The following is a 111647-nucleotide window of genomic DNA, read 5'->3' as shown; positions in this document are numbered from 1 at the left end:
GCGAGGGCTCCGGGGGCCCCAGCGAGCCGAGCACGGCGGTCACTCGTGCGAACCCGGTCCGCGCGGCAGCCGCGACCGCGACGGGGACCAGCGTCTCCTCCCCCAGCAGCTCGTCGGCGACCCGCTGCGCGTCCTCGGCGGTCCGGACCCGGCCGGTGTCCGGTCCCATCCGCACCTCGCCGTCTGCGCCGACCACGATCGCTGCGAGGTCCAGGCCAGCACTGAGCGGGTCTCCCCGGGGTCCGCGGAGGAAGAAGCTGGGCACGGTCACCCCGAGCGTCCAGAGCAGCTGCCGGTCGACAGCCGCTTCGTGCTCCTGGCTGTACGCGAGCCCGTACCGGAGCCGCTGTGCGTGCTCCTGGACCGCCACGGTGGCACCGACGAGCTCCGCCGACGACGACGCAGGGGCGTCCCCGGCTGTCAGCGCGGCGTGCACAGCGGCGACCACCGGCTCGCTCCGGGCCTCCTCGGCGAGCAGGAGCACCAGCCCGCGCAGTGCGGTGTCGGTCGACGCATGCAGGTGACCCTCCGGGCCGCCGTCGCGCACGGCCGCCTCCAGCACCGGCAGCACGACGCCGACCTGTCCGGCCACCAGTCCGCTCACCTCCGCGCCGATCCGGGCGAGCGTCTCCTGGTCGACCAGCACCTTGTCCGGTGAGTCCGGGGCGAGCCCGCGGCCCAGTGACTGCAGCGCCGCCCCGGCCGCCGTCGCCGCGCCCGGTCCGGCCGCGGCGAGGGTGACGACCGCGGCGAGGTCCTCGGTCCCGCCCGGCCAGGGCCGGCTCAGCAGGGTCGTCCAGGAAGCCGGGTCGGTGAGCAGCTCGCCCGCAGCAGTCCGGTCGCCGGCGTGCCGCAGCACGGTCAACGCCGCCGCCACGGGGTCGGCCGCGGGCGGGCCGACCCGGGCCGCCGCGCCGGCCCCCTGCACCGCCTCCCGGGCCAGGAACTGGCGTCCCCAGGACGCGGCCAGTGCGGAGGCGCCGGACACACCCCGGCCGGCCAGTCCGCTCAGCACCGTGCCCATCCCGACCGCCAGCACGTCGACCGCGCCGTCGGGGTCCGCCGGCGCCAGCCGCAGGTCGCCCAGGGCGCGACGGGCCGGGCTCCCTGAGGCCGCCCCACCCGCCACCGAGCCGAGCGCTCCCGCCAACAGGTCGGCCAGCGCGTCGACGGAGCCATCCTGCTCGCCCAGCACGGTGAGCAGCCAGCGGAGGCCGTCGGCGCCGAGCCGCGCGACCACGGCAGCTGCGAAGGCAGGGCTCGACGCATGGCCGGACCAGCGGGCGGCCGCGGCATCGAGCCGCTGGGCCGTGCCCGGCCGGAGGAGGTCCACCGCCGCCTCCCTCCCCAGCGCGGCGAATGCGCCGTCCCCCCAGCCCGGCATCCGCCCCGCGAGCCATGCGGTGACCCCGGCGGCGTCCCCGAGGCCGGCGGCCCCTCCCAGCGGCGCGGCGACCGCGGCGAGCACCGCGGCGACGGCCGTGGCATCGGCGGCCAGGTCGTCCAGCAGTGCCCGGTGCTCGGCGGCCCGGTCGGCGTCGGCGGCGGCGACCGCAGCGCTGAGGTCGGCGGCCTCGTCCTGGCCCGGACCGGGGACACCGCCGTCCCACGCCGGCCCCACCAGCACGGCGAGCCGGGACCCGGCCCTCGCGAACTGCTCGCGCTGATCGGCACGCAGGTCCGCGATCCGGGTCAGGACGGTCAGCCAGAGCTCGCGGTGGTCACCGAGCCGGGTGGCCGCCGTCGCCAGCGCACCGTGCAGCTCCCCGGCCACCGTCCGTGCCGTGGCGACCTCGGCGGTCAGCGCAGCCGCATCGGCGCCCTGCCAGCCGGAGTCGACGGTCGCCGCATCCAGCAGGTGGACCGTCGTCCCCGCCGCGAAACCGGCCGAGGCGAGCTGGTCGAGGACGTCGGCCAGGGCAGCCGGGGAGCCCGGCGGGTCGGGGAGCCCCATCGGTGTGGGGAGCAGCCCGCTCACCGGGGCACCACCGTGCCGCGCACGGGCAGCAGCCCGCCGTCCAGCTGCTGCCAGGAACCGGCTGCCGTCGTCACGGCGCCCCGCAGCCAGGCCAGCTCGCCGGCCAGGCAGCCACCTGCAGCCGCGACCGTCTCGCCGAAGCCGGCCACGACCGGGCCGAGCGGCCCGCCCACCCCAGCGCCGCCACCCGCCGCACCGACCTGGGCCGCCCGGGCCGATGCGGCGTCCAGCACCCCGGCCAGCGCGTACAGCCGTGCCGGGACCACCTCGATGACCATGCCGGGCAGTCTCGTGGCCGGACGGCGTCCGCCGCTGCCGCCGTCCACAGGGTCGGTGGCGCAGCAGCGCGGATGGTGCGCCGTCGTCCACACCGTCCACAGGCTCCGTCCACAACCGGTGGACGACGTCGGAGCACCGTCGCGGGTGACCTCTACGCTGCGCGCGTGCGCACCGGACGGCCCGACGACGGCGATCCCGAGGCCGGCTCGACCCTGCCGTTCGTGCTGGTCTGCTGGCTGGTGGGCGCGCTGATGGTGTTCGGGGCGATCGCCGCCTCCGACGCCTTCCTGGAACAGCAGGAGGTCCAGTCGATCTGCGACGGTGCGGCGTTGGCGGCGGCGAACCAGGCCGACGAGGCCGCCGTCTACACGCGTGGGGTGGGCACCGAGCTGCCGTTGACCCGCGCTGCGGCCGAGGCGGCCGTGGCCGATCAGCTCGGCGATGCCGGCGTCGTCCTCGACTCGTGGTCGGCGGCGACCGACGGGGCCGAGGTGACCGTGCGGTGCAGCCGGTCGGTGCCGATCGCCTTCGGCTGGCTGTTCCTGGCCGGCGAACCGCTGGAGCGGACCGCGGTCGCCAGCGCCCGGGCGCCGACCGCGTGAACGAGGACGGCCCCCGACCGCATGGTCGGGGGCCGTCGTACCAGGTGTGGCGGGTGAAGGATTCGAACCTTCGTAGGCTAAGCCGACGGATTTACAGTCCGCTCCCATTGGCCACTCGGGCAACCCGCCGTGGTGGTACCGGGAGAGCTTACAAGACGGGGACGACGTCCTCGCCGGGTCCCCGGCGGCGGGTCGTCCCCACTGAGGAGGAACCGACATGGCCGATGCGTCCTTCGACGTGGTGAGCAAGGTCGACCGGCAGGAGGTCGACAACGCCCTGAACCAGGCGGGCAAGGAGCTGTCGCAGCGGTTCGACTTCCGCGGCGTCAACGCCACCATCGCCTGGGCCGGCGAGGAGGCGGTGGCCCTGCAGGCCGACACCGAGGAGCGGGTGGCCGCAGCCCTCGAGGTGTTCAAGGAGAAGCTGGTCAAGCGGGGCATCTCGATGAAGGCGCTGGACGCCGACGAGCCGCAGTCCTCGGGGAAGGTCTACAAGATCTCCGCCCGGATCCAGCAGGGGATCGCCTCGGACAAGGCCAAGGAGATCGCCAAGGCCATCCGGGACGAGGGCCCCAAGGGCGTGCAGGCGCAGATCCAGGGCGACCAGCTCCGGGTCAGCGGCAAGAAGCGCGATGACCTGCAGGCGGTCCAGCAGCTGCTGAAGAGCAAGGACTTCGAGATCGCGCTGCAGTTCGACAACTACCGCTGACCTGAGGGACGGCCCCCGCGCCGCGGCGAGGGGGCCGTCAGCCCAGTTCCCGGGCCATCTGCTGCAGCCGCGCGATGCGCTCGGCCATCGGCGGGTGGGTGGCGAACATCGACGCCATCCCCTGGCCGCGGAACGGGTTGGCGATCATCAGGTGGCTCTGGGTGACCAACCGGTCGTCCTGCGGCAGCGGCCGGGCGGCCACCCCGCGGTCGAGCTTGGACAGTGCGCTGGCCAGCGCCAACGGGTCGGAGCTGAGCCGCGCACCGGAGGCGTCGGCCTGGTACTCCCGGCTGCGGCTGACCGCCATCTGGACCAGGCCTGCGGCGACCGGGCCGAGGAAGACCAGCAGCAGGCCGCCCAGCCCACCGCCCTGCCGGTCCTCGGACCGGCCACCGAACAGCGAGGCGAACATCGCCATGTGCGCCAGGTAGGTGATCACCGTGGCCATCGCGCCGGCCACCGAGCTGATCAGGATGTCGCGGTTGTAGACGTGGGACAGCTCGTGGGCGAGCACCCCGCGCAGCTCCCGGCGGTCCAGCAGCTCCAGGATTCCCTGGGTGCAGCAGACGGCGGCGTTGCGCGGGTTGCGGCCGGTGGCGAAGGCGTTGGGCTGGTCCGTGGGGCTCACGTACAGCCGGGGCATGGGCTGGCGGGCCTCGGTCGCGAGCTCCCGCACGATCGCGTAGAGCTGCGGGGCCTGGGTCTCGGTCACCGGGAAGGCGCGCATGGCCCGCAGCGCCAGCTTGTCGGAGTTGAAGTACGCCCAGCCGTTGACGCCGAGCGCCACCACCAGGGCGATCAGCAGCCCTCCGCGGCCGAAGAAGCTGCCGACCAGCAGGATGACCCCGGCCATCAGGCCGAGGAGCACAGCCGTCTTCAGTCCGTTGTTCCAGCGTTGCACGAGCGGTAGAACGCCCCCGGCCCGATCCCCGTTCCCCCGGCACCCCGGTAGGGCCGGTGAGGTGAGCCCACCCTGTGTGGCTTGCCTCACGTCGATGCCCGAGCCGGTCCGGCAGCGCGCCGCGCACGTAGCCTGGCTGGTCGGAGGTACCTCACACATGACTGGCACCAACCCCGGAATCAGCCCCGCCGCGAACGGTGTTGCCCCTGGCATGCACCCCGCCGTGGACCCCGCCATCGACGCTGCCGCCCACAGCTCCGCCCCCGGCGGACTGGTGAAGAGCGTCGTCGAGCTCGATCGCGTCGTCATCCGGCTCGCCGGGGACTCCGGCGACGGCATGCAGCTCACGGGTGGGCGCTTCACCAGCGAGACGGCCTCGTTCGGCAACGACCTCTCGACGCTGCCGAACTTCCCCGCCGAGATCCGGGCGCCGACGGGGACCCTCCCCGGGGTCAGCAGCTTCCAGCTGCACTTCGCCGACCACGACATCATGACCCCGGGTGACGCACCCGACGTGCTGGTCGTGATGAACCCGGCCGCGCTGAAGGCCAACCTGATGGACCTGCCCGGCGGTGGTCTGCTCATCGCCGACTCCGACGAGTTCACCCCGCGGAACCTGGCCAAGGTGGGCTACGCCAGCAACCCGCTCGAGGACGGCTCGCTGGAGAAGTGGCAGCTGGTGAGCGTGCCGCTGACCTCGATGACCACCGACGCGCTCGCGGACTCCGGCCTGGGCAAGAAGGAGGCCGAGCGCAGCAAGAACATGTTCACCCTCGGCCTGCTCAGCTGGATGTACCACCGGCCCACCGAGGGCACGATCCGCTTCCTGGAGCGGCAGTTCCGGCGCAAGCCGCAGATCGCCGCGGCCAACATCGCTGCCTTCCGCGCCGGGTTCAACTACGGCGAGACGACCGAGGCCTTCGCGGTCTCCTACGAGGTCAAGCCGGCCCCGATGGCCCCGGGCAAGTACCGGCACATCTCCGGCAACCAGGCGCTCTCCTACGGTCTGGTCGCCGCCGGGCAGCGCTCGGGCCTGCCGGTGTTCCTCGGCGCGTACCCGATCACGCCGGCCAGCGACATCCTGCACGAGCTGTCCAAGCACAAGGCCTTCGGCGTGCGCACCTTCCAGGCGGAGGACGAGATCGCCGGCATCGGCGCAGCGCTGGGCGCCTCCTTCGGCGGGGCGCTGGGCGTCACGACGACGTCCGGCCCGGGGGTGGCCCTCAAGGCCGAGACCATCGGCCTGGCCGTGATGACCGAGCTGCCGCTGCTCATCGTCGACGTGCAGCGCGGCGGCCCCTCCACCGGGCTGCCCACCAAGACCGAGCAGTCGGACCTGCTGCAGGCCCTCTACGGCCGCAACGGCGAGGCCCCGGTGCCGGTCATCGCGCCCCGCTCCCCCGGCGACTGCTTCGACGCCACGCTGGAGGCCGCGCGGATCGCGCTGACCTACCGGACGCCGGTGATCCTGCTGTCCGACGGCTACCTGGCCAACGGCGCCGAGCCGTGGTCGATCCCGGCCACCGACGAGCTCCCCGACCTGCGCACCGAGTTCGCCACCGAGCCCAACGGCCCCGACGGCGAGTTCCTCCCCTACCTGCGCGACCCGGAGACGCTGGCCCGGCCGTGGGCGGTCCCCGGGACGGCGGGGCTGCAGCACCGGATCGGTGGGCTGGAGAAGGCCGACAAGACCGGCAACATCTCCTACGACCCGGAGAACCACGACTTCATGACCCGCACCCGGCAGGCCAAGGTCGACGGCATCGCCGCCTCGATCCCGGCCACCGAGGTCGACGACCCGGACGGCGACGCCCGGGTGGCGGTCATCGGCTGGGGCTCCACCTACGGTCCGATCGGCGCGGCCTGCCGGCGGATCCGGGCCTCCGGCCGCTCGATCGCCCAGGTGCACCTGCGCCACCTCAACCCGCTGCCGGCCGACCTCGGCGAGATCCTCGCCCGGTACGACCGCGTCGTCTGCCCCGAGATGAACCTCGGCCAGCTGGCGATGGTGCTGCGGGCCAAGTACCTGGTCGACGTGCACAGCCACACCCAGGTGCGCGGGCTGCCGTTCCGCGCCGCCGAACTGGCCGCCGTGTTCCAGGACGTCATCGACGGGACCACCGGGACGGTCGCCACCCTCGACACCGGCTCCGACACCCCTGCACAGACGGGAGCGGCACTGTGACCGCCATCGACTCCAGCAACACCGAGTCCACCAACGCCCACGTGCACGACCTCGGCATGCCCGCCGGGCCGGACATCACCACGATCTCCGGTGCCATCGACGCCTCGATCGCCGCGAACGGTGAGAAGCAGACGGCGCTGAAGGCCAAGGACCTCAAGACCGACCAGGAGGTGCGCTGGTGCCCCGGGTGCGGTGACTACGTCATCCTCAACGCGGTCCAGAGCTTCCTGCCCAGCCTCGGCATCGCCCGCGAGGACATGGTCATCGTGTCCGGCATCGGGTGCTCCTCGCGCTTCCCGTACTACATGAACACCTACGGGATGCACTCGATCCACGGGCGGGCCCCGGCCATCGCGACCGGCCTGGCCGCCTCCCGCCCGGACCTCTCGGTCTGGGTCGTCACCGGGGACGGCGACGCGCTGTCCATCGGCGGCAACCACCTGATCCACACCCTGCGTCGCAACGTGAACCTCACGATCCTGCTGTTCAACAACCGGATCTACGGCCTCACCAAGGGCCAGTACTCGCCGACGTCGGAGGTCGGGAAGGTCACCAAGTCCACCCCGATGGGCTCGATCGACGCCCCGTTCAACCCGGTGTCGCTCGCGCTGGGCGCCGACGCGACCTTCGTCGGCCGGGCGATGGACTCCGACCGCAAGGGCCTCACCGACGTCCTGCGACAGGCCGCCGAGCACCAGGGCACGTCGCTGGTGGAGATCTACCAGAACTGCAACATCTTCAACGACGGCGCGTTCGAGCTGCTCAAGGACCCGAACACCGGCCCGATGTGGACGATCCCGCTGGTGCACGGCGAGCCGCTGGTCTTCGGCCCCGGCGGTGCCTCCTGCGTCGTCCGGGACGACTTCGGGGGCCTGCGGATCGCCGAGAGCAACCAGGTCGACGCGAGCCAGATCGTGGTGCACGACGCGCACCGCGACGACCCGTCGTACGCCTTCGCGCTGTCCCGGCTGTCCACCCAGGACCTGCGGTACAGCCCGATGGGCGTCTTCCGGTCGGTGGTCAAGCCCACCTACGACCGGATGATGGCCGACCAGCTCGAGGACGCCGCGGCCCAGGAGCCCGCCGACCTCGACGCCCTGCTCGCCGGCAGCGACAGCTGGACCGTGCAGTGACATGGTGATCCTCCGGATCACAACGCGGCCACGTGCCGCACGCCGGCGCCGCTGAGCCGTTCCCCGTGGCGCCTCGGGAGGGCCTCCGGCCCCCCGCTCGGCGTCACCCGCTGCGCGGTCCGCACCGGACCCGTCCCCACACCGGGGGCGGGTCCGTCGTGGTTCAGCCGCCTCGCAACAGGACCTGCGTCAGGTCGGGCAGGGCACGGGTGAGCTCGGCGCGGATCGGCGCCGCCCAGCCCAGCACCAACCCCGCCTGAGCGGCAGCCGGGTCCAGTGAGTGCCGGGACAGCGGGTCCAGGGCGAGGCCGCGTGCCGCGGCGGCGGCGAGCACCGCCGCCTCGGTCGCCAGGTCCGGCAGCACGACGACGACGTGCGCCCCAGCCGCGTCGCCCAGGCTGCCCCGGCCCGCGGCGGTGACGGCGGCCAGCACCTCGTCGCGGCGGGCGTGCAGCTCCCGCCGCAGCCGGCGCAGGTGCCGGGACAGGTCCCCGGCGGCGGCGAGCGCGGCCACCACCCGCTGCCCGGCCCGGGCGGGGCGGGTGCCGGTCGCCGTGCGGCGGGCGAGCAGGCCCTCCCGAAGCGCGGATGGCGCGACCAGCCAGCCGGCACCGAGGGTCGGGCTGAGCACCTTGCTGGTCGTGCCCAGGTGCACCACGACGTCCGGGGCGAGCGCGGCGAGCAGGGGCAGCGGCGCGACGTCGTAGCGCAGCTCGCCGTCGTAGTCGTCCTCGAGCACCCAGAAGCCCTCGGCCCGGGCCCGGGCCACCAGCGCCGTCCGCCGGGGCGCGGTCAGCCGGGCGCCCAGCGGCCACTGGTGGGCCGGGGTGCAGTAGACCGCGGCCAGGCCCCGGGGCACCTCGGCGACGACCAGTCCGTCGGCGTCCACCGGGAGCGGGACGACCTCCACCTGCGCGTCACGGAGCGCGCCGACCGCACGCTGATAGCCAGGGTCCTCGACCCCGACGCGGGACCCGGCGGGCAGCAGCCGGGCCACCTCCCCGACGGCGGCGGAGGTGCCCGCGGTGGCCAGCACGTCCTCGGCCACGGCCGGCAGCCCGCGGTGACGGAGCAGGTGCTCGACCACGGCCGCCCGGTAGTCGGGTGCGCCGGCCGGGTCCGGCCACCGGTCGGGCTCCTCGTCCCCGGCCGCCCGCCAGGCCCGGCGCCAGGCGGCCCGGTCGAGCACCTCCAGGCAGGGTGTGCCCGCGCGCAGGTCGACCGGCGCCGGGGCGGGCCCGCGGACGGTGGACGGGGTGGTCGGGGCCGGTGCGGGCGGGCCGGGCGCGCCGACCACGAAGGTGCCCGCGCCGCGCCGGCCCTGGACCCACCCCTCGGCCAGCAGCTGGTCGTAGGCCGCGGCGGTGACGGTGCGGCTGACCGCCAGCACGGTCGCCAGCTGCCGGGTGGAGGGCAGCCGGTCCCCGGCCCGCAGGCTGCCCTGCGCGGTGACCGTGCGCAGGCCGTCGGCCAGCTGCACCGACAGCGGCACCCGGGAGGTGCGGTCCAGCGGCAGCGGCGGGACGTCGACCACGGGCACTCCCCTCCGGGCCATCGGGGAGTGGCCTGCCGAGATCGTAGGGGAATGGCTCTTCGGAGAGGCCACTCGCGCCCGCACGATGGTCCGGTGACCAGCGCACCCGCCGACCAGCTCCCGCTCTCCCCCACTGCCCGCAGCACCGTCCGCCGGGGCGCCCGGCGGGCCCGCACCGACCGCGCCGAGCTCCACGCCGTGCTGGACGCCGGGCTCGTCGGTCACCTGGGCGTCGTGCTCGACGGCGCACCGGTGGTGCTGCCCACCGGGTACGGCCGGGTGGGCGACACCCTGTACCTGCACGGCTCCACCGGGGCGGCCACGCTGCGGGCCGCCGCGGCCGGCCAGCCGGTGGCCTTCACCGTCACCCACCTGGACGGCGTGGTCTACGCGCGCTCCTCGTTCCACCACTCGATGAACTACCGCTGCGCGGTGGTGCACGGCACCGCGCAGCTGGTCACCGACCCCGCGGAACGGCTCCGTGCCCTCGCGGCGCTGACCGAGCAGCTGGCGCCGGGCTCCTGGACGGCGACGAGGCAGCCGGACCGCCGGGAGCTGGCTGCCACCGCCGTCCTGTCCCTGGACCTCACCGAGGCGAGCCTGAAGGTGCGCTCCGGCCCGCCCGGGGACGACGAGCGCGATCTCGCGGGCGATGCCGGCCCGTCCCCGGTGTGGGCCGGTGTGCTGCCGCTGCGCACCGTGCTGGGCGAGCCGGTGCCCGACCCGCTGCTCCCGGCCGGGGTCCCGGTGCCGGCGCGGGTGCGGGACCGCTCGCTCAGCTCGCCGGGCTGACCCGGAGCACCTGGTCCTCGCCGCCGCCGTTGTCGGTGGTCACGTACAGCGCGCCGTCCTGCCCCTGCTCCGGGGTGCGGATGCGACCGTAGGTGTCCTCGAGCTCGGGCAGCCGGAAGGACTCGACCAGCTCCCCGTCCTCGGTCAGCCGCAGCGCGAGGACGCCGGTGTCCTTCTGCACACCGATGAGCAGCAGCCCGTCGTAGTCGCCCCACTCCGCGCCGTCGAGGAACGTCGCCCCGGACGGTGCGATGGTGGGCTCGCCGGAGGACCACACCGCGGGCACGTCGCCGGGGGCGGTCATCGGCACGCTCTCGTCGTACACGCCCGCCCCGACCGGGTCCCAGCCGTAGTCGGCCCCGGGCTGGAGGAGGTTCACCTCGTCGTCCCGGTCGGGCCCGTGCTCCACCGAGTAGACCTGGTCGGAGTCCGGCCGCACGGCCAGGCCCTGGACGTTGCGGTGCCCGTAGGTCCAGATCCGGTCGGCGGCGTCGGCGTCGTCGGTGAACGGGTTGCCGGGGAGCGCCTCGCCGGTCTGCGGGTCGATCCGGAGGACCTTGCCGGCGAGTGAGCCGAGGTCCTGGGGGTTGGTCCCGAGGGCGTTGTCCCCCGTCCCGACGAAGAGCGCGCCGTCCGGGCCGAACTCGACCCGGCAGCCGCCGTGCCGGCCGCTGCTCTCGTTGACCGGGATCCCGCCCAGCAGCGGGTCGGCGACCCGGGTGGCGGCCGTCCACCCCTCGTCCACGGTCCAGGCGATCACCTGGATCTCAGCGCCGGCGTCCGTCCGGACGCCCTGGCAGGTGTAGAAGCGCCGGTTGTCGGCGAAGGCCGGGTCCAGGGCGAGGCCCATCAGGCCGGTCTCCCCCTCGGCGAACAGGTCGTCGAAGTCGGCGTCCAGCGGGCGCGCCTCGCCGTCGGGCAGCACCGCGGTCAGCCCGCCGGCGCGCTCGTCGACCAGCAGCGTGCCGTCCGGTGCCTGGGCGACGTCCCAGGGGTGGTCCAGCCCGTCGAGGACCACCTCGACGTCCAGGTCGGGGGCACCGGCGGGCGCCGACACCGGCGCGGGGCCGGCCGCGTCGGCACCGCTGTCGGTGGCACCGCAGGCGACGAGCAGCAGGAGCGGTGGCAGGGCCATCCAGGAGCGTCGGGTCATCCTCCCCAGGATGCCCCCGATCCGGCCGTGCGGCTCAGCTCGTGCGGGTCACCACGTAGGTGCACAGCCCGGACAGCGCCTCCCGCACCGGGCCGTCGGGCACCGCCGACAACCGGCTGCGGGCCCGGTCGGCGTACTCACCGAGCACCGCGGTCGCGCGGGCGAGGGAGGTCGAGCTGCGCAGCAGGGCGAGGGCCTCGGCGTGCTCGGCGTCGTCGACGACCGGTCCGGCCACCAGCTCGCGGAGCCGGGCCTCGGCGGGGTCGTCGCCGGCCAGGGCGAACAGCACCGGCAGGGTGGCGATCCCCTCGCGCAGGTCGGTGCCGGGCAGCTTCCCCGACGTGCCGCCCTCGCTGACGATGTCGATCAGGTCGTCGGAGAGCTGGAAGGCCACCCCGACCTCCTCGCCGAACGCGGTGAGCGCGGTGACCAGCTCGGGGGCTGCGCCGGCGAACGAGGCGCCGAACCGGGCGGAGGTGGCGACCAGCGACCCGGTCTTGTCGGCCAGCACCCCGAGGTGGTGGGCGACGGCGTCCTCGCCCGGCCGGGCGCCGACGGTCTCCCGGAGCTGGCCGGTGACCAGCCGCTCGAAGGTCTGCGCCTGCACCCGGACCGCCTCCGGGCCGAGGTCGGCCAGCAGGTCCGACGCCCGGGCGAAGAGGAAGTCGCCGGTCAGGATGGCGACGCTGTTGGTCCAGCGGCTGTTGGCGCTCGGGGCGCCGCGTCGGACGGAGGCCTCGTCCATCACGTCGTCGTGGTACAGCGTGGCCAGGTGGGTCAGCTCGCAGACGACGGCGGCGTCGACGACCTCGGGGGCGTCCGCGTCGCCGAGCTGGGCGGCGAGCAGGGCCAGGACCGGCCGGAACCGCTTGCCGCCGGCGGCCATGAGGTGCCCGGCGACCTCGTTCACGAACGCGTGCTCGCTGGCGACCGAGGACGCCAGCCGGGCCTCCACCCGCGCGAGCCCGTCGGACAGGGCCACGCCCAGCTCGCCGTCGGGCAGCCAGGGGCCGATCGTCGAGGCCGGGCGGGCGGGCCGGTGCCAGGTCGCGCCCTCGCGCTGGGGGTCGAGTCCGCCGCCCTGGGGGCTGGTGGTGCCGGCTCCGGTCATCAACCGACGAAGATAGCCGTCGTCCACAGCCTCCGGCCCACCGGCCTGCTCCACCTCCACCGCCCCGGTCCACCGGTCCCGATCAGCCGACGAACACCGCCGCCGACTCGGCCAGGTCCAGCACCGACCCCGGCAGGACGCCGAGCACCAGCGTGGCCGCCGCGGTGATCGCCAGCACGATCGTCGTCGGCAGCCCGGGGACGCCGACCGTGGGGCCGTCGGGTGCCGGGTCGGAGAAGTACATGAGCACGACCACCCGCAGGTAGAAGAACGCCGCGATCGCACTGGCGACCAGGGCGGTGACGACCAGCGGCCAGGCGCCGACCTCGATGGCGGCCCGGAAGACGGCGAACTTGCCGGTGAACCCGCTGGTCAGCGGTATCCCGGCGAGGGCCAGCAGGAAGAAGGTCATCAGGGCGGCCACGAGCGGGGAGCGCTGGGCCAGGCCGGCCCACTGGGAGAGGTGGGTGGCCTCGCCGTCGCCGTCCCGGACGAGGGTGAGCAGCCCGAACGCGCCGAGCGTGGTGAGGCCGTAGGCGAGCAGGTAGAACATCGTCGCGGCCAGCCCGTAGCCGGTGCCGTCCGGGCCGAGGCCGATGACCCCGGTGAGCAGGAAGCCGGCGTGGGCGATCGAGGAGTAGGCCAGCATCCGCTTGACGTCGGTCTGGGTCAGTCCGAGCACCGCGCCGACGACCATCGAGGCGATCGCCAGGGCGTAGACCAGCGGGCGCCAGGTCCAGTCGGCGGTGCCGAAGGCGACGTAGAGCAGCCGCAGCACCGCCCCGAAGGCGGCGACCTTGGTGGCCGCGGCCATGAAGGCGGTCACCGCCGTGGGTGCGCCCTGGTAGACGTCCGGGGTCCAGCTGTGGAAGGGCGCGACGCTGGCCTTGAACATCAGCCCGACGACGAGCAGGCCGAGCCCGAGCACCATGAGGGCGCTCCCGCCCTCGGTGACCACGGCCACCCGGATGTCGGACAGCCGCACGCTGCCGGTGGCCCCGTAGACGAGGGCGAGCCCGTACAGGAAGAACGCCGAGGCGAAGGCACCGAGCAGGAAGTACTTGACCGCCGCCTCCTGGGACAGCAGCCGCCGGCGGCGGGCCAGCCCGCACAGCAGGTACAGCGGCAGGCTGAGCACCTCCAGCGCCACGAACATGATCAGCAGGTCGTTGGCGGCGGTGAACAGCATCATGCCGCCGATGGCGAAGGTGGCCAGCGGGTAGACCTCGGTCTGCACCCGCTCGGAGGTGGCCAGCTCCCGGTCCCGGACGCTGCCGGCCGGCACCGCGGCGGCGGCGACGAACGCCGAACGGGCCGGGTCCAGGGCGCGCTCGCTGAACAGCAGCACCGACAGCGCGCCCAGGACGGCGATCGTCCCCTGCAGGAACAGGGCCGGTCCGTCGACGGCCAGCGCCCCGGCCGCGGTGACGTCCTGGGTGCCGGCCAGCAGCACCGTGGCGACGAGGGCCCCGATCGTGCCGACCAGGGCGATCGCCACCTGCACGGGGTGGCGCACCGCCCGGGGGGCGAACGCCTCGACCAGAACGCCCACCGCCGCGGCGCCGAAGACGAACAGCAGCGGCGCGAGCGCCGCATAGGACAGGTCCGGTGCCTCGATGGCGCCCATCAGTCGGTCCCCCCGGTCCCGGTGCTGCCCGGTGCAGCCGGCGTGCTGCCCCCGGGGTCGACACCGATGTCGGTCATCGTCGCCTCGACCGCCGGGCTGATCAGCTCGATCAGCGGCTGCGGGTACACCCCGAGCACCAGGATCAGGGCGACCAGCGGCGTGACGACGGCGATCTCCCGGCGGGAGAGGTCACGCACCGCCAGCACCCTGGCCCGCACCGGCGCCTCCAGCACCGCGGTCGCGCCTCCCGCGCCGGAGGCCGGCCGCACGGTGTCGCCGTCCTCGGCCCTGTCCTCCTCGACCAGGAGCACGCCGCGCGGCGGTCCGTGCATGACCCGCTGGTACATCAGCAGCACGTAGAGGGCGGCCAGCACGATGCCGACGGTGGCGATGATCGTGAAGACCGGGCGGGTCGGGAACGCCCCGATGAGCACCAGGAACTCGCTGACGAAGCTGTTGGTGCCCGGCAGCGCCAGCGACGCCAGGCCGGCGAGCAGGAAGACGCCGGCCAGCAACGGCGCCTTGGCCGCCAGCCCGCCGTAGTCGCGGATCTGCCGGGAGCCGCCGCGGGCGATCACCATGCCGACGACGATGAACAGCAGGCCGGTCGCGATGCCGTGGTTGACCATGTAGAGCACCGCGCCGGTCGCCGCCTCGGTGGTGAAGGCGAAGATGCCCAGCGCGATGAAGCCGAAGTGGGCGATCGAGGTGTAGGACACCAGCCGCTTCATGTCGCTCTGCCCGACGGCGAGCAGCGCCGCGTAGATGATCCCGGCGACCGCGAGCGCCAGCACCCAGGGGGCCAGGTCGCGGGACGCGTCGGGGAACAGCGGCAGGCAGTAGCGGAGGAAGCCGAAGGTGCCGACCTTGTCGAGCACCCCCACCAGCAGCACGGCGCCGCCGATGGGCGCCTCGGCTCCGGAGTCGGGCAGCCAGGTGTGGAAGGGCACCAGCGGCGCCTTGATCGCGAAGGCGAGGAAGAAGCCGGCGAACAGCAGCTTCTGCACGTTCGGGTCGATCTCCAGCTGGCGCAGCGCGTCGAAGGCGAAGGTGCCCTCGCCCAGCTGCGAGTTGCTGACCACGTACAGCCCGATCACCGAGGCGAGCATGACCAGCCCGCCGAGCAGGCTGTACAGGAAGAACTTCACCGCGGCGTACTGCCGGTTCGGGCCGCCGAAGCTGCCGATCAGGAAGTACATCGGCACGAGCATGGCCTCGAAGAAGACGTAGAACAGGAAGACGTCGGTGGCGGCGAAGACCCCGACCATCAGCGACTCGAGCAGCAGCAGCCAGGCCCAGAAGGCGGTCATCGACCGCGCCGGGCGGCCCGGGCGGGGCACGGGAGTGTCCCGCCACGAGGCGCCGACGACGACCGGCACCAGCACACCGATCAGCAGCAGCATCGACAGCGCGATGCCGTCGACACCGAGGGCGAACTCGACCCCGAAGTCGGGGATCCAGGCCACCGAGGTGGTCAGCTGGAACCGCTCACCACCGGGGTCGAAGGCGATCGTGGTGAGCACGGCGAGCAGCAGGACGAGCAGGCTCACCGCCAGGGCGAGCTGGCGGGCCAGCGCCTCCCGGGCGGGCGGCAGCGCCGCGACCACCGCCGCACCGACCGCCGGGACGGCGATCATCAGGACCAGCCAGGGGACGTCGCTCACGGCTGGGCCGCCTCTCCGCGGTTGGGGGTGTCAGGGGTGGTCATGCCGTCACCGCGAGCAGCGCACCGGCGACCAGCACCGCGCCGCCGAGGATGCCCAGGGCGTAGCTGCGGACGAACCCGGTCTGCACCCGCCCCAGCCGGGCCGATCCGCCGCCCAGGGCCGCGGCCGCGCCGTTGACCGCGCCGTCCACCCCGCGGGCGTCCAGCCAGACCAGCGCGCGGGTCAGCCACACCCCCGGACGCATGACGAGCGACTCGTTGACCGTGTCGGCGTAGAGGCCGCGGCGGGCGGCGGTGACCACCGGTGAGACGCGGGCCGGCGCCGTCGTGGGCACCTCGCGGCGACCGACGTACAGCCAGGCGGTGAGCGCCCCGAGGGCGACGACGACGGTGACGACGATGCTGACCACCAGCGGCGACACCAGGTGCGCGGCCTCCTCCGGTTCCCCGAACACCGGCTCCAGCCAGCCGCTGAGCGGGAAGACCGCCACCAGCAGGAAGCCGGCGGCGACCGACCCGACGGCGAGCAGCACCATCGGCGCCGTCATGGACGGTGGCGCCTCGTGCGGGTGCACGCCGTCCTCCCACCGTGGCTGGCCGAAGAAGGTCATCAGCATCAGCCGGGTCATGTAGAAGGCGGTGAGCCCGGCGCCGAGGACGGCGACCCCACCGAGCAGCCAGCCCGACCAGCCGCCGCGGTCCAGGGCGACCTCGATGATCGCGTCCTTGGTCCACCAGCCGGAGAGGAACGGGAAGCCGATCAACGCCAGGTAGCCCAGCCCGAAGGTGACGAAGGTGATCGGCAGCCGCCTGGCCAGGCCGCCGAAGCGGCGCATGTCGACGGTGTCGTCCATCGCGTGCATCACCGAGCCGGCGCCGAGGAACAGCCCGGCCTTGAAGAAGCCGTGGGCCAGCAGGTGGGCGATGGCGGCCGCGTAGCCGACCGGGCCCAGCCCGACGGCCAGGAACATGTAGCCGATCTGGCTGACCGTGGAGTAGGCCAGCACCTTCTTGATGTCGTCGTGCGCGCAGCCGGCGATGGCCCCGATGAGCAGGGTGACCGCACCGACGGCCAGGACGACGGTGCGCGCGGTGGGCGTGGCGTCGTAGAGCGGGGCGCTGCGGGCGATCAGGTAGACCCCGGCGGTCACCATCGTGGCGGCGTGGATCAGCGCCGAGACCGGGGTCGGGCCCTCCATCGCGTCGGGCAGCCAGGCCTGCAGCGGGAACTGGCCGGACTTGCCGCAGGCGCCCAGCAGCAGGAGCAGCCCGATCGCGGTGACGGTGCCGCCGGCGAGCAGCCCCACCGAACCGAAGACGCCGGCGTAGGACGTCGTCCCGAGCTGGGCGAACATCAGGAAGATCGCCAGCGCCAGGCCGACGTCCCCGACCCGGTTCATCAGGAATGCCTTCTTGGCCGCCGTGGCGGCCGCCGGGCGGGTGTGCCAGAACGCGATGAGCAGGTAGGACGCCAGGCCGACGCCCTCCCAGCCGACGTAGAGGGCCACGAAGCTGTTGCCCAGCACCAGCAGCAGCATCGCCGCGACGAAGAGGTTGAGGTAGGCGAAGAACCGGCGGCGGCCGGGGTCGTGCGCCATGTAGCCGATCGAGTAGACGTGGATCAGCGCCCCGACCCCGGTGATCAGCAGGACGAAGACCGCCGACAGCGGGTCCAGGAGCAGCCCGGCGGTGACGTCGAGGCTGCCGGTGTCGATGAAGGTGAACAGGTCCAGGCTCACCGCGCGGCCGGCGCGCCCGGTCAGCGCGAGGGTGCAGCCCACGGCCAGGGCGAACGCGGCGACCACGGTGCCGGTGGCCAGCAGGTGCCCCCACCGGTCGGTGCGCCGCCCACCCAGCAGCAGCAGCGCGGCGCCGGCCAGCGGCAGCACGATCACCAGCCACGTGACGGACAACAGCCCGTCGACCGGCACCGACGCAGGCACGACCTCGTTCACTCCTGGGTCCCCGTTCCGCTCAGTACTTCAGCAGGTTGACGTCATCGACGGAGGCCGAGCGGCGGGTGCGGTAGATCGACATGATGATGGCCAGGCCGACGACCACCTCCGCGGCGGCGACGACCATCACGAACAGGGCGATGACCTGGCCTTCCACCGTCCCGGTGCTGCGGGCGAAGGTGATCAGCGTGAGGTTCACCGAGTTGAGCATCAGCTCGATGCACATGAACACCACGATCGCGTTGCGCCGTACCAGGACGCCGACCGCGCCGATGGTGAACAGGATCGCCGCGAGCACCAGGTAGTTGGTGATCGTCATGCCGGGCCCCCCTCCCGCGTCGTGCCCGGCGTCGTCGTGCCGAGCGCGGCGTCGGTGCCGCCTGCGTGCGGCAGCCCCTCCCGTTCGGCGCCGACGCTGCCGGTGCGCGGCAGCTCGTCGACCCGCACCGGCTCGACCCCGGTGGCGAAGCTGCTCGGCGCCGGGCTGCCGTCGGGCAGCCGGCCGGGCGCGGCGATGGAGTTGGCCCGTGCGTACACGCCGGGCCCGGGCAGCGTCTGCGGCCGGTCGGTGAGGAACCTGGCCCGCGAGCGCTCCTTCTGGCTGCGCTGCGTGCCGGGCTCCCGTTCCGCGTGGGTGAGCAGCAGCGCGCCGACCGCGGCCACGATGAGCAGCGCGCCGGTGACCTCGAAGGCCAGCACGAAGCGGCCGTACAGCACGGCGGCGATCGCCTCGACGTTGCCGGCGGCCGGCCCGCCCACGGTGCCCTGCACCGCGGTGAGCCCGACGACCGGCAGCTCCTCGGTGGCCCGCGCGATGCCGGCGCCGACCAGCCCGGCGAAGCCGATCCCCAGCACGATCGCCGCCACCCGCTGCCCGCGCAGCGTCTCGACCACCGAGTCCGAGCTCTCCCGGCCGACCAGCATGAGCACGAACAGGAACAGGATCATGATCGCGCCGGTGTAGACGATGATCTGTGCCGCACCCAGGAACGGCGCCTCCTGGACGACGTAGAACACGCCCAGGCTGAGCATGGTGAGCACCAGCCAGAGCGCGGAGTGGACGGCGTTCTTCGACAGCACCATGCCCAGCGCGCCGGCCAGGGCGACCGGGGCGAGCACCCAGAAGACGATCGTCTCCCCGGTGCCGATGACCACCCCGGTGTCCGCAGCGGCTGCCACCACCCCCATGGCCAGCACGCTCATGCCCGTTCCTCGATCACCGGTTCGGCCGCCTGCTGCGTCGGGGACGCCGCCTTGGGGTCGCGCACGTAGTAGTCCTGCTCGTTCTCGCCCAGCCGCATCGGGTGCGGGGGCTGCTCCATCCCGGGCAGCAGCGGGGCCATCAGCTGTTCCTTGGTGTAGATCAGCGCTTGGCGGTCGTCGTCGGCGAGCTCGAAGTCGTTGCTCATCGTCAGCGACCGGGTGGGGCAGGCCTCGATGCACAGCCCGCAGAAGATGCAGCGCAGGTAGTTGATCTGGTAGACGGCGCCGTAGCGCTCACCCGGGGAGAAGCGGGCGTCCTCGGTGTTGTCCCCGCCCTCGACGTAGATGGCGTCGGCCGGGCAGGCCCAGGCACAGAGCTCGCAGCCCACGCACTTCTCCAGGCCGTCGGGGTGCCGGTTGAGCACGTGCCGGCCGTGGTAGCGCGGCTTGGTCTGCTTCGGGACCTCGGGGTAGGACTCGGTCGTCACCTTCTTGAACATCGTGGCGAAGGTGACGCCGAACCCCTGCGCGGGCCCGGGCAGCCAGCTGGACCGCTTGCCGGGGGCTGTGGTGGACGGCGCCGTGGAGGACTGCCGGGCGATGGCCGTGCCCTCGCGCCGGGCCGGGCTGGCGCCTGACGTCGGCTCGGCGGCGGGCGGCGGGGTGGGCTCAGACATCGTCGGTCTCCTCAGGCGTGGTCGAGCTGCTGCGCCGGCCGGTGCCGACCACGGTCCCGGCGCCGACGGACTCGCGGCGGCGCAGCCGTGGCGAGGGCGGGACGACCAGGTCCATCGGGGGCACCGGGAACCCGCCGGAGGCCCGGTCCCGGCCCTGGGGGTCCAGCACCTGCGGCTCGGCCGGCGCCGGCCCGCCGGCGGCGGCCTCGCGGGCGGCGACCCGGGTGTCCCGGTTGCGCATCCGGGAGGCGAGCAGCAGGCCGCCCAGCAGCACCAGGGCGATCGGCACCCCGACGAAGACGGCGACCTGACCGGCGTCCAGGTCGGACTCCCGGGCGACGGCGCGCAGCGTCGCCACCACGAGGATCCAGACCAGCCCGACGGGGACCAGCACCTTCCAGCCGAAGCGCATGAACTGGTCGTAACGGAGCCGGGGCAGCGTGCCGCGGAGCCAGACGAAGAAGAACAGCGCGACGACGACCTTGGCGAAGAACCACAACAGCGGCCACCAGCCGGTGTTGGCGCCGTCCCAGATGGAGATCGGCCAGGGCGCCCGCCAGCCGCCGAGGAACAGCGTGGCGGCCAGCGCGGAGACGGTGACGATGTTGATGTACTCGGCCAGGAAGAACAGCGCGAACTTCAGCGACGAGTACTCGGTGTGGAAACCGCCGACGAGCTCGCTCTCGGCCTCGGGGAGGTCGAAGGGCGCCCGGTTGGTCTCGCCCACCACGGCGATGACGTAGATGACGAAGGAGACCGGCAGCAGGACGGCGTACCAGCTGGGCCCGGTGAACTCCAGGCCGAAGAAGGACAGCTCGGTGCCGTCGGCCTGGGCGGCCACGATCTCCGAGGTCGACATCGAACCGGCGTAGAGGAACACCGCGACGATCGACAGGCCCATCGCGATCTCGTAGCTGATCATCTGCGCCGCGCTGCGCAGCGAGCCGAGCAGCGGGTAGGTCGACCCGGATGCCCAGCCACCGAGCACGATGCCGTAGACGCCCATCGCCGAGGCGGCCAGCACGATGAGGACCCCGATCGGGGAGTCGACGAGCTGCAGGGGCGTGCGCTCGCCGAAGATGCTGACCGTCGGGCCGAGCGGGATGACGGAGAAGGCCAGGAAGGCCGGGATGGTGGCGATGACCGGCGCCAGGAAGTACACCGGCTTGTCGGCCAGCGCCGGCATGATGTCCTCCTTGAACGCCAGCTTCAGGCCGTCGGCGAGGCTCTGCAGGTAGCCACGCGGCCCGACCCGGTTGGGGCCGATCCGCTGCTGCATCCGGGCGACGACCTTGCGCTCGAAGACGATGGCGAACAGCGTCATCAGCACCAGCACCCCGAAGATGCCGACGATCTTGATGAGCACGATCCACCAGACGTCGTTCCCGAAGTCCTCCAGCGTGGGCTGGTCGGCGGCGGCGAAGACGGTCACTCCTGGGCTCCCCGCAGGCTCGAGAGAGACGTCGCGCCGGCCGGGGTGGGCGGCGGTCCGGCGAGCCGGACGACGGCGCCGGGGCCGGCCCCGAGCTGGGTGCGGACCTCGCTGCCCGGGGAGCGCATCGGCAGCCAGACCACCCCGTCGGGCATCTCGACCAGCCGCACCGGCAGGGTGACCGCCCCGGCCGGACCGGTGACGGTGAGCGGGTCGCCGTCGGCCACGCCGAGCCGGCGGGCGGCGTCCTTGCCGAGCCGGGCGACCGGGGGACGGGCGGTGCCGGCCAGCGCCGGCTCCTCCCGCTGCAGCGTCCCGACGTCGACCAGCTGCCGCCAGGAGGCGAGCACCGCCTCGTCGTCGGCGAGCTCCGGCAGCGGTGCCGGGGCGACGTCGGCCCCGGTGCCGGCGGGTGCCTGCGCGGCCCCGCCGAGCGCGGTCAGCTGGGCGCGCACCTCGGTCACCGAGCCCACCCGCAGGTCGACGCCGAGGTGCTCGGCCAGGCCCTGGAGCACCCGGCCGTCGGTGAGCTGCCCGGAGCCGTGCAGGGTCGCGTCGAACGAGCGGACCCGGCCCTCCCAGTCCAGGTAGCTGCCGGCCTTCTCCGGGGCGGCGGCGACCGGGAGGACGACGTCGGCGTGTGCGGTGACCGCGGTCGGGAACAGCTCCAGGCTGACCACGAACCGGGCGTTCTGCAGCGCCTGCTCGGCCAGCAGCGGGTCGGGCAGGTCGGCGGGGTCGACGCCCCCGACCAGGAGACCGGCCAGGTCGCCGCCGCGCACGGCGGTGAGGATGCCGGTGAGGTCGCGCCCCGGGGTCGCCGGGACGTCGGCTCCCCAGCGCTGGGCGACGGCGGCCCGGTCGGCGGCGTTGGCGACGGTGCGCCCACCCGGGAGCAGGGTCGGCAGCGCGCCGGCCTCGACCGCGCCCCGCTCCCCCGCCCGGCGGGGCACCCAGCCGATCCGGGCGCCGGTCTCGGCGGCGAGGGCGCTGACCGCGGAGAACCCGCCCGGCAGCTCGGCCAGCCGCTCCCCGGCCAGGATCACCGCGCCCGGGCGGAAGAGGGCGACGGCCGCGTCGGCCAGCACGCCGTCCACCGGGTTGGCGGCCAGGTCGCGGAGCAGCTGGGCCTCCTGGCCCGGGACGGTGCTCAGCACGGTGGCCTGCAGCTTCTCCGCGGCCCGGGTGCCGAAGGGGGCGACGTCGAACACCTGCATGCCCGCCGTCCGCACGGCCCGGCGCAGCCGCAGGAAGACGATCGGCGACTCCTCCTCCGGCTCGAAGCCGACCAGCAGCACCGCGGGAGCGGCGGTCAGGTCGTCGTAGCTGACCGCCCCGGCACCGGGGGCGGTGCCGGCGACGTGCGTGGCCAGGAAGTCCAGCTCCTCGGCGGAGTGGGCACGGGCCCGGGCGTCGACGTCGTTGGTGCCCAGCGCCACGCGGGCGAAGGCGGCGTAGGCGTAGGCGTCCTCGACGGTCAGCCGGCCACCGGGCAGCACCCCGACCCCGCCGGCCGCGCGCGCCGCCCGCAGCCCCTCGGCCGCGGCGGCCCAGGCCTCCGGCCACGAGGCCGGCTGCAGCGCACCGTCCCGGCGGACCATCGGCGTCATCAGCCGCTCGTTGCTGCTGGCGTAGCGGAAGGCGTACCGGCCCTTGTCGCAGTTCCACTCCTGGTTGACCGCCGGGTCATCCCCGGCCAGCCGCCGGGTCACCGTGCCGCGCCGGTAGTCGGTGCGCTGGGCGCAGCCGCTGGCGCAGTGCTCGCAGACGCTCGGCTCGCTGCGCAGGTCGAACGGGCGGGCGCGGAACCGGTAGGTGGCGCTGGTGAGCGCGCCGACCGGGCAGATCTGCGTGGTGTTGCCGGAGAAGTAGGACTCGAACGGCTCGTCCTCGTAGATCGCCACCTGCTCCAGCGCGCCGCGCTCGAACAGCTCGATGAACGGGTCACCGGCCACCTGCTGGCTGAACCGGGTACAGCGGGCGCAGAGCACGCAACGCTCGCGGTCCAGCAGCACCTGGGAGCTGATCGGCAGCGGCTTGGGGTAGGTGCGCTTGGTCTCCACGAAGCGGGACTCGGCGCGCCCGTTGCTCATCGCCTGGTTCTGCAGCGGGCACTCCCCGCCCTTGTCGCAGACCGGGCAGTCCAGCGGGTGGTTGACCAGCAGCAGCTCCATCGTGCCCTGCTGGGCCTTGTCCGCGACCGGGCTGGTGAGCTGGGTCTGCACCACCATGTCCGGGGTCACCGGGGTGGTGCAGGAGGCCACCGGCTTGCGCTGCCCCTCCACCTCGACCAGGCACTGCCGGCAGGCACCGATCGGGTCGAGCAGCGGGTGGTCGCAGAAGCGCGGGATCTGGATGCCGATCTGCTCGGCGGCCCGGATGATCAGCGTGCCCTTCGGCACGGCGACCGGGAAGCCGTCGATGGTGCAGTGCACGGCATCGGGCGGCGTGTGCGGACCGGGTGCGCCCGGCGGCAGCGCCGGCGCGGGCTCGGGGGTGGCCGGGGTGAGGGTCATCAGGCTGCTCCAACCGGCTCGAGCCGCAGCGAGCGACCGAGGCGGGCCTGCTCCTCGGCCGGCAGCAGCGCGACGTAGTCGTCCTTGAAGTACTTCAGCGAGCTGGCGATGCAGCTGGTCGCACCGTCGCCGAGGGCGCAGAACGAACGGCCCAGGATGTTGTCGCAGGTGTCGGTGAGCAGGTCGAGGTCGGCGGCCCGGCCCTGACCGTGCACCAGCCGCTCCAGGATCTGGACCAGCCAGTAGGTGCCCTCCCGGCAGGGGGTGCACTTGCCGCAGCTCTCGTGGGCGTAGAACTCGGTGAACCGCAGGGTCGCCTCGACGATCGAGTCGGTCTCGTCGAAGACCATCAGCGCGGTGGTGCCCAGCATCGAGCCGGCCGCGGCGACCGAGTCGAAGTCCAGCGGGACGTCGAGGTGCTCCGCGGTGAAGTACGGGGTCGAGGAGCCGCCCGGCGTCCAGAACTTCAGCTCGTGCCCCGGGCGGACGCCGCCGGCCATGGCCAGCAGCTCGCGCATCGTCGTCCCCATCGGGGCCTCGTACTGACCGGGGTGCACCACCCGGCCCGACAGCGAGTAGATCTTCGGGCCGGGCGACTTCTCCGGGCCCATCGTCTTGAACCACTCGGCCCCGCCGCGGACCACGTACGGCACGCTGGCCAGCGTCTCCACGTTGTTGATCACCGTCGGGGAGCCGTAGAGGCCGGCGACGGCGGGGAACGGCGGCTTGAGCCGGGGCTGACCGCGGTAGCCCTCCAGGGAGTCCAGCAGCGCGGTCTCCTCGCCGCAGATGTAGGCGCCGGCGCCGGCGTGCACCACCAGCTCGAGGTCGTAGCCCGACCCGAGCACGTCGCTGCCGAGGTAGCCGGCGGCGTACGCCTCCTGCACGGCGGCGATCAACCGGCGGTGGGCGTGCACCGCCTCACCGCGCACGTAGATGACGGCGAAGCTCGAGCGGATGGCGTAGGCGGTGATGATCACGCCCTCCACCAGCGAGTGCGGGTCGGCCATCATCAGCGGCAGGTCCTTGCACGTGCCCGGCTCGCCCTCGTCCGCGTTGACCACCAGGTACTTCGGCGCCGCCGCCGGGCCGGTCGGGGCCTCCCCCGGCTTCGGCTGCGGGATGAAGCTCCACTTCATCCCGGTCGGGAAGCCGGCGCCGCCGCGGCCGCGCAGCCCGGAGTCCTTGACGAGGGCGACGACGTCGTCCGGCGCCATCTCCAGGGCGGAGCGGAGCGCGCGGTAGCCGTCGAGGCGTTCGTAGGTCTCCAGCGTCCACGAGCGGGGCGCGTCGTAGCGGGCGGTGAGGACGGGGGTCAGGGGCATCTCAGGTCTCCCGCTCGATCGAGCTGTTCTGCCCGGCGCCCGAGCTGGTGGGCGGGGTGTCGGTGCCCTCGCGGCCGCGCTCGGCCGGCTGGCGGCCGGCGGGCTCGGGGGCGTCCGGGTGGTGCTGGGCCGCGCCGGCCCGCTCGGCCGGGGTGTCGGCGGAGGCGACGGCGGTGTCGGCGGCCTGCTCGGACGGCGTCTCCCCCGGCGCTCCGGCGGGTTCGACGTCCGGCTCGGGCGCCTGCTCGGGCTCGGCGTCGCCCATCGGGGGTGCGGACTCACCGCGCTCGGCGGCCAGCCGGACCCCGACCAGCGTCGGCCCACCGGCCGACGGGGCATCGATCGCCGCCCGCTCGGCCTCGAGGTCGGCGTGCTGGGAGAAGCCGGCCAGCTGGCGGGAGACGCCGCGGAAGTCGGTCAGCGGGGCCCCGCGGGTGGGCGGCGGCTTCTCCCCCATCCGCAGTGCGGTGACCAGCGCCCGGGCCGACTCGACGTCCTGCTGGTCGTAGAACTCGTAGTCGACGGTGACCACCGGCGCGTAGTCGCAGGCGGCCAGGCACTCGGCGTGCTCCAGGGTGACCGAGCCGTCGGCGGCGGTCTGGTCGTGGCCCACGCCGAGGTCGGCGGAGATCGCGTCGTAGATCCGCTGGCCGCCGAGGACGGCGCAGAGCGTGTTGGTGCAGACGCTGACCAGGTGCTCACCGGTCGGGTGCCGCTTGTACATCGTGTAGAACGTCGCGACCGCGCCCACCTCGGCCTTGGTCAGCCCGAGCAGCCGGGCGCAGAAGCCGACGCCCTCGGGCGACACGTAGCCCTGCACGGACTGGACCAGGTGCAGCATCGGCAGCAGCGCCGACCGCTCCTGCGGGTAGCGGGCCATCAGCTCACGGGCCTCGGCCTCGGTCTGCTCGGTCAGCGGCGGCAGGTCCGGGGCGGCCGGCTCCACCGGGCTGGCGTCCAGCCCGGTGACCGCCGTCCCCTCGTAGGAACCGGGAAGAGCACTCATCAGCGGTCCACTCCCCCCATCACGGGGTCGATCGAGGCGATCGCGGCGATGACGTCGGCGATCATGCCGCCCTCGCTCATCGCCGCGGTGGCCTGCAGGTTGACGAAGCTGGGGTCACGGACGTGCACCCGGAACGGGCGCGTCCCGCCGTCGCTGACCACGTGGTAGCCGAGCTCGCCGCGGGGGGACTCGATCGCCGTGTAGACCTGGCCGGCCGGTACCCGGAAGCCCTCGGTGACCAGCTTGAAGTGGTGGATCAGGGCCTCCATCGACTGGCCCATGATGTGCCGGACGTGGTCCAGGGAGTTGCCCATGCCGTCGGCGCCGAGGGACAGCTGCGCCGGCCAGGCGATCTTCTTGTCCTCGACCATCACCGGCCCCGGCTCGAGCCGGTCCAGCGCCTGACCGATGATCTTGATGGACTCGGTGATCTCGCCCATCCGCACCAGGTACCGGCCCCACGCGTCGCAGGTGTCCGCCGTCGGCACCTCGAAGTCGTAGGTCTCGTAGCCCAGGTACGGCTCGACCTTGCGCATGTCCCAGGGCAGGCCGGCCGCGCGGAGCACCGGGCCGGTGACGCCGAGGGCCACGCAGCCGGTGAGGTCGAGGTAGCCGACGTCCTTGAGCCGGCGTTGCCAGATCGGCTGGCCGGTGAGCAGCCGGTGGGTGCCCGCGACCCGCTCGGGGAGGACGGCGAGCAGCTCCCGCACGGACTCGACAGCACCCTCGGGGAGGTCCTGCGCCAACCCGCCGGGGCGGACGTAGGCGTGGTTCATCCGCAGCCCGGTGATCTCCTCGAGCACGTCCAGGACCAGCTCCCGCTCGCGGAAGCCGTTGGTCATGCCGGTGAGCGCGCCCATCTCCATGCCGAAGGTGGCCAGCGCGACCAGGTGCGAGGCGATCCGGTTGAGCTCCATGACCAGCACCCGGATGGTCTGCGCCCGGGGCGGCGCCTCGATGCCGAGCAGCTTCTCCACGGCCAGGCAGTAGGCGGTCTCGTTGAACAGCGGGGCCAGGTAGTCCATCCGCGTGACCAGGGTCGTGCCCTGGGTCCAGGTGCGGTACTCCGTCGTCTTCTCGATGCCGGTGTGCAGGTAGCCGATGACGACGCGGGCCTGGGTGACGGTCTCGCCCTCGAGGTCGAGCACCAGCCGGAGCACCCCGTGGGTCGAGGGGTGCTGCGGGCCCATGTTGACCACGAGCCGCTGGTCGTCGTGGGTGTCGGCGCCGAAGGTCTGGTCCCAGTCGCCGCCGGTGACCGTGTAGACCCGGCCCTCGGTGGTCTCCCGGGAGCCGGCGGCGTACGGGTCGCTCGTCGTCGTCATCGGTAGCTCCGGCGCTCGTCGGGCGGGGGGATCTGGGCGCCCTTGTACTCGACCGGGACGCCGCCGAGCGGGTAGTCCTTGCGCTGGGGGTGGCCCTCCCAGTCGTCGGGCATGAGGATCCGGGTCAGCGCCGGGTGGCCGTCGAAGACGATGCCGAACATGTCCCAGGCCTCCCGCTCGTGCCAGTCCGCCGTGGGGTAGACGGAGCTGACCGACGGGACGTGCGGGTCCTCGGCCGTGACGGCCACCTCGAGCCGGATCCGGCGGCGGTAGGTCATCGAGGTCAGGTGGTAGACGACGTGCAGCCGGGGCCGGTCGGGCGTCGCGGCCGGGCCGCCGCTGTCGGCGTAGTCGACGCCGGAGACGCTGCTGCACAGCTCGAAGCGCAACGACTCGTCGTCCCGCAGCGCCTGGACCAGGGTGAGCAGGTGCTCGCGGGCGACGAAGTACGTGATCTCGCCCCGGTCGACCAGGACCCGGTGGACGGCGGCGGCGTACGTGGCCGCGCCGACGGCGTCGACCAGCGCGTCGGTGACCTCGTCGAACCAGCCGCCGTAGGGCCGGTCGGTGGAGTGCAGCGCGACGGCGCCGCCGGGCTCGACCCGGACGAGGCCACCGAAGCCGGACGTGTCGCCGCTGCCGCTGACCCCGAAGGCGCCCTTGCGGAAGCCCCCGCCGGGCTCGGTCGCGGCCCCGTAGCCGGCCTCGTCGCTCATCGGTCCGCTCCGGGCAGGGCGACGGCGTTGCCCCCGCGCTGCTCGATGGCGAACTGGCCGGTGCGGCCCTCGGCGGCGGCCTGCTCGTAGGCGCGCTTCGCCGCCGGGTCCGCCCGGACGCTGGAGGGCATCGCGAGGTGCAGCTCCGGTGCCGTGCCGTTGGCGCGGGCGGCGGCCTGCTCCCGGGCGCGCTTGGCGCCCAGCGGCTGGTGCTGGATCTTGTGGTGCAGCTTGAGGATGGCGTCGGTGAGCATCTCCGGCCGCGGCGGGCAGCCGGGCAGGTACATGTCCACCGGGACGATGTGGTCGACGCCCTGCACGATCGCGTAGTTGTTGAACATGCCGCCGGAGCTGGCGCAGACGCCCATGGCGAGCACGTACCGCGGCTCGGGCATCTGGTCGTAGATCTGCCGGAGGACCGGGGCCATCTTCTGGCTGACCCGCCCGGCCACGATCATCAGGTCGGCCTGGCGCGGGGAGGCGCGGAACACCTCCATGCCGAACCGGGCCAGGTCGTAGCGGCCGGCGCCGGACGCCATCATCTCGATCGCGCAGCAGGCCAGGCCGAACGTCGCCGGCCAGAGCGAGGACTTGCGGGTCCAGTTGACGAGCTTCTCGACGCTGGTCAGCAGGACGCCGCTCGGGAGCTTCTCCTCCAGGCCCATCTCAGCGCCCTCCGTCCGTGGTCGGTCCCGTGTCGGTCGGTCGGGTGTCGGTCAGTCCCATTCGAGCCCCCCGCGGCGCCACTCGTAGACGAAGGCGATGAAGACGGTGCCGATGAAGACCGCCATCGCGCCGAGGCCCCACAGGCCGAGCGCGTCGTTGGCGACCGCCCACGGGTAGAGGAAGACGATCTCGATGTCGAAGACGATGAAGAGCATCGCGGTGAGGAAGTACTTGACCGGGATCCGTCCGCCGGTGAGCGGCTGGTCGACCGGTTCGATCCCGCACTCGTAGGCCTGCACCTTCGCGCTGTTGTAGCGGCGCGGGCCGATGAACGGTGCGGCGGTGACCGAGAAGAGCGCGAAGCCCGCAGCGAGCACGAAGAGCCCGACCAGGGGCACGTAGTTCGACAGCATCAGCAGCTCCCGAAGCAGACGTTCCGCGGGACGGTGGGGGGCGTGCACGACCTCGGGCGGACCACTGCGACGACCTCCGCTCACATCCGACGACCGGGCGACCCCTTGTGAACTGCTTCACCCTGAGCTTGTGAACTGGTTCACAAGGTCGAGTGGTCGAAGCCTATGCCGAAGGGGTGTCCGAACACCAGGACCCCCGGTGATCGAGTTCACACCGGGGGTCCTGACAGGCCGTGAGAGCGCAGGTCAGCGGCTCACAGCGGTCCGGGGGCCGGGGCCGGCGGCGGCGCGGTGGGATCGGTCGGCTCCGGGCCGGGGACGGGCGCCGGGGACGGCGGGGTGATCGGGTCGGTCGGCGACGGGGACGGCGACGGCGGCTGGGGCTCAGGGGTGGGCGGGATCGTCATGCCCGGAGCCTGCTCCTCCCGCAGCGGACAGGGAACGCCGTCCGCTGCGGGCGCAACACGTCGCCGGCCGGCCCGGGCGGCGCTCGCCGAGTGAGGGGTTGTGCACGTCTGATCCGGAGCCCAGACGTAGACAGCTCGGCACTCGACGCAACACTCGACGCGCGGGTCGCGGTCCGGGGTCGCAAACAAAGCGATGGCCCCCGCGTGCGGGTGCGGGCAGGGTGCCCCGGTGACCACCCCACGCATCGACGTCCCGCTCGTGCGCCGACTGGTCGCGAGCCAGTTCCCGGAGTGGGCGCACCTGCCGGTCGTGCCGGTGGAGCCGGGCGGCTGGGACAACCGCACGTTCCGGCTCGGCGCGGAGATGCTCGTCCGGCTGCCGAGCGCGGAGCCCTACGCCGCCCAGGTGGTCAAGGAGCAGACCTGGCTCCCCCACCTGGCGCCGCGGCTGCCGCTGCCGGTCCCCGTGCCGCTCGGCCAGGGGGCTCCGGGTGCGGGCTTCCCGTGGCCCTGGTCGGTGTACCGCTGGTCGGAGGGGGCCGACGCGTCCGCTGCGCCGGTCGACGACCTCACCACGTTCGCCACCGAGCTGGCCGGCTTCCTCACCGCCCTCCAGCTGGTCGACCCGACCGACGGGCCACCGGCCGGGCCGCACAGCTGGTTCCGCGGCGCCCCGCTCAGCCACTACGCAGCCGAGACGCACGCGGCGATCGAGGCGCTCGGCGACGCGATCGACGGCCGGGCGGCCACGGCCGTCTGGTCGGCTGCGACCGCGACCTCCTGGGACCGACCGCCGCGGTGGTTCCACGGCGACGTCGCGGCCGGCAACCTGCTCGTGCGGGACGGCCGGCTGGCCGCGGTGCTGGACTTCGGCACGTGCGGGGTGGGTGACCCGGCGTGCGACCTCGTCGTCGCCTGGACGCTCTTCTCCGGCCGCAGCCGGGCGGCCTTCCGGGCCGGCCTGGACCTCGACGCGGGCACCTGGGCCCGCGGGCGCGGCTGGGCGTTGTGGAAGGCGCTCATCGTGTGCGCCGGTGCAGCCGAGACCGACGCGGTGCAACGGCAGCGCGCCGGCGCGGTCCTGGCGGCCGTGCTGGCCGACGGCTAGACGCGGGTGCCGCGGTGCAGGGCGACGACGCCGCCGGTCAGGTCGCGCCACGCGACGTCGGCCCAGCCGGCGCCCTGCAGCCACCGCGCCAGCTCCGGCTGCGGCGGCCACGCGCGGATCGACTCGGCCAGGTAGACGTAGGCCTCCGGGTTGCTGCTCACCGCCCGGGCGATCGCCGGCAGGGCCCGCATCAGGTACTCGGTGTAGACGGTGCGGAACGGGGAGAAGGTGGGGCTGGAGAACTCGCAGACCACCAGCGTGCCGCCGGGCCGGGTCACCCGGGAGAACTCGCGCAGCGCGGCCTGCGGGTCGGCGACGTTGCGCAGGCCGAAGGAGATGACGACGCCGTCGACGCTCTCGTCGGCCAGCGGCAGCGCCATCGCGTCCCCGGCCACCTTCGGCACCGGTCGGGACGCCCCGGCGCGCAGCATGCCCTGGGAGAAGTCGCAGGCGATCGCGCGCACTCCCCCGGCGGCGAGCTCGACGGTGGAGACGCCCGTCCCGGCCGCGACGTCGAGCACGGTGGTCCCCGGTCGCGCGCCCAGCGCCTCGCGGGTGGCCCGGCGCCAGCCGGCGTCCAGACCGGCGGAGAGCACCGTGTTGGTCAGGTCGTACCGGCCGGCGACCCGGTCGAACATCGCCGCGACCTCCGCCGGCCGCTTGTCCAGCCCGGCTCGCGTCCCTGCTGCCCCAGCCCGTTCCCCGGTCGCCACGACGGCGACGCTACCTGCGCGCCTCCTACCCTGGAGCGGTGACCAGGGCAGCCGCACGCGCCGCGACCAGCGCGGCGGCGGTCACCACCACCCCGTTGGGCACCCGTCGCACGCCGCTGCTGACCCTGCTCCCCCGCGACGGTGCGCTCGCCTGGGTGCGCCGCGGCGAGGGCCTGGTCGGCTGGGGCGAGGCCGACCGGCTGGAGGTCTCCGGCCCGGGTGCGCTCACCGAGGCCGCCGACTGGTGGGCCCGGCGCTGCGCGGACACCGAGGTCCACGACCCGATCGGCGTCCCCGGCTCCGGGCCGGTCCTGTTCGCCTCCGTGGCCTTCGACCCGGCGGTGGGGACGTCGGTGTTCGTCGTCCCCGAGGTCGTCGTGGGTCGGCGCGACGGGTGCACCTGGGTGACCGTCACCGGCGACGCGGACGACGAGGCGCTCACGGTCGTCGAGACCTCGACGCAGCACGCGGCCACCTCGATCGGCCGGCTCGCCTACGCCGACGGGGCCCTGGACCCGATGGCCTGGTGCGCCGCCGTGGCCGCCGCGGTCGCCCGGATCGACGCCGGTGAGCTGGACAAGGTGGTCCTGGCACGGGACCTGCTGGTCAGCGCCGACCGCCCGCTGGACCCCCGCCGCCTGCTGCTGCGCCTGGCCGAGCGGTTCCCGGACACCTGGACCTTCGCCGTCGACGGCCTGCTGGGTGCCACCCCCGAGCTGCTGCTGCGCCGGACCGGCCGGGAGCTGGACGCCCGCGTGCTGGCCGGCACGGCCCCGCGGGGCGCCGGCGCGGAGGACGACCGGCTGGCGGCGGGCCTGCAGACGTCGGTCAAGGACCACGCCGAGCACGCCTACGCCGTCGACTCCCTCGCCGACGCGCTCCGGCCGTTCGTCGACGAGCTCGTCGTCCCGGAGCAGCCCTCCGTGCTCACCCTGCCCAACGTCCGGCACCTGTCCAGCGACGTCCGCGGCCGCCAGCGGGACGACGACGTGACCGGCCTGCTGGAGCTGGTGGGCGCCCTGCACCCCACGGCCGCGGTCTGCGGCAGCCCGACGGCCACGGCGGCCCGGGTCATCACCGAGCTCGAGGGGATGGACCGGGGCCGCTACGCCGGGCCGGTCGGCTGGCTGGACGCCCGCGGCGACGGCGAGTTCGGGCTGGCGCTGCGCTGCGCGGAGCTGACCGGGGCCGATGGCGGACGGCAGGCCCGGTTGTTCGCCGGCTGCGGCATCGTCGCCGACTCCGACCCGATCGCCGAGCTGGCCGAGACCCAGGCGAAGCTGGCCGCCTTCCAGGCCGCACTGGAGGACTGAGGCCTCCCCCGGAGGGAGGACCGCACCCGGCGAGGTGGTCCCCTGGGGTCAAGACGACCAGCCTGCGGCCCGACAGTGTCCAGAACGGGACACCGGCGAGGGGGACGACAGGACATGGTCAGCAGGACGGCGGACGACGGCGGCCGCACGGCCGCTGCCGTGTGGCTGTCGCTGGCCGCTGCCCTCGTCGTCCTGGTCGGCCTCACCGGCGGGTCCACCTCGGCCTCGATCGTCTACCTGGTCGTCACCGTCGGCGCCGCGGTCGCTGCCTGGCTGGGTGTCCGGCGGTGTCGCCCGGGGCCGGCGGCCCGGTGGGTGGCGGTCGCCGTCTCGCTCAACGCCGTCGGCGACGTGCTGTGGCAGCTGCAGGCGTGGCTGGCCGACGCCCCGCCGGACGTCTCGGTCGCCGATGCCGCCTACCTGGCCTCCTACGTCGCCCTCGGGGCCGCCCTGCTGGTCTACGCCGGGGACGGCGACAGCCACCCCCGGGCCCGCTTCCACGCGCTGCTCGACGGCGCGGCGGTGCTGGTGATCGCCCTGCTGGTGGTCTGGCAGACCTCGGTGCACTCGACGCTGACCGACGACAGCCTGCCGCTGGGCACCCGGGCCATCTGGGCGGCGTACCCGCTGCTCGACGCGATGGTCCTCGGCCTGGTGGTGCGGGGCATGGTCGTGCAGTCGCGGGTCGGGGTGCCGGCGCTCCTGCTCGGCCTCGGCTCCACCGCCTGGCTCGCCTCCGACCTGGCCTGGCTGCTGCTGGCGGCCCCGGACACGGTCAGCGGCTGGCTGGACGCCGGCTGGCTGGTCGGTGCGATCGCGCTGGCGACGCTGCCCTGGGCGGACCGCTCGGCCCTCCCCGCCGGCCCGACCGTGACGACCGCCACGGCCGGGACCGGGCGGTGGCGGATGACCCTGGCGTTCCTGCCGCTGCTGGTGCCCGGCGGCTTCGAGCTCCGGGCCTGGCTGGCCGGTGCGGACATCGACCCGCTGCCCGGCCTGCTGGCCACCGCCACGTTGACCGTGCTGATCATCGTCCGCGCCCAGCGGTTGCTCACCGACCAGGACCGCGCCCGGGCCGAGGTCCGCTCCCTGGCCCGGCGGTACGAGGCGCTGGCGGTGACCTCCTCCGACGCGGTGGCCGTCGTCGACCGCGACGGGCGGCTGACCTCGGACTCCCGGTCGCTGGCCGCGCTGCTCGGTCGCCCCGGGTGCACCGGGCGCTCGCTGCCCCAGCTGCTCAGCGGCATCGGTGTCGACCCCACCGACGTCCTGGGCGCCCTCGACCGGGCCCGGCTCACACCGGGTGAACCGGTCGAGCTGGAGCTGCGCGGCACCCACCCCACCGGTGGCACGGTGTGGCTGGGCGGGCGCGCCGTCGACCTGCGACACGACCCGGACGTCGGCGGCATCGCCGTCAGCGTCTACGACATCACCCCGCGCAAGCTCGCCGAACAGGAGCTGGCCCACCAGGCCTTCCACGACGGGCTGACCGGACTGGCCAACCGTTCGCTCTTCCTCGACCACACCGAGCAGGCGCTGCGCCGGGCCGGCCGCACCGGCAGCCCGCCGATCGTCCTGTGCCTGGACCTGGACGGCTTCAAGGACGTCAACGACAGCCTCGGTCACCTGGCCGGCGACGACCTGCTGCGCACGGTGGCCGAGCGGCTGCAGGGGGTCGTCCGGGCGGCGGACACCGTGGCCCGGCTGGGCGGCGACGAGTTCGCCGTCCTCATCGACGACACCCGGGACGGCCTGCCGGTCGCCGCCTCGCTGGCCGAGCGGCTGCTGCAGGTCCTCGGCGAGCCGGTGCTGCTGCACGGCCACCGGGTGACCGTGGCCGCCAGCATCGGGATCGTCGTCGCCGAGCCCGACGCGACCCCCCTCTCGCTGTTCCGCGACGCAGACATCGCGATGTACCAGGCCAAGGCCGCCGGCCGCGCCCAGTGGGTGGTGTTCGACCCGTCGATGCGCGCCGCGGCGCTGGAGCGGATCGAGCTGGAGCGGGAGCTGGGCGGCGCCCTGGCCGCCGGCCAGCTGCGGCTGGTCTACCAGCCGGTGGTCGACCTGCAGACCGAGCAGGTGGTCGGCTTCGAGGCGCTGCTCCGCTGGCAGCACCCCAGCCTCGGCGCGATCGGTCCGGACCGGTTCGTCCCGATCGCAGAGGACTCCGGGCACATCCTGCCGATCGGCCGCTGGGTGCTGGCCGAGGCCACCGCCACCGCCGCCCGCTGGCAGCGCGCCCACCCCCGGCTCACGCCGCTGTCCATGGCGGTCAACGTCTCCGCGCGGCAGCTGGCCGGCGGCACCCTGGTCGAGCACGTCGCCGAGGCGCTGACCTCCAGCGGCATCACGCCGTCCTCGCTGGTCCTGGAGGTCACCGAGACCGCGCTGGTCACCGACCCGGACGCCGTCGCCGCACGGCTCTGCGAGCTGCGCGCGCTCGGCACCCGGCTGGCCCTGGACGACTTCGGCACCGGCTACTCGTCCCTGAGCTACCTGCGCCAGTTCGACGTCGACGTGCTCAAGATCGACCGCTCGTTCGTGAGCCTCCTCGACGGCTCGGCCGACGACGCGGCGATCGTGCACGGGCTGGTCCAGCTCGGGCACACCCTGCGGCTGGAGGTCGTCGCCGAGGGCGTGGAGACCGAGGCCCAGCGCGACCGGCTGCGGGCCGAGCGCTGCGACCTGGCCCAGGGCTGGTTGTTCGCCAAGCCGCTGGAGGCCGAGGAGGCGGAGCTGCTGCTCCTCGCCCAGGCCGCCGGCGCACCGGCGCTCCCCCGACCGCGGCCGGCGACCACCGCAGGCGACCTGCCCGTCGCCCAGGCCTGAGCCGGCCCGGCGCTCCGTCCAGCTAGCCGAGCGCGGTGACCGCGGCCGCGCGCAGCCGGGTGGAGAGGGCCGCCTCGGCGGCGGCGTCGGTGCGGACGACGACCACCCGCGGCCCGCCCGCGCCGAGCGCGGCGACCAGCTGCGTCGGGTCGCTGACCGCGGTCGCCGCCCAGCCGAGCGAGCGCGCCACCGCCACCAGGTCCCGGCCGTGCGGGGTGCCGAACACCCGCCGGTAGCTGGCGGCGTACTGCGGCTGCCCCGGCTCGAGCTGGGCGAAGATGCCGCCTCCGTCGTTGTCCGGGACGACGACGGTCAGGTCCGGCCGGGGCTCGCCCGCCCCGGGCAGCAGCCCGGTCAGGTCGTGCAGGAACGTCAGGTCGCCCATCAGCGCGAACGCCGGCCCGCCGCCGGCGCCCTGGTGTGCGAGCGCGGCCCCGATCGCAGTGGAGATGGTGCCGTCGATGCCGGCGACCCCGCGGTTGGCCAGCACGGTGAGCCCCGGCCGCGGGACGGCGACCCGGTCGACGTCCCGCACCGGCGTGGAGGAGCCGAGCACCAGCAGCGCACCGGCCGGCAGCGCCGCCACCAGGTCCCGGGCGAGCCGGGGCGCGGTCAGCCCACCCGTGGGGGCGTCCAGTTCGGCGTCGACCGCCGCCCCGACCTGCCGGGCGGCCTGCGCCCACTGGGCCGCCCACTCCCCGCTCGCCTGCGGCCCGGGATCGCGCAGCGCCAGGGCCGGGTCGAGCCGGGCACTGCCGACGACGGCGCTGCCCCGGCCCGCGTCGGCCCAGCGCGGCGTGGGCGCGTACGTCTCCACGGTGACCGCCGGGTCGCCCAGCAGCGCGTTGACCGGCCGGGAGAGCGTGGGCCGGCCGATGACGACCACCCGGTCGGGCCGGTGCGCAGCCAGCCAGTCCGGGGCTCCCAGCAGCAGCGCCGACCCGCGCAGCGCGCCCGTCGCCCCCCAGGCGCCGCTGCTGGGCTCGGCCAGCACCGGCCAGCCCCGCTGGTCGGCGACGACGGCGGCGGCCCGCCCGATCGCGGACGGGGCGTCCCCGGCGACCAGCAGGGTGCGACCGGCCGGCGCGCCGTCGGCCAGCGTCGCGGTCCGCACCCCGTCCTCGGCCGGGACCGCCCAGGGCGCACCGTCGGGGCGCCCGGCGAACTCACCCGAGGGCAGCGCCGGCTGCTGGCCGGTGCCGCTGTCGTCGGGCATGAGCGGCTCGCGCAGCGCCAGGTTCAGGTGCACCGGGCCGGGGTCGCCGGACAGCGAGCCGCGGGCCACGAGCAGCGCCTTGGCGACGACCGACCGCCAGTACCGGTTCTGCGCCGCCTCCCGCCCCGGTTCGGGCACCCCGACGTCCAGTGCCCAGCGCACCGCGCCGCCGTAGAGGCCGACCTGGCCGATCGTCTGGTTCGCACCGGTGGCGCGCAGCTCCGGCGGGCGGTCCGCGGTCAGCGCCAGCAGCGGCACCCCGCTCTCGTGCGCCTCGAGCACCGCCGCGTGCAGGTGGGCGGTCGCCGTCCCGGAGGTGGTGAGCACCGGCACCGGCCGCCCACTGGCCTTCGCCAGCCCGAGGGCGAGGAAGGCCGCCGTCCGCTCGTCGATCCGCACGTGCAGCCGCAACCGGCCCGCGGTCTCGGCGTCGGCCAGCGCGAGCGCCACCGGCGCGGAGCGGGACCCGGGGGCGAGCACCGCGTCGGTGACCCCACCGCGGACCAGCTCGTCCACGAGCACCCGGGCGAAGGCGGTGGCCGGGTTCACGGTGCCGTCACCGCGGCCAGCCGGTCGCGCCAGCGCTGCTCGACCGCCGGGTCGGCCGCGGTCTCGGCCAGCCGGTCGGGCTCCGGACGGCGCACCGGCAGCGCCCCGTCGACCGGCAGCAGCGGCTCACCGGTGACGTCGGCGGTGAAGAGCGCGACGGTGGCCAGCCCGCACGCGAAGGGCAGCTCCGGCAGCGCGGCGGCCAGGGCGACCCCGGCGGCGATCCCGACCGAGCTCTCCAGCGCCGAGGAGACGACGCACGGCAGCCCGTGCGCCTCCGCGACCGCCAGGGCCGCCCGCACCCCGCCCAACGGCTGCACCTTCAGCACCACCACGTCGGCGGCCTCGCGCAGGTCGACCGCCCGCGGGTCGGCGGCGCGGCGGACGACCTCGTCGGCGGCGACCCGCACGTCGACCCGCCGGCGCACGGCGGCCAGCTCGGCGATCGTGGCGCAGGGCTGCTCGGCGTACTCCAGGCCGACCCGGTCCAGCGCGCGCAGCCGGGCCACCGCGGTGTCGACGTCCCAGGCGGCGTTGGCGTCCACCCGGATCGCCCCGGCCGGCCCGAGCGCGTCCCGCACGGCCTCCACCCGGGCCAGGTCGTCGGCGGCGGACTGGCCGGGCTCGGCGACCTTCACCTTGGCGGTGGCGCACCCCGACGCGGTCACGATGGCGTGCGCCCGCTCCGGCCCCACCGCCGGCACCGTGACGTTGACCGGCACGGTGTCCCGCACCGGCTCGGGCCAGCCGAGGACGGCGGCCTCGTGCGCCGCGGCCCACCAGCGGCGGCTCTCGGCGACGTCGTAGTCCCAGAACGGGGAGAACTCCCCCCAGCCGGCCGGACCGCGCACGAGCACCCCGTCGCGGACGTCGATGCCGCGGAACCGGGTGCGCAGCGGCACCGACCAGACGTGCACCTCCAGCGCCGTCGCGGCGGCGTCGGGAGGGGCGGTGACCACGGCCGACAGCGTAGGCGGGGCGCCGGGACACCCGGGCGCGGTCCTGGTGCGCGGGTCAACCGCCCCCTAGCGTGCAGTCGCAGCGCCGCCCCGCCGACCGGAGGGCCGGCGCACCCGAGACCCGGAGGTCCCCTCGTGGCCCACTCGACGGTTGCACGGACCGTCTCCGTCGACCGCACCCCCCGCCGACCCGGGCTGCCGGTGCGGTGCGGCGTGCGCGGCTGCGCCTGCGAGGACCCCCGCCAGCTGCTCAACGCCGCCAACCTGGTCACCGTCGTCCGCACGCTGGCCTCGCTGGCGCTGGTGACCACCGCCGCCGTCCAGGAGTCCTGGCCGTGGCTGCTGGCCGCCTACCTGACCTACTGGATCGGCGACTCCGCCGACGGCAACGTCGCCCGGTGGCGGGACCAGGAGACCCGCTTCGGTGCGGTGTTCGACGTGGTCTGCGACCGGGTCAACTGCATCAGCTGCGCCCTCGTGCTGCTGATGTTCATCGACGCCCCGTGGCCGGTGGCGGTCTTCCTGTTCCAGTTCGTCGTGGTCGACCTGCCGCTGACCCTGCTGCCGATGCGCTGGCCGGTGCTCTCGCCGAACTACTTCTTCCTCGTCGACCGGCTGGCCTGGACGTTGAACTGGCACGTGGTCGCCAAGGTCACCAACACGACCCTGCTCGTGCTGCTGCTGGTGTTCGTGCCCGACCAGCGGGTGGCCCTCGTCGCCGCCTCGGTGGTGCTGGTGATCAAGGTCTGGTCGCTGGGTCGGGTGCTGCGGCTGCCCCGGCCGGTCGACCTGGTGCACGTCGAGCAGCCGACCTCGGGCGCCGCCGCCCGTGCCTGACGCCGGCACGATCGGCCTGATCGCGCTCGGCCTGGTGGTCGGCGCGGTCTCGGCCGTCACGCCGTTCCTGCCGGTGGAGGCCTACGTGATCGGCCTGGCGGTGACCCGCTCCCCCACCGTCGCCGTCGCCGGGGCGGTGGCGGCAGCGGTCGGCCAGACCGTGGGCAAGGTGCTGCTCTTCTCCGCGGCCCGGGGGGCGACCAGCTCCCGCTGGCTGGAGCGGCTGCGCGAGCGCGGGGCGGCGGAGGCGGCCGCCATCGCCGCCGCCGAGGCCGCTGGGGAGCCACCCCCGGGCGGGCCGGTGACGCGGGCGCTCCGGCCGGTCAGCCGCTGGCTGAAGCGGGTCAACGCCCGGGGCGTCGCGCTGCTGTCCGGCCGCTGGGGACCGGGGGTGGTGCTGCTCAGCGGTTCGGTGGGCATCCCGCCGCTGCTGGCGATCGCCTTCTACGCCGGGACGTCGAAGATGAGCCTGCGGGCCTTCGTGGTGACCTGCCTGGTCGGCCGCGCGATCCGGTTCGTCGTCCTGGCACTGGTGCCCGACCTGTTCTGAGCGCGGGCCGCCGTAGCCTGACTCCTCGTGCACCGCCAGCTGACCCTCGTGGCCGCGCCGCCGCCCGAGGCGGCCGCGGCGGTGCTCGACACCGTCTGGCCGGCGTTGCGGTCCAGCCTGGACGGCGACCGGCCGCTGGCCGTGCTGCCCGCCGGCACCGGGCCGGCCGACGCCGCCCGCGCCGTGCTCCGCCCCGACGAGCCGCTGGAGCCCGGCACCGACCTCGTGGTGGTCACCTCCGGGTCGACCGGTGCGGGCAAGGGCGTGCTCCTCTCCGCGACGGCGCTGCGTGCCTCGGCGGCCGCCACCGCCGACCGGCTCGGTGGCCCCGGCAGCTGGCTGCTGGCACTGCCGACCTCGGCCATCGGCGGGCTGCAGGTGCTGGTGCGCAGCGCGCTGGCCGGCCGCGAGCCGGTGGTGCTGAGCCGCGGCGAGGCCCTGGTGGCCGCCGCCACCCGACTGCCCGCCGGGGACCGCCGGTACATCTCACTGGTGCCCACCCAGCTGCGCCGGTACCTCGCCGACGAGCCGGACGCGCTGGCGTCCTTCGACGCCGTGCTCCTCGGGGGCGCCGCCGCCGACCCGGGCCTGCTGGACGACGCCCGGGCCGCCGGGGTGCGGGTGCGCACGACCTACGGCATGAGCGAGACCGCCGGTGGCTGCGTCTACGACGGCGCACCACTGGAGGGCGTGGGCGCACGGGTCACCGAGCAGGGGATCGAGCTGTCCGGGCCGATGCTGGCGCTGGGCTACCGGCTCGACGTCGGGGCGACCGCTGCGGCGTTCACCGCCGACCCGGATGGCGTCCGCTGGTTCCGCACCCGGGACGCCGGTGCGTGGCAGGTCGGCGCCTGCCAGGCCTCCGCGCCGCTGTCCGGGAAGACGCTGGCGCAGTCCGGCAGGCTGGTCGTGCACGGCCGGCTGGACGACGTGGTGATCAGCGGCGGGGTCAACGTCTCCCCCCAGGCGGTGGAGGCGGTGCTGCGTGAGCACCCGTCGGTCGCCGACGCCGTGGTGACCGGGCTGCCCGACCCGGAGTGGGGGCAGCGGGTGGTCGCCGCCGTCGTCGCCGCGCCGGGCGCCGTCCCCGACCTGGCCGAGCTGCGCCCCTGGGTCGCCGCCCGGCTGGGCGCGGCCGCCGCACCCCGCGAACTGAGCGTCGTCGACGCCGTGCCCACCCTGCACACCGGCAAGCCCGACCGCCTGGCCGTCGCCCGCACCCTGATGTCACACACGCCGAGAGGAACCGACTGATGGCGACCCCCGCCCAGTGGCTGGAGGGCGCCCGCCCCCGCACCCTGCCCGCCGCCCTCGCCCCGGTGCTGGTCGGCACTGGCGCCGCGGCCGCGCTCGACGGGTTCCGGCTGGTGCCGGCGCTGCTGGCGCTGGTCGTCGCGCTCGCCCTGCAGGTGGCGGTCAACTACGCCAACGACTACTCCGACGGCAAGCGCGGCACCGACGCCGACCGGGTCGGCCCGATGCGCCTGGTCGGCTCCGGCGCGGCCACACCCCGCCAGGTGCTGACCGCAGCGATGGCGTCCTTCGCGGTCGCGGCGGTGGCCGGCCTGGCGCTCGCGGCGGTGTCCAGCTGGTGGCTGGTCGCCGTCGGCGCGGTGAGCATCCTGGCTGCCTGGACCTACACCGGCGGGCCGATCCCCTACGGCTACCGGGCACTCGGCGAGGTCTTCGTCTTCGTCTTCTTCGGCCTGGTCGCCGTGGTGGGGACGACGTTCGCCCAGACCGAGTCGTTGGACGGGCTCGCGTTCGCCGCCGCGGTGCCGATCGGGCTGCTCTCGACGGCGCTGCTGGTGGTCAACAACCTGCGTGACGTGCACGGGGACGCCGCCGTCGGCAAGCGGACCCTCGCTGTGCTGCTCGGCGAGGCCCGCACCCGGGTGTTCTACGCCGGGCTGCTGGCCGGCGCCTTCCTCGTCATCGCCGGCATCGGGATCGTCCGGCCGTGGGCGCTGCTGGGCCTGCTGGCCGCCCCGTTGGCGGTCCCGCCGGCGCGCCTCGTGCTGGGCGGCGGCCGCGGGCCGACGCTGATCGGCGCGCTGAAGGCCACCGGGCAGCTCACCCTCGTCACCGGTGTCCTGCTCGCCCTCGGCCTCGCCCTCAGCTGAGGCCCCGCTGCAGGGGCCCGCCCCGAGCGGAGCGAGGGGTGGGGGGCAGCGGGGTCCTTCAACCGTCGTCGGCGGCGGAGCCGCGGAGCTCGGCCCGCAGCTGCTCCTTGCGGACGTTGCGGGCCACCAGGGCGGTGGTCAGCTGCTGGCGCACCCCACCGAGCACGAGGTAGGACACCGGCATCGCCAGCAGCACCCCGAACAGGAAGCCGGGGGCGCCGGGCAGCCCGAGCACCCACAGCAGCCCGATCAGCGCGGCGGCGATGGCCAGCCGCGCGAGGGTGTAGATCGCCAGCCACGTGGCGACCCCGCCCCGGCTCGGCGTCCCCTCGTCGGTGCCGCCGGGGACCGACGCCCCGCCGGTCCTCATCTGCTCAGCCACGACGGCCCTCCCACTTGGTCGACAGCACCACGGTCGTCCGGGTGCGTGCGACGCCCCGGATCCTGTTCAACGCACTGATGGTGTCCTCGAGTGCCCGGATGTCGGGGACCCGCACCTTGAGGACGTACCCCTCACTGCCGGCCACCCGCCAACAGTCCTCCACCGACGCCAGCTCCGCCATCGCCTCTTCCAGGCCGGTGTCGTCGACCTGGTCGCTCTCGATCACCCCGACCAGGGCCGTGACCCCGAGCCCGACGGAGGCCGGGTCGACCACGGCCTGGTAGCCGGTGATGACGCCGGCGGCCTCCAGCTTCCCGACCCGCTCGTGCACCGAGGGGGCGGAGAGCCCGACCTGCCGGGCGAGCTCGGCGTAGCTGGCCCGGCCGTTGGCCCGCAGCAGGCTGATCAGCTGCTCGTCGACTGCGTCGATGTCGCCCTCCGGCTCCTCGGGTGCCCGCCCGCGGGGCGCTGGCGCAGGGCCCTGCCCGGTCGGGCAGGAGATCACCGGGTCCGAGTATCGCCGCGGTCGTACATTGGTGGTGATGAGGGGGGTGGCCCGATGGTCTTCCTGGTGATGTTGGTGATCGCGGTGGCCGTGGTCGTACTGGTGATGCGCGCCGCGTCGGCGCAGGACGGTGGCCGAGGGGGGTCCGGCGGCATCGGTCGTCCGGAGCGTCCGACACGCGGGCCCCGCCCGCCCCGGGCCCAGCGGCCCACCCGGCCGGTGGCCCCCGACGACGACCCGGAGTTCCTGCGCGAGCTCGAGCGGCGGGCGCAGCGAGCCCAGCGGGACGACGGGACGACGGCCGCCTGAGCTGACCCGCGGGTCGCCTGGCCCGCTCCCCGACACACGACGAGTCGCCGCCCCTCCGGGGTCGGCGACTCGTCGCTTCCCTGCTCCCTGCTCAGGCGGCGTTGCTGCCCGACGGCGTGGGTGGCACCGCGGAACCGCCACCGAACCACCGTCGCCAGCCGAACCGGCGCCTGGACGGTCCTCCGTCCCGAGCCGCCGGGGCCACCGGCAGCGCAGCCACAGCCGTGTCGGTCACCGTGACGTCGGTGGCTGCAGTCCCGACGGCCGAGGTGTCCTGGCCCCTGGTGTCCTCCGGATCGGTGTCCGCTGCCGTGGTGTCCGCCGGCGTGGTGTCCGCCGGCCACCCGAGACCGGAGCCCTCGCCGGGCTCACCGGGCCAGCCCAGGCCACCGTCCTGCTCGCCCTCGGACCGGTCGGGCGCGGGACGCGGCTGGGGCGGCTCCACCGACGCCGCCCGCTGCGACAGCGCGGCAGCGACGATCGGGTCGACGCGCGCACGACTCCCGGCCGAGTGCCTACCCACGGTGAGCTCCACCGCTCTCAGTCATGCGGTCAGGATGCCATGGACCAGGCCCTGCGGCGGGAGATGGCGTGCGCTGACCGCCCCGTCTCACTCGAAGGTGACGGTGGGTGACCGGCCGTTCAGCTCAGCACCCACCACGCCCGGGCAGGGTCAGACGCCGCCGTAGCTGTGCAGGCCGGTCGACACCAGGTTGACGAAGAGCAGGTTGAAGATCATCACCGCGAGGCCGACGATGTTGATCCACGCCGAGGGACGCCCCCGCCAACCGGCCGTGGTGCGCGCGTGCAGGTAGGCGGCGTACACGATCCAGGCGATGAACGCCCAGGTCTCCTTCGGGTCCCAGCCCCAGAACCGACCCCAGGCGCTCTCCGCCCAGATCGCGCCGGCGATGACCGCGAAGGTCCAGATCGGGAAGCCGAACACGGCGGTGCGGTGCGCGGTGCGGTCCAGCGCCGCCGCCGTGGGCAACCGGTCCAGCAGCGACGGTGCGGCCGTGCCGGCACCGGCCGCGACCGTGGCGTCCCGCCGGGTGCGCACCAGGTACAGCACGCTGGCGATGCCGCTGACGAAGAAGATGCCGAAGCCGATGGTGGCGGTGCTGACGTGGATCGCCAGCCAGCTCGACCGCAGGGCAGCGACCAGCGGGCCGGCCTCGGCGTAGAGGAACAGCCCGATGAGCACCATCGACAGCACGACCGGCGCCAGCAGGAAGACGCCGATGTGCCGCAGGGACGGCGCCCGCACGGCGAGCACCAGGTAGGCCACGACCGCCACCAGCACCACCGCGGTGGCGAACTCGTACATGTTGCCCCAGGGCAACCGGTCGGTGGCCATGCCGCGGGCGACCAGCACCCCGGCGTGGGTGAGCGCACCCAGCCCGGTCAGCACCATCCCGACCAGACCCAGCCGGCGCGCCCCCGCGGGCTCCGCCGCCGGTGTCTCGGCCGACGGCACCGCGGGCCCGCCGGCGGCCACGAGCTCCCTGCTGGACTGCCGCGACCGGCCGAAGGCCAGCTCGGCGCAGAACGCGACCACGGCCAGCGAGTACAGCCCGACGCTGACGGAGAACAGCGTGTCGGACAGTGCGGCCAGCGACTCGTCGATCACGACGGCGGTGCCTCCTCATCGGGTGCCGGCCCGCGTCCACGGACCGGTGGGGTGTTCGCCGGGGCCTCCGCACGGGTGGCCAGAGCTTCCTGCACGTCCTCGGTGAACGAGGCGAAGCGGGGACCGGTGTCAGCGCTGCCCCGGGTCAACGAGCCGATCGACAGCACCGTACCCCCGCCGTCCGGAGCGGGGCCGGAGCGGGCGAACACCCGCTCCCGACGCACCAGCAGCATGCCCAGCAGGCCGACCAGGACGGCGATCGACGCCCCCAGGACCCACACCTGACCGGGGTCGTGCGAGACCTGCAGCGCCGCGAACTCCTTCAGGCCGCTGAAGGTGACCACGGTGCCGTCGGGCAGGGTGGTCGACTCCCCCACGGCGAGGTTCGTCCGGGCCTCCCGGGTCAGCAGACCGCGGTCGATCTGGTCCCGGTCCAGCGCGTAGACCGACTGGGGCACGCCGGAGTCCAGCCCCAGGTAGCCGGTGTAGACGTCGATGCCGACCTTCGGGTCCAGCGGCCGCGGGTCGATCGAGGTGAGGAAACCGGCCTCCAGCACGCCGGTGGGGGCCAGGAACCCCTCGATCGCCAGCTGCTCGGTCGAGCCGGCGCCCAGGTCGGGCACCTTCAGCACGCCCTGGCTGAGCATCGTGCCCAGGTCGGCGGGGAGGAAGGGCGCGGACAGGTCGGTGAACGTCTGACCGTCCGGGCGGGTGATGCTGAAGACGGGGCTGAAACCGTGCCCGGTGACGTAGACCCGGTCCCCACCCACCCGCAGCGGGTCGTTGACCCCGATCGTGGTGCTCACCGGGTCGGCGCCGTCCAGCTCCCAGCTGATGTCCGCGGTGTAGGAGGCGGCGGTGAGGTTCTCCTCGTACCGCGCCTCGAAGTCGTCGAGGTCCACGCACAGCGCCGAGAGGTCCTCGCCGTCGACCAGCGGCCCGGACCGGTGGGTGTCGTACTGCTGGAACGCGTTGCAGAAGCCCTGGCCCTCGGTCACCAGGATGCTGCCCTCGTAGCCCCACAGCTTGCCGCCGGCCAGGCCGAGCAGCAGCGCCAGCAGCGAGAGGTGGAACAGCACGTTGCCGGTCTCCCGGAGGTACCCCTTCTCCGCCGACACCTCCGGGCCGGATCGACCCTGCCGGCGGACCACGCGGAAGCGGCGGACCCGCAGCTCCTCCTCCACCACGTCCAGCGCGGCCGGGGCCGGCAGCGAGGTGGTCAGTGCCGCCGACTCCGGCAGCCGCTGCAGGTGCCGGGGCGCGCTCGGCGGCGGGGTGAACAGGGAGCGGCCGTGCTCGATCGCCCGCGGCACGACGCAGCCGATCAGCGAGATGAACAGCAGCAGGTAGATCGCGGCGAACCACGGCGAGCTGAAGACGTCGAAGAGGTAGAGGCGGTCCAGCCAGGGTCCGAGCGTGGGGTACTCGGCGAGGTAGCCGGCCACGTCGCTCTGCGAGAGCGAGCGCTGCGGCAGCAGCGAACCCGGGATCGCCGCGAGGGCGAGCAGGAACAGCAGCATCAGCGCGGTGCGCATCGCGGTCAGCTGCCGCCACCAGCGCAGCAGCCTGCCCAGCACCCGGCGGCCGGCCGAGGGTGGGGACGGCGGGCTGGCCGGCGCGGCGGCGCGCGGTGGGGCGGTCGTCGTCACAGCGGGGCCGACTCGGCCAGTCCGGTGGCGGCCAGCCAGCCGCGCAGCCAGATCATCAGCTCGGTCCAGGCGCCGGTGACCAGCATCAGGCCGACCCCGATGAGCACGATCCCGCCGACCCGGGTGACCGTGCGGGCGTTGCGGCGCAGGAACGACATCGCCCCCACGGCCCAGCGGGCGCCCAGGGCCACGAGCACGAACGGCACGCCGAGCCCGAGGCAGTAGGCGAGCCCCAGGAACGCACCACGCCCCACGGTCGCCTCGGTGAAGGCCAGGCTCTGCACCGCCTGCAGGGTCGGGCCCAGGCACGGGGTCCAGCCCAGGCCGAAGACCACACCGAGCAGCGGCGCGCCGGCCAGGCCGACCGCCGGGCGGGCGTTGATCCGGGCGGTGCGCTGCAGGAACGGCAGCCACCCCAGGAAGCCCAGCCCCACCACGATGGTGACCAGGCCCATCACCCGGGTGATCACGTCGTTGTACTCCAGCAGCAGCCGGCCCAGCCCGCCGAAGGCGCTGCTGATCGCCACGAAGACCACCGTGAAGCCGAGCACGAACAACACCGAGCCGAGCACCATCCGGCCCCGCGAGGCCCGCTCGTCGACCGGCTGGACGGCGGTGGCCACCGACGATCCGGAGGCCACACCCGCCGAGGGCCCGCCCGCCGCCGGTCCGCCCACCGGGGCCGTGCCGGCCGGAGCCGGTGTCCGTGGGGCGCTGCCCACCAGTCCGGTGACGTAGGAGAGGTAGCCGGGGACCAGCGGCAGGACGCAGGGCGAGGCGAAGCTGATCAGCCCGGCCAGCGCCGCCACCGCGGCGGCGACCAGCAGCGGCCCGTCACCGATCAGCTCCCTGATGGCCTCCACCATGGGTCAGGCCTCCCCGGTCAGCTGGGTGATCACGGTGCGCAGGTCGTCCTGGTGCACAGCACCGGTGTACACCGCTGCGACGCGACCGTCTCGGTCCAGCACGATCGTCGAGGGGATCGCGCTGGCCGGGTAGTCGCGGAACGCCAGGGCCACCTCACCGCGCGGGTCGTGCAGCGAGGGGAAGGTGATCCCCTTGCTGTCCACGAAGGCCGTGGCCAGCTGCTCGGTGTCCTTGACGTTGAGGCCCAGGAACTGGACGCCGTCGTCCCGGACCTCGGTGTAGACCTCCTGGAACTCGGGGCTCTCCACCCGGCAGGGCGCGCACCAGGAGCCCCAGAAGTTGAGCACCGCGACGTCCCCGGCGAGCTCCGCGGAGCGGAAGTCCCCGCCGCCGAGCAGCGTGCCGGAGAACTCGGGCGCGCTGGCCCGTTCGCCCTCGGGGATGACCTCGGCGTCCGGCGTCGCCGCCTCGAAACGGAACTCGCCGCCGTTGGTCACGTCGACCGCGTCCTCCCCGGCGCTGCAGCCGGCGGTGAGCGCGGCGGCCACCGCCAGCGCGGCAGCCAGTCGGCTACGCACCGGGCACCGCATCGGGGTCGGTGGCCCCGGCCGGCTCGGCGTACTCCAGCCGCACCAACCGGTCGCCGTCGTAGGTGAGCGAGGTGACGCTGGCCAGCCCGCACTCCCGGCGACGCGGGTCGTGCAGGTAGCGGCGGCCCTCCAGGTGCAGCCGCACCGTCCAGACCGGCAGCTGGTGGCTGACGCAGACGGCGGCGTGCCCACGGGCGGCGTCCCGGGCGGTGTCGATCGCGCCGAGCATCCGCGCGGCGATCTCCCGGTACGGCTCGCCCCACGACGGCGTCCACGGGTTGCGCAGCCGCCACCAGTTGCCCGGGTGCCGCATCGCCCCGTCACCGACACCGAACGTCTTGCCCTCGAAGGAGTTGCCCGCCTCGATCAGCCGCTCGTCCGTGGCGATCTCCAGCCCCAGCGTGTCCGCGATGGGGCGCGCGGTCTGCTGCGCCCGTTCCAGCGGGCTGGCGACCAGGTGCGTGACGTCGCGGTCGGCGAACCAGGTGGCCGCGGTGCGGGCCATGCCCTCACCGGCCTCGCTCAGCCGGTAGCCGGGCAGCCGGCCGTAGAGCACGCCGGCCGGGTTGTGCACCTCGCCGTGCCGCATCAGGTGGACGACGGTGGTCTCGCTCGCACGCTCGCTCACGGCTGCAGCTCCAGGGTGTCCTTCGCCTCGGGCGAGGCGGCGCCGCCGGCAGCGGCCGCGGCGGCCGACGCGGCGGCGGGCAGCGCGGCCAGCACGTGGTCGAGCGCCTCGTCGTCCAGGGCGGCGCTGACGAACCACGCCTCGAACGCCGAGGGCGGCAGGTAGACCCCGCGGGCGAGCATGGCGTGGAAGAAGGCGGTGTGCGCGGCGACGTCCTGGCTGCGGGCGTCGTCGTAGTCGCGCACCTGGCGCTCGTCGGGCAAGAAGAAGACCGAGAACATCGAGCCGGCCTGCTGCACCCGGTGCGGCACCCCGGCGGCGAACAGCGCCGCGCTGGCAGCACCCCGCAGCAGGGCGGCGACCGAGTCGCACCGCTCGTAGACCTCGTCGGTGCACAGCCGCAGGGTGGTCAGCCCGGCCGCCACCGCGACGGGGTTCCCGGCCAGCGTGCCCGCCTGGTAGACCGGCCCGGACGGGGCCAGCTGGTCCATCACGTCGGCGCGGCCACCGAACGCCGCGGCCGGCATGCCGCCGCCCATGACCTTCCCGAAGGTGAACAGGTCGGCGTCCACCGGGTCCAGGCCGTACCAACCGGCCCCGGAGACACGGAACCCGGTCATCACCTCGTCGACCAGCAGCAGCGCACCCGCAGCGGCGGTGATCCGGCGGAGGTGGCCGTTGAAGCCGTCCAGCGGTGGGACGACGCCCATGTTCCCGGCGGCCGCCTCGGTGACCACACAGGCGATCTGGTCGCCGCGCTCGGCGAAGACCGCCTCGACCGCGGCGACGTCGTTGTAGGGCAGCACGATCGTGTCGGCCGCCGCGCCCGTGGTCACGCCCGGGGTGTCCGGGAGGCCGAGGGTCGCGACGCCGGACCCGGCCGAGGCCAGCAGGGCGTCGACGTGCCCGTGGTAGCAGCCGGCGAACTTCACGACCAGCGGCCGGCCGGTGTACCCGCGGGCCAGCCGCACCGCGGAGAGGACCGCCTCGGTGCCGGAGTTCACCAGCCGCACCCGTTCGACCGGGGCCACCCGCGCGACGATCTCCTCCGCCAGCTCCGCCTCGGCGGCGGTGGGGGTGCCGAAGGTGAACCCGTTGCGGGCCGCGGCCGTGACGGCGGCGACCACCTCCGGGTGCGCGTGCCCCAGGATCATCGGGCCCCAGGAGGCCACCAGGTCCACGTAGCGGCGGCCGTCGACGTCGGTGAGCCACGGACCCGAGCCCGAGGCCATGAACCGCGGGGTGCCCCCCACGGCCTTGAACGCGCGCACCGGGGAGTTCACGCCCCCGGGCGTCACCCGGCCGGCCCGCTCGAACAGCTCTGCCGACACCGGGGCCTCGTACGGGTAGGGCTCAGTCACGGTCCCACTCTCCCAGGCGCGGCTGTGTCCGCGCCGCCCGCAGGGGGGACGGTGAGCAGCGCCACTCTCAGCCCGACTCGCTACCGGCGCAGCCAGCGGGCGGCCTCGACCGCCCAGTAGGTGAGCACCGAGCCCGCGCCCGCCCGTCGGATCGCGGTGAGCGTCTCCAGGACCGCCCGCTCGCGGTCGATCCAGCCGTTCGCCGCAGCCGCCTCGACCATCGCGTACTCACCGCTCACCTGGTAGGCGCTGACCGGCACGTCGACGGCGTCGGCCACCCGGGCGACGATGTCCAGGTAGGGCCCGGCCGGCTTGACCATCACCGCGTCGGCGCCCTCGGCGATGTCCTGCGCCACCTCGCGCAGCGCCTCGTCGGTGTTCGGCGGGTCCATCTGGTAGGTCGAGCGGTCGCCGAACTGCGGTGCACCCTCGGCCGCCTCGCGGAAGGGCCCGTAGAAGCCGGAGGCGTACTTGGCGGCGTAGGCCAGGATCGGCGTCCCGGTGAACGCGGCACTGTCCAGCCCGGCCCGGATCGCCGCGACCTGGCCGTCCATCATCCCGCTGGGGGCGATCACGTGCGCCCCGGCCTGGGCCTGGGCGATCGCCACGGCGGCGTACCGGTCCAGCGTGGGGTCGTTGTCGACGACGCCCGCCGGGGTGACCACACCGCAGTGCCCGTGGTCGGTGTACTCGCAGAGGCACAGGTCGGCCATCAGCACCAGCTCGTCACCGAGGTCGGCGCGCAGCTGCTGCAGGGCGACGTTGACGATCCCGTCGGCGGCGTCGGCCTGTGAGCCGACGGCGTCCTTCTCTGCCGGGATGCCGAACAGCATCAGCCCGCTGATCCCGACCTCGGCCGCCTCGGCGGCGGCCTTCCGCAGCGACTCGGGGCTGTGCTGGACGACGCCGGGCATGGAGCTGATCGGCACCGGCTCGCTGATGCCCTGCTTGACGAACACCGGCAGCACCAGGTCGGCCGGGGCCAGCCGGGTCTGCGCCGTCCACCGGCGCATCGCCGGCGTCGAGCGCAGCCGACGACCCCGGGCGAACCCGGGGTTCGTGCCGCCCTGGCCGGAGGTCACGGGGTCGCCCCGGCCTCCGCCTCGGCCCGGCGGGCCTCGGCGAACGCGGCGAGCGCGTCGACGAGCGGGCCGACGGCCGCGGTCTCCGGCTGCACGTCCACCCGCAGGCCGAACTCGGTGGCGCTGGCCGCGGTGGCCGGGCCGATCACCGAGACGACGGTGCGGGCGTGCGGCTTGCCGGCGATGCCGACCAGGTTGCGCACGGTCGAGGAGGAGGTGAAGCAGACCGCGTCGAAGCCGCCGCCCTTGATCGCCTCCCGCACCGCGGCCGGCGGCGGGGCCGCCCGCACGGTGCGGTAGGCGGTGACGTCGTCGATCTCCCAGCCGCGCTCCTTGAGCCCGGCCGCCAGGGTCTCGGTGGCGATGTCGGCCCGGGGCAGCAGCACCCGGTCGATCGGGTCGAAGACGTCGTCGTAGGGCGGGAAGTCGGCCAGCAGGCCCTCGCTGGACTGCTCGCCGCTGGGCACCAGCTCCGGGACGATGCCGAACTCGCGCACCGCGTCGGCGGTCTGCTGCCCGACGCAGGCGACCTTGACCCCGGCGAAGGCGCGGGCGTCCAGGCCGAGCTCGGTGAACTTCTCGCGCACCGCGCGGACCGCGTTGGTCGAGGTGAAGACGATCCAGCCGTAGCGGCCGGTGACCAGGCCCTTGACCGCGCGGTCCATCTGCGCGGGGCTGCGGGGCGGCTCGACGGCGATCGTCGGCACCTCCACCGGCACGGCCCCGTAGGCGCGCAGCCGCTCGCTCATGTCGCCGGCCTGCTCCTTGGTGCGCGGCACCAGCACCCGCCAGCCGAACAGCGGGCGGCTCTCCCACCAGGAGAGCTTGGCGCGCTTGTCGACCACGGAGCCGACGGTGACGACCACCGGACCGGCCAGGCTGTCCAGCCCGGCGGACTTCTCGGCGACCGCGGACAGCTTGGCGGCGACGCTCTTCTGCGCCGTCCCGGTGCCCTGGGTGGTGACGACGACCGGGGTGTTGCCGGACAGGCCGCCCTCGACCAGGCCGGCCGCCGCGGTGGCCACCTGGTCGGCGTTGGCCTGCAGCACCAGCGGGCTGCCGGTGCCGGTCGCGGCGGCGGCGAGCGCCGCCATGTCGACCGGACCGTCGGCGGTGCGGAGGTCGGCCTGCACCGAGCTGGCACCCAGCGGGACGCCGGCGTAGGCGGGCACGGCGGTGCCGATCGCGACGCCCGGGACGACGTCGAACGCGACGCTGGTGCGGGTGACCGCCAGCGCCTCCTTGACCACGGCGTCGCTGGTGAACGGGTCACCGGCGATCAGCCGGACGACGACGCTGCCGTTCTTGGCCGCGGCCACCGCGGACTTGGCCACCTCGGCCGGCTCGCCGCTGACCGTGGTCAGCTCGAGGTCCGGGTGCGCCTCCAGCAGCGCCTCGCGGACGGCGGCGGACACCTCGGGGTCGGCCAGCACCGTGTCGGCGCCGGCGATCGCGGCGCTGGCCCGGACGGTGAGCAGCTCCGGGTCGCCGGGACCGGCGCCCACGAAGACCACCGTGCCCTTGCCGTTGCCGTTCTGCTTGCGTGAGCGCGTCATCGCGTGCTCCTGTTCCTGCCCCCGGAGGGGGTCGCTGCGGGTGGTACGGGACGGATGGGGCGGGGGGCGTGGCCCCCGCGGGAGGAGGTCACCGGCTGGCTGCCATCAGGGCAGCCGCGCCGCGGTCCAGCAGCTCGGCGGCCAGCTGACGCCCCAGGGACTCGGCCGCGTCGGCTGGGCCGGTGATCGAGCCACGGACGCCGTCGCTGCCGTCGAGCGCGGTGACCGACGCGCGCAGGTAGAGCTCCGCGGCGCCGTCCTCGCCCTCGGCGAGCTCGGCGTGCGCGGCCACCGGTGCGCTGCAGCCGGCCTCCAGGGCGGCGAGCACCGCGCGCTCGGCGGCCACGCAGTCCCGAGCGGCGGGGTCGTCCAGCACGGCGAGCAGCTCCCGGACGCGGGTGTCGTCACTGCGGCACTCCACGGCGAGGGCGCCCTGCGCCGGCGCGGAGAGCACCTGGATGGGGTCGAGCACCTCGGTGACCGCCGACAGCCGGTCCAGCCGGGCCAGCCCGGCACGCGCCAGCACGACGGCGTCCAGGTCCCCGGAGGTGACCCGGCCCATCCGGGTGTCGACGTTCCCGCGGATCGGCACGACCTCCAGGCCGAGGCCGAGGGCGCGCAGCTGGGCCATCCGCCGGGGTGCACCGGTGCCGACGCGGGAGCCGGCGGGCAGCTCGCCGAGGGTGAGGCCGTCGCGGGCGACGAGCGCGTCGCGCGGGTCCTCGCGCGGCGGGACGGCGGCCACGGTCAGGCCCGGGGCCGGCGCGGTCGGCAGGTCCTTGAAGCTGTGCACGGCGAGGTCCACGGTGCGCTGCAGCAGGGCGTCGCGCAGCGCGGTGACGAACACGCCGGTGCCGCCGAGCAGGGTGATCGCCTCGGTCGACCGGTCGCCGTAGGTGCTCACGTGCACCAGCTCGACCGGCACGCCCGTCGCGGCGGTGAGCGCGTCGGCGACGTGCTGGGACTGGGTGAGCGCCAGCTGGCTCGCCCGGGTGCCCAGCCGCAGCGGCTGTTCCGGAGCGGTCATGCCGCACCGCCGGGGCGACCGTCGCTGGTGACGTCGATCCGCGGGTCCAGGGCCGACAGCGGGGTGCCGGCCGGCAGCTCCGGGTCGACGGTGACCGCATCGGAGAGGCTGGTGCGCTCCCCGTCCGTGGCGCCGGACAGCCCCAGGCCGAACAGCGCGCGCAGGGCGTCGGCGTAGTCGGTGCCGCCGGGGGCGCCCGCCAGCTCCTTCACCCGCACGGTGGGCTCGTGCAGCAGCTTGTCGACCACCCGGCGCACGGTGCGGGCGATCTCGCTGCGCGCCTTGGCGTCCAGGTCGGGCAGTCGGGTGGAGAGCCGGAGCAGCTCGGCGTCGACCACCTCGGCGGCCTGGCTGCGCAGCGCGGAGACGGTCGGGGCCACCGCGGCGGCCTGCCGCTCGGCGCGCAGCAGCGAGGTCTCCAGCTCGACCAGGGCGTGCGCGGCGGCGATGTCGTCGGCGGCGACGGAACCGGCCACCGGCTGGCCGGGGTGCGCCGCGCGCTCGCCCTGCAGCATCGCCAGGTCCACCACGTGCACGCCGGGCAGGGCGGCGACCGCGGCGTCGACGTCGCGTGGGAGGGCCAGGTCGACGATCACCAGGGGCCGGCCGTGCCGGCCGGTGAGCGCCTCCTCGACCAGGTCGGTCCCGATGACGGTGCCGGTCGCGCCCGTGCAGGTGACCAGGACGTCGGCCGCGGCCAGCTCGTCGGGCAGCCGCGCCAGGTCGGCCTGCCGGCCGCCGATCGTGTCGGCCAGCCGGGCGGCGCTCGCCGGCGTCCGGCTGCTGACCGTGACCGCCGCGCCCCGCCGGGCCAGGGTGGTCGCCGCCAGGGCGCCCATCGACCCCGCTCCGACCACCAGCGCCGGGCGGCCGCTGAGCTCACCGAGGGTCTCGGAGACCCGGTCCAGGGCGACCGAGACCAGGGAGGCGCCGGCCCGGTCGATGCCGGTCTCGGCGTGCACGCGCTTGCCCACGCGCAGCGCCCGCTGGGCGATCGGGTGGAGCTCGCGCCCGACCGTGCCCTCCTCCTGGGCGAGGGCGTAGGCGGCACGCAGCTGCCCGAGCACCTGGGTCTCCCCGACCACCATCGAGTCCAGGCCCGCGGCGACGGTGCACAGGTGCCCGATCGCCTGGTCCTCGTAGTAGACGGTGACGTACGGAGAGAGCTCCTCCACCGTGGCGCCGGCGTGCCGGGCGAGCACCCGGCTCACGTCGGTGATGCCGCCGTGGAAGCGGTCGACCTCGGCGAACACCTCGATCCGGTTGCAGGTGGCCAGCACGATGGCCTCGGAGACGTGGTCGCTCTCGACCAGCTCGTGGAGGGTCTTGACCTTGTCGTCGCCGGTCATGCTGACCTGCTCGAGCAGGGCGACCGGCGCGGTCTGGTGGCTGATGCCGACGGCGAGCAGGCTCATCGGGCACTCCCCTGGGCAGCGCGCAGCGGGGCCACCAGCGGCGGCGTGCCGTGGCGCTGCTGGTCCAGGAAGGCCAGCACCTGCAGCTCCACGGACAGGTCGACCTTGCGGACGTCGACACCCGCAGGCACCGTCAACGCCACCGGCGCGAAGTTCAAGATGCTCCTCACCCCGACCGAGACGAGTCGGTCGCAGACCGACTGGGCCACCTCGGCTGGTGTCGTGATGACCCCGATGGTCGCCTGGGTCTCGGCGACGACGGCCTCCAGCTCCGCGACCGGGCGGACCGGGAGGCCCCCGACCCGGCGCCCGACGGCCGCGGGGTCGGTGTCCAGCAGGCCGACGAACTCGAAGCCCCGGCTGGCGAAACCGGCGTAGTCGGCCAGCGCCGACCCCAGCCGGCCGATCCCGATCAGCACGCAGGGGCGGGAGCGCTCCCCGCCGAGGGCGTCGGTGAGCCGGTCCCGCAGGCCCGCGACCGAGTAGCCGACCCCGCGGACGCCGCACGGACCGAGGTAGGACAGGTCCTTGCGCAGACCGGCGGGGTTCACCCCGGCCGCCGAGGCCAGCTCGCCGGAGGAGACGTGACTGCGGCCGCCGTCGGCGAGACCGGCCAGCACCCTCAGGTACACGGCCAGCCGGGCAACGGTGGCCTCCGGGATGATCCGGGGCCGCGACTGGGGCACGGGCAGACTCCACAGCGATCCGAACGCACTCCCGGCCGGGCCGGGGACGATCGGGGGGACTCAGACACTTCAGGGCAGACGGGCGCATCGGCACCCGGCAAACGCCACGGTAACCGCTTGTGAACGCCTGAACAAAGTCGTCGGGAGCATCGCCGCAGGTGGTGGGCCCCTGCTGTGTCGAGGACCACGCCTGCGCACACCCGGACGGGTGCCCGCCGCCGACGACGTCCCACCCGTCGTGGGACCACCCGGATCAGCTGGGGGCGGGGATCCCCAGGTCGCGGCGCAGCCGGGGGACGTCGACGGTGAAGTGGCTGTGCTCCCGGCCGTCCAGCAGCACCACCGGCACCCGGTCGCCGTACTCGATCCGCAGCTCCGGGTCGGTGTCGACGTCGACCAGCGTGACGCCCAAGCCCGCTTCCCCGCCGATCCGGGTGAGCGTCTCCGCGGCGATGACGCACAGGTGGCAGCCCTCGCGGGTCAGCAGCTGCAGCCGGGGCGCCGGCTCAGTCATCGGACGACCCCGCCGCGGCCGACGGCTCGGCGTCCGCCGCTGCCGCAGCCCGCTCCAGCCCGAGCTCGCGCAGCCGGGCCCGGCTGACCTTGCCGGCCAGGGAGTGCGGCAGCTCGGGGACGAAGTGCACGGCCACCGGGACCTTGAACCGGGCCAGCGACCGGGCGGCGTGCTCGCGCAGCTCCGCCTCGGTCACCTCCGCACCGGGGGTGCGGACGACGACGGCGTGCACCGCCTCGCCGCTGCGCTGGTCGGGCACGCCGATCACCGCGCTCTCGGCCACCCCCGGGTGCTCGCACAGCACCCGCTCCACCTCACCCGGGTAGACGTTGAACCCGCTGACCAGCACCAGGTCCCGGCGCCGGTCGACCAGCTTGAGGTCGCCCTGGACGTCGCGGTAGGCGATGTCGCCGGTGAGCAGCCAGCCCTCGGCGTCCGGGCCGTCGGCCCCGTCGGGCCAGTAGCCGCCGAACAGGTTGGGGCCGCGGACGCAGATCTCCCCGGTCTCCCCGTCGACGTCCTCGTCGCCGAACGGGTCACCGAACACGTCGGCCCGCACCCGGTTGCCCGGGTCCGGGCCCGCGGTCGGCCCGCCGGCGGTGTCGCGCAGCACGAGCTCCACGCCGGGCAGCGGACCGCCGATGCACTCCGGCTTCGGGCGCCCGGTGGCCAGCGTGCTGGCCAGCACCGGGGCGGCCTCGGTGAGCCCGTACCCCTCCCAGACGGTGACCGCGGCGCGGGTGCGCAGCGCCTCGAACAGCGCGCCCGGCATCGGGGCGGCGCCGCAGCTGGCCGTCCGGACGGCGGCGAACCCGCGGCGGAGCACGGCGTCGCTGCCGGCCGCGTCGGCCACCGCCAGCCAGGCGGCGTACATCGGCGGGGCACCCGGCACCGCCGACACCTCCTCGGCGGCCATCAGGGCCAGGGACGCCGCCGGGTCGAACTCGTCCAGCAGCACCGCGCAGGCGCCGGTGGCCGCCACCAGCCCCCAGCCGCTGTTGAAGCCGTAGACGTGGAACAGCGGGAGGGCCAGCAGCACCCGGTCACCGGTGCGCACCGGCGGCGGCTCCAGCGCCAGGCACTGCTGCTGGTTGGCCAGCAGGGCGGCATGGGTCAGCATCGCGCCGCGTGGGTGGCCGGTGGTGCCGCTGGTGTAGGCCAGCAGCGCCAGCGCGCCCGGGTCGTCCGCCTCGGCCGGCGGCGGGCCGTCGGCCGTCGGGGGCCCGACGCACACCGGGACGCCGGCCAGGTCCGACCGGTCCCCGGCCACGACGAGCAGCCGGGCACCGGAGTCGGTGAGCAGGTGGGTCACCTCCGGGTCGGTGTAGGCGGTGTTGACCGGGACGACGACCAGCCCGCTCCGCAGCGCACCCATCACCGCGACCACCCAGTCGACCCCGTTGGGCAGCTGCACCGCGACCCGCTCACCGGTGTCCAGCCCGCGCTCGACGTACCCCGCGGCCGCCCGGTCGACCAGTGCGTCGAGCTCCGACCAGGTCAGCCGCCGCTCGCCGTGGACCAGCGCCGGGGCGTCACCGTGGAGCGCGGCCGCACGACGCACGAGCGCAGCGAGGGAGCGCACCTCGCCGTCCGGCTCGTGCGGTGCTGGGTCGACCGGCACGACGGACCTCCGCAGGGGGCAGCCGCCGTCTCGGACGGCGGGGACGTGGACGCAGCGGCACGATGTTGTCACCATGGGCCGCGGATCGCACCGTCCGTGGCTGCGTGGCGGCCGGCCGAGCGGCTCGGTCCGGGGATGGAGGAGGTCCGACAGCGACATGCCCGCCCTCCCGCGCGTCCCGGCCCCGGCCCGCACCTCCCCCGCCGTCCGTGCTCCGGCGCAGTCGCAGCTCGTCCCCCAGCCGCGCCGGGGCGGTGAGCCGACCCCGGCCGAGTCCGAGGTCTGGGAGCTCGTGCGCCGCGCGCAGGCGGGCGACACGGAGGGGTTCGGCGAGCTCTACGACCGGTACGCCGACGTCGTCCACCGCTACCTGCGCCACCGGGTCGCCGACCCGGCCACGGCGGAGGACCTCACCAGCGAGACGTTCACCCGCGCCCTGCGCCGGATCGACTCGCTGACCTTCCAGGGCCGGGACGTCGGGGCCTGGCTGATCAGCATCGCCCGCAACATCGCGCTGGACCACGTGAAGAGCGGCCGGAACCGCCTGGAGGTGCTCACCGCCGACATGCGCGACGCCGACCGGGGCACCGCCGGGCCCGAGGACGCCGTGCTGCAGCGGCTGGCGAACGTGGAGCTGCTGGCCGGCGTCCGGCAGCTGTCCGCCGATCAGCGCGAGTGCGTGACCCTGCGGTTCTTCCAGGGGCTGTCGGTGGCGGAGACCGCCACCGCCATGGGCCGCAAGGACGGCGCGGTGAAGGCGCTGCAGCACCGGGCGGTGCGCCGACTCGCCGCGCTGCTCCCCGACGGGCCGGCCACCGGAGGGTGACCCGGCGCTAGGGTCCCAGTGACGGTCGGCGAGGCGGCGGCCAGGGCGTGCCGGTCGGAGCGACACCGGGAGGGTGGTGCGGGATGGTCCGAGTCCCCTTCCGGGGCCGTCACGCACGCACCCCCGTGGAGCTGGAGGACGACGAGGCCCGCGCGCTGGTGGCGGGCGCCGCCTCGGCCGCCGCGGCGGAGACCGAGCCCACCGCGCCCACACCCGACCGCACGGCCGCGGCGTTCTTCGACGTCGACAACACGATGATGATGGGCGCCTCGCTCTTCTGGTTCGCCCGCGGCCTCGCCGCCCGCAAGTACTTCACCAGCCGCGACGTCGCCTCCTTCGTCTGGCAGCAGGCCAAGTTCCGGGTCGCCGGGAGCGAGAGCGCCACCGACATGCACACGGTCCGCGACAACGCCCTGGCGTTCGTGGCCGGCCGCGAGGTCCAGGAGATCGTGGCGGCGAGCGAGGAGATCTACGACGAGCTGATGGCCGACCGGATCTGGTCGGGCACCCGCAACCTCGCCCAGCAGCACCTCGACGCCGGCCAGCGGGTCTGGCTGGTCACCGCCACCCCGGTCGAGCTGGCATCGATCATCGCCCACCGCCTCGGCCTCACCGGCGCCCTGGGCACCGTCTCCGAGATCGTCGACGGCCGCTACACCGGCCGGCTGGTCGGGGAGATGATGCACGGGGAGTCCAAGGCCCAGGCCGTGCGGGCACTCGCCGAGCGGGAGGGCCTCGACCTCACCCGCTGCACCGCCTACAGCGACTCGACGAACGACCTCCCGATGCTCACCCTGGTCGGCAGCGCGGTCGCGGTGAACCCGGACTCCGAGCTGCGCGCCGTCGCGCGCTCCCGCGGCTGGACGGTGAAGGACTACCGGACCGGTCGCAAGGCCGCCAAGATCGGCGTGCCGACGGTCGGCGCGGCCGCCCTCTCCGGCGGCGTCGTCGGCGGCCTGATCTCGCTGCGCCGCCGCAACCACTGGCCGTTCTGAGCACGTGGTCATCCTCCGGATGACACCGCGGCCAGGTGCCGTGCCCCGGCTGCGCTGAGCTGCTTGCCGGCCCACCTCGGGGAGCCCTCCGGGCCCCCGCTCGGTGTGCCCGCGACTTCGTCGCGTCTCGTGCCCCGCCTCGTGGTTCCGTGCCCGGTCTGCGTTGAGCCGCTGCCTGCACTTCCTCTGGGAGCCTTCGGCCCCCGTCGTCGCGCCCGGCTGCGCCGGATGTCGAGTCTGGCGGGCTCTCAGCTGGTCAGCTGTTGGTCAGCTGAAGACGCTGCGGCGTTGGAGGAGGAGGCGGTAGAGGGAGTGCTGGATGGTCTCGCGGACCTGGTCGGTCAGGTTGAACACGATCATCGGGTCGTCGGCGGCGGCGGGGCCGTAGGACGCCGTCTCGATCGGCTCGCCGAAGGCGATGAACCACTTCGACGGCAGCGGGACCGCACCCAGCGGGCCCAGCAGCGGGAAGGTCGGGGTGATCGGGAAGTAGGGCAGGCCGAGCAGCCGGGCGGCGACGCGGGCGTTGCCGATCATCGGGTAGATCTCCTCGGCCCCGACGATCGCGCACGGCACGATCGGGGTGCCGGTGCGCAGCGCGGCGCTGACGAAACCCCCGCGACCGAACCGCTGCAGGGTGTACCGCTCGTGGAACGGCTTGCCGACGCCCTTGAAGCCCTCGGGGAAGACCCCGACCAGCTCCCCGCTGGACAGCAGTCGCTCGGCGTCCTCGTTGCAGGCCAGGGTGACGCCGAGCTTGCGCGCCAGGGACCCGATGAAGGGCACCTGGAACACCAGGTCGGCGCCGAGGAGCCGCAGCCGGCGGGCCGCCGGGTGCTCGTCGTGCAGCGCCACCGTGGCCATCAGGGCGTCGACCGGCACGGTGCCCGAGTGGTTGGCCACCACCAGGGCGCCGCCGACGTCGGGCACGTTCTCCAGCCCCAGGGTCTCCACCCGGAACCAGCGGTGGAACCACGGCCGCAGGCCCGGCAGCAGCACGTGGTCGGTGAGGTCGGGGTCGAAGCCGAACTCGTCGGTGTCGTACTCACCGGTCAGCCGGCGGCGCAGGAACTCCAGGCCACCGGCCAGCTGCTCGTCCCAGCCCGGCTCCGCCGCCTGCGGCGGCGGGAGCGGATCGTCGTCGGGGCGCAGCGGGATCACCCGCGCCTCAGGCATCGTGGACCGCCCGCAGGCCCGGCACCGACGGCGCGGCACGGCGGCGTCCGCCGGTCACGCTGTCGAGGACACCCTGCACGGCGTGCGCGCCACCGGCGACGGAGCGGAGCACCGTCCGGGCGGAGCCGGCGACCTCCTCGACGAGCTCGGGGCGGATCACCGGGGGGAGGCTGCGCCCGTAGTCGGCGAGGGCCTCGGCGGTGCTGTGGCGCGGCACGTAGCCGAACTCCTCGCGGAGCACCCGGGTGTCGATGACCCGGCCGAAGTTCAGGAAGCGCATCTGCTCCGGCGACCAGTCGACCATCCGGGCCCAGCGGGTGGTGCGGCCGAGCGAGCCCATCGCGGGCTCCGGCAGGGGCAGTGGGACACGGCCCAGCCGGCGGATCGCCTGGGAGAGCAGGACCGTCCCGTCGGCACCGGCGTTCACGGTGCCGACGAAGTCACCGGTGGCGGCGCGGGTGAGCACGGCCACGGCGTCGTCCTCGTGGAGGAGCTGCAGCCGGGCGTCGTACCCCAGGGCGGTCGGGACGACGGGCATCCGGAGGAAACCGGAGAGCAGGGAGTCGATCCGCGGGCCGATGAGGTTGGTGAACCGCAGCACGGCCACGCCCACGTCGGGACGGCGGCGGGCGAAGGCCCGGACGTAGCCCTCGATGTCGAGGCTGTCCTTGGCGAAGCCGCCCCCGGGCACCCGGCGGGCCTGCATGGTCTCGGTGAAGACCGCGGGATCCCGGGAACTGGCGCCGTAGACCGCGCTGGTGCTCTTGAGGACCAGCCGGCGCACCGCAGGAGACCGCTGGCACGCGGCCAGCAGCTGCATGGTGCCGATGACGTTGAGCTCCTTCATCGACACCCGCCCGCCGGCACCGGCCGGCGTGGCGCTGATGTTCATGTGGACGACGGTGTCCACCGACGCCGACTCGATCACCTTCCCGATCAACGGGCTGCGGATGTCGGCGCGGACGAACTCGACCCGCCCGAGGCGACGCAGCACCTCCGGGCGTGGGGGGACGGTGTCCACCCCGATGACCCGGCCGATCGCCGGGTCGGAAGCGAGCTCGGCCGCCAGCGCGCCGCCCAGCCACCGGCTGACGCCGGTGACGAGGACGACCGCGGGCGGCACGAGCGTCAGCTCACTTCTTGTTGCGCCGCTGGACGCGGGTCTTCTTGAGCAGCTTGCGGTGCTTCTTCTTCGCCATCCGCTTACGGCGCTTCTTGATGACAGAACCCATGTCCCGCTCCCGACGTCGTCTTCGCTCGGCGGCCGGGGGTGGTGACCGGGGTGGTCACGCGGATCCGTGGTCCGGACGCCGGGCGAGGTGATCAGCTCGTGCGCAGCCCGCTTCCTGGGAGGCGGTACCGCTCAGCGCCCGAGACTACCTGGCCCGGCACGGCGGGCGGGGACGCCCGCCCGGTGACGCTGGCCCGGTCGGTTCAGGCGATGTCGGTGTAGGCGTCGCGCAGGTACTCGTGCACGGCGCGCTCGGGCACCCGGAAGGACCGGCCGACGCGGACGGCGGCGAGCTCGCCGCCGTGGACCAGGCGGTAGACGGTCATCTTGGAGACCCGCATGAGGGCGGCGACCTCGGCGACGGTGAGGAACGAGACCGCCGCGCGGGGCGCGGGGACGGCGGCCGGGCGGCCGATCGGCATGGCGGCCGGGTGGGCAGCGGGGACCGGGCGGCCCATGGAGGCGGCCGAGATCGGCCGGCCCATCTGGCGGGGTGCCGGGACACCCGGACGGACGGTCTGGACGGCGGCGCGCTGGGGCATGGTCATGTCGATCATCTCCGGTCTCGCTCCATGTGCGGCCACCGGCTTCCCCACCGATGAACAGAACGCTCATGTGCTGGAACAGAGCGTAAGGGGACCGGAGTGACAGAAGCGATGGGTGAAACGAACAGGCGGACCGGTCCGTCCTGGGCACAAGTGGACAGAGACACCGCGTGACACACCGGTCACGGCGTGTTGTCCCCAAGTCGACCTGCTCCACCAGGCTGGTTCTCCACAGATTTCTGTGGAAAACCACATGCGTGTGATTCACCGCGTGCGGAAGGGACGGACGGTGCTCCCGCGGGCGTCCCCGGGGTCAGGAGGTGCGGCCGAGCTCCACCGAACGCAGGTGTGCCGCCTCGATCGCGGCGATCAGCGCAGCCCGCACGCCGTGCCGCTCCAGCTCGCGGATCGCGGCGATCGTCGTCCCACCGGGGCTGGTGACCGCCTCCCGGAGCTGGACCGGGTGCTCTCCCGAGTCGCGCAGCATGACCGCCGCGCCGTAGGCGGTCTGCACGATCAGGTCGGCGGCGACCGAGCGGGGCAGGCCCAGCAGGATGCCGGCGTCGATCATCGCCTCGACGAGGAAGAAGAAGTACGCCGGCCCGCTGCCCGACAGCGCGGTCACGGCGTCCTGCTGGCTCTCCGGCACCCGGCGCACCTGACCCACCGGCAGGAGCAGCGCCTCCGCCTCGTCCAGGTGCGCCTCGGTCGCGTGCGCCCCGGCCGAGAGCACGCTCATCCCCGCGTCGACGAGGGCCGGCGTGTTGGGCATGACCCGCACGACCGGGGTGCCGGCCGGCAGCGCCGCCTCGACCCGGCCCGTGGGCACGCCCGCCGCCACCGAGACCACCAGGTGCTCTCGCGTCACGTGTGGCCCCAACGCCGCCAGCAGCACGTCGATGTCCTGCGGCTTCACGGCCAGCAGCAGCACCCGCGCCCGGCTGGCCGCCCCGGCGAGGTCGGTGGCGCCGACGCCGTACCGGGCCGTCAGCTCCGCGGCCCGCTCCGGGCTGCGCTCGACGACCAGGAACTCCTGCCCACCCCCGGCCTGACGGACCAGGCCGGCGAGCAGGGCCTCTCCGATCTTCCCGCCGCCGATGACGGCCAGCCGTGCGTCGGGACCCGCATGCCCTGCATCGCTCATGTCCGCGACCGTAGCGCTCGGGCGGACGCGCCCGGGCGTGTGTGCCCGGAGGGGCCGGGGTAGCGGCCTGTCATGTCTGGAGAACTGAACGGCAAGCGGGTGGCCGTGCTCGCCACCGACGGGGTGGAGCAGGCAGAGCTGGACCAGCCCTGGCAGGCACTGGTGGACGCCGGTGCCCGACCGGAGCTCGTCGGGCTCGAAACCGGCACCATCACCGCCTACCAGCACATCGACAAGGGCGACACCAAGGACGTCGACGTCGCGGTGGCCGACGCCGACCCCGGCAGCTACGACGCGCTCGTGCTGCCCGGCGGCGTGATCAACGGCGACTTCGTGCGCGCCGACCAGGGGGCCGTCGCCTTCGTGAAGGCCTTCTTCGACGCCGGGAAGCCGGTGGCCGCGATCTGCCACGCCCCCTGGGTGCTCGCCGAGGCCGACGTCGTCCGTGGCCGCCGGATGACCTCGTGGCCCTCGCTGCAGACCGACCTGCGCAACGCCGGCGCCGAGTGGGTCGACCAGGAGGTCGTCGTCGACGGCAACCTGACCACCAGCCGCAACCCGGACGACCTGCCGGCCTTCGGTCGCACGCTGGTCGAGCAGTTCGCCGCGGTGGGCTGACCGGGCAGGTCAGCTGCTGGCGAGCAGCCCCGCAGCGGGGGCGATGACCAGCACCGTCCCGGCCAGCAGCAGCACCGCCAGCAGGCGGACCGGCAGCGCCCCCTGACCGCGGCGCTGCCGGTACGCCGCCACCCCCGCGACCAGGCCGGTCACCGTCACCGGCGCCGCGACCAGGGCGACATAGGGCAGCAGTTCCCACAGCACGGTGAAGGCGAAGTAGACGCCGATGCCGGCGGCCAGCGCGACCACCATCTCGCCGGCGAACCGCGCCCAGGCCAACACGCTCTCCCGGCCGGTCAGTGGCTCCTCGTCGGCCTGGGCGGCCGCACCTCGCGCCGCCTCGGCCTGAGCCTGGGAGACCACCGGGATGGGTCCGGTGACCGGGTGGTCGGCGCCACGCCGGGCCGCACCGGTGGCGCCGCGGGCCGTCGCGCCGGTGGAGCCCGTCGGCTTGGCGGCGGTGTGCGAGGTGGTGTGCGCGGTCGTCGGGTCCGCTGCGGGGATGGCGGCGGTCGACGGCCCGGTGCCGAACAGCGGCTCACCGCCCGGACCGGTCGGGACGGCATCGGACTTCCGCCGGCCGGGTCGCACCTCCGGGGGCGCTGCGCCGGTGCGGCCGGCGGCCGGCCGGGCCGGTGCCGGGGCAGCGGCCGGCGGCTGCGGGCTCAGCAGCCCGGCGGCCGGCCGGGCCGTGGGCTCCGGCGCCGGCGTCCAGACCGGGACCGACGCAGCGCGTTCCGACGGAGCGCGTTCCGGGGCCCGGGCCGGGGAGCGCGGCGGGGTGGCCGCCCGGCCGTTCGGTGCGGCCGAGGGTGCGCGCCCCGGCGGCTCCGCCCGCGGCTGACCGGACCCGGTGTCCACCCGCGCCGAACGACCGGTGGCCCCGGTCTCGTCCGAGGCCTTCCGTCGCCGGCCGGGGCGGGTGCCGAGCTCGCTCTCCAGACCGTGCTCGCGCAGGATCTCGGCGAGCGAGCGGACGCTGTACTCCCCCGACGAGGGGTTGGGCTGCGTCATCACGCTCCTTCCAGCTGGTCCAGGCGCCGCAGGATGACGCCCTCGCGCAACGCCCACGGGCAGATCCGCACGAACGGTACGTCCACCGCCCGCATGGCGGCCTGCGCCACGACGGCGCCGGCCGGGACCTGGTGGGCGCGTTGCGCCGACACGCCCTGCAGCTCGGCCAGCGCCGTGCACTCGATCCGGGAGACGAAGCCGATCACCTGGGACAGCCCGGTGGCGGTCAGCTCGCGGGGGGCGCGCAGTCCGGCCGCGGACGGCGCCGCACCGGCCAGCCGGGCCAGTGTCCGGAAGGTCTTGGACGTGGCGGCCACCAGGTCGGGCGTCCCGGCGCCGAGCAGCTTCCTGCCGACCGGGCCGAGGACGTCGGTGGCGTGCTCGGCCAGCTCCGACAGTGCCGACAGGTCCGGCCGCCCCCCGTTCTCGGAGTCGGGCAGGAACCGGCGGGTCATCCGGCCCGCACCCAGCGGCACCGACAGCGCGACGTCGGGGTCCTCGTCGACACCGGTGGCCAGTTCCAGCGAGCCACCGCCGATGTCGAGCACCAGCAGCCGGCCGGCACTCCAGCCGAACCACCGCCGCACCGCCAGGAAGGTCAGCCGGGCCTCGTCCTCACCGGTGAGGACCTGCAGGTCGACACCGGTCTGCTCGCGGACCCGGCGCAGCACCGCCGCCCCGTTCTCCGCCTCCCGGATGGCGGACGTGACGAAGGCCAGCAGCTCGTCGCACCGCTGTGCGGCCGCCTGCTGCTTCGCCTTCTGCACCGCGTGCAGCAGGCCCTTCTCCCCCGCCTTGGACAGCTTGCCGTCCGGGCCGACGTGCTCGGCCAGCCGGAGGACGGAGCGGTCGTCGTGCATCGGGGTGGGGTGCGCACCGCGGTGTGCGTCCACCACCAGCAGGTGAACGGTGTTCGAGCCGACGTCCAGCACCCCGAGTCGCATGCCCGAGAGTCTGCCTGGCCCCCTCCAGAGGCTCGCGCCGAGCGGAGCGAGGTGTGGGGGGCGGGGGTCCTTTCACTACGCTGCGCCGGTGGACCCGAGCACACCCGCCGACCCCCCGCCCGAGGTCGGCCTGGACTTCCCCCGCGAGTGGATCGAGTTCGGTGACCCGGCCGATCCCGACCACCTCGTGCGGGCCGATCTGACCTGGCTGACCAGCGCCTGGACCTGCGTGTTCGGGCGCGGGTGCGCCGGCGTGGTCGCCGGTCGCGCCGAGGACGGCTGCTGCAACCACGGCGCCTTCTTCACCGACACCGACGACCTCACCCGGGTCGAGGAGTCCGTCGGCGAGCTGACGCCGGCGGACTGGCAGCGGCATCCCGGCACGACACCCGGCCGGGACGACTGGACCGAACCCGACACCCTGACCGAGCCCGCGCCGGGCGAGCCCGCCGAGGAGGCGCTGCGGACCCGGGTGGTCGAGGGGGCCTGCGTCTTCCTCAACCGGCCAGGACACCCCGCCGGCGCCGGGTGTGCGCTGCACGCCCTGGCGCTGCGGCAGGGGCGACACCCCTTGGAGACCAAGCCCGACGTCTGCTGGCAGCTGCCGGTGCGCCGCGAGCAGGAGTGGGTCGACCGCCCCGACGACAGCCGGGTGCTGGTCTCCACGATCGGTGAGTTCGACCGGCGCGGATGGGGTCCCGGCGGGCACGACCTGCACTGGTGGTGCACGGGGTCCCCGACCGCGCACGTCGCCGCCGAGCCGCTGGTGGAGACCTACGGCCCGGAGCTCACCGCGCTCCTCGGCCCAGCCGCGTACGCCGAGCTACGCCGGCTGACCGAGGCCCGCCTGGACGCCGGGCTCGTCGCCCCGCACCCCGCCAGCCCCCGGCCGGTCCCGGTGGAGCTGCACCGGCGCCGTCCCGGCTGAGGAGTCCGAGGGGGCCCCGGCCCGGAAGGTCTGCCGGTAGGTCCGCGGGGAGACCCCGCGCCGCCGGGCGAACTGCTCCCGCAGGCCGGCCGCGGTGCCGAACCCGACCAGCCGGGCGATCTCCTCGACCGGGGCGTCGCTGTCCTCCAGCAGCGCCTCGGCGGCGGCCAGCCGCTGACCGAGCAGCCAGGCGTGCGGCGTCGTCCCGGTGGTGGCCTTGAAGCGGCGGGCGAAGCTGCGCGGGCTCATCAGCGCGCGGCGGGCCAGCAGCTCGACGCTGATCTCCTCCGCCAGGTGCGCCCGGGCCCACTCCAGCACGACGCCCAGCAGGTCGTCCTCGCAGCGGGCGACCGGGGTGTCGATGTACTGCGCCTGCCCGCCGTCGCGGTGCGGGGGCACGACCATCTCCCGGGCCAGCGCGTTGGCGGCGGCGGCACCCCACTCCCGGCGGACCAGGTGCAGCAGGGTGTCGACCCCGGCGGCGGTGCCGGCCCCGGTGATCACCTGGCCGTTGTCGACGTACAGGACGGCGGGGTCGACGTGCACCCGCGGGAACCGGGCGGCCAGCTCGCCGGCGTACTTCCAGTGGGTGGACGCCCGCTGGCCGTCGAGCAGGCCGGCCCAGGCCAGCACGAATGCCCCGGTGCAGTGGCTGACGACCGTCGCCCCCCGGGCGTGGGCAGCGCGCATCCCGTCGAGCAGTTCCGCCGGCGGTTGCCGGTCGTGCTGTTCCCAGGCCGTGATCAGCACGATGTCGGAGATCGCCAGCCGGTCCAGGCCGTGCTCGATGAGCATCCCGAGCCCGGTGTCGGTGCGGAGCACGCCCGGTCGTTGCGAGACGAGTGCGAAGTCGAACCGCGGCAGGCCCATCGCGCGGCGGTCGTAGCCGAACACCTCGGCGGCCACGCCGATCCCGAAGCTGCCGACCATGCCGTCGGTGACCACGAGGCTGACGACCAGCGGGCGGTCCGATGTGCTCATGGGCACAGCATGGCAGGAATCCTGCGACCGTGGTCAGTCCTGCCACTCGTTGCCCGGTGGCGCGAGGGCGACGTCTCCGCATGTTGCTGATCACCTGCCCCGTGACCCGGACCGACGAGCTGGTCGCCGACCGGCGGATCCGATCGGTCGCCAACCACCCCACGCACATCGCCGTCGCGGTCGACTGCCCGTCCTGCGGCGGCACGCACGTCTTCCGGACCGGCCGGCGGTGGGAGGACGACCGCGCCGCCCGGGCCGCCACCCAGACCGCCAACCCGACACCGACGGCCGCCTCAGCTCGGGCTGCGCGGGTCCGGGAGCCCGCGTAACTTCGAACACATGAGCGAAGCCAACACCACCGGCCCGGACAGCCCGCAGAGCACCGAGAAGGACCCCGACGACTGGGTGACCGGCGGCGAGCCGGCCACCGGTGCGCAGAAGAGCTACCTGAACACCCTGGCCCGCGAGGCCGGCGAGGACGTCCCCGACGACATCAGCAAGGGCGACGCCTCGAAGAAGATCGACGAACTCCAGGAAGAGACCGGCCGCGGCCAGTAGCAGGCAGGCCTCCGACCACTGCCACCAGTGGTCACGCCGGAGGCGGTGACGTCGGACGGCGGGCCCGCAGGGTCCACCTCCGACGTCACGGGAAACGGCTCACCGCAGCGCAGGCCAGCACCTGGCCGCGGGGTCCGAGACGCCGGAGGCGGTCACGCCGGACGGCGGGCCCGCAGGGTCCACCTCCGGCGTGACGGGAAACGGCTCAGCACGAGGTGACGCGGCTCCTGGCCGCGGTGCGATCCGGAGGATCGCGATCAGCTACGCCTCGAACTTGTACCCGAGCCCCCGGACGGTGACCAGGTAGCGCGGGTTCGCCGGGTCTGGCTCCAGCTTCGCGCGCAGCCGCTTGACGTGGACGTCGAGGGTCTTGGTGTCCCCGACGTAGTCCGCGCCCCAGACCCGGTCGATGAGCTGGCCACGGGTGAGCACCCGGCCGGCGTTGCGCAGCAGCAGCTCCAACAGGTCGAACTCCTTGAGCGGCAGTGACACCGTCTGACCGTCGACGGCGACGACGTGCCGGTCGACGTCCAGCCGCACCGGTCCGGCGACGAGGGCCCCCTCGGCCGTCTGCTCGTTCTCCGTGCCACGACGCAGCACCGCCCGCATCCGGGCGACGAGCTCCCGGGCCGAGTAGGGCTTGGTGACGTAGTCGTCGGCGCCGAGCTCGAGGCCGACGACCTTGTCGATCTCGGCGTCCTTGGCGGTGAGCATGATGATCGGCACCGAGCTCTTGGCCCGCAGCGACCGGCAGACCTCCGTGCCCGACAGACCGGGCAGCATCAGGTCCAGGAGGACGATGTCGGCCCCGGCCCGATCGAACTCGACGAGCGCGTCCGTCCCGGTGGAGGCCACGACGGTGTCGTAGCCCTCCCGCCGCAACATGTAGGACAGCGCGTCGGAGAAGGACTCCTCGTCCTCCACCACGAGCACTCGGGTCATGACCGTCCCTTCTGCAGGGCCCCGGAGGGCCCCTCGTCGGCCCCTGGGGAGCCCTGATCGGATGTCTGGCGGCTGTGCAGCGGTGGGACCGGTGGCCGTTCGGGCGCACCGTCGTCGTCCATCGACCCGTCGGCGTCGGCCGCCAGCGGGATGCGCAGGGTGAAGGTCGAGCCGAGCCCCTCCTCGCTCCAGACCGTCACCGAGCCACCGTGGTTGGAGGCCACGTGCTTGACGATCGCCAGCCCCAGCCCGGTGCCGCCGGTGGCACTGGCCCGGGACTGGTCGACCCGGTAGAAGCGCTCGAACACCCGCGACCGGTCCGAGCGGGGGATGCCGATGCCCGAGTCGGTCACCGCCACCTCCGCGAAGCCCGACCGCGCCCGCGCGCCGACGGCGATCGTGGTGCCGCCCGGACTGTAGGCGACGGCGTTGGCGAGCAGGTTGGTCAGCGCGGTGGCCAGTTGCGCCTCGACGCCGCGGACCACGAGACCTGGCTGCGCGGCGACGGCCAGCTGGATGTCCTTGGCCGCCGCGGCGGCGCGGGTCCGGTCCACGGCCTCGGAGACGACCGTGCCCACGGCCACCGGCACCAACTCGGGCAGCGGTTCGGCACCCTGCAACCGCGAGAGGTCGATGAGCTCGCGGACCAGCCGGGCCAGCCGATCGGCCTCGTGGCTCATCCGCGCGGCGAAGCGCTGCACGGTCTCGGGGTCGTCGGCCGCACCCTGCACCGCCTCCGCCAGCAGTGCGAGCGCGCCGACGGGCGTCTTCAGCTCGTGCCCGACGTTGGCCACGAAGTCCTTGCGGACCGCCTCCACCCGGCGGGCCTCGGTGACGTCCTGCAACACGAGCGCGACCGGCCCGGCGGAGCCGGTGGGGCCGGTCCCGAGCCGGATGCCGTGCACAGCCACCATCCGTGGCCCCGCGCCCACCAGGTCGCTGGACAGCGCGACGTCGGCCCGCTGGCTGCCGGCGACGTGCACCTCGCGGGCCACCTCCACCAGCCCGGGGACCAGCAGCCGGTTGCCGCGGAGGATGCCCAGCGCCCGGGCGGAGGTGTTCGCCAGCAGGACCCTCTCGTCGGGTCCGAGCAGGACGACCGCGGGGTCCATCAGGTCGACCAGCCGCCGGCTCAGCGCGGCGTCGGCGTCGGTGCGGTCGGCGGCCCCGCCGTCCCGGTCGTCCGCGGGCCGCCGCCGGGCGCGCGAGGACCGCACGACCAGTGCCGCCGACGTCGTCAGCAGCAGGCCGAGCACCAGGCCCACCAGCAGGGCGACCACCGGGTCCACGATGCCGATGCTAGACACGGCCACGGCCCGGACCAGCATCGACGACGATGATCACCCGGTCGGGGTGGAGGAGTTCACCACCGGGCCCCTGGCCGTTCACCTGGCGGCTCCCTCACGCCGGGAACCGGGTCTCTACCCTCGATGTCACACGTGTCGCGACCGACGAATCCGCCGGCGGCGCACACGCAGGGGGGGCCGCGTCGTCCCGGGTCGCCGTCCCCCGGGTGCCGCCTGAGCGCGGCGACGGGACGAGGAGGAACCGTGTTGCGAGAGAGCTACCGCGAGGAACTGGACGACATCAACGCCTGTCTGGTGGAGATGGCGAACTCGGTGGGCTCGGCGATGAGCACGGCGACGACCGCCCTGCTGGACGCCGACGTCGCCCTCGCCGACCTGGTGATCGCCGGCGACGAGCGCATCGACGCCGTCCGGGAGAGCATCGAGGAGCGGTGCTTCACCCTGCTGGCCCGCCAGCAGCCGGTCGCCACCGACCTGCGGGCGATCACCACGGCCATGCGGATCGTCGGCGACCTGGAGCGGATGGGCGACCTCGCCGAGCACATCGCCAAGGTGGCCCGGATGCGCTTCCCGGAGCACGCGGTGCCCCAGGAGGTCCGCCCGGTGTTCCTGGAGGCCGGGCACATCGCGGAGAGCCTGGTGACCAAGGCGGGCACGGTCATCGCCAAGCGGGACGTCGAGGCGGCCGTCGAGCTCGAGGCCGAGGACGACCAGATGGACAAGCTGCACAAGCAGTTGTTCCGTGAGCTGCTCGCCCCGAGCTGGGGGCACGGCATGGAGTCCGCGATCGACGTCACGCTGCTGGGCCGCTACTACGAGCGTTTCGCCGACCACGCGGTCAGCGTCGCCCGCCGGGTGGTCTTCCTGGTCACCGGCGAGAAGCCGCTCCAGGCGGCGACCGACCCGGTCTGAGCTCCACCCGGACGAGAGACGGGGCCCGGGCGCGCACGCGCGCCCGGGCCCCGTCTGCTACTTCTTGCCCTGGTTCTTGACCGCCTCGATCGCGGCGGCAGCGGCGTCGGGGTCGAGGTACTGCCCGCCGGTCGTGATCGGCCGCAGGTCGGCGTCCAGGTCGTAGCGCAGCGGGACGCCGGTGGGGATGTTGAGCCCGACGACCTCGTCCTCGCCCATGCCGTCCAGGTGCTTCACCAGGGCACGCAGGCTGTTGCCGTGCGCGGCCACCAGCACGGTCTGCCCGCTGCGCAGGTCCGGCACGATCGCGTCGTACCAGTACGGGAGCATCCGGACCACGACGTCGGCGAGGCACTCGGTGGCCGGGCGGGCCTCCGGGGGCAGGAACGAGTACCGCGGGTCGCCGTCCTGGCTGTACTGGCTGCCGGCCTCGATCGGCGGCGGCGGGGTGGCGTAGCTGCGCCGCCAGGTCATGAACTGCTCCTCGCCGTACTCGGCGAGCGTGGCGGCCTTGTCCTTGCCCTGCAACGCCCCGTAGTGCCGCTCGTTGAGCCGCCAGGAGCGGCGGACCGGGATCCACTGCCGGTCGGCGGCGGCCAGGGCCAGCTCGGCGGTGGTGATCGCCCGCTTGAGCAGCGAGGTGTGCAGCACGTCGGGGAGCACGTCGTGCTCGGCGAGCAGCTGCCCGCCGCGGGCGGCCTCGGCGCGCCCCTTCTCCGACAGCTCGACGTCCACCCAGCCGGTGAACAGGTTGGCCTTGTTCCACTCGCTCTCGCCGTGGCGGAGCAGGATGAGGGTCCCGGTGCTCGTCGTGTGGCTCACGCAGCCATCCTGCCCGACCCCCCTCCGACCCGTGCACGGCAGTCCGGCGGCCTCAGGCCATCGCGCCGGCCAGCTCCGAGGTGCGCACCCCGCGGACGGCGTCGGCCACCAGTTCCCCGGCCCGGCGCAGCTGCTCGTCGGTGTGCGTGGCCATGACCGCCAGGCGCAGCACGCCCTGCCCGCGCGGGACGGCCGGGTAGCTGACCGCGTTGGTGTAGACCCCGGACTCGTGGGCCGCGGCCCATGCGCGGCGGGTCGCCTCGTCCTCCCCGGTGCGGACGGCGATGACGGCGCCCTTGCCGGGCAGTGGCGGTGCGCCGTGCTCGGTGAGCACCCGGCGCAGGAGGTCGCTGTTGTCCCGCAGGCGCTGCATCCGCTCCGGCTCCCGGCGCAGCACGCGGAGGGCGGCGAGCGCGGCGGCGACCGCCGTCGGGGCGTTGGCGGCGCTGAAGATGTAGGGCATCGCCGAGGCCCGGATGCCGTCCGCCACGGCCCGGGAGGTCAGCACCGCGCCGCCGACGCTGGCCAGCGACTTGCTGAACGCCACGGTGACCGCGTCGACCCGGTCCAGGACGCCGGCGGCCTCGGCGGCGCCCCGGCCGTTCGCCCCGAGCACGCCGAGCCCGTGTGCCTCGTCGACCACCAGCCGGGCGGAGAACCGCCCGCAGAGCCCGGCGATCGCCGCCAGCGGCGCCGACTCCCCGCTCATCGAGTAGACGCCGTCGACGACCACGACGGCCCCGGCCTCGGGGTCCAGGCGCCCCAGCCGCCGCTCCAGCGACGCCACCGAGTTGTGCGTGAACCGCAGCACGGTGCCCCGGCTGGCCGCCGCGGCGGCGTGCAGGCTGGCGTGGGCGTGCGCGTCGACGAGCAGCACGTCGCCGGGAGCACCGATGGTGGCCAGGATGGCGGCGTTGGCGTTGACCCCGGCGGAGGTCAGCACCGCGTCCTCGGTGCCGTGGTGCTCGGCGAGCTCCCGCTCCAGGGTCAGGTGCAGCCGGGTGGTGCCGTTGAGGATGCGGCTCCCGGCCGCACTGGTGCCGTACTGCCGCAGCGCGTCGACCGCGGCCTCGACCACCTGGGGGTCACCGGCCAGGCCGAGGTAGTTGTTGGTGCCCAGGTTGATCCGGGTCCGGCCGTCGTCGAAGACCGTGAGCGGCTGGGGTGCCCCGGCGGTGGGCACCGAGTGCGTGGCCATCCCCTCCCGGACGTGCCGCCGCATCATCTCCGCGCGGGTGCTCTCCAGCAGCGGGGCGAAGGGGTCGCGGCGGGTGGGGGCAGCGTCGAACACGGGCAGCTCCTCGCAGTGCGGCGCGGGGATCGCAGCCGTTCACCCCTGACCCTGGCGGCCAACACGCTCCGTGGTCAACGGGTACCGCTCAGTCCGGTCGAGGGTCACCCGAGCAGGCGTGGGAGGGGTCACTCCTCGACTCAGCGTGTCGGGCAGCGGGGCAGCGGCAGCCCGGGCGGGTGACACCCGGTCGCGCGAGGAGGGAGGAGCTCAGCCGGGCTGACGGCGGCCGGGGAGCCACAGCAGGACGACGACCACGGCGATGACGGCGGCGCCCGCGGTGCCGACGGCGGTCAGGTGCATGGCACCCACGAACGCCTCACGCGCCGGGTCCACGAGTGCCGCGGCTGCTGCTGCGGTCTCCCCGCCGGCTGCCTCGGCGTCCTCGACGGCAGCGAGGGTGGCCACGATCGACTCACCGGCCTGGTCCCGCGCCCCGGCGGGCAGGGCCTGGACGTCGTCCCCGAGCCGGTTGGCGTAGGAGGTGGCCAGCACGGAGCCGAGGATCGCCACCCCGAGTGCGCCGCCGACCTGGCGCACCGCGTTGTTCACCGCGGCCCCGGCCCCGGCCTTCTCCCGCGGGACGACGGACATGATCGACTCCGTCGCCGGGGCCATCACCGCACCCATGCCGATGCCCTGCAACGCCAGGTCGGCGAGCACCAGCCAGACCGGGGCGTCGGCGTCCAGCAGCTGGATGCCGGCGAAGGAGAGCGCGATCAGGGTGAAGCCGGTGGCGCAGACGGCCTTGGCGCCGAACCGCTCGGCCAGCCCCGAGGTGCGCGGCGCGGTCAGCGCGATGCCCACGGCGACCGGCACCAGTGCGGCCCCGCTCTCCAGCGGCGAGTACCCGCGCACGCCCTGGAGGTAGTAGACGAGGTAGAACGTCGCCCCCTGGAGGGCGAAGAAGTTGAGCGCCAGCGCACCCGCCGCCGCGGAGAACGCGGGGTTCCGGAACAGCGAGACGTCCAGCGCCGGGTGCGCGGTGCGCCGCTGCCACCAGATGAAGACGACGAGCAGGACGACGCCGGCGGTCAGCGGCCCCCAGGTCTGCAGCTCGCCCCACCCCTCGCTGCCGCCGCGGATGATGCCGTAGACCACCCCGACCAGCGCGGCGATGGACAGCAGGACCCCGGGGACGTCCAGCCGACCGGGGTCGGGGTCCTTGGACTCGGGGACGACGGTGAGCACGCCGACGGCACCGAGGGCGGCCACCGGGACGCCGAGCAGGAAGACCGCGCCCCACCAGAAGTGCTCCAGCACCAGCCCACCGGCCAGCGGCCCACCGGCGACGGCGAGCCCGGAGGCGCCCGCCCACAGACCGATCGCGCGGCCCCGCTCACCGGCGGGGAAGACGTTGGTGATCACGGCGAGGGTGGCCGGCTGGATCGCCGCGCCCCCGACGCCCATCAGCGCCCGCCAGCCGATCAGCTCCAGTGCGGAGTCGCTGAAGGCGGCCAGCACCGAGCCGACCGCGAAGATCGTCAGCCCGGCCAGCAGCACCTTCCGCCGGCCGATCCGGTCACCGATGACGCCCCAGCTGAACAGCAGGCCGGCGAACACCAGGATGTAGGAGTCGATCGCCCACTGCAGCTCGCCCTGGGTGGCGTCCAGCTCCCGCTGCAGGGTGGGCAGGGCGACGTTCAGGATGGTGTTGCCCATGATCACCATGAGCAGGCAGACGATCATCGTCCCGAGCACCCACCAGCGGCGCTCGTAGCCGGTGGGGAGCGCCGCGACGTCCGCGGCCGGGCGCTCGGTGGTGCTCACTCCTGCGGGCCCCGCGGCCGCCGTTCCGGGTCGGCGAACGCAGCGAACGCCTCCAGGTTGCGCAGCGACTCCCCGCGCTTGACCCGCCAGTCCCACTCGCGGCGGATCGAGGTGCCGAAGCCGATCTCCAGCATGGTGTTGAAGTGCTCGTCGGCGTAGGTGAGCACCGAGCCGAGCAGCCGGTCGATCTCCTCCGGGGTGATCACCGCGTGCGGCAGCCGGCCGGTCAGGTAGACGTCACCGACGGCGTCGATGGAGTAGCTGACCCCGTAGCTGCGCGCGTTGTGCTGCAGCAGCCAGGCCCACAGCTGCTCGCGGTTCTCGTCGGGCTGCCGGCAGACGAAGGCCTCGACGGTGAGGGCGTGGGCCCCGATGGTCAGCCCCACCACGGTCTTCAGCTTCTTCGTGCCGGGCAGCGTGACGACGAAACGGCCCACCCCCGGGTGCTCGTGCTCCAGCTCGGCGGCGCGCAGCGTCTCCTCGAGGACCGCGTCGAGTTCGGCGGTGCTGCGCTCGCTCATCGCCGGGCCCGACCGCCGAGGCTGCTCCCCCCGGTCAGCACCCGTACGGCTTCGGCGGCCCGGTGCGCCGGGCGCACCGGGCGCCGGCCCATCTCGGTCATCGCCGCGGCGTAGGCATCGACGAGGGAGTCGGTGGTGCGGTCCCAGCTGAACGCGGCGGCGTGCCGGCGGGCACCGGCGGCCAGCAGCTCCCGGCGGTCCAGCACCTGGCGGACGGCGCCGGCGTAGTCCTCCGGGTCGCGCCCGGCGACCAGCAGTCCGGAGACCCCGTCGTCCACGGCGGTGGGCAGCCCGCCGACCGCGGCGGCGACCACCGGGGTGCCGCAGGCCTGCGCCTCGAGCGCGACCAGTCCGAAGGACTCGTTGTGGCTGGGGACGACGGCGACGTCGGCGGCCCGGTAGTGGTCGGCGAGCTGCGCGGGGGCCTGCGGCGGCACGAAGCGGACCACGTCGGAGACCCCGAGGGAGACGGCCAGCTCCTGCAGCCGCTGCGGTTCGGTCAGCCCCGACCCGCTGGGCGCGCCGACCACCAGCACCTCCAGCCGGTCGCGCAGGCCGGGGTCGGCCGCCAGCATCCGGGCTGCGGCGTGCAGCAGCATCTCGGGGGCCTTGAGCGGCTGGATCCGGCCGACGAACAGCAGCACGACGGCGTCCGGGGCCACGCCGACCCGCGCCCGGGCGGCCTGACGGTCGCCGGGCCGGAAGCACTCCAGGTCCACGCCCGGCGGGATGACCAGGGTGCGACGAGGGTCGGCGCCGTAGAAGTCGACCAGCTGCCGGGCCTCCTCGGCGGTGTTGGCCACCAGCCGGTCCGCCTCGGCGACGACCTGCTCCTCACCGATCACCCGGGTGCGCGGCTCGGGCTCGTCACCCTCGGCCAGCGCAGCGTTCTTCACCTTCGCCAGGGTGTGCGCCGAGTGCACCAGCGGCACGCCCCAGCGGTCGCGGGCCAGCCAGCCGACCTGGCCGGAGAGCCAGTAGTGGGAGTGGACGACGTCGAAGTGCCCCGGCTCGTGCTGGGCCTCCTCGCGCAGCACCGCGGCGGTGAAGGCGCACATCTGGGCGGGCAGCTCCTGCTTGCCCAGGCCCTCGAACGGGCCGGCGCTCACGTGCCGCACGGTCACGCCCGGGCTCATCTCGACCACGGGCGGCTGCTCGCTGGAGGTGGCCCGGGTGAACACGTCGACGGCGATCCCGCGGGCGGCCAGCCGGCGGGAGACCTCTACCACGTAGACGTTCATGCCCCCGGCGTCACCGGCGCCCGGCTGCTCCAGCGGGCTGGTGTGCACCGACAGGGTCGCCACCCGGCGGGGCAGCACCGGCGCGGCCGGCTCGGGCGCGGCGCCGGCCCGCCACGGCGTGGGCTGGCGCGGATGGCGGCGAGCGGGCACGGAGCTCCTCCCGCTCGGGCGCCGGGCCTGATGCCGGCCTGGTGGGTCGCACGGCACCCGGTCGGGCACCCCTGTCGTGTTCTCAGTGTGCAACAGCGCCAGGATGGGCACATGTCCAGCCCCGTCACCCCGTCGTCCACCAGCACGCCCTTCGCCGGGCCGGGCCGCGTCGCGGTCGTCACCGGAGCCTCCAGCGGCATCGGCGCCGCGACCGCGGAACGGCTGGCCGCCGACGGCTTCTCCGTCGTGCTGGCCGCCCGCCGCATCGACCGGCTGACCGAGCTCGCGGAGCGGATCGGCGGCCGCCCGGTGCAGCTCGACGTGACCGACCCCACGTCCGTCGCGGCGCTGGCCGCCGGGCTGGACCGGGTCGACGTGCTGGTCAACAACGCCGGCGGGGCGTTCGACACCAACCCGGTGGCCGACGCCGACCTGGAGTCGTGGCAGCGCACCTACGACGTCAACGTGCTCGGCACCGTGCGGGTGACCCAGGCGCTGCTGCCCGCGCTGCGGGCCTCGGGCGCCGGGGACCTGGTGTTCGTCGGCTCGACGGCCGGGCTGGTCAGCTACGAGGGCGGGGCGAGCTACACCGCGGCCAAGCACGGGGTGCACACGCTGGTCGAGACGCTGCGGCTGGAGCTCGTGGCCGAGCCGGTCCGGGTGGTCGAGATCGCGCCGGGGATGGTCAAGACCGAGGAGTTCTCGCTCAACCGCACCAGGTCACAGGAGAAGGCCGACGCCGTCTACCGCGGGGTGCGCGAGCCGCTGGTCGCCGCGGACGTCGCCGACTGCATCGCCTGGGCGGTCACCCGGCCGCACCACGTGAACGTCGACCTGCTCGTCGTCCGCCCCCGCGCCCAGGCCGCCCAGCACAAGGTCGCCCGCGACCCAGCGTGATCGCCTCCGGGGCGACTCGGCCGGTCTGACCTCCTGAGGATCGATGCGCGCGGCAGGCCCCGGCGGGGAGACCGCAATGGCGGAGGCTAGTGCTCTGCTCACCCCCGGTGAGCAGAGCACAAGCGTCCACCGACCACCTCCGGGCGCGGGCAGCCGGGAGCGATCGCCGGCCAGCGGAGCAGGCGGTGGTCACCGGGGGTCGACGGACCGACACCGTCCGGAGGAGCATCGCCGCATGCACGGGGACGGGCGCGAGACGAACCAGTACTCCCCGGCCGGCTCGATCGGGAAGCTGGGCGACCTGACCGGGGGCTGGGTCACCAACCCTCGAGGCCGGCGGCGGGCGCTGCGCATGCTGCTGTGGCTGGCGGTCGCCCTCGCCGTCCTCACCGGCCTGGCGGTCGCGCTCGCCCTGCTGCTGGCCTGACCACCGGTCAGATCGCCTGGGCCGTCACCCGGCCGCACCACGTGAACGTCGACCTGCTCGTCGTCCGCCCCCGCGCCCAGGCCGCCCAGCTAGTCCGCGTTGCGGTGCAGGAGGTCGTAAGCGCGGGCGACCCGCGCAGGGTCGGCGGCGGTGCCGTTCTCCTCGAACAGCGCCTGCGCGTCGGTGACCTCGGCCGTGGTGGCGGTGCCGGAGTTCAGCACCCGGGAGATCAGCCCGGTCAGCGCGGCGTCGGCCTCCACGCGAGCCATCCAGCCGGTCAGCTGGGCGGGGTCGGCCGGCATCGGCGCGGGTGTGCGCAGCGCGTCGTAGAGGGCACCCAGCTGCAGCGACTCGTCCGGCCTCACGCGCGCACCGCGGTCGGCTCGGGCACCAGGGTGACGCCGAACTGCTCCCGCACCGCGGCCACCACCCGGTCGGCGAAGGCCATCAGCTCCGCGGCGGTGGCGCCGGGCTCGGTCGTGAGCGCCAGGCTGTGCCGCGACGACGTCCCGACCTTCCCGGCACGGGTGCCCCGGCCGTAGCCGGAGTGCTGCACCAGCCAGGCGGCGCTCAGCTTCACCTGCGCGGCGCCGTCGGCACCGATCCCGGCCGGCCAGGACGGGCACTCGGGCACCGCGGTGCCGACCGGCACGACCGGGTTGGTGAAGAACGACCCGGCGCTGCGCGAGTCGGGGTCGGCCGGGTCCCAGACCATCCCCTTGCCGCGGCGCAGCGCCAGGACGGCGTCCCGCACCGCGACCAGCGGGGCGGTCTCGCCCAGCCCGACGTCCAGCGCCCTGGCCAGCTCGGCGTAGCTGACCGGGCTCGACTGCGCCGAGGCCCGCAGCGCGAAGGTCACCGCGAGGACGACGTACGCGCCGGGCTGCTGCTTGAGCCGGCTGTCCCGGTAGGCGAAGCCCAGCTCGGCGGGGCCGAACACCCGCTCGGTGCCGGCCGCCCGGTCGTACACGCGCACCGAGGTGATCAGTGCCGCGACCTCCTGCCCGTAGGCGCCGACGTTCTGCACCGGGGTGGCGCCGGTCGAGCCGGGGATGCCGGACAGCGCCTCCATCCCGGCCAGCTGCTGGCCCACGGTGTGCGCGACCAGGTCGTCCCAGGGCTCGCCGGCCTCGACCTCGAGCTCGACGCCCTCGGCGGTGTCCCGGCGCGCGACGCCCCGGGTGCGCACCAGCACCACGTCGCCGGGCCAGCCGGTGTCCGGGGCGACGATGTTCGAACCGCCGCCGAGGACCAGCAGTGGGCGGCCGGCGTCGTCGGCGTCGCGGACGACGGCGACCAGCTCGTCGCGGCCGGTGACCTCGACCAGGCGCTCGATCGGACCGCCGACCCCGAGGGTCGTCAGGTCCGCCAGCCGGGCGTCGTAGCGTACCTGCACGGGACCACCGTAATCGGCGCCACGGCTAACCTCGTGCACCGTGAGCGACCACACCCAGCGTGCGTCGCTGCCGCCCGTCCGCAAGGCCCCCCGGCTGGCCGCCGGCCGCGCCCGCGCCCTCGGCCTGCCGACCCGCGGCACCACGAACGCCAACCGGCTGCGCCGGGTCGACCGCTGGCTGGTCGCCACCCAGGTCGCCCGGCTGCGGGACGCCGCCCGGCCGCTGGTGGTCGACCTGGGCTACGGGGCGTCGGCGGTGACCACCCTGGAGCTGGTGGACCGGCTCGCCCCGGAGGTCGACCGGCTGGAGGTGGTCGGGCTGGAGATCGACCCCGAGCGGGTGGCCGCCGTGGCCGCCGACCGCGACCCGCCGCGGGTGGACTTCCGGGTGGGCGGCTTCGAGCTGGCCGGGCTGCGCCCAGTGGTGGTGCGGGCGTTCAACGTGCTGCGCCAGTACGACGAGGAGTCCGCCGGCCGGGCCTGGGACACCATGCGCGCCGCGCTGGCACCCGGCGGCCTGCTGGTCGAGGGCACCTGCGACGAGTGGGGACGACGGTCGACCTGGGTGGCCCTGGACGAGGACGGCCCCCTCACCCTGACCCTCGCCGCCCGGGTGTCGGACCTGGAACGCCCCTCCGACCTGGCCGAGCGGCTGCCCAAGGCGCTGATCCACCACAACGTGCCCGGCGAGCCGGTGCACGCCTTCCTCACCGCCTTCGACCGCGCCTGGGCCTCGGCGGCCGGGCTGTCGACGTTCGGCCCCCGGCAGCGCTGGGCCGCCGCGGTCGAGACGCTGGCCGACGACGGCTGGCCGCTCGTGGGGCCGCCCCGGCGGTGGCGGCACGGGGAGGTCAGCGTCCGCTGGTCCGCGGTCGCCCCGACCTGACCCGGCCGCGCGTGCGGCACCATGGCGGCGTGCCTGAACCGCTGCTCTCCCCCGACGAGCTGCACGACCGGTGCATCGCCGCCGTCGTGCAGGACGGCGAGCGGATCGGCGTGCTCGCCCAGGAACTGGACGCCGGGCGCACCCCGGTCGCCGGCGGCCTGCAGACCGAGGTGCCCTGGGTGGCCGGCTGGACCGCCCGCGACCTGATCGCCCACCTCGGTGCCGTGCACCGCTGGGTCACCGGGATCCTGCGGGCCGGCCACACCCGCCCACCGGCCTCCTCCAGCGGCATCGCCCCGCCGCACGACGACCTGCACGGCTGGTACGCCGTGGGCCTCACCGAGCTGGTGGCCACGCTGCGCAGCACCGACCCCGACGCACCCGCCTGGCACATGAGCCCGGCCGCCAGCCACACCGCCCGCGACTGGGCCCGGCGGCAGGCGCACGAGCACACCGTCCACCGGCAGGACCTGGAGGCAGCCGCGTCCCTGGACCACGCCCCGGTCGACCCGGTGCTGGCCGGGGACGGGGTCGACGAGCTGCTGGCCGTCGTGCTGCCGCGCTGGCAGCACACCGCCCCGCTGGTCACCGCCCGGGCGTCGGTCGGCGTCACCGCGACCGACCTGGACCGCGGCTGGACCGTCGAGGTGGCCGACGGCGCCGTCCGGTGCACCGACGGCGCCACCGCGGACGCCGACGCCCAGCTGTCCGGGACGGCGGCCCAGCTGCTGCTGCGGCTGTGGGGCCGTCCGGCCGAGGTGACGGTGCACGGCGACCGGGCCGCCGAGGCCCTGCTGCGGGGGCGCTGACCGTGGGCCGGCGCGACCGCGGGCACCTCACCGCCCTGCCGGGCGCCACGGAGGTGGGCGGGGGGACGGCCGAGCTGCTCGCGGACGCCGACCGGGACGGCGCCTGGCAGCTGCTGGTCAACGGCACGCCGCAGTCGCACGTGGACCTGACCGACCCGGCGTACCTGGAGTTCGAGTACGTGCGGCGGATGGGCCACGTGCTCGACCTGGTCGCCGAGCCCGGCCGGCCGCTGGACGTGGTGCACCTGGGCGGGGGCGCGCTGACGCTGCCCCGCTACGTGGCGGTGACCCGGCCGGGGTCCGCGCAGCGGGTGATGGAGCTCGACGAGGCGCTCACCGAGCTGGTGCGCCGCGAGCTGCCGCTGCCTCGCAACGCCCGGGTCCGGGTCCGGGGGATCGACGCCCGGGCCGGGCTGGCCGCGCTGCCCGACGCCAGCGCCGACGTCGTCCTGGTCGACGTCTTCGCCGGCGCCCGGACCCCGGCCCACCTGACCACGGTGGAGTTCGCCACCGACGTGGCCCGGGTGCTGCGCCCGGGCGGCACGACGGCCTGGAACGTCTCCGACGGCCCGCCGCTGCGCTTCGCCCGCGCCGAGGCGGCGACCCTGCGGGCCGTCTTCGGCCACGTCGCCCTGCTCGCCGAACCCGGCACGCTGCGCGGGCGCCGGTTCGGCAACACCGTGGCGGTCGCGTCGGCGGCCGAGCTGCCGATCGCCGGGCTCACCCGCCGGTGCGCCGGTGACCCGATGCCCTCCCGGGTGGTGAGCGACGGGGAGCTGGACCGCTTCGTCGGGCAGGCCGTGCCGGTGACCGACGCCGTCGCCGAGCCCTCGCCCCCGCCGCCGGACGGCATCTTCGGCTGATCAGCGCGGAGTGCACCGGCCGGACCGTCGGCCTAGGGTCGGGCCATGACAGCTCCCGCATCCCGACGGCTCACCCGCGACAGCCGGCACAAGGTCATCGCCGGCGTGTGCGCCGGGCTGGCCCGCCGCTACGGACTCTCCCGCACCGGCCTGCGACTGGCGTTCGTCGTCTCCTGCGTGCTCCCGGGCCCGCAGTTCGTCGCCTACCTCGTGCTGTGGGTCGTCATGCCCCGCGACGACCAGCGCTGACCGCCACCCGCCCCGGGGGCGGCGAGCTCACCAGTTCGAGTTGCCCCGGGGCAGCTCGCGCACCGCAGGGCGGACGTCCACCAGGTAGACGACCGCGGCGATCACGGCCGGCAGGCCGAAGAAGCTCAGCGGCCCCTGCCAGAGGAGCAGCAAGGTCGCGATGCCGGTGATCGCCATCCAGCCCGGCTTGGTCAGCTTCCCCGCGGCGACGAACGCGGCCGCCGGTCGGATGATCGCGTCGACGAACGCCCACACCGCGAGGGCGAGGGTCGCGTACACGACGACGAGGTTGATGAGCCCGTCGATGCCAGCCATGCCAGCAGGATAGGCGCGCAGGGCCCCGCGGCGGCGCCTCGCCCCGCACGAGACCGGCCGCCCTGCCCCCTCGGGGTGGGACGACGGCGCCCCGGCACCCGCAGTCGCGGGCGCCGGGGCGCAGTCGGGCCCCGTGTCGGGGGCCGGGGGTGGTCGTCAGCTGGTGGGCTCGTCCGTGCTCTTCGCCGGGACTGCCAGCGGGTCGGGCAGCGGGTCGGCGGCCGACTCCACGGGGGTGACGGTCGCCGGGGTGGCCTTGGGGGTGCGCTTGGCGGTCGCCTTCTTGGCCGGGGCCTTCTTCGCCGGCGCCGTGCCCTCCCGGGCGGTGCGCTTGGCCTGCTCGGCGACCTCGTGGGTCTCCTGCTGGGCGGCGTCCACGGCCTTGCCGGTCCGGGCCTTCGCCTTCTGCGCGACCGAGGTCACCTCGTCGGAGGCCTTGCCGACGGTCTCGCCGGTCTCCTCCAGCACGTCCTCGACGGTGTCCTCGACGGCGTCGACGGCCCGCTCGGTGCGCGCGGCGACCCGGCGGAACGCCGGCTGGGTGCGCAGGTCGCCGACGACCTTCTCGCCGCGACCGGCCAGCCCCTCGATCGCCTCGATCGCCTGGGCGCGGGCGCTGTCCACGAGCCCGGTCACGGTGCCGAGCACCGTCTCCGGGCGCACGGCGGTGGCGGCCCCACGGGCCTGCTCGGCCCGGACCCGGGCCTCGGCCGCCGCCTGTGCGGCGCGGGCGCGGGCGGCGTCGACGCGGGTGCGCGCCTCCTTGCCGGCCAGGTCGGCCTGCACCTGGGCCTCGCCGGGCAGCGCCTCGGCGCGGGTGCGGAACGTGCCGACGACGGTGCGGGCGCGGTCGACGGCGACGTCGCCGGCGCCGAGCGCGGCCAGCAGGCCGGTGCGGACGAGGGTCTCGCCCTGCTGCTTGAGGGTCTGGTGCTTCAGGTCATCGGTGCGGCTCATGCCGTCTCCTCCTGGGGAGTGTGGGTGGGTGCGGTGGGGGTGGGCTCGGCGGCCTGCTCCCGGGCCAGCTGCGCGGCGTGCTCCCGGGTGTAGGTCTCGTACAGCTCCAGGAGCACCGCCTTGTGCCGCTCGGAGAGCGCCTCGTCGGCCCGCAGGGCGGCGACGGTGCTCGCCGTCCCCGACCGCCGGTCGAGGATCCCGGCCTGCTCGTAGAGCGTCTCCGCGGAGATCTTCAGGCCGCGGGCGATCTGCGCCAGGATCTCGGCGGAGGGCTTGCGCAGCCCTCGCTCGACCTGGGACAGGTAGGGGTTGCTGACGCCGGCCAGGCGGGCGAGCTCGCGCAGCGACACCTGGGCGGCGTTGCGCTGGTTGCGGATGAACTCACCGACCGAGGAGCTGACGTTCGTGTTCACGGTCGAGGCCTCGGCGGCCGCCGTCGCGACGCTCTCGCGGACGGCGGTCACCTGGTCCCGGACGAACTCCGTGGGTCGCTGCACAACCCCACGCTAGCCCAGCGTGCTAGCTCTTGCAAGCGGACTGCTAGCAGGGCGTCTCAGCCGAGGACGGCGGCCGCCCGCACCTCGCCCACCACGCCCTCGCCACCGCTCACCGGCGTGACCAGCCACCGGGCCAGCGTCTGCGCCGGCACCCCCAGCCGCTGCAGCCCGGCGGCCAGCGCCGGCGCCCGGCCACGGTCGCCACCGTCGTCCAGCTTCAGCGCCACCGCCCCGGCGCCCGGCAGCGCCGCCACGTGCACCCCGTCGGCTCCGCCCTTGACCAGCAGGCCGTCCACGGCCTGCATCAGCTCGGTGTCCTCCCGACCGGTGCCGGCCACCAGCCAGGGGTGTGCGCGCATCGCGTCGGCGACCCGGCGACCCGGCGTCCCCGGCTCGTCCTGCACCAGCGAGAGCACGCCGCGGGCCAGGCCGGTCAGGGAGATGGCGTGCTGCGGTGCGCCGCACCCGTCGATGACGACCGCCGCGACCGGCTCACCCGCGGCCTCACCCAGCCGCGCCTCGATCGCCTGCTGCAGCGGGTGCCCCGGGTCCAGGTACCCGGCCGTCGGCCAGCCGGCCGCCACGCAGGCGGCCAGCATCGCCGAGTGCTTGCCCGAGCAGTTCATCGCCAGCCGCTCCGGCGACCGGCCGGCCACCAGCCAGTCGGCGCGGGTGCGCTCGTGCTGCGGGAGCGCCGGCGGGCACCCCAGGTCGTCGGGGCCCAGCCCGTCGGCGGCGAGCAGCTCGCCGGCCAGCGTCCGGTGCTCGTCCTCACCGCTGTGCGAGGCGGCCGCGATCGCCAGCTCCCGGTCGTCCCGCGGCTGCCAGCCCGCCTGCAGGTAGGTGGTGGCCTGGACCGGCTTGTTCGACGAGCGCGGCAGCACCGGCCGGGTGACGTCCCCGACCTCCAGCAGCGGCGCACCGTCGGCGCCCAGCACGACCAGCGCCCCGCGGTGCACGGACTCGAGCACGTCGACGCCGAAGCCGGCACGCCAGACCTCGACGAGGACCGGCTCGTCCGCCCAGGTGGTCAGCTGCTCCCGCATCAAGCGCGGTGCCGGGACTCGTCGGCCAGCAGCTGCGCGACGTCGGCCAGGCCCTCGCGGTAGCGGCGGGCCAGTTCACCAGCGACGGTGTCCATCACCTGCTGCACCCCGCGGCGCCGCTCGGACAGCGTCCGCTCCCCCTCGCCCAGCGCCCGGGCGGCCCGCTCCAGCTGGTCGTCGGGCAGGGACGGCACGTCGGACAGGTCGACCCCCGGCGCCAGCCCGTTGACCCAGGTCTCGAACTGCTCCGGCGACGTCGGCTGGACGGTCTGGTGCCGACCGAGCCCGTGCGCGGGGCCACGGCCCTTCTCCGAGAGGATCTCCGGCAGCAGGTCGACCAGCGACCGGCCGTCGTGCTCGGCCCGCCGCTGGAGCTCGCGGCGGACGATGTCCAGCCGGCCCTGCAGCAGCCGCCGGGTGTAGGAGAGGTTGACCTCCTCCTGCTCGGCCCGGTGCCGCAGCGCACGGACCTCGGTCATCGGCAGCTCCTGGACGCCGTCCAGGAAGGACGGGTCGAGCAGCTCGTCGACGCCGGCACCGCCGGCAGGAGAGGTGGGGGCAGTCATCGGGAGACCTCCGCAGGGGTGGGGACGCGGGTGATGCCCAGCAGCTGCCGGGCCTCGCTCGGGGTGAGGGGCGGGCGTTGGGCGATCCGGGCGAGGCCGGCCGCCCGGGCGACCAGCTGGACGTTGTCGCGCACCGGCTCGCCGGGGGCGTAGGTCAGCGTGTCCTCCATGCCGACCCGCAGGTGACCGCCGGCCGACAGCGCGGCCAGCATCACCGGCAGCGAGGTGCGCCCCACGCCGGTCGCGGCGAAGGTGGCGCCGGGCGGGAGGAACGGCAGGCAGGCGGCCAGCGCCGCGGTCGTGCCGGGCATCCCGCCGGGCACCCCCATCACCAGGTCGACGTGCACGTGCCCACCGGCGGGCGGCCCGTGCCGGTCGAGCAGCCGGGAGAGGGTGGCCAGCTGGCCGAGGTCGAAGACCTCGTACTCGGGCACGATCCCGCGCTGCTGCATCTGGGTGTGCAGCTCGACGATCAGGTCCCAGGGGTTGTAGAAGACGTCCCGGCCGAAGTTCACCGTGCCCAGCGAGAGCGAGGCGGCGTCCGGCTCGGCGTCCAGCACCGCCAGCCGGGCATCGGCCGGGTCGGTGACCGCGCCGCCGGTCGACAGCTGGACGACGAGGTCGGTGGCCTCCCGGACCGCGGCGACGACCTCCCGGACCCGGGGCAGGTCGAGCGTCGGGCGGGTGTCGGTGCCGCGGACGTGCAGGTGCAGCACCGCCGCGCCCAGGGTCCGGCAGTCGCGGGCGGTGGAGACCACCTCCTCGACGGTCACCGGCAGCGCGGGGACGTCGGCCTTGGCGGACTCCGCCCCGGTCGGTGCCAGGGTCAGCAGGGTGCCCTGGACGCCGACCGGAGTGCTCACCGGCCGATCGTCGCAGACCGGACGGCGCGCACGCGGTCGCGGGCCGCCGCCCGGGTGTCGTCGAGTGCCGCCGGGGCGTCGTCGGGGTCGATGACGGCGACGGCCTCCCCGACCCGCAGGTCGGCATCGGGGGCCACCGACTGCTTGACCAGCGCCAGCCCGATCACGCCCAGCTCGTGGTGGCGCGCCACGCTGCCGACCCGGCCGACCTCGCGGGTGCCGGCGGTGACCGGGGTGCCCGGCGCGGGGAGCACCTCGCTCATCCCGTCCAGGTGCAGCAGCACCTGGCGGCGCGGCGGGCGGCCGAGGTTGTGCACCCGGGCGACCGTCTCCTGGCCGCGGTAGCAGCCCTTGTCCAGGTGGACGGCGCTGTCCAGCCAGACCAGCTCGTTGGGGATGGTGCGGTGGTCGGAGTCGATCCCGGCGCGCGGGCGGCGGGCCTCGACCCGCAGCGCCTCGTAGGCGTCCAGGCCGGCCAGCACCGCGCCGGCGGCCAGGAGGGCGTCGGCCCGCGCAGCCACCTCGGATCGGGGCACGAGCAGGTCGACGACCGCCGCCGTCCCGTCACCGATCGCCGGCATCCGACGCGCCCAGCCACCACCGTCCAGCGGCACCACGGCGTGCTCCACCGCCGGCACCGGCCAGCCGGCCGCGGTGAGCACCGCGTCGCCCTGCGGCCCGACCAGGCTCAGCAGGGCCCAGCCCGCGGTGCGCAGCTCGGGCTCCACCCGGAGCATGAACTGCATCTTGTGCAGCCATCCGGTCAGCGCCGCACCGGTGCCCGGCTCGACGTCGGCCCAGGTGGTGCCGGCCAGCTCGGTCAGCACGGCATGGTGCTCGACCCGGCCGTTGGGGTCGAGGAACAGCGCCTCGGTGCCGGTCGCGTCGGGCAGCTCGCGCAGGTGCTGGGAGGTGAGGTCGTGCAGCCAGCTCAGCCGGTCCGGGCCCGGGACGGCGACGACGTCCCGGTCGCTGCGGTCGACCAGCCCGGCGCCCTCGGCGAGCCGGCGCTGCTCGGGCAGTGGCTCGCCGTAGTGGGCCGCGACCGAGCCGCCCCCCTCGAGGTCGAGGGCGACCGCGCCGGGGCGCTGCAGCAGGGGGGAGCTCATGCGTTCTCCTTCTCCGCGCAGGCTCGACAGGTGCCGGACAGCGCCACGTGACCCACGTCGAGGGTGAAACCCAGCTGGGCGCCCAGACGTTCCGCAGCGCTGTCGAGCAGCGCCGGGTCGACCGAGTGGATCTCGCCGCAGGACTGGCAGACGACGTGCAGGTGCGGGTGCTGGGCGGCGTGGTAGATCGGTGCGCCCTTGCCCAGGTGGGTGTGCCAGACGAGGCCGAGCCGCTCGAGCAGCTCCAGGGTGCGGTAGACCGTCGAGGTGTCCGGGGCCGCGCCGTCCGGGCCGGCGTCGGCCCGCAGCCGGGCGCCGATCTCCTCGGGGGTGCCGTGCTCCAGCGCCGCGACGGCCGCCAGCACCCGCTGTCGCTGACTGGTCAGCCGCAGACCGCGGGCCCGCAGCTCGGCGGCCAACGGCGGCGCGCTCTCCGGTCCGGACACGATGCGGAGCCTAGTTCGCCGATGCGGCAGGGTGGACGTCGTGACGAGCGCTCGGGTCGTGGTCTGGCGGAACGGCGCGGCGACGGTGGTGGCGCCGGACGAGCCGGTGGTGACCGGGTTCGACCTGGGGCTCGGCCGGGGTGACGGCGTCTTCGAGTCGGTGCTGGTCACCGGCGGGACGACCCCGCACCTGGACGCCCACCTGGCCCGGTTGCGCCGCTCGGCGTCGATCATGGCGCTCGCCCACCCCGGGGACGACGCCGTCCGCGCCGTGGTGGCGGCCGGGGTCGCCGACTGGCCGGCCGAGGTCGAGGGCGCCTGCCGGGTGCTGCTGACCCGCGGCCTCGGCGACGACGGCCCGCCGACACTGCTCGCGCTGCTCGCCCCGGTGCCGGCCGAGACCCTGCGGCAGCGGGAGCAGGGCATCGCCGTGGTCAGCCTCTCCCTCGGCGTGCCCGCCGACGTGCGCGCCACCGCCCCGTGGCTGCTGGGCGGGGCGAAGACGCTCTCCTACGCGGTGAACATGGCGGCCCTGCGGCACGCGCACGCCGTCGGTGCCGACGACGTCGTCCTCACCTCGGTGGAGGGCCGGCTGCTGGAGGGCCCGACCTCCACCGTCGTCTGGGCCGCCGGTGGCCGGCTGCACACCCCGCCGGTGGACACCGGGATCCTGGCCGGGACGACCCAGGCCCGGCTGTTCGACCGGGCCGAGGCCGACGGGTGGCCGACGACCGTCACCCCGGGGTCGGTCGAGGACCTGCGGTCGGCCGACGCCGTCTGGCTGCTGTCCGGCATCCGCGGCGCCGCGACGGTCACCCGGCTGGACGGGGTGTCCCGCGGGGACGCCGGGTTGTCCCGACGGGTGCGCGAGCTGCTGGCCCGGTAGCCTCGATCGAGGTGCGCCGGGAAGTCTGGTCGGCAACTCTCTTCCCGACCCTGCACAACGGAGCCGCCACGTGACCACACCCACCCGCCTGTTCAGCCGGGGGTCCTACCCGGAGGCCACGCGGATCGCCGCGATCCTCCGCAAGGAGACCATCGGCGGGGCCCTGCTGCTGGTGGGCACGGTGATCGCCCTGGTCTGGGCGAACTCCCCCTGGGCAGAGTCCTACGAGTCGCTCCGCGACACCCGGGTCGGCCCCGAGGCGCTGCACCTGGACCTCACCCTCGGCACCTGGGCGGCCGACGGGCTGCTGGCGATCTTCTTCTTCGTCGTCGGGCTCGAGCTCAAGCGCGAGTTCGTCGCCGGCGACCTGCGCGACCCCCGTCGGGCGGCCCTCCCGGTCGCCGCCGCGGTCGGCGGCATGGTGGTCCCCGCCCTGCTGTTCGTGCTGGTGAACCTGAACACCGGTGACGGCGCGCTGCGCGGCTGGGCCATCCCCACGGCCACCGACATCGCCTTCGCGCTCGCCGTCCTCGCGGTGATCAGCACCCACCTGCCGACCGCACTGCGCACCTTCCTGCTGACCCTGGCCGTGGTCGACGACCTGCTGGCGATCACGGTCATCGCGATCTTCTACACCTCCGAGCTGGCGGTCACGCCCCTGCTGCTGTCGCTGATCCCGCTCGCCGTCTTCGGGTTCCTGGTGCAGAAGCGGATCCGGTCCTGGTGGCTGCTCATCCCGCTCGCCGTCATCGCCTGGGTGCTGGTGCACGAGTCCGGTGTGCACGCCACCGTCGCCGGGGTGCTGCTGGCCTTCACCGTGCCGGTCGTCCGCAGCCAGGCCGCCGGTGGCCCGGACGCGGGCCCTGGCCTGGCCGAGCACTTCGAGCACCGCATCCGCCCCATCTCCGCCGGGTTCGCCGTCCCGGTGTTCGCCTTCTTCACCGCCGGCGTGACCATCGGCGGGTTCTCCGGCCTGGTCGAGTCGCTGTCCGACCCGGTCGCCATCGGCATCGTGGTGGGGCTGGTCGCCGGCAAGACGCTCGGCATCACCGGGGCCACCTGGCTGGTCTCCCGGTTCACCCGCGCCGAGCTGGACGAGTCGCTGGGCTGGCCCGACGTCATCGGCCTGTCCATGCTCGCCGGGATCGGGTTCACCGTCTCCCTGCTCATCGGTGCGCTCGCCTACGGGGAGGGCTCGCTGCGCGACGAGCACGTGAAGGTCGGCGTCCTGGTCGGCACCCTGACCGCGGCCCTGCTGGCCGCGATCCTGCTCAAGTCGCGCGACCGCCGGTACCGCCGGATCGCCGCGGTCGAGACCGAGGACCGCGACCAGGACGGCATCCCCGACGTCTACCAGACCGAGGACGGGCGGGAGATCCGCACCGTGGACGACAAGGCCACCCACGACCCCGACTGGGAGGGTGCACCGCCGCCCGGGCGCACGGCCGGCCCCTCGTCCGACACCTGAGAAAAGGTCGTTGCCGAGCTCTTCTCCGCGTCGTACCGTCGTGGCACACGAGAGAGGAGGTGGTCCCGAAGTTGATGACTTACAGGACACGTGAGGTGGCTGCCCGCTAGCCGCCGTCCAGATGGGCCGCCCGTTCAGAGCCTGTGGAAGACCCACAGCACCTGAGCGACGGCACTCCCGCCCGTCCGTCGATGGCGGCAGGCGAGAACCGGACAGTCACCCGACCCTCGGGCTGCCGACGTTGTCCAGTCGGCCCGCGTGCCGCTCCCCACCACGGTGGGTACAGCGCCGCGGAGCAGCCCGGGGGTTGTCCGTTGTCCGGGGGAGGTGTCGGTCCTGCAGTTCACCGGCCGTTCCGTCGCCCTGGACACCTCGGCCGGCATCTGGCTCGCCGAGTCCGCCTCGACCGCCGCACCGGCGACCGTGGCCGCGCTGGTCCCCTCCTCGTTCGAGGCGGTGGCCCGGGTCTTCCACCCGGCCGTGCGCTACGTGGGGGACGACGACGTCGAGGTCCCCTGGGCCTCGGTCGCTGCCGCCAACGGCACCACCGTGCACCCGCTCATGCAGTGGGGCTCGGTCACCGGGGCGATGGAGTACTTCGAGAACGACGACCAGTCCCCGCTGTGGCACGGCGCCCCGGCCCGCGGGCACCTCCCCGCCCCGGTGGCCGAACGACTCGTCGCGGTGCTGTCCCGCTGGACGACGACCCCCGACGTCTGCTGGTTCGCCGTTGCCCAGGGCGGCGCCGTCATCGCCGACCACCCGACGCTGAGCCTGCCCGACCGCGAGTACTGGCTGATCAACGGCCCGGTCCAGCTGGCCGCACAGAACATGGCCGCCGAGCCGTTCGAGCAGAGCGCCAACCTCTGGTGGCCGGCCGACCGCGCCTGGTGCGTGGTGACCGACATCGACCTGGTCAGCACCTACGTCGGCGGCAGCGCCGCCTGCATCGCCGAGCTCTTCGCCGTCGACGGCCTGGAGCTCGCCCCGGCGGCGTTCGACCAGCGCACGACCTGGGACGCCGACCGGGTCAACCCCACCCCACCCGACGCCCCCGACCGCTGATGCCCCGACCGAGTCAGGCATAGGAGGCTTTTCACCCGGTTCTCGGCGCGAAAGTGGGCGAAAAGCCTCCTATGCCTGGGGCAAGGCCGTCAGCGGGCCGGGCCGCTACAGCTGGGCGAGCTCGGCGGCCAGGTCGTCGAGGCCCAGGCTGCCCTGGGAGAGGGCGGCCATGTGCCAGGCCTTCAGGTCGAAGTCGGTGCCCCGCGCCTGCTGCGCGGCCTCCCGGCCGGCCAGCCAGGCCCGCTCCCCCAGCTTGTAGCTGATCGCCTGCCCGGGCATGCCGAGGTACCGCACCAGCTCGCTGTCCAGGAAGTCGGCGTCCCGCCCGCAGTTCTCGCCGAAGAAGGCGCGCGCCAGCTCCGGCGTCCACGGCTCGCCGCGGTGCGCGGCGACGGCGCCCTCGGTGTCGTCGGGGATCGGCAGTTCCAGGTGCATGCCGATGTCGACCACCACCCGGACGGCGCGCATCTGCTGCGCGTCCAGGTAGCCCAGCCGCGCACCCGGGTCGGTCAGGAAGCCCAGCTCGTCCATCAACCGCTCGGCGTAGAGCGCCCAGCCCTCGACGTTGGCCCCGACCGACCCCAGCGAGGTCTGGTAGGACGACAGGTCGCCGGAGACGTACGCCCACTGCGCCAGCTGCAGGTGGTGTCCGGGGACGCCCTCGTGGTACCAGGTCGACACGAGGTCCCACAGCGGGAAGCGCTCCCGGCCCAGCGTCGGCAGCCAGGTCCGGCCCGGCCGGGAGAAGTCCTGGGTGGGCCGGGTGTAGTACGGCGCCGCGGCGCTGCCCGGCGGGGCGATCATCGCCTCCACCTGGCGCACCGGGCCGGCGATGTCGAAGTGCACCCCGTCGAGGGCCTCGATCGCGTCGTCCATCATCGCCTGCAGCCGCTGCCGGACCGGCTCCACGCCCTCGACGGCCTCGCCGTGCTCGGTCAGCCAGCGCATCGCCTCCATGGGCGTGGCCCCGGGCAGCACCTTCTCCGCCTCGGTGCGCTGCTCGGTCAGGATCCGCTGGTGCTCGGCCCAGCCCCAGGCGTAGGCCTCCTCCAGGCCTCTGCCCGTGCCGAGGTCCGAGCCGTTCCACGAGCGGGCGAAGCGGGCGTAGCGCTCCCGGCCGACCGCGTCGGGGGTGCCCGCGGCCTGGGGAGCGTAGGTGTCCCGGAGGAAGTCCCGGACGGTGGCGACCGCGGCGTCGGCGGCGGCCGCAGCGGCGTCCAGCTCGGCGCGCACCTCGTCGGGGCCGGGGGCGACCAGCCCGGCGAAGTAGGGGCCGGCCAGCCACTCGTCGAGCTGCCCGACGACGGTGTGCACCTGCCGCGGCGCGGCGAACAGACCCCGTGCGGCCCCGGCGCTCAGCGACTCGCAGTACCCGCGGTAGGCCGCCGGCACCCGGGCGAGCCGGCGGGCCAGCACGGCCCAGTCCTCCGGCGTCCGGGTCGGCATCATCGAGAAGACCTGCCGGATGGCGTGCACCGGGGAGAAGAGGTTGGACACCGCCCGCAGGTCCTCACCCGCCTCGTGCAGGTCCAACGCGGCGGTGAGCCGCTCCCGCAGCAGCCGGGCACAGCGGCGCTCGACCGGGTCGTCGTCCAGGGACGGGTCGGCGGCCAGCACCCGGTCCAGCTCGGTGAGCGTCGTCCGGATCAGCTCGGCCTCGGCGGCCAGCCCGGTGGGGCTGGTGTCGGGCAGCCGGTCGTCCCCGGGGCGGGTGCCCAGCTGGGTGGCGACGATCGGGTCCAGGTCGCAGACCGCGTCGACGTAGCGGTCGGCGACCTGACGGGGGGTGGCGGGCTGGCTCACGGGGCTCAACGGATCCTCTCCAGGCGGGCGGACATGGTCGGGCGCAGCGGTTCGTCGCCCGCCGCCCGGTCGACGGCGTAGAGCAGGGCGCCGTCGACGATGCCGTAGAGCCGCTTGGCCCGGCTGGTGTCCGGGTGGTCCGGCGTGCGGGCCAGGACGTCGCTGTCCAGCTCCCAGCTGGTCGTCGTCCGGGCCGTGCCGACGTAGATCTCGACCAGGCCGGCCGGGGAGCTCACCAGCAGCTCGACCTCCTCCTCGCCGCGGGGCCGCCAGAAGCCGGACTCCCGCTGGTCCGGGCCGGTCACCTGGCCGTCGTCGGCCAGCCGCCAGGTGCGCGACTCGTAGCTGAGGAAGCCGCGGCCGTCGTGGGCGAACCGGACCCACTGCCCGAAGCGGTGGTCGCCGCCGGCGCCGGCGGCCTGCCCCTCGCCGTGCCACTCACCGAGCAGCGGCAGCACCGACAGCAGCTCGTGGGCCACCTCGGGCCCCTCGCGGACGTCGACGGTGTCCGGGACGGGCAGCTCGGTCGGGCCGGCGACCGGCCCGTTCGGCAGGCCGGGCGGGACGGGGGCGCTCATCGGGCGCGCCCCGGACGCTCGGCGCGGGCGACCCGCCACGCCGAGGCAGCGAAGCCCAGCGCGACCAGCGCGACGAGGGTGATGAGCACCCAGGCGGAGAACAGACCCATGCCGTCACGGTAATCCGGGCCCCCTGCGCGCACCGGGAGCGGGGCGACCTCACCCGGCCGGGGCATCTCCGGCGACCGCCGACGACTCCGCTCAAGCGCGGGCGGCCACCGGCCGACGTAGGTGGTGCACGACGGATCTCGAACCCCGTGGATCCGAGCCCCCACGAGGTGGAGAGCATGTCGATGGACGCGGCCATGCGGCCGACCCAGGTCCTGCCCGGACCGGTGGCAGAGCGGCTGCACGTGACCAGCACCGGCGACCCGGACGGACCGGTCCTGCTGCTGGCGCACGGCTTCGGCTGCGACCAGGGCATGTGGGACGGCGTCCTGCCGCACGTCAGCGCCGACCACCGCGTCGTCCGTTACGACCTGATGGGCTACGGCCGGTCCGACGTCTCGGCCTGGGACCCGGTCCGCTACTCGAGCCTGGACGCGCACGCCGAGGACATCCTGGCGATCTGCGCGGAGCTCGACCTGCACGACGTCACGCTCGTCGCGCACAGCGTGAGCACGATGATGGCCCTGCTCGCCGCGGTCCGGGAGCCCGAGCGCTTCCGACAGGTGTTCCTGGTGGCGGCGTCCCCCTACTTCCTGGAGGACCCGGCCGACGGCTACGACGGCGGCTTCTCCGCCGCCGACATGGCCGAGGTCGCCGGCGCGCTGGACAGCAACTACTTCACCTGGGCCGAGGCGATGGCACCGGTCATCATGGGCACCCCCGATGTCCCGGGGAACGGTGCCCGGCTCACCGCCAGCTTCTGCCGGGTCGACCCCGACGTCGCCCGCCAGCTGCTGGTCATCATGTTCACCACCGACTTCCGCCCGCTGCTGCCCCGGGTCACCACCCCCACGGTGATCGTGCAGAGCCGCGCCGACGCGCTGGTGCCGCCCTCGGTCGGTGACCACCTGCGCGCCCACCTGACCGGCTCGACACTGGTCCAGCTCGAGGCCGTCGGGCACTGCCCGCACATCAGCGCCCCCGAGGAGACGGCCGCGGCCATCCGCGCCCACCTGCTGCCCCGGCGCTGAGGGACCGACCATGAGGGACTACGCGGAGCTGTGGGAGCACGCCCCGAGCGGGCACCTGCTGCTGGACGACGACGGCCTGATCACCGCGGCCAACGCGACCTTCACCGACTGGACCGGGCACACCGCCGCGGCCCTGGTGGGCACCCCGTTCCCGAAGCTGCTGCCGATCGGCGACCGGGTCCTGTACACGACGCACTCCCTCCCCCAGCTGATGGTCAGCGGCCGGATCGCCGAGGCCTCCGTCCAGGTCGTCGGACCCGACGGGTCCCGCCACCCGGCCCTGTTGAGCGCGACCCGCGTCGAGGGCGCGGACGGCCCGGAGACCAGGGTCGCGCTGGTGGACGCCCAGCAGCGCCGCCGCTACGAGGAGGAACTGCTGGCCGCGCGGCGCCGGGCCGAGGAGTCGGAGGCCCGGATCTCCCAGGCCGAGGCCGAGCTCGCCGAGCTCGTCCACCACGACGAGCTCACCGGGCTGCTCAACCGCCCCGGGCTGCTGCGGGCCCTGCGCGGCCGGCTCGGGGCAGCCCGCACCGACCGGGGTGACGGGGCGGTGCCGACCGTGCTGTTCGTCGACCTCGACGGCTTCAAGACGGTCAACGACGCCCTCGGGCACGCCAGCGGTGACGAGCTGCTGCAGGTGGTCGCCCGCCGGATCCGCTGTGCCTCGCGCGCCAGCGCCGACGTCGCCCGCTTCGCCGGCGACGAGTTCGTCGTCCTGGACGACGTCACCACCTCCGGCGCCGCCCGGGTCGCCGAGCGGCTGCTCGACCTGCTCGCCGAGCCGGTCGTGCTGCAGGGTGTGGAGGTCGTCGTCACCGGGAGCGTCGGTATCTGCGCCGCCGACGTGCCGGTGGCCGAGCCGGACGCGACCGAGATCGCCGAGCTCGTGCTCCGTCGCGCCGACCACGCCATGTACCGGGCCAAGGCCCAGGGCACTGGGCGCTGGACCGCCCACCACCCCGGGGACAGCGACCCGGGCGCCGACCGGCTGCTGCTCCTGGAGCAGCTGCGCAGCGCCATCCGCGAGGGTGAGCTGCGGGTGCACTACCAGCCCCGCCAGCACCTGCCGACCGGCCGGCTGAGCGGCGTCGAGGCGCTGGTCCGCTGGCAGCACCCGACCCGGGGGCTGCTGCAGCCGGCCGCGTTCATCGCCGCAGCAGAGCAGTCCGGGATCATCCGAGAGCTGGGCGCCTGGGTGCTGACCGAGGCCGTCGAGCAGGCCGTGCGCTGGGACACCGCCGGTGGGCCGGCGGGGCTGCAGACGGCGGTCAACCTCTCCGCGCGTCAGCTCGCCGACCCCGATCTGGTGCCGCTGGTCGCCCGGACCCTCGCCCGCGCCGGGTTGCCGGCCTCCCGGCTGGTCCTGGAGATCACCGAGACGGCGCTGATGAGCGACCCCGACGCCGCGCTCCGCTCGCTGCAGGAGCTCAAGGCGCTGGGCGTGCTGCTGGCCGTGGACGACTTCGGCACCGGCTTCTCCAGCTTCACCTACCTCAAGCGATTCCCGGTCGACGAGCTGCAGATCGACCGGTCGTTCGTCACCGGGATGACCACCGACGCCGGCGACCACGCGATCGTCGCCAGCTGCGTGCACCTGGCGCACGCGATGGGCCTGGTCGCCGTCGCCGAGGGGGTGGAGACCGCCGCCGAGCGCGACGCCCTCCGCGCACTGGGCGCCGACCAGGCGCAGGGCTACTTCTTCAGCCGACCGGTGCCCGCGGCGGAGGTGCTGCCCGGCTGAACCCCCTCCACGGTGGCCCGGACGACGTCGTCCCAGGGCGTCTCGGTCAGCCCGAGGACCGCGGTCGTCTCGGTGGCGTCCAGGACGAACTCCTGGTCCCACTGGTGCCGGATCGCAAGGATCTCCCGCATCAGCGGGACCGCGAGCCCGGCGGCGCGCAGCACCGGCCAGGGGACGCCGCTCACCCGGGCCGGCGGCGCGCCCATCGCCCGGGCCAGGTCGGTCAGCGCCTGCCGCTGCGAGCGCGGCGCCGGGCTGGGCACGTGCCACGCCCGGCCCCACGACCGGTCGTCGCCACCGAGCGCGACCAGGGTGGCCGCCACGTCGGGCACGTGGGTCCAGCTGTGCGGGACGTCGGGGTCACCGATCACCCACGCCCGCCGTCCGCGGCGCAGGGTGTCCAGCTGCCGCACCAGGTGGGACTGGGCGGCGGGGATGCCGGGGCCGACGAAGTCCGACGCCCGGGCCTCGGTGGCCCGGACCCGGCCGGCCTGGTGCGCCGCGAGCGCATCGGCCCACATCTGTGCGCGCAGCCGCCCCTTCACGTCCGTGGCGGCCAGCGGGCTCTGCGGCGTCATCGGGCCCGACGGGCGCCCGTAGCCGTAGAGGTTGCCCATGATCACCAGCCCGGCGCCGGAGTGCTCGGCCGCGGCCAGCAGCGCAGCCGCCACCGGCGGCCAGTCGCGGGTCCAGGTCGTGTAGTCCCCGGGGTTCACCGCGTTGTAGACCGTGTCGGCCCGGCCGACCGCGCTGGTCAGGGCCTCGGCGTCGGACGCGTCGACGGCCCGGTGCTCGACCCGGTCGGTGCTGACGCCACCGCTGCGGGAGAGCACCAGCACCTCGTGCCCCTGCTCGGTCAGCAGCTGCGCCGTCGCGGACCCCACCGGGCCCTTGCCGACCACCACGTGACGTGCCATCTCGATCTCCTCGGACAAAGGGAGAGCAGCGCTCTCTGATGCCCGGAGCCTGCTGCTTGCCGGTCACCTGGTCAAGAGCGGTGCTCTCATTTGCGTGCACTGCTCTGGAATGGCACGCTGCACCGGTGCCGCCCACCACCGCCCGGGCACGGGCCCGCGCCGAGCTCACCGCCGAGATCACCGGCCTCGCCAGGGAACAGCTGGCGACCGTGGGTGCCGCCGGGCTCTCGCTCCGGGCGGTCGCCCGGGAGCTCGGCATGGCCTCCTCCGCCGTGTACCGGTACTTCCCCAGCCGCGACGACCTGCTGACCCGGCTGATCATCGACGGCTACGACTCCCTGGGCGAGGCGGCCGAAGGGGCCGACGACCCGGCGGCGCCACCGATGACCCGATGGCTCGCGGTCTGCCGGGCCGTGCGTCACTGGGCCCGGGACCACCCGCACGAGTACGCGCTGCTCTACGGCTCACCGGTGCCCGGCTACCGGGCCCCCCGGGACACCGTCCCGGCGGCCATCCGGGTCGGCGCCGTGCTGGGCCGGGTCCTCGGGGACGCCGCCCGGGCCGGGCTGCTCCCACCCGCGACCGGCCGGTCGACCGGCGCCGTGAGCCCCGACGTCACGCCCCTGCTGGGCGGGGAGCACCCGGCGCTGGACGACGCCGTCCGGGCCCGGGCACTGCTGGCCTGGAGCAGCGTCTTCGGCACGATCAGCTTCGAGCTCTTCGGCCACTTCACCGGCGCATCCGCCGATCCGGACGCCTTCTTCGACGACGCGATGCGCGACCTCGCCGGGCTCGTCGGACTACGGGACGCCTGAGCTACAGCGGGTCGACCCGCAGGCGGCGGGGTCGAGCCGGGTGCGCACGCGGCTCCACGCCGTCCGGGGTGGGTCGACCCGCTCCAGCCGAGAGCCCGGCCAGACGGCAACGCCCGCCCCGGCCGGAGCCGGGACGGGCGTTGAGCGGCCTGCGACGGGCCTTCGTCAGTCGATCGCGAGGGTCGTCTCGTTCAGCCCGACCTCGGCGTCGATCGGGCGCTCGGCCCGGCCGACGGGCGCCAGGGTGCGCAGCGTCCAGCGACCCGGCGCGGCGAAGAACCGGAACTCACCCTCCGGGCTGGTCACCACCTCGGCGGTGAACTCGTCGGTGGCGTCCAGCAGCCGGACGTACGCACCGGCCACCGGGGCGCCGTCGTGCCACACCGACCCCTGGATGACGGTCTGGGTGCTCAGGTCGACACCGGCCAGGCTGCCGCCCTGCTTCGGGGCTCCGCACATGTCAGCTCACTTCTCGATCGGGACGCCGACCAGCGAGCCGTACTCGACCCAGGAGCCGTCGTAGTTCTTGACGTCGGACTTGCCGAGCAGCTCGCGCAGCACGAACCAGGTGTGGCTGGAGCGCTCACCGATGCGGCAGTAGGCGATGGTCGGCTTGGCCTCGTCGTAGCCCTGCTCGGCGTAGAGCTTGGCCAGCTCCTCGTCGCTCTTGAACGTGCCGTCCTCGTTGGCCGCCTTGCTCCACGGGATGTTCATCGCCGTGGGGACGTGCCCGCCCTTCTGCGCCTGCTCCTGCGGCAGGTGCGCCGGGGCGAGGATCTTGCCGGAGAACTCGTCGGGCGAGCGCACGTCGATGATGTTCTTGTTGCCGATCGAGGACACGACCTCGTCGCGGAAGGCGCGGATCGACAGGTCGGGCTCGCTGGCGCGGTAGGTGGTGGCCGGGCGCTCCACGGCGTCCTTCGACAGCGGGCGGCCGTCGAGCTCCCACTTCTTGCGGCCACCGTCGATCAGCTTCACGTCGCGGTGCCCGTAGAGCTTGAAGTACCAGTAGGCGTAGGCGGCGAACCAGTTGTTGTTGCCGCCGTAGAGGACCACGGTGTCGTCGTTGCCGATGCCGCGGGAGGACAGCAGCGCCTCGAACGCCTCGCGGCCGACGAAGTCACGGCGCAGCGGGTCCTGCAGGTCGGTCTTCCAGTCGAGCTTGACGGCACCCTCGAGGTGGCCGCCGTCGTAGGCGCTGGTGTCCTCGTCGACCTCGACGAAGACGATGCCCGGGTCACCCAGGTGCTCCTGGGCCCAGTCGGCGGTGACGAGCACGTCGCTACGGCTCATGAGTGTGGTTCCTCCATCAGTTCGGGCGGATGGTGCGGACGTCGTGCGGTGCGGATCCCGTGCGGGGACGCGGAGCGGGGGTCCACCGGAGCGGCACATCCGGCGGAGGTCGGCCAGGGCGTGCGGAGAGCGGCGCGGGACGGGGTCTCCGGCGCGGGTGCGGCCTCAGCAGGCCGGACAGCGGGTGCTGCCGACGCGGCACAGGTCGACTGTGCGGCGCGAGGTCAGCAGGGGGCCCACGACGCGAGGGTAGCGGATCACCGTCACGCCCCCAGGTGCGCGTCTACCAGAGCGGCCAGCTCGGCCGGCCCCGGCGCGCCGGTGCTGCGGGCCAGCACCGCCCCCGCGGCGTCCAGCCAGATCAGCGTCGGGGTGACCCGGACGTCGAGTGCCCGGACCTCGTCCAGGTGGCTCTCGGCGTCCACGTGCACGTACGACAACCCGGACCGGGTGGCCTGCAACCGCTGCAGCCGGGCGCGGGTGGCCCGGCAGGGCCCACAGAAGGCGGTCGAGAACTGGACCACGGTCAGCTCCGCCTCCGCCGGGCGCACGCCGAGCCCCGCCAGGGCGGCCGTGGCCTCGGCCGTGGGGATCGTCGTGGTCACCTGAGGGGCAACGGGTGCACCTCCGGGGGCATTCCGGCCGATCAGCCGCTCAGCACCGATCAGCCGCTCAGCACCGATCAGCCGCTCAGCACCGTGTCGGTCGCCGACACCCGCACCAGGACGCCGTCGTCCCGAGGGTCGACCCCGGTCAGCTCGAGCCCGAACGGCAGCTCCGGCACGGGGTACCGGAAGTCGAGCACGTCCGCTGCCCCGTCGAGGACGATGTCGGGGACGTCGACGCCCGCCGCCGCCGCGTCGTCGACCTCGACCACCAGGTCCTGCCCGTCGAGGGAGACGGTCCCCCGGGCGGTCACCGGGACCTCCAGGCCGAGGAGGTCGACCGTGCGGTCGATGCGCAACCGGTCGCCGTCGGCCTGCAGCCGGGTGTCGCCGCCGAGCTGCTCGGCGAGCAGCTCGTAGGAGAGCGTCGCCGTCCCGTCGACCTGCTCCACCGGGATCTCCTGGACCGAGCCGGAGACCGCGTCGGACAAGGGCACCTGCACCCCGAACAGCGACACGTCGGCCCGGGTGCCGGCCGGCTCGCCGAGCTGCTCGGCGGTCAGGCTGATCCGCACCTCGTCGTAGCGGCCGGACAGCGCCTGGGTGAGGAAGGGGAACCCGGTGATGTCGACGTCCGGCGCACTGGCCAGCCCACCGCGCTCGGCCACCTGGTCGGCCACCTGCCCCTCCGCGACGGCGACGCCGACCCGGTCGACCAGGACCAGGAGGCCGAGCGTGAGCAACAGGACGATCAGCAGTGCCTTCACGCGTCGAGTCTCCCCTGCCGCTCAGCCGGTGCCGTAGGAAGCGAGGGCGTAGGCCACGGGGGCGACGGCAGCCAGCGGGAGCACCGCCTGCACGACCGGCAGCGCCCAGCTCCGCTCAGCGCGCTCGGCCGCGACGTAGGAGGCGCTCAGCGCCGCGAGCGCGGCCGCCCCGCCCAGGGCCGCGCCGTAGATGGCCGCCGCGAGGACGTCGATCAGCGCGTCGCTCTCGCGGTCCAGCAGGGCGACCGCCGTGGCGGCCAGCACGGCGAGGACGACGCCGAGCAGGCCACGGGGCACGCCGGGGGCGATCTCCGGGCGGGGCAGCACGACGTCGACCAGGTGACCGACCAGCAGCGCGGCACCGACCACCAGGACCGCCGTCTCCAGCGCCTGCGGCCCGGCCTCGAGCCGGGCGACCCCCAACAGCACCGCCAGCGCGCAGACCGAGCACAGCAGCAGGACGACCCCGGCCAGCGACGCCACCAGGTAGCGGCGCGGCGCCGGACGGGTCATCTGGTGGACGACGGCGGCCAGGAACCCCAGGCCGAGGACCGCCAGCAGCCAGTCCAGCTGCGGGCGGGCCGGGAGCAGCACCGCCGCGTCGGCCGCGACCGCCGCGGCACCCCCCAGCGCGAGGGAGCCCAGGAAGCCGCGGATGCCGGTGGCGACCACCCATCCGGCGACCAGGCCCAGCTGGAGCAGTGCCACCGCGACGACCCGGCCCGTGTCGCCGAGCGCGGCGGGCAGCCCCACGGCCACCGCGGTCACCACGACGACCATCCCGGCCGCCGGGAGGTGGTGGGCACGCGGGGACAGCTGGGCGTCCGGAGCGGCCTGCGTCACCCCGGGATCCTCGCAGAGGAGGCCCGCATCGCCGGGCGCACCGGGGTGGACGTGTCGCCGGGACGCGACCTGACCGTGCGGTCCCTCACCAGTTCGTCCGGACTGTGGTGCACGTCCGCTATCCTGCCCTCTCACCTCGACAGCGCCGTCGACGGCCTGGGTACGCCCAGTGAGGAGACGACATGCGACTCGTGCTCATGACCTCGGCCCGTCAGGCCACCACGGAGGTCCTCCCCGCGCTCGGGCTGCTGGCCCACCAGGTGCGCGTCGTGGCGCCCGAGCTGTCCAGCCTGCTCGACGGTGACGCCGGGGACGTCGTGCTGGTCGACGCCCGGCACGACCTCGTCTCCGCGCGGACCCTGTGCTCGCTGCTGGCCTCGACGGGCGTCGCCGCCTCGCTGGTGGCGGTGCTGTCCGAGGGCGGACTCGTCGCCCTGTCGGCCGACTGGGGCGTCGACGACGTCGTGCTCGAGACCGCGGGCCCGGCCGAGGTCGACGCGCGGCTCAAGTGGGCCACCGCCCGCCGGCTGGCTGCCACCGCCCCGGCCGACGGGTCGGAGGGCGGCGTGACCAGGGCCGGCGAGCTGGTGATCGACGAGCACAGCTACTCGGCGAAGCTGCGCGGGCGCCCCCTCGACCTCACCTACAAGGAGTTCGAGCTCCTCAAGTACCTCGCCCAGCACCCGGGCCGGGTCTTCTCCCGGGCCCAGCTGCTGCAGGAGATCTGGGGCTATGACTACTTCGGTGGCACCCGCACCGTCGACGTGCACGTCCGTCGACTGCGCGCCAAGCTCGGCACCGAGCACGAGGCGCTGATCGGCACCGTCCGCAACGTCGGCTACAAGCTCGACCAGCAGGTCGCCGACGCGGCCGCCGCCGCGAACGTGGCGGCAGCCGGCACCGGTGTCCCGCTCTCCTGACCACGGTCCGCTGAGCCCGGTGCTGGTCGAGGTCACCGAACGGCTGCCCGCCGCGGCCGTGCAGGAGGTCCGGGCGCTGCTCCAGTCGGCGCTTGCCGCCGACGGGGTCCGGCCGGTCTCCGAGGAGTCCGAGCTGCGACTGCAGCACGGCGGCCCGGTCGGTGGCGCCGACCTCACCGCGAGGGACGACGCCGGCACGCTCCTCGGCTACGCCCGGCTGGAGCTCCCACCCGGCGACCCGGAGGCCGAGGCGGAGCTGGTCGTGGCCCCGGGCAGCCGTCGCCGCGGCGTGGGCACCGCCCTGGTCGCCCGGCTCGAGGAGCTCGCCGGCGACCGCCCGCTGCGGGTGTGGGCGCACGGCGAGCTGCCCGGGTCGGCCGAGCTCGCCCGCGGCCGCGGCTACGACCGTGCCCGCGTCCTGCTGCAGATGCGCCGCCCGCTGGACGGGGTCGACCCCGACCCGCGGCTCGAGCTGCCGACCGGGGTGTCCGTCACGACGTTCCGGCCGGGCACCGACGAGGACGCCTGGCTGCGGGTGAACGCCCGCGCCTTCGCCTCCCACCCGGAGCAGGGCCGCTGGACCCGCGGCGACCTCGCCCTGCGCGAGGCGGAGGCCTGGTTCGACCCGGCCGGGTTCTTCCTGGCCTGGCGGGACGAGCCGGACGGGCCCCGGCTGCTCGGCTTCCACTGGACCAAGGTGCACCCGGCCGGCGACGTCGGCGACGAGCCCATCGGCGAGGTCTACGTGCTCGGCATCGACCCGGACGCGCAGGGGATGCGGTTGGGCCGGGCCCTGACCGACGCCGGGCTGGCGCACCTGCGCGCCTCCGGCCTGTCCGCCGTGCTCCTCTACGTCGAGGAGGAGAACACCGCCGCCGTCGCGCTGTACGAGCGGAGCGGGTTCAACCGGCACGCCGTCGACGTCTCCTGGCGGCGCACACCCTCGCCCTGAGCAACCTGCCGCTCCGGTCCGTCGAGGGCCTCGCACCACCCGTCGGCACCCCGCCACGCGGCGGTTCACCCGTTGGACGTACACCGTCTGTCGATTCGTGGGCCAAGTCTCAGTCTGCGTTCACGCGGCGTTCATCGAGCTACCCGGATCCGTCCACCTGGGCTGCTTAGCGTCCTCGTCGTTCGATCTTCCCTGCCCGGCTCCGACGTCCGGGCACACACCAGTCGAAAGGCCACTGAGTTGAAGCTCAGCACCACGACGCGCGCCGCAGCCGTGTCCGCAGCGCTCGCCGCCACCCTCGCTCTCGCCGCGTGTGGCGCCTCGAACGAGGAGACCGACCCGGCCACCGCTGCTGAGGGCGGTAGCGGCGAGGAGCTCAGCGGCACTCTCGTCGGCGCCGGCGCGAGCAGCCAGCAGGCGGCCATGCAGGGCTGGACCGCCGGCTACTCGAGCGTCCAGCCCGACGTCACGGTCAACTACGACCCGATCGGCTCGGGCGGCGGCCGTGAGCAGTTCCTCGCCGGCGGCACCGACTTCGCCGGCTCGGACGCCGCGCTGGACGAGGAGGAGCTCGCGCTGGCCGAGGAGCGCTGCGGCGAGTCCGGCATCTTCGAGCTGGCGAACTACATCGCGCCGATCGCCGTCGTCTACAACCTCGAGGGCGTCGACGAGCTGAACCTCTCCCCCGAGGTCCTCGCCGGGATCTTCAACCAGGAGATCACCACCTGGAACGACCCGGCGATCGCCGCGGACAACCCGGACGCCACCCTCCCGGACCTCCCGATCACCCCGGTCAACCGGAGCGACGAGTCGGGCACCACGGAGAACTTCACCGAGTACCTGGTCGCCGCAGCCGGCGACGCGTGGCCGCACGAGGCCAGTGGTGACTGGCCGGTCTCCGGTGGCGAGGCCGCCCAGGGCACCTCCGGCGTGGTCAGCGCGGTCGGGGCCGGCAACGGCAGCATCGGCTACGCCGACCTGAGCCAGGCCGGCGACCTGGGTGTCGCGAACATCGGCGTCGGCGAGGAGTTCGTCGAGCCCACCGCCGAGGCCGCCGCCGCCGTGGTGGAGAACTCGGAGACGCTGGAGGGTCGCGGCGAGTACGACTTCGCCATCGAGCTCGCCCGCGACACCACCGAGTCGGGCAACTACCCGATCGTGCTGATCAGCTACCACGTCGGCTGCGTCGAGTACGAGGACCAGGAGACCGCCGACCTGGTCGCGGACTTCATGAGCTACGCGGTCAGCGAGGAGGGCCAGCAGGCCGCCTCCGACGCCGCGGGCAGCGCGCCGATCTCGGACAACCTGCGCGAGCAGGCGCAGGGCGCGATCGACGCGATCACGGCCGCCGGCTGATCGAGTCGGTCACCAGCGCGCTGCGGCGGCCCGGAGTGTCCACCCGGACACCCCGGGCCGCCGTGGCGCGTGATCCACTGCACGCCTCCCAGCATCCAGCGGTACGAGCCCCCCGGAGCGATCGGTGACCTCCACCACCAGCGCACCACCCGCCCAGCAGCCCAAGAGCCGGCCCGGTGACCGCATCTTCGCCGGCACCGCCAAGGGCGCGGGCATCCTCATCCTGGTCATCCTCGCCGGAGTGGCCGTCTTCCTGATCAGCGAGTCGGTCCCGGCGCTGACGGCGTCGGCAGACGAGATCCCGGGCGACGGTGGCCTGGCTTCCTACATCGGGCCGCTGATCTTCGGCACCCTGCTCTCCGCGGTGATCGCCCTGCTGGTCGCCACGCCGCTGGCGGTGGCGATCGCGCTGTTCATCACCTTCTACGCGCCGCGCAAGCTGGCTGCCGGGCTGGGCTACGTGGTCGACCTGCTGGCCGCGATCCCGAGCATCGTCTACGGCTTCTGGGGCATCTTCTGGCTCGCCCCGCGGCTGGTGCCGTTCTACCGCTGGCTGGAGGAGAACCTCGGGTTCATCCCGTTCTTCGCCGGTCCGGTCTCCTCGACCGGCCGCACCATGCTCACCATCGGCCTGGTGCTCGCCGTGATGATCCTGCCGATCGTCAGCGCCATCTCCCGCGAGGTGTTCAGCCAGGTCCCGACGCTGCACACCGAGGCCGCCCTCGCCCTGGGCGCCACCCGCTGGGAGATGATCAAGATGGCCGTCATCCCCTACGGCAAGTCCGGTGTCATCGGCGGCTCGATGCTCGGCCTGGGGCGCGCCCTCGGCGAGACCATGGCCGTGGCGATCATCCTGTCCGGGTCGGCCGCCGGGATCACCTGGGCGCTCATCTCGAGCGCCAACCCGCAGACGATCGCGGCGAACATCGCCCTGCAGTTCCCGGAGTCGACCGGACTCGCCGTCAACACCCTGATCGCCAGCGGGCTGGCGCTGTTCGTGATCACCCTCCTGGTCAACATGCTCGCCCGGTGGGTCGTCAACCGCCGGTCCGACTTCTCCGGAGCCAACTGATGAGCACCTCCACCCAGCAGCCCAGCGCCGGACCGGACACCTCTGCGCCGTCCCAGGGCGCCCTGGGCGGCCATGAGAAGCAGGCGCCGTGGGTGCCGTGGGCGGTGTTCGGCGCCGCCGCCGTCCTCGCGCTGGCGATCGGTCTGCTGACCAGCTGGAACATCGTGCTGTTCGTCATCTACACCGTGGTGCTCGGCACGCTCGGCACCTACCTGCTCTCCCGGGTCACCGAAGGGCCGCGCAAGGCGGTCGACCGGCTGGTCACCTGCCTGGTGGTCAGCGCCTTCGGCATCGCGATGGTGCCGCTGGTCTCGCTGGTCTACGAGGTCATCCGCCGCGGGGCGGAGCGCTTCGACGCCGAGTTCTTCAGCGCGTCCCTGCAGGGCGTCATCGGCCCGGGCGGCGGCGCGTACCACGCGCTCATGGGCACGTTGATCATCACGCTGCTCACCACGCTGATCTCGGTGCCGATCGGCCTGATGACCGCGATCTACCTGGTCGAGTACGGCACCGGCCGGCTCAAGCGGTCGATCACCTTCTTCATCGACGTGATGACCGGCATCCCCTCGATCGTCGCCGGCCTCTTCGCCTACGCGCTGTTCGTGCTCATCTTCGGCCCGGGGGTGCGGCTGGGGATCATGGGCGCGGTGGCGCTGTCGGTGCTGATGATCCCCGTGGTCGTGCGTTCCGCGGAGGAGGTGCTCAAGCTCGTCCCGAACGAGCTCCGCGAGGCCGCCTACGCCCTCGGCGTGCCCAAGTGGCGCACGATCCTCAAGGTGGTCATCCCGACCGCCATCGCCGGCCTGGCCACCGGCGTCACCCTGGCCATCGCCCGGGTGATCGGGGAGACCGCGCCGCTGCTGATCACGGTCGGCATCACCAACGCCCTGAACTTCAACGCGTTCGACGGGCGGATGGCGACCCTCCCGGTCTACGCCTACTACCAGCTCACCCAGCCGGGCGTGCCACCACAGGATGCGATCGACCGGGCCTGGACAGCAGCCCTGGTCCTCATCATGCTGGTCATGGGCCTCAACGTGGTCGCCCGCCTGATCAGCCGCCTCTTCGCCCCCAAGACCAGTCGCTGACCCGGAACCCGGAGGAACACCACGTGGCCAAGCGCATCGACGTCTCGGACCTGGACATCTACTACGGCAACTTCAAGGCCGTGGAAGGCGTCAACCTGTCCATCGAGCCGCGCAGCATCACCGCCCTGATCGGGCCCTCGGGCTGCGGCAAGTCGACGTTCCTCCGTGCCCTCAACCGGATGCACGAGGTGATCCCCGGCGCGCGCGTCGAGGGGAAGGTCGTCATCGAGGGGCAGGACCTCTACGGCTCCGACGTCGACCCGGTCGACGTCCGCCGGCAGATCGGCATGGTCTTCCAGCGGCCGAACCCGTTCCCGACGATGTCGATCTACGACAACGTCGCGGCGGGCCTGCGGCTGAACGCCAAGAAGACCAGCAAGAGCGACATGGACGACCTGGTCGAGCGTTCCCTCAAGGGCGCGAACCTCTGGAACGAGGTCAAGGACCGGCTGAACCGCCCGGGCTCGGGGCTCTCCGGTGGTCAGCAGCAGCGGCTCTGCATCGCCCGGGCCATCGCCGTCCAGCCCGAGGTGCTGCTGATGGACGAGCCCTGCTCGGCCCTCGACCCGATCTCCACGCTGGCCGTGGAGGACCTGATGATGGAGCTCAAGGAGCAGTTCACCATCGTCATCGTCACCCACAACATGCAGCAGGCCGCGCGGGTCAGCGAGACGACCGGGTTCTTCAACCTCAACGGGGTGGGTCAGCCGGGCCGGCTGATCGAGTACAACCCCACCGAGAAGATCTTCAGCAACCCCGACGAGAAGGCGACGGAGGACTACATCTCCGGCCGGTTCGGGTGATGCTCCGCTGAGCGGCTGTCCCGCCGCTCAGCTGCAGGACGATGCGGCCTCGGCCTCCGCGACAGCGGGGTCCGGGGCCGCTGTCGTCGGCACCGGGGTGCCGATCTCCACGGGAGCCAAGCCGGTGAGGTCCGGCCCGACGACCAGCTGCACCGCCGAGCCGACCAGGGCGGTCTCCACCAGCACGGCTCCGGGCACGGCCGCCGCCACCGTGCGCGCCGGCTCCAGCGCCGCCGGGCCGTACCGGACCACGGTGCGGTCCACGGTGGCCGGTTCGACGCCCCGGGCGCCGACCCGGAACCCAGCGGCGGCCAGACCGTCGGCCACCTCGCCGGTGCGCCCGGCGCCGGACCCGTCCAGCACGTCCACCGTCACCCCGGCCGGCGCCACGGAGACCGTCGTCCCGGCGGGTACCGGGTCGACCACTGGCGCCGGGTCGGTCGGCGCCGCGCCGGCGCCGTCACCATCAGTCGGGACGGGCAGCCGGCCGGTCTCGATCACCGAGTCGAAGAGCTGCCGGGTCGCGGTGGCGTCGACGACGACCACCGCCTGGTCGCTCCCACTGGGCACGTGGCCCACCTCGGCGACCGGGAGCCCGGCGCGCTCGATCGCGCTGCCGGACAGCTCGCCCACGGTGGCCCCGAAGGTCCGGAGGTCGCCCAGCGTCGTCTCCGCGTCCACGGTGAACGCGTCGCCGGCGCGGGAGAGGAACCGGGTGAGGGTGAGCGGGTCGGCCAGCGTGCTGTCCGCCAGGGCGGAGTCCAGTGCCGAGAGGAGCACCCGCTGCTCTCGTTCGGCCACCGCTGCGCCGGTGACGTCGGCGCCGGACGCGGTGGGCTGCAGGTAGCCGGCCACGTCTGCGCCGGCCAGCTGGAGGCCACCCGTCCCCGGGCAGACCGAGACCCCGCCGAGCGCCTCGACCATGCCGGGCAGCCGGGCGAGGTCGACGGACACGTAGTGGTCGACCCGCAGGCCGGTCAGCTGCTGCACCGACCGGACCAGGCAGGAGGGGCCGCCGTCGAGCAGCGCGGCGGCGAAGGGCTCGGTCACCGACTGGCGCAGGTCGCCGTCCGCCGACAGGCAGATCGGGGTGTCGGCCAGTGCTGTGGGGGGCACGCTGATCAGTGCGGCCTGCTCGCCGCCTGCGGAGACGTGCGCCACCACGGTGCTGACGGCAGGCAGTCCACTGCGCCCGGGCAGGCCGGTGCCGACCACCAGGTAGGTCGACGAGGTCTCCTGTAGCTGCGGCGCCAGCACCTCGGGCCCGTCGGTGACCAGCGCGTCGACCCGGTCGATCGAGTGGTCGGCGTAGAAGTACAGGCCGACGTAGTAGACGGCCACCAGGCCGAACATGGCCACCAGCGCGAGCGCGACCCGGGTCGCCCGGCGGCGGAACGGCCCGGCAGGTGGTCGGGGCGTGGACAGGTCGGCGACCGTCGCGCCCCCGGGGACGACGGGCACGTCCCGGCCGGGGATGGGCGGCACCGGCAGGCTGCGCCGGACCCCGGGCACCGGGACCGAGTACTGCGGCGGCGCCGGAGAGTGGGCCACCGGTCGCGGGGACGACAGCGGTCCCGGGGGTGCGGCCGGGGACGCCACGGGCGCCGCACGCGGGACCGGCCGGGGGGGCACGGGCACGGACGCTGCCGGCGGTGCCGCAGCCGGGCTGTTGCCGGCTGGCGGCCTCGAGCTCTCCGGGACGGCGGGGGGACGCCAGCCCGACCCGTTCGGCGTGGCGGCGGGAACCGGGGGGCGACGGCCCGCGGTCGGCGTCGCCGGCTCGGCCGGAGGCGAGTACCTGCGCGACCCGGGCGGGGCGGCCGGCGGGCGGGCGACCCGGATGCCGGGCTCGTCGGTCGGGGCGGCCGGCTCCGGCTCGGAGACCGGTGCGGGCATCGCCGGCTGCCAGCCGGTCGGCAGCACCGGCGGCGAGGGGACGACGGGCGGCTGCGGGCGGTCCCGCCAGCCACCCCGGAGGCCGGGTCCGTCGGACGAGGCCGGGCCGCCCGGCCGTGCGGGTGCGTCGTCCCTGTCCGCACCGGGCTGCCACAGCGGGGTCCCGGCGTCGTCGACCGGTTGCTGACGGCCCGTGAGCTCACCGGCCTCCCGGCGGTCCGCCCGTCGCCGGCGGACCCCGGTGCCCGAGCGGGCGAGCAGCTCGGCGACGGTCAGCGGCGCGGCCGGGCCGTCCCCGGCGTGACCAGAGGCAGGCGGGACGGCGCCGGGAGACCGGTCGTCGCGTCGGGGACCGCCGTCGGCCCCGTCCCGCGTCGGCTGATCCGCCACCGGCGTCGACATCCCATCGTCGTTGTCGGCAGTCGCTCGCTGCCCGGTCGTCCCACCCCGGGCGGCCGCAGACCGCCGCCGGTGCGACCGCTCCACGATACGGGCGGTCGACCGCCCGACCGGCCGGGACGCGCGGGTGAGGAACTGATCGGTCACAGTGTGCAACGGCTCTCGACCGGCGGACTGACCTGCAGGACCGTAGCCTCTGGCCGTGAAGTTGCCCTTCCCCGGCCCGTCGGACGTGCTGCACGCCGCCGAGGGGCTCCGTGACGGCGTCACCGAGGCCCTCGCCCTGCTGCCCCGGGTGGTGGGGGCTCTCGGCGAGGCAGAACAGCTGCTGAAGCGCGTCGGTGCGCTCGTCGATCGGATGGAGCGGATCGCCGACCGGGCCGAGGTGGCGATCGCCGGCATCGACGTGATCCGCGCCGACGCCGACGCCGCTGTGGCCAGGATCGGGGTCACCAACGACGCCGCCGACGCAGCCGTCGCCCGAATCGGGGTCACCAACGACGCCGCCGACGCAGCCGTGGCGAGGATCGGCGTCACCAACGACGCTGCGGACGGCGCCGTGGAGCGGATCGGCGTCACCAACGACGCCGCTGACGCAGCCGTCGCCCGAATCGGGGTCACCAACGACGCCGCCGACGCAGCCGTGGCGAGGATCGGCGTCACCAACGA

At 74.6% G+C, this 111647-nt stretch carries 112 protein-coding genes, 1 tRNA gene and 1 pseudogene (1 of these 114 running past the window's edge); 39 read left to right on the top strand and 75 right to left on the bottom strand.

What is annotated here, in order from left to right:
- Positions 1-1978: the 5' portion of a hypothetical protein gene (locus O2V61_RS13330; protein ID WP_269183783.1), read on the bottom strand. It extends 62 nt beyond the left edge of the window; only the first 1978 of its 2040 coding nucleotides appear in the window; its start codon is at positions 1976-1978; its stop codon lies beyond the left edge, outside the window.
- Complete coding sequence (locus O2V61_RS13325) at positions 1975-2256, bottom strand: hypothetical protein (protein WP_269183782.1); 282 nt, start codon at positions 2254-2256, stop codon at positions 1975-1977. Before O2V61_RS13325 ends, O2V61_RS13330 begins: the two co-directional genes overlap by 4 nt.
- 165 nt (positions 2257-2421) lie before the next feature.
- Between O2V61_RS13325 and O2V61_RS13320 the strand changes: the two genes are divergently transcribed.
- Positions 2422-2859, top strand: a complete 438-nt coding sequence (locus O2V61_RS13320) for a pilus assembly protein TadG-related protein (RefSeq protein WP_269183781.1) — start codon at positions 2422-2424, stop codon at positions 2857-2859.
- A gap of 47 nt (positions 2860-2906) precedes the next feature.
- On the opposite strand, the gene O2V61_RS13315 is transcribed toward O2V61_RS13320, so the two are convergent.
- Positions 2907-2988: transfer RNA gene (locus O2V61_RS13315), tRNA-Tyr, on the bottom strand.
- 88 nt (positions 2989-3076) lie between these two features.
- On the opposite strand from O2V61_RS13315, the gene O2V61_RS13310 reads away from it, so the two are divergent.
- A complete protein-coding gene (locus O2V61_RS13310; protein ID WP_166754900.1) occupies positions 3077-3568 on the top strand; it encodes a YajQ family cyclic di-GMP-binding protein in 492 nt (163 codons plus the stop codon).
- A gap of 37 nt (positions 3569-3605) precedes the next feature.
- Here O2V61_RS13310 and htpX read toward each other — a convergent pair whose 3' ends face one another.
- Entirely contained in the window at positions 3606-4469 is an 864-nt protein-coding gene (gene htpX / locus O2V61_RS13305) for a zinc metalloprotease HtpX (RefSeq protein WP_269170488.1), read from the bottom strand.
- A gap of 211 nt (positions 4470-4680) precedes the next feature.
- On the opposite strand from htpX, the gene O2V61_RS13300 reads away from it, so the two are divergent.
- Together O2V61_RS13300 and O2V61_RS13295 are read left to right on the top strand one after the other, a co-directional pair.
- Positions 4681-6654 carry a 2-oxoacid:acceptor oxidoreductase subunit alpha gene (locus O2V61_RS13300; protein ID WP_269183780.1) on the top strand — a complete coding sequence of 658 codons (1974 nt, stop codon included), beginning with the start codon at positions 4681-4683 and terminating at the stop codon, positions 6652-6654.
- Entirely contained in the window at positions 6651-7787 is a 1137-nt protein-coding gene (locus O2V61_RS13295; RefSeq protein WP_269183779.1) for a 2-oxoacid:ferredoxin oxidoreductase subunit beta, read from the top strand. Before O2V61_RS13300 ends, O2V61_RS13295 begins: the two co-directional genes overlap by 4 nt.
- Positions 7788-7950: 163 nt before the next feature.
- On the opposite strand, the gene pdxR is transcribed toward O2V61_RS13295, so the two are convergent.
- The gene (gene pdxR / locus O2V61_RS13290) at positions 7951-9321 is read right to left on the bottom strand and encodes a MocR-like pyridoxine biosynthesis transcription factor PdxR (protein WP_269183778.1); all 1371 of its coding nucleotides are present in this window, start codon (positions 9319-9321) and stop codon (positions 7951-7953) included.
- A gap of 93 nt (positions 9322-9414) precedes the next feature.
- Here pdxR and O2V61_RS13285 point away from each other — a divergent pair, with 93 nt between their 5' ends.
- Positions 9415-10113: a pyridoxamine 5'-phosphate oxidase family protein gene (locus O2V61_RS13285; protein ID WP_269183777.1), complete on the top strand. Its 699-nt coding sequence runs from the start codon at positions 9415-9417 to the stop codon at positions 10111-10113.
- On the opposite strand, the gene O2V61_RS13280 is transcribed toward O2V61_RS13285, so the two are convergent.
- From O2V61_RS13280 to O2V61_RS13200, 17 genes are all read right to left on the bottom strand, one after another.
- Positions 10097-11266, bottom strand: a complete 1170-nt coding sequence (locus O2V61_RS13280; RefSeq protein WP_269183776.1) for a PQQ-dependent sugar dehydrogenase — start codon at positions 11264-11266, stop codon at positions 10097-10099. The two genes, O2V61_RS13285 and O2V61_RS13280, sit on opposite strands and share 17 nt — an antisense overlap.
- Before the next feature lie 34 nt (positions 11267-11300).
- Positions 11301-12377, bottom strand: a complete 1077-nt coding sequence (locus O2V61_RS13275; protein WP_269183775.1) for a polyprenyl synthetase family protein — start codon at positions 12375-12377, stop codon at positions 11301-11303.
- Between the two features lie 82 nt (positions 12378-12459).
- A complete protein-coding gene (gene nuoN, locus O2V61_RS13270) occupies positions 12460-14004 on the bottom strand; it encodes an NADH-quinone oxidoreductase subunit NuoN (RefSeq protein WP_269183774.1) in 1545 nt (514 codons plus the stop codon).
- Entirely contained in the window at positions 14004-15668 is a 1665-nt protein-coding gene (locus O2V61_RS13265; RefSeq protein ID WP_269183773.1) for an NADH-quinone oxidoreductase subunit M, read from the bottom strand. The genes nuoN and O2V61_RS13265 overlap by 1 nt, the downstream gene beginning before the upstream one ends.
- A gap of 40 nt (positions 15669-15708) precedes the next feature.
- On the bottom strand, positions 15709-17613 hold the full coding sequence (gene nuoL / locus O2V61_RS13260; RefSeq protein WP_269183772.1) for an NADH-quinone oxidoreductase subunit L: 1905 nt from the start codon (positions 17611-17613) through the stop codon (positions 15709-15711).
- A gap of 31 nt (positions 17614-17644) precedes the next feature.
- Positions 17645-17944, bottom strand: a complete 300-nt coding sequence (gene nuoK / locus O2V61_RS13255) for an NADH-quinone oxidoreductase subunit NuoK (protein ID WP_166754891.1) — start codon at positions 17942-17944, stop codon at positions 17645-17647.
- Entirely contained in the window at positions 17941-18828 is an 888-nt protein-coding gene (locus O2V61_RS13250) for an NADH-quinone oxidoreductase subunit J (RefSeq protein WP_269183770.1), read from the bottom strand. The genes nuoK and O2V61_RS13250 overlap by 4 nt, the downstream gene beginning before the upstream one ends.
- Positions 18825-19505, bottom strand: a complete 681-nt coding sequence (nuoI, locus tag O2V61_RS13245; RefSeq protein WP_269183769.1) for an NADH-quinone oxidoreductase subunit NuoI — start codon at positions 19503-19505, stop codon at positions 18825-18827. The genes O2V61_RS13250 and nuoI overlap by 4 nt, the downstream gene beginning before the upstream one ends.
- Positions 19498-20937 carry an NADH-quinone oxidoreductase subunit NuoH gene (nuoH, locus tag O2V61_RS13240; RefSeq protein ID WP_269183768.1) on the bottom strand — a complete coding sequence of 480 codons (1440 nt, stop codon included), beginning with the start codon at positions 20935-20937 and terminating at the stop codon, positions 19498-19500. The genes nuoI and nuoH overlap by 8 nt, the downstream gene beginning before the upstream one ends.
- Complete coding sequence (locus O2V61_RS13235; protein WP_269183767.1) at positions 20934-23453, bottom strand: NADH-quinone oxidoreductase subunit G; 2520 nt, start codon at positions 23451-23453, stop codon at positions 20934-20936. Before O2V61_RS13235 ends, nuoH begins: the two co-directional genes overlap by 4 nt.
- Entirely contained in the window at positions 23453-24778 is a 1326-nt protein-coding gene (gene nuoF, locus O2V61_RS13230) for an NADH-quinone oxidoreductase subunit NuoF (protein WP_269183766.1), read from the bottom strand. Before nuoF ends, O2V61_RS13235 begins: the two co-directional genes overlap by 1 nt.
- A gap of 1 nt (position 24779) precedes the next feature.
- On the bottom strand, positions 24780-25784 hold the full coding sequence (nuoE, locus tag O2V61_RS13225) for an NADH-quinone oxidoreductase subunit NuoE (RefSeq protein ID WP_269183765.1): 1005 nt from the start codon (positions 25782-25784) through the stop codon (positions 24780-24782).
- A complete protein-coding gene (locus tag O2V61_RS13220) occupies positions 25784-27109 on the bottom strand; it encodes an NADH-quinone oxidoreductase subunit D (RefSeq protein WP_269183764.1) in 1326 nt (441 codons plus the stop codon). Before O2V61_RS13220 ends, nuoE begins: the two co-directional genes overlap by 1 nt.
- On the bottom strand, positions 27106-27825 hold the full coding sequence (locus O2V61_RS13215; RefSeq protein WP_269183763.1) for an NADH-quinone oxidoreductase subunit C: 720 nt from the start codon (positions 27823-27825) through the stop codon (positions 27106-27108). The genes O2V61_RS13220 and O2V61_RS13215 overlap by 4 nt, the downstream gene beginning before the upstream one ends.
- Positions 27822-28490: a NuoB/complex I 20 kDa subunit family protein gene (locus tag O2V61_RS13210; protein WP_442928910.1), complete on the bottom strand. Its 669-nt coding sequence runs from the start codon at positions 28488-28490 to the stop codon at positions 27822-27824. The genes O2V61_RS13215 and O2V61_RS13210 overlap by 4 nt, the downstream gene beginning before the upstream one ends.
- A 51-nt stretch (positions 28491-28541) precedes the next feature.
- On the bottom strand, positions 28542-28904 hold the full coding sequence (locus tag O2V61_RS13205; RefSeq protein ID WP_373286324.1) for an NADH-quinone oxidoreductase subunit A: 363 nt from the start codon (positions 28902-28904) through the stop codon (positions 28542-28544).
- A 254-nt stretch (positions 28905-29158) separates the two neighbouring features.
- Positions 29159-29311, bottom strand: coding sequence for a hypothetical protein (locus O2V61_RS13200; RefSeq protein ID WP_269183762.1), 153 nt, complete (start codon positions 29309-29311; stop codon positions 29159-29161).
- A gap of 229 nt (positions 29312-29540) precedes the next feature.
- Here O2V61_RS13200 and O2V61_RS13195 point away from each other — a divergent pair, with 229 nt between their 5' ends.
- Entirely contained in the window at positions 29541-30419 is an 879-nt protein-coding gene (locus O2V61_RS13195; RefSeq protein WP_269183761.1) for an aminoglycoside phosphotransferase family protein, read from the top strand.
- Here the strand turns inward: O2V61_RS13195 and O2V61_RS13190 are convergent.
- Positions 30416-31132, bottom strand: a complete 717-nt coding sequence (locus O2V61_RS13190) for a demethylmenaquinone methyltransferase (protein ID WP_269183760.1) — start codon at positions 31130-31132, stop codon at positions 30416-30418. The two genes, O2V61_RS13195 and O2V61_RS13190, sit on opposite strands and share 4 nt — an antisense overlap.
- 38 nt (positions 31133-31170) lie before the next feature.
- Between O2V61_RS13190 and O2V61_RS13185 the strand changes: the two genes are divergently transcribed.
- Entirely contained in the window at positions 31171-32445 is a 1275-nt protein-coding gene (locus tag O2V61_RS13185) for an isochorismate synthase (RefSeq protein ID WP_269183759.1), read from the top strand.
- 114 nt (positions 32446-32559) lie between these two features.
- Positions 32560-35274: a putative bifunctional diguanylate cyclase/phosphodiesterase gene (locus O2V61_RS13180; protein ID WP_269183758.1), complete on the top strand. Its 2715-nt coding sequence runs from the start codon at positions 32560-32562 to the stop codon at positions 35272-35274.
- A gap of 22 nt (positions 35275-35296) precedes the next feature.
- Here O2V61_RS13180 and menD read toward each other — a convergent pair whose 3' ends face one another.
- Positions 35297-37039 (bottom strand): 2-succinyl-5-enolpyruvyl-6-hydroxy-3-cyclohexene-1-carboxylic-acid synthase, encoded by a 1743-nt coding sequence (gene menD, locus O2V61_RS13175; protein ID WP_269183757.1) that lies wholly within the window; start codon positions 37037-37039, stop codon positions 35297-35299.
- Positions 37036-37998, bottom strand: coding sequence for an o-succinylbenzoate synthase (locus tag O2V61_RS13170; RefSeq protein ID WP_269183756.1), 963 nt, complete (start codon positions 37996-37998; stop codon positions 37036-37038). The genes menD and O2V61_RS13170 overlap by 4 nt, the downstream gene beginning before the upstream one ends.
- Before the next feature lie 135 nt (positions 37999-38133).
- Here O2V61_RS13170 and O2V61_RS13165 point away from each other — a divergent pair, with 135 nt between their 5' ends.
- From O2V61_RS13165 to O2V61_RS13150, 4 genes are read left to right on the top strand one after another with little or no spacing between them, the layout of a single operon-like run.
- A complete protein-coding gene (locus O2V61_RS13165) occupies positions 38134-38835 on the top strand; it encodes a CDP-alcohol phosphatidyltransferase family protein (RefSeq protein WP_269183755.1) in 702 nt (233 codons plus the stop codon).
- The gene (locus O2V61_RS13160; RefSeq protein WP_269183754.1) at positions 38828-39385 is read left to right on the top strand and encodes a hypothetical protein; all 558 of its coding nucleotides are present in this window, start codon (positions 38828-38830) and stop codon (positions 39383-39385) included. Before O2V61_RS13165 ends, O2V61_RS13160 begins: the two co-directional genes overlap by 8 nt.
- Positions 39386-39412: 27 nt before the next feature.
- On the top strand, positions 39413-40639 hold the full coding sequence (locus O2V61_RS13155) for an AMP-binding enzyme (RefSeq protein ID WP_269183753.1): 1227 nt from the start codon (positions 39413-39415) through the stop codon (positions 40637-40639).
- Positions 40639-41508, top strand: a complete 870-nt coding sequence (locus O2V61_RS13150) for a 1,4-dihydroxy-2-naphthoate polyprenyltransferase (protein WP_269183751.1) — start codon at positions 40639-40641, stop codon at positions 41506-41508. Before O2V61_RS13155 ends, O2V61_RS13150 begins: the two co-directional genes overlap by 1 nt.
- Positions 41509-41566: 58 nt before the next feature.
- Here the strand turns inward: O2V61_RS13150 and O2V61_RS13145 are convergent, their stop codons facing one another.
- Together O2V61_RS13145 and O2V61_RS13140 are read right to left on the bottom strand one after the other, a co-directional pair.
- Positions 41567-41890 (bottom strand): DUF4229 domain-containing protein, encoded by a 324-nt coding sequence (locus O2V61_RS13145; RefSeq protein ID WP_269183750.1) that lies wholly within the window; start codon positions 41888-41890, stop codon positions 41567-41569.
- On the bottom strand, positions 41883-42395 hold the full coding sequence (locus O2V61_RS13140; RefSeq protein WP_269183749.1) for an Lrp/AsnC family transcriptional regulator: 513 nt from the start codon (positions 42393-42395) through the stop codon (positions 41883-41885). Before O2V61_RS13140 ends, O2V61_RS13145 begins: the two co-directional genes overlap by 8 nt.
- A gap of 54 nt (positions 42396-42449) precedes the next feature.
- On the opposite strand from O2V61_RS13140, the gene O2V61_RS13135 reads away from it, so the two are divergent.
- Complete coding sequence (locus O2V61_RS13135; protein WP_269183748.1) at positions 42450-42704, top strand: hypothetical protein; 255 nt, start codon at positions 42450-42452, stop codon at positions 42702-42704.
- Positions 42705-42795: 91 nt separating this feature from the next.
- Here O2V61_RS13135 and O2V61_RS13130 read toward each other — a convergent pair whose 3' ends face one another.
- The 14 genes from O2V61_RS13130 to O2V61_RS13065 form a co-directional block, all read right to left on the bottom strand.
- Complete coding sequence (locus O2V61_RS13130) at positions 42796-43227, bottom strand: hypothetical protein (RefSeq protein WP_269183747.1); 432 nt, start codon at positions 43225-43227, stop codon at positions 42796-42798.
- A gap of 150 nt (positions 43228-43377) precedes the next feature.
- Positions 43378-44334: a c-type cytochrome biogenesis protein CcsB gene (gene ccsB / locus O2V61_RS13125; RefSeq protein ID WP_269183746.1), complete on the bottom strand. Its 957-nt coding sequence runs from the start codon at positions 44332-44334 to the stop codon at positions 43378-43380.
- Positions 44331-45983: a cytochrome c biogenesis protein ResB gene (gene resB, locus O2V61_RS13120; protein WP_269183745.1), complete on the bottom strand. Its 1653-nt coding sequence runs from the start codon at positions 45981-45983 to the stop codon at positions 44331-44333. The genes ccsB and resB overlap by 4 nt, the downstream gene beginning before the upstream one ends.
- A complete protein-coding gene (locus O2V61_RS13115) occupies positions 45980-46849 on the bottom strand; it encodes a cytochrome c biogenesis CcdA family protein (RefSeq protein ID WP_269183744.1) in 870 nt (289 codons plus the stop codon). Before O2V61_RS13115 ends, resB begins: the two co-directional genes overlap by 4 nt.
- A gap of 3 nt (positions 46850-46852) precedes the next feature.
- Entirely contained in the window at positions 46853-47428 is a 576-nt protein-coding gene (locus O2V61_RS13110) for a TlpA family protein disulfide reductase (protein ID WP_269183743.1), read from the bottom strand.
- Positions 47421-48068, bottom strand: a complete 648-nt coding sequence (locus O2V61_RS13105) for a histidine phosphatase family protein (RefSeq protein WP_269183742.1) — start codon at positions 48066-48068, stop codon at positions 47421-47423. The genes O2V61_RS13110 and O2V61_RS13105 overlap by 8 nt, the downstream gene beginning before the upstream one ends.
- The gene (gene hemL, locus O2V61_RS13100; RefSeq protein WP_269183741.1) at positions 48065-49429 is read right to left on the bottom strand and encodes a glutamate-1-semialdehyde 2,1-aminomutase; all 1365 of its coding nucleotides are present in this window, start codon (positions 49427-49429) and stop codon (positions 48065-48067) included. Before hemL ends, O2V61_RS13105 begins: the two co-directional genes overlap by 4 nt.
- An 80-nt stretch (positions 49430-49509) precedes the next feature.
- Positions 49510-50511: a porphobilinogen synthase gene (hemB, locus tag O2V61_RS13095; protein ID WP_269183740.1), complete on the bottom strand. Its 1002-nt coding sequence runs from the start codon at positions 50509-50511 to the stop codon at positions 49510-49512.
- The gene (locus tag O2V61_RS13090; RefSeq protein WP_269183739.1) at positions 50508-52067 is read right to left on the bottom strand and encodes a uroporphyrinogen-III synthase; all 1560 of its coding nucleotides are present in this window, start codon (positions 52065-52067) and stop codon (positions 50508-50510) included. Before O2V61_RS13090 ends, hemB begins: the two co-directional genes overlap by 4 nt.
- Before the next feature lie 88 nt (positions 52068-52155).
- Complete coding sequence (gene hemC, locus O2V61_RS13085) at positions 52156-53094, bottom strand: hydroxymethylbilane synthase (RefSeq protein ID WP_269183738.1); 939 nt, start codon at positions 53092-53094, stop codon at positions 52156-52158.
- A complete protein-coding gene (locus tag O2V61_RS13080; protein WP_269183737.1) occupies positions 53091-54509 on the bottom strand; it encodes a glutamyl-tRNA reductase in 1419 nt (472 codons plus the stop codon). The genes hemC and O2V61_RS13080 overlap by 4 nt, the downstream gene beginning before the upstream one ends.
- The gene (locus O2V61_RS13075) at positions 54506-55195 is read right to left on the bottom strand and encodes a redox-sensing transcriptional repressor Rex (protein WP_269159084.1); all 690 of its coding nucleotides are present in this window, start codon (positions 55193-55195) and stop codon (positions 54506-54508) included. Before O2V61_RS13075 ends, O2V61_RS13080 begins: the two co-directional genes overlap by 4 nt.
- Positions 55196-55448: 253 nt before the next feature.
- Positions 55449-55709, bottom strand: coding sequence for a glutaredoxin family protein (locus O2V61_RS13070; RefSeq protein ID WP_269159083.1), 261 nt, complete (start codon positions 55707-55709; stop codon positions 55449-55451).
- Positions 55702-57330: an AMP-binding protein gene (locus O2V61_RS13065; RefSeq protein WP_269183736.1), complete on the bottom strand. Its 1629-nt coding sequence runs from the start codon at positions 57328-57330 to the stop codon at positions 55702-55704. Before O2V61_RS13065 ends, O2V61_RS13070 begins: the two co-directional genes overlap by 8 nt.
- A 157-nt stretch (positions 57331-57487) precedes the next feature.
- Between O2V61_RS13065 and O2V61_RS13060 the strand changes: the two genes are divergently transcribed.
- Positions 57488-58156 carry a sigma-70 family RNA polymerase sigma factor gene (locus O2V61_RS13060; protein ID WP_269183735.1) on the top strand — a complete coding sequence of 223 codons (669 nt, stop codon included), beginning with the start codon at positions 57488-57490 and terminating at the stop codon, positions 58154-58156.
- An 83-nt stretch (positions 58157-58239) separates the two neighbouring features.
- Entirely contained in the window at positions 58240-59151 is a 912-nt protein-coding gene (locus tag O2V61_RS13055) for an HAD family hydrolase (RefSeq protein ID WP_269183734.1), read from the top strand.
- A gap of 267 nt (positions 59152-59418) precedes the next feature.
- On the opposite strand, the gene O2V61_RS13050 is transcribed toward O2V61_RS13055, so the two are convergent.
- The 5 genes from O2V61_RS13050 to proC form a co-directional block, all read right to left on the bottom strand.
- Positions 59419-60327, bottom strand: a complete 909-nt coding sequence (locus O2V61_RS13050; RefSeq protein WP_269183733.1) for a lysophospholipid acyltransferase family protein — start codon at positions 60325-60327, stop codon at positions 59419-59421.
- Positions 60320-61450 (bottom strand): NAD-dependent epimerase/dehydratase family protein, encoded by a 1131-nt coding sequence (locus O2V61_RS13045; RefSeq protein ID WP_269183732.1) that lies wholly within the window; start codon positions 61448-61450, stop codon positions 60320-60322. The genes O2V61_RS13050 and O2V61_RS13045 overlap by 8 nt, the downstream gene beginning before the upstream one ends.
- Before the next feature lie 10 nt (positions 61451-61460).
- The gene (locus O2V61_RS13040; protein WP_012854759.1) at positions 61461-61559 is read right to left on the bottom strand and encodes a 30S ribosomal protein bS22; all 99 of its coding nucleotides are present in this window, start codon (positions 61557-61559) and stop codon (positions 61461-61463) included.
- A 202-nt stretch (positions 61560-61761) separates the two neighbouring features.
- Positions 61762-62106 (bottom strand): helix-turn-helix domain-containing protein, encoded by a 345-nt coding sequence (locus O2V61_RS13035; RefSeq protein ID WP_269183731.1) that lies wholly within the window; start codon positions 62104-62106, stop codon positions 61762-61764.
- A gap of 310 nt (positions 62107-62416) precedes the next feature.
- Positions 62417-63247 carry a pyrroline-5-carboxylate reductase gene (gene proC / locus O2V61_RS13030; protein WP_269183730.1) on the bottom strand — a complete coding sequence of 277 codons (831 nt, stop codon included), beginning with the start codon at positions 63245-63247 and terminating at the stop codon, positions 62417-62419.
- A gap of 72 nt (positions 63248-63319) precedes the next feature.
- Between proC and O2V61_RS13025 the strand changes: the two genes are divergently transcribed.
- Positions 63320-63865 (top strand): type 1 glutamine amidotransferase domain-containing protein, encoded by a 546-nt coding sequence (locus O2V61_RS13025; RefSeq protein WP_269183729.1) that lies wholly within the window; start codon positions 63320-63322, stop codon positions 63863-63865.
- A gap of 9 nt (positions 63866-63874) precedes the next feature.
- On the opposite strand, the gene O2V61_RS13020 is transcribed toward O2V61_RS13025, so the two are convergent.
- Together O2V61_RS13020 and O2V61_RS13015 are read right to left on the bottom strand one after the other, a co-directional pair.
- Positions 63875-64879, bottom strand: a complete 1005-nt coding sequence (locus tag O2V61_RS13020; protein WP_269183728.1) for a hypothetical protein — start codon at positions 64877-64879, stop codon at positions 63875-63877.
- Entirely contained in the window at positions 64879-65823 is a 945-nt protein-coding gene (locus tag O2V61_RS13015; protein ID WP_269183727.1) for a Ppx/GppA phosphatase family protein, read from the bottom strand. Before O2V61_RS13015 ends, O2V61_RS13020 begins: the two co-directional genes overlap by 1 nt.
- A gap of 88 nt (positions 65824-65911) precedes the next feature.
- On the opposite strand from O2V61_RS13015, the gene O2V61_RS13010 reads away from it, so the two are divergent.
- On the top strand, positions 65912-66751 hold the full coding sequence (locus O2V61_RS13010; protein ID WP_269183726.1) for a hypothetical protein: 840 nt from the start codon (positions 65912-65914) through the stop codon (positions 66749-66751).
- Here O2V61_RS13010 and O2V61_RS13005 read toward each other — a convergent pair.
- Positions 66647-67732 (bottom strand): helix-turn-helix domain-containing protein, encoded by a 1086-nt coding sequence (locus O2V61_RS13005; RefSeq protein WP_269183725.1) that lies wholly within the window; start codon positions 67730-67732, stop codon positions 66647-66649. The two genes, O2V61_RS13010 and O2V61_RS13005, sit on opposite strands and share 105 nt — an antisense overlap.
- A gap of 80 nt (positions 67733-67812) precedes the next feature.
- On the opposite strand from O2V61_RS13005, the gene O2V61_RS13000 reads away from it, so the two are divergent.
- Both O2V61_RS13000 and O2V61_RS12995 read left to right on the top strand, forming a co-directional pair.
- Positions 67813-68061: a hypothetical protein gene (locus O2V61_RS13000; protein WP_269183724.1), complete on the top strand. Its 249-nt coding sequence runs from the start codon at positions 67813-67815 to the stop codon at positions 68059-68061.
- Between the two features lie 10 nt (positions 68062-68071).
- The gene (locus tag O2V61_RS12995; RefSeq protein WP_269170427.1) at positions 68072-68290 is read left to right on the top strand and encodes a DUF3072 domain-containing protein; all 219 of its coding nucleotides are present in this window, start codon (positions 68072-68074) and stop codon (positions 68288-68290) included.
- A 261-nt stretch (positions 68291-68551) separates the two neighbouring features.
- Here the strand turns inward: O2V61_RS12995 and O2V61_RS12990 are convergent, their stop codons facing one another.
- Together O2V61_RS12990 and O2V61_RS12985 are read right to left on the bottom strand one after the other, a co-directional pair.
- Positions 68552-69232 (bottom strand): response regulator transcription factor, encoded by a 681-nt coding sequence (locus O2V61_RS12990; RefSeq protein ID WP_269170426.1) that lies wholly within the window; start codon positions 69230-69232, stop codon positions 68552-68554.
- Positions 69229-70521: a sensor histidine kinase gene (locus O2V61_RS12985; protein WP_269183723.1), complete on the bottom strand. Its 1293-nt coding sequence runs from the start codon at positions 70519-70521 to the stop codon at positions 69229-69231. The genes O2V61_RS12990 and O2V61_RS12985 overlap by 4 nt, the downstream gene beginning before the upstream one ends.
- Positions 70522-70782: 261 nt before the next feature.
- On the opposite strand from O2V61_RS12985, the gene phoU reads away from it, so the two are divergent.
- Complete coding sequence (gene phoU, locus O2V61_RS12980) at positions 70783-71451, top strand: phosphate signaling complex protein PhoU (RefSeq protein ID WP_269183722.1); 669 nt, start codon at positions 70783-70785, stop codon at positions 71449-71451.
- Between the two features lie 57 nt (positions 71452-71508).
- Here the strand turns inward: phoU and O2V61_RS12975 are convergent, their stop codons facing one another.
- From O2V61_RS12975 to mshA, 5 genes are all read right to left on the bottom strand, one after another.
- Positions 71509-72273 (bottom strand): phosphoglyceromutase, encoded by a 765-nt coding sequence (locus tag O2V61_RS12975; protein WP_269183721.1) that lies wholly within the window; start codon positions 72271-72273, stop codon positions 71509-71511.
- A 52-nt stretch (positions 72274-72325) separates the two neighbouring features.
- Positions 72326-73564 (bottom strand): aminotransferase class I/II-fold pyridoxal phosphate-dependent enzyme, encoded by a 1239-nt coding sequence (locus O2V61_RS12970; protein ID WP_269183720.1) that lies wholly within the window; start codon positions 73562-73564, stop codon positions 72326-72328.
- Positions 73565-73774: 210 nt separating this feature from the next.
- Positions 73775-75334 carry an MFS transporter gene (locus O2V61_RS12965; protein WP_269183719.1) on the bottom strand — a complete coding sequence of 520 codons (1560 nt, stop codon included), beginning with the start codon at positions 75332-75334 and terminating at the stop codon, positions 73775-73777.
- On the bottom strand, positions 75331-75855 hold the full coding sequence (locus tag O2V61_RS12960) for a YbjN domain-containing protein (protein WP_269183718.1): 525 nt from the start codon (positions 75853-75855) through the stop codon (positions 75331-75333). The genes O2V61_RS12965 and O2V61_RS12960 overlap by 4 nt, the downstream gene beginning before the upstream one ends.
- Positions 75852-77246, bottom strand: coding sequence for a D-inositol-3-phosphate glycosyltransferase (gene mshA / locus O2V61_RS12955; RefSeq protein WP_269183717.1), 1395 nt, complete (start codon positions 77244-77246; stop codon positions 75852-75854). The genes O2V61_RS12960 and mshA overlap by 4 nt, the downstream gene beginning before the upstream one ends.
- Before the next feature lie 111 nt (positions 77247-77357).
- Here mshA and O2V61_RS12950 point away from each other — a divergent pair, with 111 nt between their 5' ends.
- Together O2V61_RS12950 and O2V61_RS12945 are read left to right on the top strand one after the other, a co-directional pair.
- Positions 77358-78143 (top strand): SDR family oxidoreductase, encoded by a 786-nt coding sequence (locus tag O2V61_RS12950; protein WP_269183716.1) that lies wholly within the window; start codon positions 77358-77360, stop codon positions 78141-78143.
- 235 nt (positions 78144-78378) lie between these two features.
- Positions 78379-78570, top strand: coding sequence for a hypothetical protein (locus tag O2V61_RS12945; protein WP_269183715.1), 192 nt, complete (start codon positions 78379-78381; stop codon positions 78568-78570).
- Between the two features lie 89 nt (positions 78571-78659).
- Here the strand turns inward: O2V61_RS12945 and O2V61_RS12940 are convergent, their stop codons facing one another.
- Both O2V61_RS12940 and O2V61_RS12935 read right to left on the bottom strand, forming a co-directional pair.
- Positions 78660-78935 (bottom strand): hypothetical protein, encoded by a 276-nt coding sequence (locus tag O2V61_RS12940; protein WP_269183714.1) that lies wholly within the window; start codon positions 78933-78935, stop codon positions 78660-78662.
- Positions 78932-79966: a UDP-N-acetylmuramate dehydrogenase gene (locus O2V61_RS12935; protein ID WP_269183713.1), complete on the bottom strand. Its 1035-nt coding sequence runs from the start codon at positions 79964-79966 to the stop codon at positions 78932-78934. The genes O2V61_RS12940 and O2V61_RS12935 overlap by 4 nt, the downstream gene beginning before the upstream one ends.
- Before the next feature lie 40 nt (positions 79967-80006).
- Here O2V61_RS12935 and O2V61_RS12930 point away from each other — a divergent pair, with 40 nt between their 5' ends.
- The 4 genes from O2V61_RS12930 to O2V61_RS12915 are packed head-to-tail and all read left to right on the top strand — an operon-like array spanning position 80007 to position 82773.
- Positions 80007-80852 (top strand): class I SAM-dependent methyltransferase, encoded by an 846-nt coding sequence (locus O2V61_RS12930; protein WP_269183712.1) that lies wholly within the window; start codon positions 80007-80009, stop codon positions 80850-80852.
- 29 nt (positions 80853-80881) lie between these two features.
- Complete coding sequence (locus tag O2V61_RS12925; RefSeq protein WP_269183711.1) at positions 80882-81661, top strand: maleylpyruvate isomerase N-terminal domain-containing protein; 780 nt, start codon at positions 80882-80884, stop codon at positions 81659-81661.
- Positions 81662-81663: 2 nt separating this feature from the next.
- A complete protein-coding gene (locus tag O2V61_RS12920; protein WP_269183710.1) occupies positions 81664-82524 on the top strand; it encodes a spermidine synthase in 861 nt (286 codons plus the stop codon).
- A gap of 45 nt (positions 82525-82569) precedes the next feature.
- Entirely contained in the window at positions 82570-82773 is a 204-nt protein-coding gene (locus O2V61_RS12915) for a PspC domain-containing protein (RefSeq protein ID WP_269183709.1), read from the top strand.
- Between the two features lie 27 nt (positions 82774-82800).
- On the opposite strand, the gene O2V61_RS12910 is transcribed toward O2V61_RS12915, so the two are convergent.
- From O2V61_RS12910 to O2V61_RS12875, 8 genes are all read right to left on the bottom strand, one after another.
- Positions 82801-83088 (bottom strand): DUF2516 family protein, encoded by a 288-nt coding sequence (locus O2V61_RS12910; protein WP_269183708.1) that lies wholly within the window; start codon positions 83086-83088, stop codon positions 82801-82803.
- A gap of 156 nt (positions 83089-83244) precedes the next feature.
- Positions 83245-84045 (bottom strand): hypothetical protein, encoded by an 801-nt coding sequence (locus O2V61_RS12905; protein WP_269183707.1) that lies wholly within the window; start codon positions 84043-84045, stop codon positions 83245-83247.
- Positions 84042-84542: a helix-turn-helix domain-containing protein gene (locus tag O2V61_RS12900; protein ID WP_269183706.1), complete on the bottom strand. Its 501-nt coding sequence runs from the start codon at positions 84540-84542 to the stop codon at positions 84042-84044. The genes O2V61_RS12905 and O2V61_RS12900 overlap by 4 nt, the downstream gene beginning before the upstream one ends.
- 56 nt (positions 84543-84598) lie before the next feature.
- Positions 84599-85588, bottom strand: a complete 990-nt coding sequence (locus O2V61_RS12895; RefSeq protein WP_269183705.1) for an asparaginase — start codon at positions 85586-85588, stop codon at positions 84599-84601.
- A complete protein-coding gene (locus O2V61_RS12890; RefSeq protein ID WP_269183704.1) occupies positions 85588-86154 on the bottom strand; it encodes an RsiG family protein in 567 nt (188 codons plus the stop codon). The genes O2V61_RS12895 and O2V61_RS12890 overlap by 1 nt, the downstream gene beginning before the upstream one ends.
- Entirely contained in the window at positions 86151-87017 is an 867-nt protein-coding gene (locus O2V61_RS12885; RefSeq protein WP_269183703.1) for a 3-keto-5-aminohexanoate cleavage protein, read from the bottom strand. Before O2V61_RS12885 ends, O2V61_RS12890 begins: the two co-directional genes overlap by 4 nt.
- Entirely contained in the window at positions 87014-88126 is a 1113-nt protein-coding gene (gene ygfZ / locus O2V61_RS12880) for a CAF17-like 4Fe-4S cluster assembly/insertion protein YgfZ (protein ID WP_269183702.1), read from the bottom strand. The genes O2V61_RS12885 and ygfZ overlap by 4 nt, the downstream gene beginning before the upstream one ends.
- The gene (locus O2V61_RS12875) at positions 88123-88572 is read right to left on the bottom strand and encodes a Fur family transcriptional regulator (RefSeq protein WP_269183701.1); all 450 of its coding nucleotides are present in this window, start codon (positions 88570-88572) and stop codon (positions 88123-88125) included. The genes ygfZ and O2V61_RS12875 overlap by 4 nt, the downstream gene beginning before the upstream one ends.
- Positions 88573-88612: 40 nt before the next feature.
- Between O2V61_RS12875 and O2V61_RS12870 the strand changes: the two genes are divergently transcribed.
- The 3 genes from O2V61_RS12870 to O2V61_RS12860 all read left to right on the top strand — a co-directional run bounded on the left by O2V61_RS12870 (position 88613) and on the right by O2V61_RS12860 (position 91991).
- Entirely contained in the window at positions 88613-89458 is an 846-nt protein-coding gene (locus O2V61_RS12870; RefSeq protein ID WP_269183700.1) for an aminotransferase class IV, read from the top strand.
- Positions 89459-89528: 70 nt separating this feature from the next.
- Positions 89529-90926, top strand: coding sequence for a Na+/H+ antiporter NhaA (gene nhaA / locus O2V61_RS12865; RefSeq protein ID WP_269183699.1), 1398 nt, complete (start codon positions 89529-89531; stop codon positions 90924-90926).
- A gap of 327 nt (positions 90927-91253) precedes the next feature.
- The gene (locus O2V61_RS12860) at positions 91254-91991 is read left to right on the top strand and encodes a hypothetical protein (protein WP_269183698.1); all 738 of its coding nucleotides are present in this window, start codon (positions 91254-91256) and stop codon (positions 91989-91991) included.
- Between the two features lie 105 nt (positions 91992-92096).
- On the opposite strand, the gene O2V61_RS12855 is transcribed toward O2V61_RS12860, so the two are convergent.
- Together O2V61_RS12855 and O2V61_RS12850 are read right to left on the bottom strand one after the other, a co-directional pair.
- Positions 92097-93794 (bottom strand): DUF885 domain-containing protein, encoded by a 1698-nt coding sequence (locus O2V61_RS12855; protein ID WP_269183697.1) that lies wholly within the window; start codon positions 93792-93794, stop codon positions 92097-92099.
- A gap of 5 nt (positions 93795-93799) precedes the next feature.
- Positions 93800-94372 (bottom strand): FABP family protein, encoded by a 573-nt coding sequence (locus O2V61_RS12850; RefSeq protein ID WP_269183696.1) that lies wholly within the window; start codon positions 94370-94372, stop codon positions 93800-93802.
- A gap of 287 nt (positions 94373-94659) precedes the next feature.
- Here O2V61_RS12850 and O2V61_RS12845 point away from each other — a divergent pair, with 287 nt between their 5' ends.
- Together O2V61_RS12845 and O2V61_RS12840 are read left to right on the top strand one after the other, a co-directional pair.
- Positions 94660-95511, top strand: coding sequence for an alpha/beta fold hydrolase (locus tag O2V61_RS12845; protein ID WP_269183695.1), 852 nt, complete (start codon positions 94660-94662; stop codon positions 95509-95511).
- A gap of 10 nt (positions 95512-95521) precedes the next feature.
- Positions 95522-97252 (top strand): putative bifunctional diguanylate cyclase/phosphodiesterase, encoded by a 1731-nt coding sequence (locus O2V61_RS12840; RefSeq protein ID WP_269183694.1) that lies wholly within the window; start codon positions 95522-95524, stop codon positions 97250-97252.
- Here the strand turns inward: O2V61_RS12840 and O2V61_RS12835 are convergent.
- Complete coding sequence (locus tag O2V61_RS12835) at positions 97204-98169, bottom strand: NAD-dependent epimerase/dehydratase family protein (protein ID WP_269183693.1); 966 nt, start codon at positions 98167-98169, stop codon at positions 97204-97206. The genes O2V61_RS12840 and O2V61_RS12835 overlap by 49 nt on opposite strands.
- A gap of 125 nt (positions 98170-98294) precedes the next feature.
- Between O2V61_RS12835 and O2V61_RS12830 the strand changes: the two genes are divergently transcribed.
- On the top strand, positions 98295-98984 hold the full coding sequence (locus O2V61_RS12830) for a TetR/AcrR family transcriptional regulator (protein ID WP_269183692.1): 690 nt from the start codon (positions 98295-98297) through the stop codon (positions 98982-98984).
- 165 nt (positions 98985-99149) lie between these two features.
- On the opposite strand, the gene O2V61_RS12825 is transcribed toward O2V61_RS12830, so the two are convergent.
- The 5 genes from O2V61_RS12825 to O2V61_RS12805 form a co-directional block, all read right to left on the bottom strand.
- A complete protein-coding gene (locus O2V61_RS12825) occupies positions 99150-99443 on the bottom strand; it encodes a DUF1416 domain-containing protein (RefSeq protein WP_269170398.1) in 294 nt (97 codons plus the stop codon).
- A 6-nt stretch (positions 99444-99449) separates the two neighbouring features.
- Positions 99450-100277: a sulfurtransferase gene (locus tag O2V61_RS12820; RefSeq protein WP_269183691.1), complete on the bottom strand. Its 828-nt coding sequence runs from the start codon at positions 100275-100277 to the stop codon at positions 99450-99452.
- 263 nt (positions 100278-100540) lie between these two features.
- Positions 100541-100882, bottom strand: coding sequence for a TlpA family protein disulfide reductase (locus tag O2V61_RS12815; RefSeq protein ID WP_269183690.1), 342 nt, complete (start codon positions 100880-100882; stop codon positions 100541-100543).
- A 77-nt stretch (positions 100883-100959) separates the two neighbouring features.
- Positions 100960-101649: an LmeA family phospholipid-binding protein gene (locus O2V61_RS12810; RefSeq protein WP_269183689.1), complete on the bottom strand. Its 690-nt coding sequence runs from the start codon at positions 101647-101649 to the stop codon at positions 100960-100962.
- 21 nt (positions 101650-101670) lie between these two features.
- A complete protein-coding gene (locus O2V61_RS12805; RefSeq protein WP_269183688.1) occupies positions 101671-102492 on the bottom strand; it encodes a hypothetical protein in 822 nt (273 codons plus the stop codon).
- A gap of 182 nt (positions 102493-102674) precedes the next feature.
- Between O2V61_RS12805 and O2V61_RS12800 the strand changes: the two genes are divergently transcribed.
- From O2V61_RS12800 to pstB, 6 genes are all read left to right on the top strand, one after another.
- Positions 102675-103412 carry a winged helix-turn-helix transcriptional regulator gene (locus O2V61_RS12800; protein ID WP_269183687.1) on the top strand — a complete coding sequence of 246 codons (738 nt, stop codon included), beginning with the start codon at positions 102675-102677 and terminating at the stop codon, positions 103410-103412.
- Entirely contained in the window at positions 103396-104364 is a 969-nt protein-coding gene (gene mshD, locus O2V61_RS12795) for a mycothiol synthase (RefSeq protein WP_269183686.1), read from the top strand. The genes O2V61_RS12800 and mshD overlap by 17 nt, the downstream gene beginning before the upstream one ends.
- A gap of 240 nt (positions 104365-104604) precedes the next feature.
- Positions 104605-105720, top strand: coding sequence for a phosphate ABC transporter substrate-binding protein PstS (gene pstS / locus O2V61_RS12790; RefSeq protein WP_269183685.1), 1116 nt, complete (start codon positions 104605-104607; stop codon positions 105718-105720).
- A gap of 124 nt (positions 105721-105844) precedes the next feature.
- Entirely contained in the window at positions 105845-106792 is a 948-nt protein-coding gene (gene pstC, locus O2V61_RS12785; RefSeq protein ID WP_269183684.1) for a phosphate ABC transporter permease subunit PstC, read from the top strand.
- Positions 106792-107880, top strand: coding sequence for a phosphate ABC transporter permease PstA (gene pstA / locus O2V61_RS12780; protein ID WP_269183683.1), 1089 nt, complete (start codon positions 106792-106794; stop codon positions 107878-107880). Before pstC ends, pstA begins: the two co-directional genes overlap by 1 nt.
- Positions 107881-107903: 23 nt before the next feature.
- Positions 107904-108683 (top strand): phosphate ABC transporter ATP-binding protein PstB, encoded by a 780-nt coding sequence (pstB, locus tag O2V61_RS12775; protein ID WP_269183682.1) that lies wholly within the window; start codon positions 107904-107906, stop codon positions 108681-108683.
- A 27-nt stretch (positions 108684-108710) separates the two neighbouring features.
- Here pstB and O2V61_RS12770 read toward each other — a convergent pair whose 3' ends face one another.
- Positions 108711-110234, bottom strand: a complete 1524-nt coding sequence (locus O2V61_RS12770; protein WP_269183681.1) for an LCP family protein — start codon at positions 110232-110234, stop codon at positions 108711-108713.
- 946 nt (positions 110235-111180) lie between these two features.
- Between O2V61_RS12770 and O2V61_RS12765 the strand changes: the two are divergent.
- Positions 111181-111647, top strand: a pseudogene (locus tag O2V61_RS12765) (hypothetical protein); the annotation flags it as partial.

Origin of the sequence: Modestobacter sp. VKM Ac-2985 (assembly GCF_026967925.1) — a bacterium.
GTDB lineage: Bacteria > Actinomycetota > Actinomycetes > Mycobacteriales > Geodermatophilaceae > Modestobacter.
Note: the sequence above shows the minus strand (reverse complement) of the source record. Positions and strands in the feature narration are given on the sequence as shown.

Bases quoted from the DNA above. Each gene is read 5' to 3' on its own strand.
- O2V61_RS12905 (WP_269183707.1), bottom strand. From the start codon at position 84,045: ATGAGCCGCACCGATGACCTGAAGCACCAGACCCTCAAGCAGCAGGGC.
- O2V61_RS13215 (WP_269183763.1), bottom strand. From the start codon at position 27,825: ATGAGCGACGAGGCCGGCTACGGGGCCGCGACCGAGCCCGGCGGGGGC.
- hemC (WP_269183738.1), bottom strand. From the start codon at position 53,094: ATGACCGCTCCGGAACAGCCGCTGCGGCTGGGCACCCGGGCGAGCCAG.
- proC (WP_269183730.1), bottom strand. From the start codon at position 63,247: ATGAGCGATGCAGGGCATGCGGGTCCCGACGCACGGCTGGCCGTCATC.
- O2V61_RS12850 (WP_269183696.1), bottom strand. From the start codon at position 94,372: ATGAGCGCCCCCGTCCCGCCCGGCCTGCCGAACGGGCCGGTCGCCGGC.
- O2V61_RS12820 (WP_269183691.1), bottom strand. From the start codon at position 100,277: ATGAGCCGTAGCGACGTGCTCGTCACCGCCGACTGGGCCCAGGAGCAC.
- O2V61_RS13020 (WP_269183728.1), bottom strand. From the start codon at position 64,879: ATGACGCAGCCCAACCCCTCGTCGGGGGAGTACAGCGTCCGCTCGCTC.
- O2V61_RS12835 (WP_269183693.1), bottom strand. From the start codon at position 98,169: ATGGCACGTCACGTGGTGGTCGGCAAGGGCCCGGTGGGGTCCGCGACG.
- nuoK (WP_166754891.1), bottom strand. From the start codon at position 17,944: ATGACGATCACCAACTACCTGGTGCTCGCGGCGATCCTGTTCACCATC.
- O2V61_RS12845 (WP_269183695.1), top strand. From the start codon at position 94,660: ATGTCGATGGACGCGGCCATGCGGCCGACCCAGGTCCTGCCCGGACCG.
- O2V61_RS13015 (WP_269183727.1), bottom strand. From the start codon at position 65,823: ATGCGACTCGGGGTGCTGGACGTCGGCTCGAACACCGTTCACCTGCTG.
- O2V61_RS13220 (WP_269183764.1), bottom strand. From the start codon at position 27,109: ATGACGACGACGAGCGACCCGTACGCCGCCGGCTCCCGGGAGACCACC.
- O2V61_RS12945 (WP_269183715.1), top strand. From the start codon at position 78,379: ATGCACGGGGACGGGCGCGAGACGAACCAGTACTCCCCGGCCGGCTCG.
- O2V61_RS13275 (WP_269183775.1), bottom strand. From the start codon at position 12,377: ATGACCGGAGCCGGCACCACCAGCCCCCAGGGCGGCGGACTCGACCCC.
- O2V61_RS13180 (WP_269183758.1), top strand. From the start codon at position 32,560: ATGGTCAGCAGGACGGCGGACGACGGCGGCCGCACGGCCGCTGCCGTG.
- O2V61_RS13235 (WP_269183767.1), bottom strand. From the start codon at position 23,453: ATGACCCTCACCCCGGCCACCCCCGAGCCCGCGCCGGCGCTGCCGCCG.
- O2V61_RS13070 (WP_269159083.1), bottom strand. From the start codon at position 55,709: ATGACTGAGCCGGCGCCCCGGCTGCAGCTGCTGACCCGCGAGGGCTGC.
- O2V61_RS13060 (WP_269183735.1), top strand. From the start codon at position 57,488: ATGCCCGCCCTCCCGCGCGTCCCGGCCCCGGCCCGCACCTCCCCCGCC.
- O2V61_RS13280 (WP_269183776.1), bottom strand. From the start codon at position 11,266: ATGACCCGACGCTCCTGGATGGCCCTGCCACCGCTCCTGCTGCTCGTC.
- nuoE (WP_269183765.1), bottom strand. From the start codon at position 25,784: ATGAGTGCTCTTCCCGGTTCCTACGAGGGGACGGCGGTCACCGGGCTG.
- nuoF (WP_269183766.1), bottom strand. From the start codon at position 24,778: ATGCCCCTGACCCCCGTCCTCACCGCCCGCTACGACGCGCCCCGCTCG.
- O2V61_RS13055 (WP_269183734.1), top strand. From the start codon at position 58,240: ATGGTCCGAGTCCCCTTCCGGGGCCGTCACGCACGCACCCCCGTGGAG.
- O2V61_RS12960 (WP_269183718.1), bottom strand. From the start codon at position 75,855: ATGAGCGAGCGCAGCACCGCCGAACTCGACGCGGTCCTCGAGGAGACG.
- O2V61_RS13115 (WP_269183744.1), bottom strand. From the start codon at position 46,849: ATGGTGGAGGCCATCAGGGAGCTGATCGGTGACGGGCCGCTGCTGGTC.
- O2V61_RS13210 (WP_442928910.1), bottom strand. From the start codon at position 28,490: ATGGGCCTGGAGGAGAAGCTCCCGAGCGGCGTCCTGCTGACCAGCGTC.
- O2V61_RS13035 (WP_269183731.1), bottom strand. From the start codon at position 62,106: ATGACCATGCCCCAGCGCGCCGCCGTCCAGACCGTCCGTCCGGGTGTC.
- O2V61_RS13300 (WP_269183780.1), top strand. From the start codon at position 4,681: ATGCACCCCGCCGTGGACCCCGCCATCGACGCTGCCGCCCACAGCTCC.
- O2V61_RS13325 (WP_269183782.1), bottom strand. From the start codon at position 2,256: ATGGTCATCGAGGTGGTCCCGGCACGGCTGTACGCGCTGGCCGGGGTG.
- O2V61_RS13150 (WP_269183751.1), top strand. From the start codon at position 40,639: ATGGCGACCCCCGCCCAGTGGCTGGAGGGCGCCCGCCCCCGCACCCTG.
- nuoI (WP_269183769.1), bottom strand. From the start codon at position 19,505: ATGTCTGAGCCCACCCCGCCGCCCGCCGCCGAGCCGACGTCAGGCGCC.
- O2V61_RS12990 (WP_269170426.1), bottom strand. From the start codon at position 69,232: ATGACCCGAGTGCTCGTGGTGGAGGACGAGGAGTCCTTCTCCGACGCG.
- O2V61_RS12895 (WP_269183705.1), bottom strand. From the start codon at position 85,588: ATGCGGGAGCAGCTGACCACCTGGGCGGACGAGCCGGTCCTCGTCGAG.
- O2V61_RS12915 (WP_269183709.1), top strand. From the start codon at position 82,570: ATGACAGCTCCCGCATCCCGACGGCTCACCCGCGACAGCCGGCACAAG.
- O2V61_RS12950 (WP_269183716.1), top strand. From the start codon at position 77,358: ATGTCCAGCCCCGTCACCCCGTCGTCCACCAGCACGCCCTTCGCCGGG.
- O2V61_RS12840 (WP_269183694.1), top strand. From the start codon at position 95,522: ATGAGGGACTACGCGGAGCTGTGGGAGCACGCCCCGAGCGGGCACCTG.
- O2V61_RS13200 (WP_269183762.1), bottom strand. From the start codon at position 29,311: ATGACGATCCCGCCCACCCCTGAGCCCCAGCCGCCGTCGCCGTCCCCG.
- pstA (WP_269183683.1), top strand. From the start codon at position 106,792: ATGAGCACCTCCACCCAGCAGCCCAGCGCCGGACCGGACACCTCTGCG.
- O2V61_RS13000 (WP_269183724.1), top strand. From the start codon at position 67,813: ATGTTGCTGATCACCTGCCCCGTGACCCGGACCGACGAGCTGGTCGCC.
- O2V61_RS12800 (WP_269183687.1), top strand. From the start codon at position 102,675: ATGCGACTCGTGCTCATGACCTCGGCCCGTCAGGCCACCACGGAGGTC.
- O2V61_RS12890 (WP_269183704.1), bottom strand. From the start codon at position 86,154: ATGACTGCCCCCACCTCTCCTGCCGGCGGTGCCGGCGTCGACGAGCTG.
- O2V61_RS12995 (WP_269170427.1), top strand. From the start codon at position 68,072: ATGAGCGAAGCCAACACCACCGGCCCGGACAGCCCGCAGAGCACCGAG.
- O2V61_RS13005 (WP_269183725.1), bottom strand. From the start codon at position 67,732: ATGAGCACATCGGACCGCCCGCTGGTCGTCAGCCTCGTGGTCACCGAC.
- O2V61_RS13090 (WP_269183739.1), bottom strand. From the start codon at position 52,067: ATGACGCGCTCACGCAAGCAGAACGGCAACGGCAAGGGCACGGTGGTC.
- O2V61_RS13040 (WP_012854759.1), bottom strand. From the start codon at position 61,559: ATGGGTTCTGTCATCAAGAAGCGCCGTAAGCGGATGGCGAAGAAGAAG.
- O2V61_RS13050 (WP_269183733.1), bottom strand. From the start codon at position 60,327: ATGCCTGAGGCGCGGGTGATCCCGCTGCGCCCCGACGACGATCCGCTC.
- nuoN (WP_269183774.1), bottom strand. From the start codon at position 14,004: ATGGGCGCCATCGAGGCACCGGACCTGTCCTATGCGGCGCTCGCGCCG.
- O2V61_RS12825 (WP_269170398.1), bottom strand. From the start codon at position 99,443: ATGTGCGGAGCCCCGAAGCAGGGCGGCAGCCTGGCCGGTGTCGACCTG.
- O2V61_RS13135 (WP_269183748.1), top strand. From the start codon at position 42,450: ATGGTCTTCCTGGTGATGTTGGTGATCGCGGTGGCCGTGGTCGTACTG.
- O2V61_RS12910 (WP_269183708.1), bottom strand. From the start codon at position 83,088: ATGGCTGGCATCGACGGGCTCATCAACCTCGTCGTCGTGTACGCGACC.
- ygfZ (WP_269183702.1), bottom strand. From the start codon at position 88,126: ATGAGCTCCCCCCTGCTGCAGCGCCCCGGCGCGGTCGCCCTCGACCTC.
- O2V61_RS13310 (WP_166754900.1), top strand. From the start codon at position 3,077: ATGGCCGATGCGTCCTTCGACGTGGTGAGCAAGGTCGACCGGCAGGAG.
- O2V61_RS13250 (WP_269183770.1), bottom strand. From the start codon at position 18,828: ATGAGCGTGCTGGCCATGGGGGTGGTGGCAGCCGCTGCGGACACCGGG.
- O2V61_RS13080 (WP_269183737.1), bottom strand. From the start codon at position 54,509: ATGAGCCTGCTCGCCGTCGGCATCAGCCACCAGACCGCGCCGGTCGCC.
- O2V61_RS13025 (WP_269183729.1), top strand. From the start codon at position 63,320: ATGTCTGGAGAACTGAACGGCAAGCGGGTGGCCGTGCTCGCCACCGAC.
- O2V61_RS13205 (WP_373286324.1), bottom strand. From the start codon at position 28,904: ATGCTGTCGAACTACGTGCCCCTGGTCGGGCTCTTCGTGCTCGCTGCG.